Below are 115,343 nucleotides of genomic sequence, written 5' to 3' on the forward strand. Positions count from 1 at the left end.
CAGCCAGAGCGCGGCGATGAAGATCGCAATCGGCGGGCCCTCGTCCGACCTGGCCATGAAGCTCGACGTGATCCACGCCAAGCCGGACAGCTGGGTCAAGCTGGAGCTGAGCGGACCCACCGCCAACAGCCTGCCCGAGATCAAGCAGCTCAACCTCGGCAAGTACCAGCACCTGGACCAGACCCGGATCAAGGGCAACCGCAGCCTCGGCTTCGACTTCGAGAAGGTCGACCCGGCCGGCAGCGCGGTGCTCACCGAGGGCATCACCGAGGTGCGCAGCACCGGCTCCGGCGCGTACGCCGGCACCATCGACGTGACCAAGGCCGCCGAGGCGGGCTCGTTGAACGCCGCCACGATCGCCGCGCTGGGCGCCCAGGCGAAGACGGTCCCGTTCACCGCGAAGGTGGACCCGCAGGGCCGGCTCAGCGAGCTGGTGCTGCAACTGCCGGCCGCCGGGCAGGCCGCCGCGCAGGAGATCCGGATGACGTACTCCGACTACGGCGCCGCCACCGCCGCGCAGAAGCCGCCGGCGGACCAGGTCGTCGAGGCGCCCGCCGCGCTGTACAACCTGTTCAAGTGAGGTGCCCGGGTGGGGTGGCCGCGGCCGCCCCACCCGCCGGTCGCGGTCGTCGTGGCGACGCCGCGACCGGGCGGCTCGCGGTGCTGTTCAGGAAGCCTGCTCCTGCCGGGCGGCGTCGATCCGGGCCCGCGCGCCGTCCAGCCAGCGTTGACAGATCACCGCCAGCGCCTCGCCGCGCTCCCAGAGCGCCAGCGACTCCTCCAGCGACGTGCCGCCGGCCTCCAGCCGCTCGACCACCGAGGCCAACTCGGCGCGGGCCTGCTCGTAACTGAGCCGCTCGTCCGGCCCGGCCTTCGTGTCGTCAGTCATCGGGTTCATCTCAGCACACCCCTGCCCGGCGCGGCGCGTCGCCACCCAGCCCGTCGCCCGTCAGCCGTCCACCGTGGCGGCCAACTCGCCGTCGGCCAGCCGGACCCGCAACGGGTCGCCCTTGCCGACCTCGGCCGCCGCGCGGACGACGTGCCCGTCCGCGCGCTGCACGATCGCGTACCCCCGGTCGAGGGTGGCGGCGGGGGAGAGCGCGCGTAGTCGCGCCAGCGTGTGGCGCAGGTCGTCGTCGGCGGCGGCGAGCCGATGTTCCAGGCAGCGGCCGGCGCGCTGCCGTAGCGCGGTGAGGTCGGTCGCCCGGTGTTCCACCATCACCTGGGGTCGGGCCAGCACCGGCCGGGAGCGCAGCCCGTCGAGCCGGTGCGTCTCCCGGTCCACCAGGTTGCGCACCGCCCGTTCGAGGCGGTGTCGGGCCTGGCCGATCAGGCGTACCTCCTCGGTGAGGTCGGGGACGACCCGCTTGGCCGCGTCGGTCGGGGTGGAGGCGCGGACGTCGGCGACGTAGTCGACAAGGGGCGCGTCCGTCTCGTGACCGATCGCGCTGACCACCGGGGTACGACAGCCGAACACCGCGCGGCAGAGCGCCTCGTCGGAGAAGGGCAGCAGGTCCTCGATGCCGCCGCCGCCCCGGGCGATGATGATCACGTCGATGCTCGGGTCCGCGTCCAGCACCCTGAGCGCGTCGACGATCTGCGGCACCGCGGACGGGCCCTGCACGGCCACGTTGACCGTCCGGAACTCCACCGCAGGCCAGCGTCGTCGGGCGTTGGTCAGCACGTCGCGCTCGGCGGCCGACGCGCGGCCGGTGATGAGGCCGATCCGGCCCGGCAGGAACGGCAGCCGGCGCTTGCGGGCGCGGTCGAAGAGCCCTTCGGCGGCGAGCAGCTTCTTGAGCTTCTCCAGTCGGGCCAGCAGCTCGCCGAGTCCCACCTGGCGGATCTCGTCGGCCCGCAGGCTGAGCGTGCCCCGCGCGGCGTAGAACTCCGGCTTGGCGTGCAGCACCACCCGCGCGCCCTCGCGCAGCTCCGGCGCGCCCGCGTCCAGCACGTCCCGGTTCGTGGTGACGGTCAGGCTCAGGTCGGCCGACGGGTCGCGCAGGGTGAGGAAGACGGTGCTGGCGCCGGGTCGGCGACTGATCTGCGCCACCTGCCCGTCCACCCAGACCCAGCCCAGCTTGGCGATCCAGGCCCCCACCTTCTGGCTGACCACCCGTACCGGCCAGGGCTCCTCCGCGCTGCTCCGCGCCCCCTCACTAGAACTCACAGGCCCACCCTACGGCCCCGCCAACCAACCCGGTTGATCATGAAGTTATGGCCCCGTTCGCCGGCGTGTCGTGACGATAACTTCATGATCAACTAGCTCGGGGTGGGAAGGCACGTATGGTGGATGGGTGACTGAGGATCTGGCGACTCCGGGGACCGGCAAGCGCGTGCTGCTGGCCAAGCCGCGCGGTTACTGCGCGGGCGTCGACCGCGCGGTGCAGACCGTCGAGGAGGCGTTGAAGCTCTACGGCGCCCCGATCTACGTGCGTAAGCAGATCGTGCACAACAAGCACGTGGTGCAGACCCTGGAGGCGCAGGGCGCGATCTTCGTGGAGGAAAACGAGGAGGTGCCCGAGGGCGCCACCGTCATCTTCTCCGCCCACGGCGTCGCCCCCGAGGTCTACGAGCAGGCCAGGGCCCGCTCGCTGAAGGCGATCGACGCGACCTGCCCGCTGGTCACCAAGGTGCACCACGAGGCGAAGCGCTTCGCCGCCGAGGACTACGACATCCTGCTCATCGGTCACGAGGGGCACGAAGAGGTGATCGGCACCGCCGGCGAGGCCCCCGCGCACATCCAACTGGTGGACGGCCCGGACGACGCCGACAAGATCACCGTGCGCGACCCGGCGAAGGTGGTCTGGCTCTCCCAGACCACGCTCTCGGTCGACGAGACGCTGGAGACGGTCGCCCGGCTCAAGCAGCGGTTGCCGCTGTTGCAGTCCCCACCCAGCGACGACATCTGCTACGCCACCTCCAACCGGCAGCACGTGGTCAAGGAGATCGCCCCGGCCTGTGACGTGGTGATCGTCGTCGGCTCGACGAACTCCTCCAACTCGGTCCGTCTGGTCGAGGTGGCCCTGGACGCCGGTGCCCGCGCCGGTCACCTGGTCGACTTCGCGCACGAGATCGACGACGCCTGGCTGGAGGGGGCCACGACGGTCGGCCTGACCTCGGGCGCGAGCGTCCCGGACGACCTGGTCCAGGACGTGCTGGCCCACCTCGCCGCGCGGGGCTTCGCCGACGTCGAGGAGATCACCACCGCCAACGAGCGGCTGACCTTCTCGCTGCCGCAGGAGTTGAAGCGGGACATGAAGGCCGCCGCGGCCCGCGGCTGAGGGTGGGAACGAACCCGGGTCGGCGTACGTCGAAACCGGCATGAGGACAATTCGGCTCGCCGTACCCGTGCTGGCCGCCTGCCTGGCGCTGACCGCCTGCGGCGGGCAGGATGCCGGCGGCGGCACACCCACCCCCACACCGACCGGAGGGCAGCCGGTGACCAACCAGCCGACGCCCGACCCGACCATCCCGCCGTCGGCCACCACCCCCACCCCGTTCACTCCCGGGTCGCCGAAGCCGGGTGGGCCCAGCACCCCTCCCGGGGTCGGCGCCACCAGCCTGAGCGGCACCGTGCAGAGCGGTGTGGAGCCCAACTGCGTGCTGCTCGACGGCTACCTGCTGATCGGCGGCCCGCGGGACGTGCTGAAGCCGGGCACCCGGGTCGAGGTCACCGGTCGGGTCGAGGCCGGCATGATGACCACCTGCCAGCAGGGCATTCCCTTCGTGGTGACGGCCGCCAACCCGTCCTGAGCCGGTCGCCGAACGAGCGGGAGCCCGCCCCCGGGGACGGACTCCACGCCGGCGTGCCCAGCCCGGGGCGACGATCTCCCCCCGGCCGCACCGTCACCCGAGTCGATCGCCAACCGATGCCCCGTCGTCGACGGGGTCGGCCAGCTCGGGCGGGTCGGCCAGCTCGGGCGCCTGTGGCTGCCGGGGCGTCAACTCGACCTGGGCCGGCGTGGCCAACTCGTCGTCCGAGACGCCCAGCTCGGCGAGCTTGCGGGCGCTGACCAGCACCCGGGCCTCCAGCGAGCCGACCGCCCTGTTGTACGCGGTCACCGCGCCGGCCAGCGACGAGCCGAGCTTGCCCACGTGGTCGCCCAGGGTGGACAGCCTGCCGTACAGCTCCCGGGCCAGGGTGTGCACAGCGAAAGCGTTGCGGGCCAGCGCCTCCTGCCGCCAGGAGTAGGCGACGGTGCGGAGCAGGGCGACGAGCGTGGCCGGCGTGGCGAGCACCACGTTGCGGGCGAAGGCGTGCTCCAACAGCGTCGGGTCCCGCTGGAGCGCGACGTCGAGGAACGGATCGGCGGGGACGAACAGCACCACGAACTCGGGGGAGCTGTCGAACGCCGACCAGTATGACTTCGCGGCCAGCGCGTCGACGTGCCCGCGCAGGTGCCGGGCGTGCGCGTCGAGGTGGGTGTCCCGGCCACGCTCGTCGCGGGCCTCCATGGCCGTCAGGTAGGCGTCGAACGGCGCCTTGGCGTCCACCACCACCGACCGGCCCCCGTGCAGCCGGACCACCAGATCCGGCCGCACGACCTGCTGGTCGGTGGCGGCGGTGACCTGCTCGGCGAAGTCGCAGTGCTCCAGCATGCCGGCGGCCTCGACGATCCGGCGGAGCTGGTGCTCGCCCCAGCGCCCCCGCACCTGCGGCGCGCGCAGCGCCGCCACCAACTGCTTGGTCTCGGTGCGCAGCTCCCCGGAGACCGTGCTCATCGAGCGGACCTGTTCGCGCAGCTCGGCGTACGCGTCGACCCGGTCGTGCTCCAGCTCGGCGACCCGCTGCTCGTAACGGCGCAGGGTGTCGTGCAGCGGCGCGACCGCCCGCGCCACCGCCTCCTGGGACTGGGCGGTGGCCTCGTAGCTCAACGCCCGCATCGACTGCTCCAGCCGCCCCTCACCCTCGCGGGTCGCCGCGAGGGTGGCGTCGAGCCGGGCGATGTCGGCCGCCGACCGGGACCGGGCCGCGAACCAGCCCGCCGCACCGCCCGCGCCGAGGCACGCGATCACCAGGACCAGCGTCGAGACGTCCATCACCGGAGCTTGCCAGACGGATACGACGGGACAGCCGGGGGTACGTTCGATGACATGGAAGCTGTGCTCTGCCTCGCGGTCATCGTCATCGCCGTGGTGGGCGCCGGGGTGCTCGCCAGCACGCGGGCCACCGCCCGTCGTCGGGCCGCGCTGGGCGACGCCCGCGCCGAGGCGCAACGGTGGTACGAGCGCCTCGGCGGCCAGTTGATCAACCTGCACGGCGACGAGCCAGCCGTACGCCAGGCGTTGGCCGACGCCGGTGAGCGCTACAACGCCGCGGGTTCCCAACTGGAGCAGGCGTCCACGCCGCACCAGTTCGCACTGGCTCGGGAGACCGCGCTGGAGGGGTTGGCCTACATCCGGGCGGCCCGGACGGCGCTCGGCATCGACCCGGGGCCCGAGCTGCCGACGCTGGCCGCCGCCCGTGGTGTCGGGCAGCTCACCAGGGAGCGCGAGGTCGACGTGCAGGGGCAGACCTTCCGCGCCGGGCCGCAGCCCGGCCGGGACACGCCCTACTACTACCCCGGTGGGCGTTACCAGGGCCGCCCGGTGCCGGCCGGCTGGTATTCGACGCCGTGGTGGAAGACGGCGCTGGGCACCGGCGCCGGTGTGCTCGGCGGCATCCTGATCGCCGACGCGCTGTTCTCGCCCGCCTTCGCCGACCCCGGGTACGGCTACGACGCCGGCTACCAGGAGGGCTTCGGTGACGGCTTCGACCAGGGTGGCGGCGACCAGGGTGGCGGCGACCAGGGCTTCGGCGGCGATCAGGCCGGCGACTTCGGTGGCGGCGACTACTCCAGCGGCGACTTCGGCGGTGGGGACTTCGGCGGTGGCGACTTCTGACGGTCGCCGCACAGGCAACAGGCCCCGGTCCTGGTGACCGGGGCCTGTTGCCGTCCTGGCCACGTCAGCCCGTGTTGCGCATACCGGCGGCGATGCCGTTCACGGTGGTGAGCAGCGCGCGCTCCAGGGCGGTGCCATCGTTCGGAGCCCGTCGGCCGCCCGGTGCGGTGGCGACAGCCCGCCCGGCGGCGCCGGACTCCCGGTACTGCCGCAGCAGCGCCACCTGGAGGTGGTGCAGCGGCTCCAGGTAGGTGTCGCGGACGGCGAGCGTGCGCTGGAGCACCGGCGAGTTGTCCAGCAGGGCGGGGGCGGCGGTGATCGCCAGCACCTCCCGCTTGGTCAACTCGTACTCCCGCTCGATCTGCTCGAAGATCGGGTGCAGCTTCTTCGGCACCAGCGTCTCGACGTACCGGCGGGCGATGCTCAGGTCGGTCTTGGTCAGCATCATCTCGACGTTCGACAGGAACGTCCGGAAGAAGTGCCAGTTGCGGTGCATCTCGGCCAGCACGTCCGCCAGCCCGGCCTCGCGGGCGGCGGCCAGCCCGGAGCCGACACCGAACCACCCGGGCACGATCTGCCGGGTCTGCGTCCAGCCGAACACCCACGGGATGGCGCGCAGCCCGGACAGCCCCGCACCGGTGTTCGGGCGCTTCGCCGGCCGGGAGCCGATGTTCAGCGCGCCCAGCAGCTCGGTGGGGGTGGACGCCCAGAAGTACGCCGGCAGGTCCGGGTCCTCCACGAGAGACCGGTAGGACCGGAACGCCGACTCGGAGACCACGTCCATCGTCGCGTCCCAGCGTTCCAGCATCTCGGCCGGTTGCCGGGGCGCGGTGTGCAGCAGGGTCGCCTGGAGCACCGCGGCGAGGGTCAACTCCAGGTTCTCCCGGGCCAGCGAGGGCAGCGTGTACTTGTCGGAGATCACCTCGCCCTGCTCGGTCACCTTGATCGCGCCGTCCAGCGTGCCGTACGGCTGGGCCAGGATCGCCTCGTGCGTGGGCCCGCCACCGCGCCCGACGGTGCCGCCCCGGCCGTGGAACAGCCGCAGGTGGACCCCGTGCCGGGCGGCCACGTCGCGCAGCGCGCGCTGGGCCCGGTGGATCGACCACTGGCTGGTGGTGATCCCAGCCTCCTTGTTCGAGTCGGAGTAGCCGAGCATGACCTCCTGCACGTCGCCCCGAGCGGTCACCAACGCCCGGTACGCGGGCAGCGACAGCAGCTCGTCGAGGAGTTCGCCACCGGCGTTCAGCTCGGCCGGGGTCTCCAGCAGCGGCACGAACCCGATCCGGGCGCGCCCGCTGTGCACGTCCACAAGGCCCGCCTCGCGGGCCAGCACCACGGCGGCCAGCACGTCGTCGACGCCCAGGGTCATCGAGATGATGTACGACTCGATCACCTCGGCGCCGAACCGGTCCTGTGCCTCCCGGATCGTCCCGAACACGTCGAACGTCTTGCGGGCGGACTCGGTGAGCGCGGTGTCCATGGTGGACAGCGGGCGACGGCCGGCCAGCTCGTCGGCGAGCAGCTTGGTGCGTTCCAGTCGGGTCAGCGCCGAGTAGTCGGACACCTCGCCCACGGCCTCGAAGAGCTGGGCGAGCACCGCGTGGTGCGCCTCGGCGTGCTCCCGCACGTCCATGGTGGCCAGGTGCAGGCCGAACGCGCTCACCGTACGGATGGTGGAGGCCAGCCGGCCCACGGCGGTGAGCTGCCCGGAGTTGCGGGCCAGCGACGCGCGCAGCAGGTCCAGGTCGGCGATCAGCTCGGCGGAGCCCTGGTAGTCCCGGCCCGGCACGTGCGCGGTGCCCTGGCGCAACCGCTGCCGGGTGTTGGCGAGCTTCGCCTTCACGCAGCGGGCCTTGAGCCGGTACGGCTCCTCCGCGTTGACGCGGCGGAACCGCGGCGCCACCTCCGGCAGCGCGTCCAGGTCGGCGGCGAGGCTGGCGGAGAGGTCCAGCGACACCCCGCGCAGCCGGCGGGAGACCGAAACCTCGTCGATCAGCTGGTCCATCGCCTGCTCGGTGGCGGTGATGCCGTGCTCGTGCTGGATGGTCAGCACCTCGCGGGTCACCGCCGGGGTGACGAACGGGTTGCCGTCGCGGTCGCCACCGATCCAGGTGCCGAAGCTCAGTGGGCGGGCCGTCGGCGACGTCTCCACGCCGAGCGTACGCAGCGTGTCGGCGAGGTCGTCGAGCACCTGCGGGGCCGCCTCGGCGTACAGGTCACGCAGGTAGTAGATCGCGTTGCGGGCCTCGTCGGTCGGGTCCGGCCGGTCCAGCCGCAGCTCGTCGGTCTGCCACATCAGGTCCAGCAACTCGGCCAGCCGGCGGTTGGCCGGGCCCTCGTCGCTGGCGCCGTAGAGGATCGCGTTGGCGGTCTCGGTGTCCAACTCGTCGGCGATCGCGCGCAGCTTGGACAGGATCGAGCGGCGCGCCGCCTCGGTCGGGTGCGCGGTGAAGACCGGCCGTACCGCCAGCCGGCGGGCGGCGTTGGCGATCTCCTCGGCCGGCACGCCGCGCTCGGCGATCATCTTGGCGGCCTGGTCCAGCCAGCCGCCCTGCGCCGCACGGCGACGGCGCAGATCCCGCGCGCGGTGCACCTGCTCGGTGATGTTGGCCAGGTGGAAGTAGGTGGAGAAGGCCCGGGCCAGCTTGGTGCCGGTGGTCACGTCGAGCCCGCCCAGGCGCTGGGCGGCGGCCGGGACGTCGCTGCGAACCTGGGCGCGGATCTCCTCGACGAGGTCGAGCAGTGGGCGACCCTCCTGGCGGGCCAGGGTCTGGCCGAGCAGGGTGCCGAGTCGGCGGATGTCGGCGCGCAGTGCGGCGTCCGGGCCGTCGTGGTCGTGCTGGTCGGTCACGGTGCGCTCCCTTGCGTGGATACGAAGGACAGCGCTGTCCGACTTAGTGGATGGTATCCGCGCGGACCGGATGTCTGGAGGGCCCCCTGGTGATCATCTGCCTCCGGAGGGGTGTTTTCGGGCGTGATCTCAACCACCGCAGCGCGCCACGACAGGACCGGGAAACCGCTTGGCGGCGGGGTTAGCCTCTGCCCATGGGCGCGTTGATCTATCCACCGAAGCCGCGGCCGGGCGACCGGGTCGCCGTCGTGTCGCCCTCCGCCGGCCTGCCCGCCCTCTTCCCCCACGTGTACGAGTTGGGGCTGCGCCGGTTGCGCGAGGAGTTCGGCCTGGAGCCGGTGGAGTACCCGACCACCCGGGCGGCCGGGGCGAGCCCGCGGGACAGGGCCCGCGACCTGACCGCCGCCTTCGCCGACCCGGACATCAGGGCTGTCCTCGCCACCGTCGGCGGGGACGACCTGATCACTGTCACCCCGCACCTCGACGACGACGTGCTGCGGGCCAACCCCAAGCCGTACTTCGGCTACTCCGACAACACGAACGTGCTCAACCACCTGTACCGACTGGGCGTCGTCGGGTACCACGGTGGCTCGGTGCTGGTGCACCTCGGCCGGCCGGGCTCGCCGCACCCGCTGACCTTCGCGTCCCTGCGTGCGGCCCTCTTCACCAGCGACTGGCACGAGTTGACGCCCGCCCGCCAGTGGGGCGACCGGCCCAACCCGTGGACCGAACCGGACACGTTGGCGGACGAGCCGGAGATGCTTCCCGGTGAGGGCTGGCGCTGGCACGGCCCGCGACGGGCGGTCCGGGGACCCACCTGGGGCGGCTGCCTGGAGATCCTGCACTGGCTGATGGCCACCGACCGGGTCCCGACCGTCGCCGAGCTGACCGGGTCCGTGCTGATCATGGAAACCTCGAACGAGATGCCCGACGCCAGGGAGGTGTTCCGGATCGTCCGGAACATGGGGGAGCGGGGTCTGCTCGCCGCCTCCGAGGCCATCGTGGTCGGCCGACCCAAGGCGTGGGACTTCGACAAGCCGCTGTCGGTGCCGGAACGGCGGGTTTGGGCCGAGGCGCAGCGGGAGGCGATCCTGCGGGCGGTGGCGTCGTACCAGCCCGACGCGGTGCTCGTCTTCGACGTCGATCTCGGCCACACCGACCCGCAACTGATCATCCCGTACGGCGGCGAGATGACCGTGGACGCCGTCGAGCGCCGGATCGCCGTGCGCTACTGACCCGCGGTCGCGGTTCTGAGCAATTTTCTTCAAGACGCGGGGCGTCCGGCGGCCCGACGATGGTGGCGATCGGCCCGGCGCCGTGCGCGACGGCCGCCGGGGCGGGGCACGCGGACCTTTTCGGGGAGGCCCGACGCCCCGCCGGACAACCGGCGCGACAGTGCGACGTCGTGGAGGAGGGCACCGCAGGTCCGTTGACCGGACCTCCTCCACGACGCCCGCACCGCCGTCGCGTCAGCCCGCCCCGGAGGGAGGCGCGCCGGCGGAGGTGAGCAACCGGCGCAGTCGGGCCGGCGGGTGGCCCACCTGCTCGCGGACCACCCGGGTCAGGTGAGCCTGGTCGGCGAAGCCGTACTCGGTGGCGAGCGCCCCGAGCGGCCGGCCGTCGGGCTCGGCGAGGGTGTCCAGCACCGCCCGTACCCGCAGCCGGTTCCGGTAGCTGGTCAGGCTGCTGCCGGTCATCCGCTGGAAGACCCGGCTGAGATGGTGCGGAGAGCTGCCGACCTCCCGGGCGACCTCGTCCAGGCCGAGTGTGAAGCCGGAGTTGACCAGCACCTCCCGAGCACCGTCGGCCAATCTCCGGTGCGCGGCGAGCGTCGCCGGTCGTCGCCGGACCGCCCTGTCGATCCCGCTGTCCTCGCCGCCGATCGGGCTGTGCCGCAGCAGGAGGGTCAGGAACCGGTGCAACCGCTCGGCCATCTCGAACCCGTCCAGCCCGCGCCGGAACTCGGCCACCAGCAGCCGGTGCGCCAGGTCCAGCGCGGCGTCCGACGTCCCGGACCACCCACCCCGGTCCGCCCACCTCGCCGCGTCCGGCCGGGCCGCCAGCACCGTCGGGTCGATCTCCAGGCAGGTGTACGAGTCACCGCAGCCGAACGGATGGGCCACGGCGAGTTCGTCACCGGGGCGGGTGAGCAGCACGGAGGTGGCGTCGGACAGCTCGACGCGACCGTTGAGCCGACGCCGGTACGCCCCGGAACGGCCCAGCATCACCGTGTGCCGGTCCACCACGGCGGGCTCCGTCCAGCCGTGGTCCGCCACGATGCACCGCACCTGGTAGACGAGCATCCCCTCCGGGTGCCCCAACACCCGCCACCGGGCAGGCGTGGTACGCCGACGCGGGTCACTGCCGACTCCCTCGGCGGGCATCGTTCCCCCTCGGATGAGACTGGACGGCGGCTTCGCCGGGCGGGCGGTGTGTGCCGGGCGGGCGGTGTGCGCCGGATGGACGGTGTGCGCCGGATGGACGGCGTGCGCCCGGCGGACGGCGTCGGTGCGGGTGGGTCAGGCGGCGGCGCTTCCGGTTCCGCCGCTTCCGGTTCCGCCGCTTCCGGTTCCGGCGCTCTCGGTTCCGGCGTTCCCGGCGGCGGCGCTTCCGGTTCCGTCGGTGACGACCGCGAAGGCACGGACCGGGAAGGTGCCCATGCCGGCCACCATGGGCGGAGCCGCAGTGAACCGGAACCCGTCCGGCGGCAGGGCGTCCAGGCCGGTCAGGTGCTCCACGATCGGGATGCCGGCGGCGAGCAACGTGCTGTGCGCCGGTCGGACGCCTCCGGCCGCCGGGCTCATGTCGTCGATGTTGACCGAGTCGATGCCGACCAGGGCCGCGCCCGCGTCGACGAGCGCCTGCGCGGCCTCCCCGGTCAGGTACGGGGCCTCCGGCGCCCCGTACCGCTCGGTGCCGAAGTGCGCGTCCCATCCGGTGTGCAGCAGCACCGCGCGTCCCGCCACCTCGTACGGAGCCAGCAGCAGCCGGTCCACCGCCCGGGTTCCGGCCGGCACCCGGACGACCACCCCGGGCAGGTCGGCGAGCTGGTCCAGGGGGAACCCGGACAGGTCGTCGCCGCCGGCCCAGCGGTGGGCGGGGGTGTCCACGTACGTGCCGGTGTTCGCGATCATGTCGATCCGGGCCACGTGGAACTCGGTGCCCGCCGCGTACCGCTCCCGGGACGCGGCGAAGGTCAACCAGTCGGTGATCCGGGGTCCCGGCCAGCCGGGCAGCGTGCTCATCCCGTCACTGATCACATGGCTCAGCTCGACCAGCCGGCGCGTGGGCCGGGAGCTGTCCACGGCGACGCCCCGGCCGCCCTTGTGCGGCTCCTCGATGATCGTCTTCGCGCTGATCCGCACCTCGGCGACCATCAGCAACCCGAGATGCCTGACGAACAACGCCGCCAGGTCCTCGTCGCTGATGCTCCGGCCCGGAATGTCCAGCCGGAACCCCTCGGTACGGAGCCCGCCGCCGTTGGCGAAGCTGACCTCCGCGTCAAAATGCGCCCGCCACTGCTCACTCATCCCGCTCACCCATCCCGAAACCCGACCATGTCACCGCCGCCCGGTCAAGATCCGCGAGTGGCCTGATGATGCGCGTGGCCTGATGATGAGGCCGGCCTGACCGTGTCAGCCGGGTCAAGATCGGCAGAGGCGGAGCGGATTCCCGGCCGGCTCGTCGGCGTGGACGCTGTGGGGCGTGGGCCGGGCGGGCTCGGACGTGCGTGGGCTCGGGTCGTCGATTGCGGGCTCGGCCCGTGCGCCGCAAGATCCACTCGATTTCCTGAAAGGCGCGGTCTCCACGCGCCACGAATACCCCGCCCTCCTAAAAGTCGAGTGGATCTTGCGGTTGGATGGGCTGTCCGGGGAAATCAGGCCGGCGAGTTGCCACGTCCGCCCCGGGCCGGGCGCCGAGATCGCGCAAAATCATGGATGTAGTGGTCTCAGCGTGTCGGTGAGGCCACTACATCGTGGTTCGAGGACGATCTTCGGCGCGGGGCGCGGGGCGCGGGGCGCGGGGCGCGGGGCGCGGGGCGCGGGGCGCGGGGCGCGGGGCGCGGGGCGCGGGGCGCGGGGCGCGGGGCGCGGGGCGCGGGGCGCGGGGCGCGCGGACCTGGGCGGAAGGGGGTGTCTGTCGGTCGACGGAGATAGGCTGGTGGCCTGCACCCCCCGTCCTGCTGGACGAGGGGCCGCCGTCGTGTGCGTCGACTCCCCTGGAAGTGATCTCACATGCTCACCGGTCTGTTCACCGCCGCCCTGGCCGACCCCGGGCTGGCCCGGGCGCGTGACCTGGCGCGCTCCGGTGCCGCCCAGGTCGACGGCCTCGACATCACCGCTCCGGCGGCCCTGCGTCCGTTCGCCGTCGCGGCGGTCGCCGCTGACCGGGAGGGAGCCGGGCGGCCGGTGCTGGCGGTGACCGCCACCAGTCGGGAGGCCGACGACCTGGCCGCCGCCCTCGGTGCGTTGCTGCCGGCCGAGCAGGTGGTGGTCTTCCCCTCCTGGGAGACGCTGCCGCACGAGCGTTTGTCCCCCCGCTCCGACACCGTGGGCCGGCGGCTGGCGGTGCTGCGTCGCCTCGCCCATCCGGACGCGACCGACGCGCGGGGCGCGACCGGGCCCCTGCGGGTGGTCGTAGCCCCGGTCCGTTCCCTGCTCCAGCCGCAGCTCAAGGGGCTCGGCGACCTGGAGCCGGTGCAGCTCGCCGCGGGTGAGGAGGCGGACCTGGAGGAGGTGGCCCGCCGGCTGACCGACATGGCGTACGCCCGGGTCGACCTGGTCACCAAGCGCGGCGAGTTCGCGGTGCGCGGCGGCATCCTGGACGTCTTCCCGCCCACCGACGAGCACCCCTCCCGGGTGGAGTTCTGGGGCGACGAGGTGGAGGAGATCCGCACCTTCGCCGTGGCCGACCAGCGGACCATCGAGCAGGTGCCGCTGCTGTGGGCGCCGCCCTGCCGGGAGTTGCTGCTCACCCCGTCGGTGCGCGAGCGGGCCGCCGCGCTGGCCGAGCAGCACCTTGAGTTGGCCGAGATCCTGGACAAGCTGGCCGAGGGCATCCCGGTGGAGGGGATGGAGTCCCTCGCTCCGGTGCTGGTCGGCCCCGACTCGCTGGAGCTACTGCTGGACGCCATGCCGTCCGGCACCCACGTGCTGCTCTGCGACCCGGAGCGCATCCGCACCCGGGCGCACGACCTGGTGCGTACCTCCGAGGAGTTCTTGCAGGCCAGCTGGGCCGCCGCCGCGGTCGGCGGCCAGGCCCCGGTGGACGTCGGCGCCGCCGCCTTCCGCACCCTCGGTGAGGTACGCGCGGCGGCCGGCAAGCTCGGTCAGCCCTGGTGGACGCTGTCCCCGTTCGGCCTGGTGGAGGCCGACGCGGGGACTGCCGAGACGCGGCAGCCCTGGGAGGACGCGCCGGAGGAGACCGCCGTCACCCCGGACGACGCCATCGCGGTGACCCTGGCCGCGCAGCCGGCGCCGCTCTACCACGGCGAGACCTCGCGGGTGGTCGACGACCTCAAGCGCTGGGCCGGCGAGGGCTGGTCGGTTGCCCTGGTCTTCGAGGGGCACGGTCCCGCCCAGCGGGCGGTGGAGGTGCTACGCGACGCCGGGCTGGGCGCCCGGTTGACCGAGGAGGTCACCGCCGCCCCCGCCCCCGGCGAGCTGGTGGTCACCTGTGGGGCGTTGAGCAGCGGGTTCGTCGACGAGGCGTCCCGTTTCGTGCTGCTCACCGGCAACGACGTGACCGGCGGTCGGGGCACCTCGACGCGGGACATGCGCAAGATGCCGAGTCGGCGGCGCAACACCATCGACCCGCTGGAGCTGAAGGCCGGCGACCACGTGGTGCACGAGCAGCACGGCATCGGCCGGTACGTCGAGCTGGTGCAGCGCACCGTCAACGGCGCCAGCCGGGAGTACCTGGTCATCGAGTACGCGCCCAGCAAGCGGGGGCAGCCCGGCGACCGGCTGTTCGTCCCCACCGACCAGCTCGACCAGCTCTCCCGGTACGTGGGCGGGGAGCAGCCGGCCCTGCACAAGATGGGCGGCTCGGACTGGCAGAAGTCGAAGGCACGGGCCCGCAAGGCGGTACGGGAGATCGCCGCGCAGCTGATCCAGCTCTACGCGGCCCGGAAGGCGTCGAAGGGGCACTCGTTCGGCCCGGACACGCCGTGGCAGCGCGAGCTGGAGGACGCCTTCCCCTGGCAGGAGACCCCGGACCAGCTCGCCGCCATCGAAGAGGTCAAGCGGGACATGGAGCAGACCGTCCCGATGGACCGGCTGATCTGTGGCGACGTCGGTTACGGCAAGACCGAGATCGCGGTCCGGGCGGCCTTCAAGGCGGTGCAGGACGGCAAGCAGGTGGCGGTGCTGGTGCCGACCACGCTGCTGGTGCAGCAGCACTACAACACGTTCGCCGAGCGGATGAGCCAGTTCCCGGTGCAGATCCGGCAGCTCTCCCGGTTCCAGACTCCGAAGGAGACCGAGCGGACGCTGGAGATGGTCGCCGACGGCACCGTCGACATCGTGATCGGCACGCACCGGCTGTTGCAGACGGCGACCCGCTTCAAGCAACTGGGCCTGGTGATCGTCGACGAGGAGCAGCGCTTCGGTGTCGAGCACAAGGAGCACCTGAAGACCCTGCGGGCGTCCGTCGACGTGCTGAGCATGTCGGCCACCCCGATCCCGCGCACCCTGGAGATGGCGATCACCGGCATCCGGGAGATGTCCACCATCGCCACCCCGCCGGAGGAGCGGCACCCGGTGCTCACCTTCGTCGGCGCGCAGGACGACCGGCAGGTGGCCGCGTCCATCCACCGGGAGCTGCTCCGCGACGGGCAGGTCTTCTACCTGCACAACCGGGTGGAGTCGATCGACCGGGCGGCGCGCCGGCTGCGGGAGCTGGTGCCCGAGGCGCGGGTCGCGGTGGCGCACGGCCAGATGAGCGAGGAGGCGCTGGAGAAGGTCATGGTCGGCTTCTGGGAGAAGGAGTTCGACGTCCTGGTCTGCACCACGATCGTGGAGTCGGGCATCGACATCCCGAACGCCAACACCCTGATCGTGGAGCGGGCCGACCTGCTCGGCCTGGCCCAGCTGCACCAGATCCGTGGTCGGGTCGGCCGGGGCCGGGAGCGGGCGTACGCGTACTTCCTCTACCCGCCGGAGAAGCCGCTCACCGAGCACGCCCACGAACGGTTGGCGACCATCGCCCAGCACACCGAGCTGGGCGCCGGCATGTACGTGGCCATGAAGGACCTGGAGATCCGGGGTGCCGGCAACCTGCTCGGTGGTGAGCAGTCCGGGCACATCGAGGGTGTCGGGTTCGACCTCTACGTCCGGATGGTCGGCGAGGCGGTCTCCGCGTTCAAGGGTGAGCGTCCGGAGGAGGAGACCGACGTCAAGATCGACCTGCCGGTCGACGCGTACCTGCCGCACGACTACGTGGGCGTGGAGCGGCTGCGCCTGGAGATGTACCGCAAGCTCGCCGAGGCCCGCGACGAGGACCGGCTGCGCGAGGTCGTCGCCGAGATGACCGACCGGTACGGCGAGCCGCCCGCCCCGGTGCAGAACCTGGTGGAGGTGGCCCGGTTCCGCCTGCTGGCCCGCCGGTACGGCCTCACCGACGTGTCCATGCAGGGCAAGCACGTGCGGTTCGGTCCGCTCCCGCTACCGGACTCGAAGCAGTTGCGGCTCAAGCGCTACCACCCGGACGCCGTCTACAAGCAGGCCACCGACCAGGTGAGCGTGCCCCGGCCGACCACCCGCCGGATCGGCGGCGAGCCGCTGCGCGACCAGGCGCTGCTTCAGTGGTGCGCGCAGTTGCTCTCCGATGTGCTCGGTGCCCCCGCCCCGCTCGCCGCGGCGGCGGGCTGAGGCGGCGGGCTGAGGCGGCGGGTTCAGCCGGCGGGCTGAGGCGGGTGAGGTGGGGGCCGTCACAGCGCGGAACAGGGCATGAGAGAGTGACGGGTATGCGTGCTCGCCGTGTGATCGTCGCCGCCAGCGTCGCGGCCCTGGGTGTCCTCTCCCTCGCTGCGTGCGGCAGGTCCGCACCGAGCGTCGCCGCGTACGTCGGTGACACCACCTACTCGGTGGACCGGGTCGACACGCTCTTCGCCGAGGCGCAGGCCACGTACGAGGAGAACGCCCGAGCGGCGTTCAGGCAGGAGAATGGCCCGTCCGCGTCGCCCTCGCCCGAGTTGCTGCGGATCAAGGCGACCCGGCAGGACATGCTCAATCTGCTCGTCGGTCTCGACCTCGCCAAGCGGATCGTCGCGGAGAAGAACATCCCGGTGCAGGACCAGATCAAGGCCGACCAGTTGGGGCAGAGCCTCAAGGTCCCGGGCTCCGAGTACGCGAAACTCGCCGCTGAGTGGTACAACCACTTCGTCGCCCTGCAGACGGGTCTGCCGACCGCCGAGTTGACCGACAGCGAGCGCTCCAAGCTCTACGACGCCCTGGTGGAGGCCGACATCGCCTCGCCCGGGTGGTCCGTCGAGCAACAGCGCGCGCAGTTCGCGGCACCGGAGATCGCCCAGCAGGCGACGGCGGTGGTGGCGCTCAGCACGGCCTTCAAGGAGGAGGTCGAGCGGGAGGACGTCACCGTCAACCCGCGCTACTCGTCGCTGGAGATTCCGGCCCTGTTCCAGGTGCCGAACCAGGGCCTCGGTCTGTACAACCTGCCCTACCTGGACCGGACCAGCACGGTCACCGACGTCTCCACCCCGGAGCCGCTGCCGTCGAGCGAGGCCCCGAGCGCCGAGGCCCCGGACCCGGGCACGGCCAGCTGAGTGAGCACGACGGCACGGATCGTCCTGCTGGTCACCTCGCCCCGGCTCCCCGCCGGCCTGCTGACCTCGGCGGCCTGGGACGTCGTACGCCGGCACCCGGTCCTGACCGCCGCGGAGGGCGAGTTGGTCACGGCCGTGCGTCAGGCGGGCGTCGAGGTTACCGTCGTGGACGGCCCGGCGACGCAGCCGTTGCTGGACGCGGTGGCGGCGCACGGCACCGTGGTGTGGCTGGCCGGGCCGGCGGGTGACGAGGCGCTGGCCCGGGAGTTGGGTCTGCGGCTGGCGCGGCAGCCGGGGTTGGCCGAGCTGGAGCTGATGTACGGCTCGTGGGACCCGCCGGGCGCGCGGCTGCTCGACGCGGTGGCCGTGCTGGACCGGCTGGCCTCGCCGGGTGGTGACCCGTGGAAGCGGGCGCAGACGCACCGCAGCCTCGCGGGTTACCTGCTGGAGGAGAGCTACGAGGCGTACGACGCGATGGTCGCCGACGACACCGACTCGTTGCGCGAAGAGTTGGGTGACGTGCTGTTGCAGGTGGTGCTGCACGCCCGGCTCGCCGAGGAGTTGCCCGAGGACGAACGGTGGACCATCGACGACGTGGCGGGCGGCCTGGTCGACAAGATGATCAGGCGTAACCCGCATGTCTTCGCCGGCGCGGAGGCGGGCACGATCGAGGAGATCACCGAGAACTGGGAGCGGATCAAGCGCGCGGAGAAGGCCCGGCGCTCCGTGCTGGACGGGGTGGCGTTCAGCCAGCCGGCGCTGGCCCTGGCCACGCAGATCCTGGACCGCGCCGCCCGCGCCGGTCTGACTGTCGCACTCCCGCCGGCCGACACCCAACCGGACGCGGAAGCCCAGCTGGGCGCCACCCTCCTGGCGATGGTCGCCGAAGCCCGCGACGCCGGCCTGAATCCCGAGGCGGCCCTGCGCCGAACAACCCTGACCCACGCCAACGCGATCCGCGCCGCCGAACCCCCACCCCCAGACCCCTCCGCACCCACAGACCCGCGTTGATCATGAAGTTATGGTCCCGACACGCCGACGTGGAGGGCGATAACTTCATGATCAACGGCGCGGGTGGGTGGGGGGCAACGGCGCGGGTGGGTGGGGGTAGCGGCGCGGGGCGGGGGTGGGGGTTCGGTGATCGGTAGGGTGGGTTGGTGGAAGCGTTTGGGGTGTTGGCCGAGCGGGTTGTCGAGGCTCTGCTGGAGTCGCGGCCGGGGATGAGCACGGCGGCGGGCGATCACCGGTTCGACGACCGGTTGCCGGACCTGTCCGCCGATGCGCTGGCCGCCGATCGGGCGATGCTCCTGGACGCGACCAACGCGCTGTCCGAGTTGGACCCCGACTCCCTTGACGTCGACGAGCAGGTGGACCACGCGTTGCTCACCTCGTTCGTCGACCGGGAGCTGTTCGAGCTGACCGAGATTCGCGCGCACGAGTGGGATCCGCTGCGGCACAACCCCGGTCCGCTGCTGCACCCGCTGCTGGCCCGCCCGTACGCGCCGGTGGAGGTGCGGCTGACCCAACTCGCCGGCCGGCTCGCCGCCGTACCGGATGCCCTCGCCACCGCGCGCGCGACGTTGCGGGACATGCCGCGGATCCACGCGGAGACGGCGGTCGGGCAGTTCACCGGCACGGCCGCGCTGATCCGGGACGAGCTGCCGGGGCTGCTCGCCGAGGCGCCGGGTCAGCTCGACCGGGTCGAGCCGGCGGCCACCGCCGCGATCGCCGCGCTGGACGAGTTCGTCGCGTGGCTGCGGGCCGGGCTGGCCGCCGACGCCGGCCCCGGCCGGGACCCGCGACTGGGCCGACGCCGCTGGGAGGCCCGGCTCTGGCACACCCTCGACACCGAGCTTGGCGCCGCCGAGATCCAGCGGCGTGCCTGGGCCAACCTGGACCGGGTCACCGAGGAGATCCGCGCGGCGGCCGTCGAGCTGGTGGGTGGTCCGGCCGACGACGCGGCGGTCCGCCGGGCACTGGACCTGCTCGCCGCCGAGCACCCGGACGACGCCACCATCGTCGAGCTGGCCGGGGTGACACTGGACGAGGCGACCGACTTCGTCCGCGCGCACGACCTGGTCAGCCTCGTCGACGACCGGTGCGTGATCCAGGAGATGCCGGAGTTCGCCAGGGGCGTCGCGGTGGCCTACTGCGACTCGCCCGGCCCGCTGGAGACGGCCGACGTGCCCACGTTCTACTGCATCGCGCCCACCCCGTCGGGTTGGCCGGCGCAGCGGGTCGAGTCGTTCTACCGGGAATACAACGACCACATGGTCCGCAACCTCACCGTGCACGAGGCGATGCCGGGGCACTTCCTCCAGCTCGCCCACGCGCGCCGCTACGCCGGTGGCACCCGGGTCCGCGCCCTGGCCGAGTCCGGCCCGTTCATCGAGGGCTGGGCGGTCTACGCGGAGGAGCTGATGGCCGGTCTCGGCTTCGGCGGTCTGCCGGTGCGGTTGCAGCAGCTCAAGATGCAGTTGCGGATGACCATCAACGCGCTGCTGGACCAGCTCGTGCACGCCGAGGACGTGCCCGAGGCCGAGGCGATGGCGCTGATGGTCGGGCGGGGCTTCCAGGAGGAGGGCGAGGCCGCCGGCAAGTGGCGGCGGGCGCTGCTCACCTCGACCCAGCTCTCCACCTATTTCGTCGGCTACAGCGAGGTGGCCGAGATCGCCGCGGCCCGCCCGGAGGGGGTGTCGGTCCGCGACTGGCACGACGCGATGCTGGCGCACGACTGCCCGCCGCCGCGCCACCTGCGCACCCTGCTCGGCATCTGAGCAGGACGCCGGGCCGCGCGGCGGTCACCGTCGCGTCGATCGTCGGGCGCGAGCGGGGGTACGCCCGCAGCAGCGCGGACGGCTCAGGAGCCGCCGGGGCGGCGGTCGACGACGCCGGCGTCGACGGGCGGGTCGAACGCCTTCTCGTCGACAGTTGTCGAGTAGTCGCTCAACGCCAGCTCCACCGGCTTGCCGTCGACCGGCCCGGTGAAGCTGCCGAGCACACCTTCGGTGGTCACGCAGGCGGTGAAGTCGCCCGAGCCGCTCTGCACCTCGACGCAGGAGGCGTGGTGCCCGGCGACTGTGGTGTCGCTCTGTCTGATGACCGCCTGCGGGTCGAGCGCGGCGGCGGTGAGCATCCCGACCACCACCGGCGGTGTGACGAGACCCTGCTGGTTGGCCTCGCGGAAGAGCGTGACGGTGGGCTTGCCGGTCGGCGTGGGCGGCGTGGTCAGCGTGCACCGCGGGCGGGCGCCGGACGTCGTGCACCGGGTGACGGCGTCCGGGGTGACGGTGAGCCGGCCGCCCGGGTAGGTGTACGCGGAACGGGCCGGGTCCTGCGCCTGCACGATCGCGGCGCGCTGTCCGCCGGGGAGCTGGTAGTCGGCCGAGTAGGTCGACTCCAGGGCCCGGTCGAGGCGGGTGGCGAGGTCGTTGACGAGTTCCGAGCGACCCATGGCGACTCCGGCGTCCTCGAATGTCTGACAGCCGGTGACCGTGAGCGACGCGATGACCGACACGGCGAGCATGCGGAGGGTGGTCGAGGCGGCGGGCATGGCGACCAGCCTGGTGGATCTGGTCCGCGCAGCGCAAACCCGTTGCCGGTTGACGCCCGGAAATCCGGGAATGTCCGTCAGTGCGGGGTGACTCGGGTGCGCGGGCGACGCCGTGGCCGTTCTCGCCGCCCGATACGCTGCGTTCAACACCCGCCTCAGCCGCACCGTCGCGGCCCACCCACGGACCGGATCACAACAACGAGGAGCGACTCAGTGGCAACCATCGAGGGAATCGTCGCCCGGGAGATTCTCGACTCGCGGGGCAACCCGACGGTCGAGGTCGAGGTCGGCCTGGACGACGGCACGGTGGCCCGCGCCGCCGTGCCCTCCGGCGCCTCCACCGGCGCCTTCGAGGCGATCGAACTGCGCGACGGTGACGACGACCGCTACCTGGGCAAGGGCGTCGAGAAGGCGGTCTCCAACGTCGAGGACAAGATCGTCGACCAGCTCATCGGGTACGAGGCCAGCGAGCAGCGGCTGATCGACCAGAAGATGCTCGACATCGACGGCACGGACAGCAAGTCGGAGCTGGGCGCGAACGCCATCCTCGGGGTCTCCCTCGCGGTGGCGAAGGCCGCCGCCGGCAGCGCCGAGCTGAGCCTCTTCCGCTACCTGGGCGGTCCGAACGCGCACCTCCTGCCGGTGCCGATGATGAACATCCTCAACGGTGGCGCGCACGCCGACTCGAACGTCGACATCCAGGAATTCATGATCGCCCCGATCGGCGCGCCCACCTTCCGCGAGGCGCTGCGCTCCGGCGCGGAGGTCTACCACGCGCTCAAGTCGGTGCTGAAGAAGAAGGGCCTGTCGACCGGGCTCGGCGACGAGGGTGGCTTCGCGCCCAACCTGCCGACCAACGCGGCGGCCCTGGACCTGATCGCCGAGGCGGTCGAGAAGGCCGGCTACCGGCTCGGCACCGACATCGTGTTCGCGCTCGACGTGGCGGCCACCGAGTTCTTCGAGAACGGCACCTACACCTTCGAGGGCGCCGGGAAGTCCGCCGAGGAGATGAGCACCTACTACACGAAGCTGGCCGACGAGTACCCGATCGTGTCGATCGAGGACCCGCTGGCCGAGGACGACTGGAGCGGCTGGCAGACGCTGACCGCCTCGATCGGCGATCGGGTGCAGATCGTCGGTGACGACCTGTTCGTGACCAACCCGCAGCGCATCGCCCGGGGCATCGCGGAGAAGGCGGCGAACGCGGTCCTGGTCAAGGTCAACCAGATCGGTTCGCTGACCGAGACCCTGGACGCGGTGGACCTGGCCCACCGGGCCGGTTTCAGGTGCATGATGAGCCACCGCTCGGGCGAGACCGAGGACACCACCATCGCCGACCTGGCCGTGGCCACCGGCTGCGGCCAGATCAAGACCGGCGCCCCGGCCCGCTCGGACCGTGTCGCCAAGTACAACCAGTTGCTCCGGATCGAGGAGGAGCTGGCCGACGCGGCGCGCTACGCGGGCGCCGGCGCGTTCCCGCGCTACCGTTCGGCCTGAGACGCTGCCGGGAGGCCCCGTCGCGGGGCCTCCCGGCGATCTCCGTAACGCAGGAAACCTCGGGGGAGGGGTGTGACGATGCAGCAGCGCCGCACACCGGGTGGTCAGCGTCCCGCCCGCCGGCCGGGTCAGGCCGGTCGGCCGGGCGGCGCCCGCGCCGCCCGGGGATCGGTCCGGGAGTCCGGCGTACGCGCCGAGCCACGCGGCACCGCTGGCCGGGCGCCGGGCGCCGCCCGGGGCGCCGAGGGTGTGCGCTCCGCGAATCGTCCGGCCGCCGCTCGGCGTGCCACCGCCGGCGGCGGCGTCAAGCGGCTCGTCGCGCCCCATCCCCGGCGCGTCACCGGCCGGGCGACGGTGCTGTTCGCGGTGCTGATCGCGCTCGCCCTCGCGTACACCTATCCGGTGCGGGTCTACCTGGACCAGCAGGCCGACATCGAGCGGATGGAGGCCGCGCAGGCGGCGCAGGAGCGGGAGATCGCCGAACTGGCCGCCGAGGCGGCGAAGTGGCAGGACGACGCGTTCATCGAGACCAAGGCACGGGAGCGGTTCTTCATGGGCCGGCCGGGCGAGAAGATGATGGTGGTGCTGCACGACCCCGAGGGCGCGGCCCGGGATGCCGGCAAGTCGGGCGCGCAGGCCACCCCGTCCGGGCCGACGACCTGGTATGACACGCTCTGGTCGAGCGTGCGGGCGGCGGACAGCCAGCAGCCGGGCAAGTGATCCACCGACCAGCGCACCTGGAGAGACAGTGACCGTCGTACCCCCGTCGGAGCCGGCGGCGGATTCCATCACCCCGACCCGTCGGGAGCCGGCCACAGAGGCCGACCTGGCCGCGGTGGCCGCGCAGCTCGGCCGTACCCCCCGGGGCACCCGGGCGGTCGCCCACCGGTGCCCGTGCGGCCTGCCGGACGTGGTGGAGACCACCCCACGCCTCTCCGACGGCACGCCGTTTCCGACGCTCTACTACCTGACCTGCCCCCGCGCCACGGCGGCGTGCAGCCGGTTGGAGTCGGCGGGGTTGATGAAGGAGATGGCGGACCGGCTCGCCACCGACCCCGAGCTGGCCGCCCACTACCGGGCGGCGCACGAGGACTACCTCGCCCGCCGGGAAGCGATCGGCGAGGTCCCGGAGATCGCCGGCATCTCCGCCGGTGGCATGCCGGGCCGGGTGAAGTGCCTGCACGTGCACCTGGGGCACGCGCTCGGCGCCGGCCCCGGGGTGAACCCGTTCGGTGACGAGACGCTGGAGCTGGTCGAGCCCTGGTGGTCGGCCGGCCCGTGCGTGGACGTGCCCGCCGCCGAATGACAGCGCAGGCCAAGGACCAGATCACGGTACGGCGGGCCCGTACCGGGGACGTGCGTGGCATCCGGCGGCTCGTCGACATGTACACCGATGACCGGCGGCTGCTCAGCAAGGCCACCGTCACGCTGTACGAGGACGTGCAGGAGTTCCGGGTGGCGGTCCGGGCCGAGGACGACGCGGTGGTCGGCTGCGGCGCGCTGCACGTCATGTGGGAGGACCTGGCGGAGATCCGTACGGTCGCGGTGGACCCGACCTGCCGGGGCCAGCGGATCGGTCACCGGCTGGTCGGCGAGCTGATCGAAGCGGCCCGGGAGTTGGACGTGGCCCGGATCTTCGTGCTGACCTTCGAGACCCGGTTCTTCGCCTCGTTCGGCTTCCGCGAGATCGACGGCGCTCCGGTGCCACGAGCGGTCTACGAGCAGCTGCTGCGCTCGTACGACGAGGGTGTCGCCCAGTTCCTGGACCTGGATCGGGTCAAGCCGAACACGTTGGGCAACACCAGGATGTTGCTGCGCCTCTGAGCTGGGGCGGTCGACGGCTGCCGTAGGGTGGCGGGGTGACGACGCGTGTGGCGGCCATCGACTGCGGGACCAACTCGATCCGACTGCTGGTCGCCGACCTGCCCGAGGCGTCGGAGGGGGCGCAGGCGCCGCTGACCGACCTGACCCGCCGGATGGAGATCGTGCGGCTCGGGCAGGGCGTGGACCGCACCGGCCGGCTGGCGCCGGAGGCGATCGAGCGCACCCGGGTGGCGCTGGCGTCGTACGCCGCCGACATCGAGAAGCTGGGCGCGCAGCGCGTGCGGATGTGCGCCACCTCGGCCTCCCGGGACGCCGCCAACGCCGCCGACTTCACCGAGATGGTGCGGGCCACCCTCGGGGTCGAACCCGAGGTGGTCAGCGGTGACGAGGAGGCCCGGCTGTCGTTCACCGGCGCGGTGCGCGGGCTGCCCACCGACGCGAAGGAGCCGTTCCTGGTCGTCGACATCGGCGGCGGCTCCACCGAGTTCGTGGTCGGTGACCGGGCCGGCGGGGTGCGCGCGGCGGTCTCGGTGGACATCGGCTGCGTCCGGATGACCGAGCGGCACCTGCCCGGCGATCCGCCGACGCCCGAGCAGGTCGCGGCGGCGGAGGCCGACATCGCGGCGGTGGTGGACCGGGCGCTCGCCACGGTGCCCGGCCGCGAGGCCGCCACGCTGGTCGGCCTCGCCGGGTCGGTCACCACGGTGGTCGCTCTCGCTCAGGGCCTGCGGGAGTACGCCCCGGAGCGCATCCACCACGCCCGGACGTCGTACGAGGAGGTCGCCCGGGTGACCGGGGAGCTGCTGGGGCAGACCCGTGAGCAGCGGTTGGCGAACCCGGTGATGCACCCCGGGCGGGCCGACGTGATCGGCGCGGGAGCGCTGGTGCTTCGGGTCATCATGGAACGGGCCGGAATGCCGTCGGTGGTCGCCTCGGAGCACGACATCCTCGACGGCATCGCCTGGAGCCTCCAGCCCGGCACGCGGTGACTGACGCGCCGTGCCCGGTGCTCGCGCGCGCCGTGCTCTCTGCTCGCGCGCCTGCTCGATGATCGACTCGCCTTCATTGAAGGCGCGGTATCGGGTCTGCCAGGAAGGCCCGGTTTTCAGAAACCCGCGCGCGAACCCGCCCGGGACCCGCGCGCGAACCCGCCCGGAACCCGCGCGCGAACCCGCCCGGAACCTACGCGCAGTCGTTGACGCTATTGCGTATTGCACAGTAGTGTGCGGTGCGTGGACACCACACAGTTGCTGAAGGGCGTGCTCGATCTGGCCGTCCTCGCCGTCCTCCGGGAGGAGGACGGCTACGGCTACGACATCCTTCGCCGGCTCCGGGAGGCCGGCTTGGAGGAGGTCGGCGACGCCTCGGTCTACGGCACGCTGCGCCGCCTCTTCTCCGCCGGCCTGCTCACCACGTACGTGGTGCCGAGCGAGTCCGGGCCGCACCGGAAGTACTACTCACTCAACGCCGCGGGCCGTGACCAGTTGACCCGCTCCGGCAAGCTCTGGCGGTCCTTCGCCACCACAATGGACAGTCTGCTCGACGATCGGGGGATGGCGGCATGACCGTCACGGGGCAGGAGATCACCGACTACGTGGCGCGGGTCCGGGCCGCGCTGGCCGACCTGCCGGCCGGGCAACGCGACGAGCTGACCGAGGATCTCGCCGACCACCTCGCCGAGGTCGCCGCCGAGTCCGAGGGCGCCCTGGTCGAGCGGTTGGGCACGCCCGAGACGTACGCCGCCGAACTGCGCGCCGCGGCCGGTGCCGCCAGCGTCGATGCACGCAACCTCGACCAGCGGTTCGCCACCGCGATGGTGCGGGTCCGCAGCCGCCTGCGCGAGATCGACACCCGGCTGGGCCCGGCGTTCGGGTACGAGCGGAGCAGTGAGTTCCTGCTGTTGCTGCGGCCCGCCTGGTGGGTGCTACGCGGCTACCTGGCGGCGATGCTGATCACGATGATGACCACCAACGGGAGCTACGGTCTGCTGCCCCGGTTCAGTGGAGAGTTGCTCGCCGGCCTGGTCATGCTCGTCGCGTTCGTGCTCGGCTCGATCTGGATCGGCCGCCGCTCCACCGGGCTGACCCGCTGGCCGCGGTGGGCCCTGCACGGCGGCACCTTCGTGCTGGTGGTGTTCGCGCTCGCCGCCCTCGGGCACGCGGAGGACCGGCTCGACCGCGACTACTACTACGACCAGACCTCGGTCGACAGTCAGTACAGCCAGATCCGGGACGTCTACGTCTACGACCGTGAGGGTCGCCTGGTGGAGAACGCCCGGCTCTTCGACCAGAACGGCAACCCGATCCGACTGGGCTATCCGGACTGCGGAAGTCAGCTCGACGAGTACGGCAACCCGCTGCTGCGGCCGTACCCGTACTGCCCCGAGCAGGCGCCCTTCGGGCCCCGCGCCCCGGGCGCGACGGTGCCGCTCACGCCACCGAGCGCGCCGCAGGGCGCCACCCCGGACCCGAGCGTCACCCCGGAGGCTCCCGGCACGACGCAGCCGAGCGGAACGGCCACCGGCCAACCGGCGGCGGACCTCACCGGGACACCGAGCGGCACCCCGACCGCGACGAGCTGAGTGGCGATGTGAACTGGATCATGCTGATGAAGCTGGGAAATAGCTGAACGGACGAGGCGAGCGGGACGACGCCGGAAATCAATGATCGTTACGGTGTCGTCTGCTCATCAACCCCTCGGAAGGAACCACCGTGTCAGAGCAGGTCGCACCCTCCTCCGCGCCCGACGCCGCAGCACCCGAGCCGGCCGTCGAGACGGCAAAGCCGACCCCGGCCCAGCCGGCCAAGTCGGACGGAGCCGCGCCGGATGCGGCCAAGCTGACCTCGTCCGCGCCGGATGCGGCAGCGCCGACCACTCCCGCGCCGGATGCGGCCAAGCCGGATGAGGTCAAGCCGGAGGCGGAGAAGTCCGGCGCGAAGAAGGCCCTCGGCGTCGTCGGTGCGATCCTCGCCGTCGTCGTCATCGCCGGCCTGAAGTTCGGCGTCGCCTCGGCCATCGGCAACTACTTCAACAAGGACGAGACCGCCGACGCCAAGACCGGTGACTGCATCGCCGAGTTGCCCGAGGTCACCGGCACCGAGCAGGAGGAGGTCGACGGCGCGAAGGTCGTCGAGTGCACCTCGACCGACGCGGCGTACAACGTGGTGGGTCGGGTGGACGGCCAGAGCGAGGCCCAGGCCAAGGCCGACACCACCTGCACCCAGTTCTTCAAGGAGGGCGAGGAGGGCTACATCTTCTCCAGCATCGAGCCCGGCAAGACGGGCTACGTGCTCTGCCTGACCAAGAAGGTCTGACCAGGACTGTGGTTCGGCACCGACGGCGGCGGGGAACGGACCCGCCGCCGTCGGCGTACCCGGAGTCACCGCTCGGCGAACAGGAGGTGAATGCCACTGTTCCAGCGTCTTCCCGACGGCCCGGTGGCCGTGGCAGGCTACCGGCACGTAAGACCACTGGGCGACCAGCCAACGATGACTGACCGCTAGGAGGACGGGCCATGGGCGAAATGGTGAGTTACCGCAGCAACGGGGGCGCGAGCGAGGGGTATCTCGCGATACCCGCCAGCGGCACGGCCAGCCCCGCTGTCATCGTCATCCAGGAGTGGTGGGGCCTGGTTCCGCACATCCGCTCGGTGGCGGACCGTTTCGCCGAGGCGGGCTTCGTCGCACTCGCGCCGGACTTCTACCACGGCGAGACGACGAGCGAGCCGGACGAGGCGCGGCGGCTGCTGATGGGGATGCGGATGGACGAGGCCGCGAAGGACATCGCCGGTGCCGCCGACTATCTCGCCGGGCGGTCGGAGGTCACCGGTAAGGTCGGCGCCGTGGGCTTCTGCGCTGGTGGCAGCCTCGCGCTCTGGTCGGCCACCATCTCCGAGCGGATCGTCGCCACCGCCGGCTTCTATCCCGTGCTGCCCTGGGAGTCGATGCGTCCCGACTGGGCCGACTACGCCGGCAAGACCGCTGTGATCCACTGCTCCGAGGAGGACGGCACCTCGACCGACGAGGGCGTGCAGACCGCGCGTCGGGCGATCGAGGGGGCCGGTGGCGACTGCCAGCTCTACGACTACCCGGGCACCTCGCACGCCTTCTTCAACGACGACCGGCCGGAGGCGTTCGACCAGCGCGCCGCAGCCAGCGCCTGGGCCCGCACCCTGGAACTCTTCCGGGCCAAGCTTGGCTGAGTCGCGTACCCCCGAGGAGGTGGTCGCCCGCGCGGAGCGGGCGACCGATCTCGCCGACGTCGACGCGGCGGTCAGCGACTGTTTCGCGTGCCCCCGGCTGGTGAGCTGGCGGGAGGAGGTGGCCCGCACCCGCCGGGCCGCCTTCCGGGACCAGGAATACTGGGGTCGCCCGGTGCCCGGTCTCGGCCCTGAGGGGGCGCGGATCGCCATCCTCGGGCTGGCGCCCGCCGCGCACGGCGGCAACCGCACCGGCCGGATCTTCACCGGTGACCGCTCGGGCGACGTCCTGTTCGCCGCGCTGCACCGGGCCGGGCTCGCCAACCAGCCGACAAGCGTCTCCGCCGACGACGGGCTCACCGTTCGGGACCTGCGGATCTTCGCGGCGGTCCGGTGCGCGCCGCCGGACAACAAGCCCACCCCGCTGGAACGGGACACCTGCGCACCCTGGCTGCACCGCGAGGTCGCCCTGATCCGACCCACGCTGCGCGTCGTGGTCGCGCTGGGCGCGTTCGCCTGGGCCGCGTGGTGGCCGGTGCTCCGCGAGGTGTACGGGCAGCGCCCGCCCAGCCCGCGACCGTCGTTCGGTCATGGGGCACACTGGTCCGGCACGGGCGTCCCGGACTTGCTGGGCTGCTACCACGTCAGCCAACAGAACACCTTCACCGGGCGGCTGACACCGGGAATGCTTGACGACATCTTCGGGCGGGCCAAACGGCTGGCCGGAGTGGACTGACACGACGCGTGGGGTGGTGGCGATGACAGACGGAACGCGCCCGCCCACGCCGCTGCCGGCCGCCGAGCCGAATGGGTTGCGTTCGGTGTTCGGTCTGCTCAGACGGTGGTGGCCGGTAGGCGTGGTGGCCGTCCTGCTCGCCGGTGCCGCGCTGGCGTCCGCGCACTCGTCCATCGGGGCCAGTCGCATCCCGCCGGCCGCCGACAACATCCCCTGGGTTCCGGAATACCCGACCGTCGAGCCGTCGCCGTCCATCCCGGTGGAGCCCCGGGACGCCGGCGAGGCGACCCAGGCGCACATCCCGCAGTGGGTCGCCACGGTGGCGATGGTCCTCCTCGGGGCGGCCATCTTCGCCGCCCTCGGCTACCTCTGCTGGGTCCTGCTCCGGGGCGCGCTGCGCCGCACCACCCGGGCCCTGCCGGCGCAACGGACCAGGCGCAGCGCGGAGGGCACCGCCCGTGAGGTGGTCGCCGCGCTCGACGCCGGCCTCGTCGAACTGGACGACCGGGACACCGACCCACGGGTGGCGGTGATCGCCTGCTGGGTACGCCTGGAGGAGGCCGCCGCGGCGGCCGGTGTTCCCCGGCTCACCGGGGACACCCCCACCGACCTGGTCAGTCGGCTGCTGCGCGGCGACCCGGCGGCCGGTGTGCCGGCGATCGTCAGCGCCGACGTGCTCGCCGAGTTCGCCGAGGTCTACCGCGAGGCCCGGTACGCCACCCGCCCGGTTGACGAGCGGACCCGTGACCAGGCACGCGCCGCGCTCCGCAGGCTGCGTGGCGAGCTGACGGCGGTGGTGAGTCGTGAGCAGTAGCACGAGCATCGACGACCTGCTCGCGTTCGAGGAGGAGGCGGCGCCGGTCGGGCCGGGGCCGCGCCCCTCCCGGTGGCGCCCGGTGCTGCGCCTGCTCGCGTGGGCCGCCGCGATGGTCGCGGTGCTGCTCGTCGTTCTCCGCGCGGTGGGCCTACAGGTGTCGGTGCCGGTGCTGGTCGCCGGTGTGCTCGCGGTGCTCGCGGTACGCCGGGTCACCGCTCTGCTCGCGCCCCCACCCCCGCAGCCGGCGGGTGGCCGCGCCCCGGTCGGCGAGGAGGACGGCAGCTACAACTTCGGGGCCCGGGACGCGCTGCGCACCGCGATCAACCGGTGGGAGTGGCCACTGGACTGGTCCAGCACCCGACCCGAACGCTTCACCGGAACGGTCCTGCCCCGGATCGGTGAACTGGCCGACGAGCGGATGCGCCTGAAACACGGCGTGACCCGCGAGTCCGATCCGGCCCGCGCCCGCGTCCTGCTGGGTGACCGGCTGTGGACGTTCCTGGAGACCCCGCCTCGCCGCACCCCGTCGCCGCGCGACCTCGCGGTGATCGTCGCCGAACTGGAGAAGATCTGATGAACGACGTGGACCGGAGCATCGCCCCCGCCGAGGTCGGGCACCTGGCCCGGGCGGTCCTGGACGCGGTGGGCACCGTCGTGGTCGGCAAGCGGGACGCCCTGGAGCTGGTCCTCGCCGGCATCCTCGCCGGCGGGCACGTGCTCCTGGAGGACCTGCCGGGCCTCGGTAAGACGCTCACCGCGCGCTCGTTCGCCCAGGCGCTCGGGCTGGACTTCCGCCGGTTGCAGTTCACCCCCGACCTGCTCCCCGCCGACGTCACCGGTTCCTTCCTGTACGACCAGCGCAACGGCGACTTCACCTTCCGGGCCGGCCCGGTGTTCACCAACCTGCTCCTCGCCGACGAGATCAACCGGACCCCGCCGAAGACCCAGTCCGCGCTGCTGGAGGCGATGCAGGAGAAGCAGGTCTCGGTGGAGGGTGTGACCTACAAGCTGGACGAGCCGTTCCACGTGCTGGCCACCGCCAACCCCATCGAGTACGAGGGCACCTATCCGCTGCCCGAGGCGCAGCTGGACCGGTTCCTGCTGCGGGTCTCCTTCGGTTACCCCCAGCACGAGGAGGAGTGGGAGGTGCTGCGTCGTCGGATGGGCCGTCGCCGGGAGGAGGCGGACATCAAGGCGGTGGTCGACGCGGCGACGCTGCGGGCCATGCAGGCCGCCCTCGAGGACGTGGTGGTGGAGGACTCCATCGGCCGGTACATCGTGGCGCTCACCGCGGCCACCCGGGAGCACCCGTCGGTGCTGGTCGGCGCCTCACCACGCGGCTCGCTGGCGCTGCTGCTGCTGGCCCGGGTCCGGGCGGTCTTCGACGGGCGGGACTACGTGGTCCCGGAGGACGTCAAGGCGGTGGCGGCGCCCGCGCTGGCCCACCGGATCACGTTGCGGCCGGAGATGTGGCTGCGCCGGGTCGACCCCGCGTTCGTGGTGGGCGAGGTGCTGGAGGGTACGCCGGCGCCAGCCAGCGGCGCGCTGCCGAGCTACGCCGCCGGCGGGCCCCGGCGCTGATGACGGGACCGACGGTGCCGCCGGCCACCGAACCGGAGCCGGCCGCCGGCTGGGCGCCCACCCCGGCGCTCGGCCGTGCGGTGCTGCTCGCCGGTCTGCTGCTCGTGGCGGGCGTACTGCTGGGTCGGGTCGACCTGATCGTGCTCGCCGCCCCGTTCGCGCTGGGCACGACGTACGCGCTCCGTCGTCGGCCCACGGCGCTGCCGCAGGTGTGGATCAGCGCGGGTGACGACGGGCCGCTGGTCGAGGGCGGCGACGTGACGGCGGCGGTGACCGTCGGCAACCCGGACACCGTCGACTACGACCTGGTGGTGGTGCGGTCCCGGGTGTCGCAGTGGCTGCGGATCGACAGGGCCGGCTTCGCCCTGCAGAGCGGGTCGGACGATCCGGCGTCGGGCGGCACAGCCGACACCGGCGCGGCGACGTCGGCGAACGGTGGTCGCCGGTCCGCCGCCGATCGGCCCTTCGTGACGGCGGTGCCGACCGGCGCGGCCGTGGACCTGGAGCTGGCCGGTAACGCCCGACGCTGGGGCCGGCATCCGGTCGGCCCGGCCGGCGCCCGGGTCGCGGCGGCGGGCGGCCTGCTGGTCTCCCGCGCGGTGATCACCGAGCCGGTCGGGGTGCGGGTGTACCCGCGAACCGAGCCGTTCGAGGCGGTGGAGGCGATGCCCCGCGCCGCCGGCCTGGTCGGGGCGCACCGCTCCCGGCGGCCCGGTGAGGGCGGCGAGCTGGCCGGCGTACGGGTCTTCGCCCCCGGGGACCGGCTGCGCCGGATCGACTGGCGGGTGTCGTTGCGTGCCCGACAGTTGCACGTGGCCTCGACCCTCTCCGACCGGGACGCGGAGGTGGTGGTGCTGCTGGACGTGCTCGCCGAGGCCGGCCGCTCCGGTGGGGTGGACGGCGCGGCATCGGTGCTGGACACCACGGTCCGGGCCACCGCGGCGATCGCCGAGCACTACCTGCACCGCGGCGACCGGGTGTCGCTGTTGGAGTACGGGCCGGCGGCCCGCCGGCTGCGCCCGGCCGCCGGGCGACGGCAGTACCTGACGGTGCTGGAGTGGTTGCTCGACATCCGGGCGCACGCGTCCGCGCACGAGCCGTACGACCAGGTCTTCGGCCCGCAGCTACTCTCCTCGGACGCGCTGGTGGTGGTGCTGACTCCGTTGCTGGACGAGCGGTCGGCGCAGATGCTCGCCCGGCTGGCCCGCGCCGGACGGTTCGTGGTGGCGGTGGACACGTTGCCGACCGATCTGGCGTCGCCGAAGGACGGTGGTTGGGCCGAGGTGGCGTACCGGCTGTGGCGGCTGGACCGCGACGTCATGATCGGGCAGCTCCGCGAGCACGGGGTGCCCGTGGTGCGGTGGGCCGGCGCCGGCAGCCTGGACCAGGTGTTGCGGGACGTGGCCCGGCTGGCGACGGCTCCGAGGGTGGGTGGCCGGTGACGGTGGACAGGGGTAGGCGCAGATGATCGACGCCGTTACCGGGCGGGTGCGGGCGGCCCAGCACGCCGTGGCCCGGATCAGCGCCGCGCCGCTGCTGGTGCGGGTCGGGATCTTCGTCGTGGTGTTCGCCGGGTTCGCCCTGGCCTTTCCCGCCGAGGTGTTACCCGGGCGGCCCGTCCTGTTCCTGGCGGTGGCGGCGCTGTTGCCCGCGTTCGGTCCGCGGCGGCTCTGGGCGACCTTCACGGCGTTCGTCACTGTCGGCGGCTGGTTGCTCGCCACCGACGGGTACGGTCGTCCGGTCGCCCTGTGGCGACTGCTCGCCGTCGCCACCCTGCTCTATCTAGGCCACACGCTCTGTGCGCTCGCCGCGTTGCTTCCGTACGACGCGGTGGTGGACCCCGACCTGATCACCCGCTGGTTGGCGCGGTCGGCTGCCGTCCTGCTGGGCAGCGCCGTGCTCGGGGTGCTGTTGTTGCAGGTTTCGGGCACGGGTGGGGACACGGGTTACCAGTGGGTGACGGTGCTGGGGCTGCTGGTGGCGGTGGGGACCGCGGCGTTGCTGGGTTGGCTGCTGCGCCGCCGGTGACCACTGGTGCGAGAGGGTTACGCAGGTCACAGCGGTTGTGCTCCGTCACAGATGGGGGGCGCGAGCGGGATTAGCTGAGCATGCCGGGGAAAGATAGACGACGTGAATCCGAAGCGGATCCTTGTGGTGGGTGCCGGGCACGTCGGTCTGTACGCGGCCCTGCGCCTGTCGAAGAAGCTCAGCTCCCGTGAGGCTGAGGTCATGGTGGTGGACCCCCAACCCCACATGACCTACCAGCCGTTCCTGCCCGAGGCGGCGGCGGGCAACATCTCCCCGCGCCACTCCGTGGTGCCGCTGCGGCGGGAGTTGAAGCGCTGCAAGATGGTGGCCGGCACCGTCACGCGGATCGAGCACGCCCGCAAGGTGGCCACCGTGCAGCCGATCAGCGGCCCGGCCCGGGAGATCACGTACGACCACGTGATCGTGGCCCCGGGTTCGGTCTCCCGCACCCTGCCGATTCCCGGCCTGCACGAGCAGGGCATCGGGTTCAAGACCATCGGCGAGGCGATCTACCTGCGTAACCACGTGCTGGACCGGCTCGACGTGGCCGCCGCGACGCCGGACCCGGACGTCCGCCGCTCGGCGTTGACCTTCACCTTCGTCGGCGGTGGTTACGCCGGCATCGAGGCGCTCGCCGAGATGGAGGACATGGCTCGCGACGCCCTGCGCTACTACCCGGAGCTCAACCAGGACGAGGTCCGCTGGGTGCTGGTCGAGGCGACCCAGCGGGTGCTGCCCGAGGTCGACCGGGACATGGGCGCGTACACCGTCCAGCAGTTGATGAAGCGGAACATGGACATCCGGCTGGACACCCGGCTGGAGTCCTGCGTCGACGGTGTGGTGAAGCTCTCCGACGGCGACAGCTTCCGGTCCGACACGATCGTCTGGACGGCGGGCGTGAAGCCGTCGCCGATGCTCGACGCGACCGACCTTCCGCGCGACGAGCGCCGGCGGGTCACCTGCCTGCCCACCCTCCAGGTGGTCGACGGCGACCGGGTGGTCGAGGGCGCGTGGAGCGCTGGTGACTGCGCCGCCGTGCCCGACCTGACCAAGGAGCCGGGCAACTTCTGCTCGCCGAGCGCACAGCACGCGGTGCGCCAGGCGGCCCGGATGGCCGACAACATCGCCGCCGTGATCCGGGGCCGTGAGCCGGTCAACTACAAGCACAAGCACGTGGGCAGCGTCGCCAGCCTCGGCCTGCACAAGGGCGTGGCCCAGGTGTACGGCATCAAGATGACCGGCTGGCCGGCCTGGGTGATGCACCGGACGTACCACATGAGCCGGATTCCGTCGTTCAACCGCAAGGTTCGCGTGGTGGTGGACTGGACGCTGGCGTTCGTCCTCAAGCGCGAGGTCGTCGCCCTCGGTCAGCTGCACGACCCGCGCGAGGAGTTCTCCGAGGCGTCCCAGCCGGTCGGCGCCCCCCGGGTCTGAGCCCCCCACCCCGCCGATCTTGCACTAACTGCGGGCGAAACGCCCCCTGTGGCGCGTTTCGTCCCCGCAGAACGTGCAAGATCGGCGGGGTTTTTTTCCTAGACCCGCCAGGTCCAGGCGTCGGCGATGCGGGTCGCGGGGCCGTAGAGCTGTTCCAGGGTCCGGCGCAGGCTGTCGGCGTGCGGGGCGTCGTCGGTCAACGCCACGCAGGACGCGCCCCAGAAGTCCGCGTCCCGGGCCGCCTGCCGACGCTGTTCGTCACCGATGGCCGGCTGGTCACCGCGCCGGGCGACGTCCGCCAGCAGCGCCGAGGTGGGCTGCTTGAAGGTGCCCATCGCGGCGGTGCCGCCCCGCCCGTACGGGCCGATGAAGAACCCCTCGGGCAGGCCGAAGCCGGCGTTGGCGGCGGTCGCCCAGCGCATCGGCCAGGGCTCCTTCGGGGTGGGCAGCGGCACCGGAACCAGCACCCCGCCGGGGCGTACGCACTGCCGCCAGTGGCCGCCGGTGACGAACTCCGGCACCGCCGGTCGGCCGGCGGTCGGCAGCGGAGCCGGGAAGATCGGCAGCAGTGCCACAGCGACGGCGACCGGCACCAGCCGCCGCGCCCGCCCGGTGCTGCCCAGCGCCCGGTCGACCGCCAGGACCAGTAGCGTCGCGACGATCGGCAGCAGCGCCAGCGCGAACCGCATCGGCAACGCGCCGTCCACCACCGGCAGCTCGCCGATCAGCGCGTACGGGCCGGGAATGGCGGTCCTGGTGCCGCCGAGCACCACCTCCGGGCCGAGTGACAGCGCGCCCATCACCAGGCCCGCGACGACGCAGGCGAAGACCAGCCGGCGTCGCCCGACCCAGATCGCGCAGGCCACGGCGACCAGCAACAGTGGCCAACCGAGGAAGGTGTTGTACTCGGCCGGGCCGGTGGTCAGCCGGGCGGACTCGTCGCTGCCGACCACCGACAGCGGGGAGATCGCCCACCAACTGCTCAGGTCGGCGGAGAAGTAGGCCGGCGTGAACATCCCGTCGGCGACGCCCTGCGGCCCGGCGAACTGGAACCACAGCGGGTAAGCGAGCACCAGCAGCGCGAGCCCGGCGGCGACGGCGAGGCCGGCGGCGAAGGTGGGCAGCGCGCGGCGGGCCAGCTCCCGGTCGGCCACGGCGTAGCTGATCGCCATCACCAGCAGGGTGACAGCCGCGAGGAAGAGCACCTCCTCGCCGATGAACACCTGCGCGGTGACGGCGGCGGCCAGCCCGGCCGCGGAGGTCACCACCCGCCGCCGATCCGGGCCGGCGGTGCGGGTCCGGCCGGTCTCGTCGCGGGTCGGGGGACCGGGGTCGGACGCCCGCAGCAGGCGCACGACCAGCCAGACGATCACCGGCACCAACCACTGGGCGGTCATGTGCAGGTGGCTGTTCGTCTGCGAGACCATGCCCGGGCCGAAGCCGCACAGTCCTCCGCCGAGCGCGGCGGCGACCCGGCGGGTGCGCAGCGTCCGGTGGAACAGCAGGTACCAGGCGAGGGCGGTGCCGGCGAGGTTGCCCGCCGCGAGCAGCGCGAACGTGACCGGCGCGCCCAGCAGCAGCGTGACCGGCGAGAAGGCGACGCCGAGCGCGATCACCGTCGTGTTCGTCATGAGGTTGACGCCGTCGGGGGCGTTGAGCAGGTCGGTGAGCAGGTCGAAGTCGCCCAGCAGCGCCCGGGCGTCCACGGCCAGGAACCACTCGTACAGGGTCTGGTCCTCGGGGTTGAGCGCCAGGGTGCGGCTGCCCGGGTCGGGCCACAGCCCGTGGGTGAGCCAGCCGGCCAGCACCGCCCACACCAGAGCGACGAGCAGGTCTGCCCGGTGTCGGTGCACGGCGGACAGCAGTCGGGCGGCCCGTGGTCGGCGGTGATCCCGCCCGGCGAGGCGAAAGCCCTGCTCGCGGGCGGCGTCGGAGGCCGTGGGGGCTGCGCTGCTCACGGCATCGACCCTAGTGCGACAGGTCCGCCGGGGTACGCCGGGTCGCCACAGACCGGCTACGGTGACACTTGCACGGTGCGTGTCGGCGCGCCGGTGCCACCCGCCCGGGTGGTGGAACGGCAGACACGGCCGCCTTAAAAGCGGCTGCCGCAAGGCGTGCGGGTTCGACCCCCGCCCCGGGCACCGTTCGGCCTCCACGCATTCTCGTTCGTGATCACCAGGACTTGGCTGCGCCGTTTACTCTTGGAGGGCACGTTCACGTGCACACGACCCCCTGAGGGAGGCCAGACAGTGAAGACCTCGAACCCGGTGCTCGCCCGGCTCGGCCAGGCGGCCGAGCGGGAGCGCTCCGCCGGGTACGCCCCGACCGGGCCGTACGGACAGCCCGGCATTCCCCAGCAGTACCCGTCCCAGGCCGGTTACCCGGCAGCGCCGCCCACCGTGGCGCCCATGACCGTCGACGACGTGGTCGTCAAGACGGTCGCCCTCCTCGGCATCCTCGGCATCACCGCCGCGGCCGCCTGGGTGCTCGTGCCCGACTCGCTGGTCGGCACCGCCTGGATCGGCGCGGCGGTGGTCGGGCTGGTCCTCGGCCTGATCATCTCGTTCTCCCGGATGGCCAACCCGGCGCTCGTCATCGCGTACGCGGTCGTCGAGGGCGTCTTCGTCGGCATGGTCAGCAAGGCGTTCGAGACCTTCTACGACGGCATCGTGCTCCAGGCCGCCACGGCCAGCTTCGGCATCTTCTTCCTGATGGCGATGCTCTACAAGGCGAAGGTCATCCGGGCCACCCCGGCGTTCGTCAAGGGCATGATCGCGGTCATGGCCGGTCTCTTCGCGGTCATGCTGATCAACCTGGTGCTGGCGCTGTTCGGCGTCAACACCGGCCTGCGCGACGGCAGCCCGCTGGCCATCGGCTTCAGCCTGGTCTGCATCGTGGTCGCCTCGCTGAGCTTCGTGCTCAGCTTCAAGGAGATCGAGGACGGCGTCCGGATGGGCCTGCCGCAGCGCTACTCCTGGGTGGCCGCGTTCGGCATCCTGGTCAGCCTGGTCTGGCTCTACATCGAGATCCTGCGCCTGCTGAGCTACTTCCAGGGCGACGACTGACCTCGTCCGCGCTGCCGACCGGCGCCCGCTCCCATTCCGGTGGGGGCGGGCGCCGTCGTTTTCCCGCCGCCGCCGGGCCGCCCGGGGGAGAGTGACTCCGAGGGGTACGCGGGCGGAGGAGGCGGCGGTGCGCAGCGAGAACCCGGTGCTCAGACGGCTGGACGAGACCGGCCGGGTGGAGGCCCGGGTGCTCGGCTCCCGAGACGTCGAGCCGATGACCGTCGACGACGTGGTGGTGCGTACCGTCGGGTTGCTGCTCGTCACGGGCGCCGCCGCGGCGGTGTCCTGGGCGGTGGTCCCGGACGCGGTGTGGTTGGGCGCCGCGCTGGCCGGCAGCGCGCTCGCCTCGATCGCCCTGGTCCTGGTCATCTCGCTGCGGAGGATCACCAACCCGGTGCCGATCGTCGGTTACGCGGTTCTCCAGGGGCTGCTGCTGGGGGTCGCCAGCCGCACCTTCGAGCAGGTCTACCCGGGCATCGTGGTGCAGGCGGTGGCCGGCACGTTCGGCGTCTTCCTCGGCATGGCGGCGCTCTACCGGGCCCGGGTGATCCGGGCGACGCCCCGGTTGGCGCGGCTGGTGATCGGCACGCTGCTCGGCATCGCCGTGCTCACCGTTGTCAACCTGGTGTCGTACCTGATCACCGGGCGGCCGGGTCTGGCGGTCTACAGCGTCAGCGGCGAGGTGGGCTGGCTGCCGTACGCCTTCTCGGTGCTGGCGATCATCGCCGGGGCGTTCAGCTTCATCCTCGACTTCGACCTCGTCGAGCGGTCGGTGCGCGACGGTCGACCCCGCCGGTACGCGTGGCTGAGCGCTTTCGGCCTACTCACCGGGTTGGTCTTCCTGTACTGGCAGCTACTGCGGCTGCTCAGCTACCTGCGTCGGTGACCGGCCCGGACCGGCCCGTCCGGTGGCGGCCGTAGACTCGGCGGCGATGAGCGCAGCGGAGTTGGACCGGGCCGTGCGGTTGCTGGTCGGTCAGGTCGTGCACTGGCAGCAGCCGAGGTGGGCGGCGGTCGCGAGCGCCGGCAACGTGTCCCGCGCCGACCTGGTGCACCGGCTGGTGCAGGAGATCGCCAACCTGGCCGCCGACGCCGAGGGGGAGCCGCGGCGGGTCGTGCCCCGGCTCGACAACGACCTGGCCCTGCCCGACCAGTTACGGGTGGTGACGGCGGACCTGCTCGCCGCCGATCCCGGGCCGGACGCGGTGGCGCGGGCCGCCGCCGAGGTGGCGGCGACCCGCAGCGCGCTCTGAGGCCCGCTCAGCTCAGCCGTTCGAGCACCATGGCCATGCCCTGGCCACCGCCGACGCACATCGTCTCCAGGCCGATGGTCTTGTCGTGCCACTGCAGGGCGTTGAGCAGGGTGCCGGTGATCCGGGCGCCGCTCATGCCGAACGGGTGACCGACGGCGATCGCGCCGCCCATCACGTTCAGCTTCTCCTCCGGGATGCCCAACTGCCGGTAGGAGGGGATGACCTGGGCGGCGAACGCCTCGTTGATCTCGACGAGGTCGACGTCGTCGATGGTCATGCCGGCCCGCCGCAGCGCCTGCCGGGACGCCTCGACCGGCCCGAGGCCCATGATCTCCGGCGACAGGGCGGTCACCCCGGTCGACACGATCCGGGCCAGCGGGGTCAGGCCCAGCTCCTCGGCCCGCTGGGCGCTCATCACCACGACGGCGGCGGCGCCGTCGTTCAGGGGGCAGCAGTTGCCGGCGGTGATCCGGCCGTCCGGTCGGAACACCGGCTTCAGGCCGGCGACCGCGTCCAGCGTGACGCCGGCCCGTGGCCCGTCGTCGGTGCTCACCACAGTGCCGTCCGGCGTGGTGACCGGGGTGATCTCCCGGGCCCAGAAACCGTCCGCGATGGCCTTCTCGGCGAGGTTCTGGCTGCGTACGCCGAACTCGTCCATGTCGGCGCGGGTGACGTCGTACACCTGGGCCAGGTTCTCCGCGGTCTGCCCCATGGTCAGGTAGATGTCGGGCAGCTCGCCGGCGGCACGGGGGTCCGTCCACACCTCGGCGCCGCCCTGCGCGCGGAGCTTCGAGCGTTCCCTGGCCGTGGCGAAGCGCGGGTTCTCCCAAGCGCCTCCGACCAGCGCCTGTGCCTCGGGCGGCAACCCGTCGGAGCTGCCCCGGGCGTAGCGGGAGACCATCTCGACCCCGGCGGAGACGAACACGTCGCCCTCGCCGGCCCGGATGGCGTGCATGGCCATCCTGGTGGTCTGCAACGACGAGGCGCAGTAGCGGGTCAGCGTGGCACCGGGCACAGTGTCCAGACCGAGGAGTGTGGACACCACCCGGGCCATGTTGAAGCCCTGCTCGCCGCCGGGCAGGCCGCAACCGAGGTAGAGGTCGTCGATGGTGGCCGGGTCGAGCTGCGGGACCTTGTCCAGCGCGGCCCGGACGATGGTCGCGGCGAGATCATCGGGGCGGACCTCGCGCAGGGAGCCCTTGTGCGCACGGCCGATGGGGGAACGGGCGGTGGCGACGATGACAGCGTCGCGGGACGACTCAATCGGCATGGGCCAACGTTAACCCGCCGGTAACTTGGCGCGGAAGGAGCCGGCGCGGCGGGAAATGTCACCCCGGCCAGGGACGATCTAGCGCCGGGTGGTGGCCGCCGCCGCGGCGACGACGGCCGGCAGCAGCGCGTGCGCCCAGACCCGGTAACCGTCGGCGGACGGGTGGAAGCCGTCCGCGCAGAGCGTCCCCGCGTCGGCGCGGAACACCGGACCGGTCTCGACGGCCAGGTCGACGACCGAACCGCCCGCCTCCAGCACGGCGGTGGTCTGGGCGCGGGCCATCCGCCGGCCGGTCCAGCCGATCACCTGCCGCAGCGGGGGCGCGATGGCCCGCACCGCGCCGAGGTCGGGACAGGTGCCCACCACCACCTCGACGCGCGCCTCGCGCAGCCGGTGCACCGCGGCGGCGAGATAGGCCGCCGCGTCGGCGGGCCGGCGCAGCCCGGTGGCGTCGTTGGCGCCGATCAGGATCAGCGCCACGTCCGGCCGCTCGCCGAGCAGGGCCCGGGCCACCTGGGTGGCCAGGTCGGTCGAGCGGGACCCGGAGACGCCGACGCTGGACAGATGCACCCGACGGCCGGTCGGGCCCTCGGCGAGCAGGTGGGCCAACTGCCCACCGATGGTGTCCTCCAGGCGGTCGACCCCCACGCCCAGCGCGGACGAGTCGCCCAGCAGCACCAGCCGCAGCGGCGCGGCGCCCGTCCGGCCGATCGTGGCGCGCAGCGCCAGGCCCAGCTCCGGTTGCGCGTAACGCCGGTGTCGGGCGACGAACGCCTCACCGGCGAGCACTGCGGCGCTCCCGACGGTGCCGGCGAGCAGCGAGAACGCCGCCGCCCGCCCCAGTCGGCCGGTGCGGCCGGAGGTCACGCCCCGCGCGCTGCGCTCGTTCATGCCAAACCCTCCACTGTCGAGGTGCCCGACGCCGACCCGTGCTGCGGCACAGCGCCGACACCGAAGAACGCCCGGCGACGCAACTGCGCCCACCGACCGGCCGGCCCCCGGTCGCGCCCCCGGACCTGGGCGCCACTGACCTCCGTGCCGGCGTGCCGAGCGGCCTCCTGCGCGGCCTCCGGCAGCGACCGTACGCCTTCTCCCCGCGTCGGTGTGACCCGCCGTTCCTGCGTCGCGCCGAGGGCGGAGAGCATCGTCGGCAGGAGCGCTGCGGCGGCCATCGCGTATCCCTCGGCGGAGGGATGGAACCGGTCCCAGGCGAACATCCGGGTCGGCTCCGCCGTGAACCGGGGGCCGAGCAGGTCACCGAGGGAAACCGTCCAGCCGCCCGCCTCGACCACCGCCACCGTCTGGGCCGCGGCGAGCTGACGGCTCCAGCGGTGCGCCAGCCAGCGCAGCGGTGGCTGGATCGGGCGGATCGCGCCCAGGTCGGGGCAGGTGCCGACGACGACCTCGCAGCCCGCCTCGCGCAGGGTGCGCACCGCCTCGACCAGATAGCGGACGGCCAGCCCGCGCGGGGTGCGGTTGGTGATGTCGTTGCCACCGATGAGGATGACCGCGAGGTCGGGCCGGCACTCCAGCGCCGCCTCCACCTGGTGCCGGAGCGCGGCCGAGATGGCGCCGACCACGGCGAAGCGGTGCAACCGCACCGGGCGGTGCAGTCGGCGGGACAGGCCCGTGGCGAGCAGCGCCCCGGGCGTCTCGCGGCCGCGGTGCACCCCGTAGCCGGCGGCCGACGAGTCACCGAGCACGACCATGGTCAGCGCCGGACCGGGGAACTTCGCGCCGTACGTCCCGTCGCAGCGCGGCGGTGGCGCCTCGGCCATCGGGATGGTGCGCCGGGCCTGGCGGGCCTGGCCGAGCAGCACCCCGCCGGTCGCCATTCCGGCCGCCGCGGTGGCGACCGTCCCGATCGCGGCCAGCCGCGCGAGCCGCCGGGCCTGCCGCCAGCGCTCACCACCGGGTACGACCGAACGTGCCACCCCCATACCGCGAGATTATCGCGCGGGCCTGACATGCCGCTGTCGTCGTGACGGCACCCGGGTGCCTGGAAACCGACGCGGCGGGGTACTTCTGCGGGGAAGGCCGGCCGGCTTGCGTCGACCCGCCACGATGATCCGGCGGAGAGGAGCGCGACGATGGGTAAGACACTGAAGCGCAGCGCGGCGTTCACGGCCCTGGCGCGGGCGCTGGCGGCCGGGGCGCGTAACGGGCCGTCGATGGGCACCCGCCTGGCCGCGCTGCCCCGAATGATCAGGGCCACCGCCAAGGGGGAGTACGACGGCGGCCTCCGGCTGGCGCTGATGACGGCGGCGACGGCGTACATCGTCTCGCCGATCGATCTGCTCCCGGAGATCCCACTGGCGATCTTCGGACTGGCGGACGACGCGGTGATGGTCACCTGGTTGGCCGGCAGCGTGCTCGCCGAGACCGATCGCTTCCTCGAATGGGAATCCCGTCGCCGCTCGGTCATCCCGGGCGGGCTGGTGCCCTGACGGCACGTACGCTGGGCGGCGAGGATACGTCTGCCCGGCCGCCACCGCCGGCGCCGCAACGAAGGGCACACAGTGCAGTACTACGACAACGTCGTCGACATGATTGGCAACACCCCACTGGTGCGTCTGCGTAACGTCACCGAGGGCATCCAGGCGACAGTGCTCGCCAAGGTCGAGTACGTCAACCCGGGCGGCTCGGTGAAGGACCGGATCGCGCTGCGGATGGTGGAGGACGCCGAGGCCGCCGGTTTGCTCAAGCCCGGCGGCACGATCGTCGAGCCGACCAGCGGCAACACCGGCGTCGGGCTGGCCCTGGTGGCCCAGCTCAAGGGCTACCGGTGCGTCTTCGTCTGCCCGGACAAGGTCAGCCAGGACAAGCAGGACGTGCTCCGGGCGTACGGCGCCGAGGTGGTGGTCTGCCCGACCGCCGTCGCGCCGGAGGACCCGCGCTCCTACTACAACGTCTCGGACCGGCTGACCCGGGAGATCCCCGGCGCGTGGAAGCCCAACCAGTACAGCAACCCGGCGAACCCGCGCTCGCACTACGAGACCACCGGCCCGGAGCTGTGGAAGCAGACCGACGGCGGGCTCACGCACTTCGTGGCCGGCGTCGGCACCGGCGGCACCATCTCCGGCATCGGGCGGTACCTGAAGGAGGCGTCCGAGGGGCGGGTCCGGATCATCGGAGCGGACCCGGAGGGCTCGGTCTACTCCGGCGGCACCGGCCGGCCCTACCTGGTGGAGGGCGTCGGCGAGGACTTCTGGCCGGAGACGTACGACAGGGGTGTCGCCGACGAGATCGTCGAGGTCTCCGACAAGGCGTCGTTCGAGATGACGCGTCGGCTGGCCCGCGAGGAGGGGCTGCTGGTCGGCGGCTCCTGCGGCATGGCGGTGGTCGCCGCGCTGGAGGTCGCCCGCCGGGCCGCCCCGGACGACGTGGTCGTGGTGCTGCTGCCGGACGGTGGTCGGGGCTACCTCTCGAAGATCTTCAACGACTCGTGGATGGCCCGGTACGGCTTCCTGGACAACTCCGGCGCCGAGCCGACGGTGGCCGACGCGCTGGCCAGCAAGCCGGGCGGGCTGCCCGAGCTGGTGCACGTGCACCCGACCGAGACGGTCCGCGACGCGATCGACTACATGCGCGAGTACGGGGTCTCGCAGCTGCCGGTGCTCAAGGCCGAGCCGCCGGTGGTGACCGGTGAGGTCGCCGGCTCGATCGCCGAGCGGGACCTGCTGGACGCCCTGTTCACCGGTCAGGCCCACCTGCACGACACCATCGAGCGGCACATGGGCGACCCGCTGCCGATGATCGGCGGCGGTCAGCCGGTCAGCGAGGCGGTCACCATGTTGGAGAAGTCCGACGCCGCGCTGGTCCTCGTCGACGGCAAGCCCAGAGGCGTCCTCACCCGCCAGGACCTCCTCTCCCACCTGGGCGCCCACTAACCCCCCTCGCGCCCCTCGCCCCCTCGCCCCCTCGCCCTCTCCTTCCCCGCGCCGATCTTGCGGTTGCTGTTGACGATACGCGGCTTTTGTGACCAAAAGTCCCGACAGGAACTGCAAGATCGGCGGGGAAGGGGGCGCGCGGGGACGGGACGGGGTGGGTGGGGGTTAGAGAGGGCGGGTGTAGCGGATCTGGGGGGTTAGGGCGGTGCCGATGTGCTCCTCGCGTTCGATGCCCGTCGACGTCCAGCCGCCGCGCTCGTAGAAGGCGCGGGCGTGGGCGTTGTCGCGGAGGACCCAGAGCACCGCGCGACGCCACGCCCGTGCCCGCATGGCGTCCAGGACGTCCACCATCAGCGCCCGGCCCACGCCCCGGCCCTGCTCGGCCGGCTCCAGGTGGATCGCGTTGAGCAGCCCGGTGTCCGGGTCACCCTCGTCGTCCGGGCCCAGGTAGCTGAACCCGGCCAGCCTCCCGGCGCGTTCCGCCACCGTCATCCGGTGGGTGTCCCGCTCCCAGGCCCACCGTTCGACCCAGTACCGCCCCATCGCCTCCGGCGTCGGGTCCGCCAGCGACTGCGCCGGCAGGAACGAGGAGTACGCGGCGACCCGGGAGCGCTGGTGCAGTGCGCCGACCGCCATCAGGTCGGCACCGGTCGCGGGGCGGAGCGTGATGGTCACCCGGCCGAGGCTACCCGGCGCGGTGGGAGCTGGACCGTCGTCAGGTCCTCGGCGATGATCAGCTCCCCGTCGAAGTGCGCACGTGCCTCGTCGTGGAAGCGGCGCGGGTCGGGATAGCGCTGCGAGAAGTGGGTGAGCACGAGTCGGCGTACCCCGGACTCGGTCGCCACCCGCGCGGCCTGCGCCGCGGTCAGGTGGCCGACCTCGGCGGCCAGCGCGGCCTCCGACTCCAGGAACGTCGACTCGATGACCAGCAGGTCGGCGTGCTCGGCGAGGGCGTACACGCCGTCGCAGAGGCCGGTGTCCATCACGAAGGCGAACCGCTGCCCCGGCCGGGGGACGCTCACCTCGGCCCTGGTGACGCGGCGTCCGTCGAGGTCCAGGTGCCCGACGCGGACCAGCTCGCCGACGGCCGGGCCGGTGATGCCGTACGCGGCCAGCCGCTCCGGCAGCATGCGGTGGCCGTCCGGCTCGACCAGCCGGTAGCCGTACGTCTCGATGGGGTGCCGGAGCCGGCGCGCCTCCAGCGTGCCGCACCTCAACCCGATGCGCTGGCCGTCGGTCTCGATCGGCTCGACCCGCAGCTCGGCGGTCTCGTAGAACGATGTGGCGTAGCGGAGCCGGGCGAAGTATTCGGCGCCACCGGCGGGGAAGTGCACGGCGACCGGGTGCGCCACCCGGTCCAGGGAGAGCCGCTGGATGGTGCCGGGCAGGCCGAGGCAGTGGTCGCCGTGGAAGTGGGTGACGCAGATCCGGGTCAGGTCGGTGGCGGTGACAGTGGTGTGCAGGAGTTGGCGTTGGCTGCCCTCGCCCGGGTCGAAGAGGATCACCTCGTCGTCCCAGCGCAGCACGTACCCGTTGTGGTTGCGCTGGCGGGTCGGGGCCTGGCTGGCCGTGCCCAGCACCACCAGCTCGCGCATCGACATCGGCGCGCCCTCTTCCGCGGATAAGGCGACCCCCGGGGCGCTCCGCGCTCGCGCGCGGGCCGGCTGGACTTGGCCGGCACCCCGGGGGTCGGGTGGCTGTCTGGTATTCGCCGCACCGCTGCCACACGGTCTCGACGATGGTGCTGGTGCCCGCCTGTCGGCGGACCGATCACTGTCGAGGACAGCGGCTAGCGGACAGCCACCTCACGAGTCCGATTGCTATACAAGTCTGGACCACCTCCTTTCACGTGTACGGTCACGCTATCCACTTCCCGCCGCCCTCGGCAACGGATTTCGATCACAGGGTCGGATGGGAATGCGTGGTCACCGGAGCGGGTCGGGGTATCCCAGGTCCCGCATCTTCGCGGCGGTGAAGACGACAATGATGTCGTCGCCGGGGATGAGGGCGTCCGCCTCCGGGAAGCGTGGGGTGCCGGCGACGAACCACACCGGCCCCGCCGCGAAGTCCAGCCGGAGGGCGGTGGGCAGGTCGACGTCGCGGGGCGGGGCGGCCACCTCGCCGTTCCACCTCGTGGTCGGCCCCAGCTACGGGTGGAAGACCGCGGACCAGGTCACGGTCACCGGACCGGACGGGGTGGTGAGCTGGACCCCGAGTTGCGCGTGGTGCCAGTCGCCGTGGTCCCAGTCGACGTCCGGACCGCTGCTGCGCAGGTCCCAGTAGTCGACGGCGAGGACCCGACGCCCGCGCAGGGCATCGACCCGGCGCGCGAAGGCGGCGCGGGCGTCGGCGCGCTGGTTGCTCACGGTCGTCATGATCGCCGCCGACGCTCCGCACGGCAACGGGTGGAGACAGAGCGGCCCCCGTGGCGCGGTGGTCACCACGCCACGAGGGGCCACCGATCGTGGTCGGACTCAGCCGCCGACGCGGGCCACGCCGACCGGGCAGCTCAGCCCGTTCGGGCCGTGGTTGCAGTAACCGTTCGGGTTCTTCGTCGGCGCCAGGTACTGCTGGTGGTAGTCCTCGGCGAAGTAGTAGTCGCCGAGCGGCGCGATCTCGGTGGTGATCTCGCCCTTGCCGGCGCGGGTCACGATCGGCTGGAACGCGTCCCGGGACGCCTCCGCGATGGCGCGCTGCTCGTCGGTGGTCGTGTAGATCGCCGAGCGGTACTGGGTGCCCACGTCGTTGCCCTGGCGCATGCCCTGGGTCGGGTCGTGGTTCTCCCAGAAGACCTTGAGCAGATCCTCATAGTTGATCTTGCTCGGGTCGTACACCACCTGGACGACCTCGGCGTGCCCGGTCCGGCCGGAGCACGTCTCCTCGTACGTCGGGTTCCTGGTGATGCCACCCGCGTAGCCGGCGGAGGTGGTGTAGACGCCGGGCAGCGTCCAGAACAACCGCTCGGCGCCCCAGAAGCAGCCCATGCCGAAGACCGCTACCTGCAGGCCCTCCGGAAACGGGCCCTGCAACGGGGTGCCCAGCACCTCGTGGCGGTCGGCGACCGGCATGGCGATCGGACGGCCCGGCAGAGCCTGGTCGGGCGAAACCATCTCGGCGTTCAAACGGCGCAGAAACACGGTGGGGATCTCCTCTCGGTACCTCTCCCAGCGTGTAACACCGGTGGGTCTTCCATCCTTACCCGCGTACGGGTGACTCAGGCCCCACCGGGGAGGGCGGCGGCGATCCGCTCGGCGTACGTCTGCGCCTCGGCGTCGTCGTCGTAGCGGGTACGCGGCCAGAAGAAACCCCGCAACCCGTCGCCCTTGGTCCGCGGCACCACGTGGGTGTGCAGGTGCGGCACCGATTGGGACACCTTGTTGTTCATCGCCACGAACGTCCCACCGGCGCCGAGACCGGTCTCCACGGCCACGGCCAGCCGCCGCACCAGCGCGAAGTAGCCGGGCAGCAGGTCGGCCGGCAGCTCCGCCAGGGTCACCAGGTGGACCCTCGGCACCACCAGCACGTGCCCCCGGAACACCGGTCGGGTGTCCAGGAACGCCACACCGTCGGCCGTGTCGGCCACCCGGAACGCCGGCACCGCACCCGCCACGATCCCGCAGAACACGCAACCGCTCATCCGTCCAGGCTATGCCGGCACCGCGCCGCCGGTGCGCCGCCGGTGCGCGTGGGGCGGTGCGTATCCAGGTATTCAAATGAGTTGGTGTCGAGGGCTGTGTCGTGGTGACAATGTCGCCCGGCCAGTCGGTCGCGGTGACCGCCGCCTGGCCGGTGCCGACGATCCGACTCCTCGGTGCGACCTGACGACCCTGGGCACCGGCGTGCGTGTCGCTGCCCCGAAAGGACCGACCTTGCACATCAGAAGAGGCATCAGCCTGGCGCTGGCGGCGTTGACCGCCGGTCTGCTGACCGGCGCGGTACCCGGCCCGGCTCTGGCCGCCGCGCCGACCGCCACCGCGCTGCCGTTGAAGACGGTGGCCGACGTGGTGTCGGCGGGCGACCGGGTCTTCGTCAGCGGTGGCCGCTCGTCGACCGACGTCGTGGTGACCAGCGCGACCGGCGCTGTCGTCGGCACCCTGGCGGGCCTGCCCGGCCCGACCGACCTGCTGCTCAGCGCCGACCGGCAGACGCTCTACGTGGCGCTGCCCAGCGCCAACGCCATCGCCGTCTTCGACACCGGCTCGCTCGTCGAGTCGGCGCGCTACGACACCGGCGTGGGCGAGTGCCCGTCGTCGCTGGCGTTGACCGGCCGCTACCTGTGGTTCGGTTACGGCTGTGACCAGTGGGGCGGCAACATCGGCCAGATCGACCTGGGCCGTCAGCCGGCCCGGCTCACCACCGGCGTCGCCGGGCACGATTACCACGACTACCCGCTGCTCACCGCCGCCGGTCAGAACCGGTCGGTGCTGCTCGCCGGGCAGCCGGGGTTGAGCCCGGCGTCGGTGTACGCGTACGGCGTCGGCACCGGCGGAGCCCTGACCCTGCTGCGGACGAACTCCTGGTCGGTGGTCGGCAGCAACCTGCGCGACGTCGCGCTCGACCCGACCGGCACCACGGTGTTCACCGCCGCCGGCGCGCCCTACGAGGTGCAGGCGTTCCCGTTCGCGGACATCAGCACCCCGTCCGCCACCTATCCCACCGGCGCGTACCCGAACGCGGTCGAGGTCTCCCGCGACGGCACCCGGATCGCCGCCGGGGCGGACGCCACCTACGACCCGGACGTGTTCGTCTTCACCCCGGACGGCACCGAGTTGGCGCGCTTCGAACTCGGCGACGAGCTGAGCCCCGGCGCGCTGGCCTGGTCGCCCAACGGCGCCCGGCTCTACGCGGTCGCCTACGACTGGACCGGGGTCAACCAGGCGACCCTGCACGTCCTGCCCGCACCGGCCGGCTGACCGGAGCGCCGGCCAGGGGTCGGCGTACGGGGGTCGGGCCGGTGGGCCCGACCCCCACCCGGGAGCGCGGGTTGCGTTCCAGCCCCCGGGACGGGGCACTAGCCTCACCAGCATGAGTCACGGCTTCGAGACGCTCGCCATCCACGCCGGCCAGGATCCTGAGGCCCGGACCGGCGCGGTGATCCCACCGATCTACCAGACCAGCACGTACGCGCAGGACGCCGTCGGCGCGCCCCGCCTCGGCTACGAGTACAGCCGCTCGGGCAACCCGACCCGCGACGCGCTCCAGGAGTGCCTGGCGGCCCTTGAGGGCGGGTCGGTCGGGCTCGCCTTCGCCAGCGGCCTGGCCGCCGAGGACACCCTGCTGCGGGCCGTGTGCCAGCCCGGCGACCACGTGGTGATCCCGGACGACGCGTACGGCGGCACGTACCGGCTCTTCGCCCGGGTCGCCCAGCGTTGGGGTCTGGAGTTCACCCCGGCGAAGGTCTCCGACCCGGCCGCGATCCGGGCCGCCGTGCAGCCCGGCCGCACGAAGATCGTCTGGGTGGAGACGCCGACCAACCCCCTGCTCGGCATCGCCGACATCGCCGCCCTGGCCGCCGTGGCACACGACGCGGGCGCCCTGCTGGTGGTGGACAACACCTTCGCCTCGCCGTACCTTCAGCAGCCGATCGCGCACGGCGCGGACGTGGTGGTGCACTCCACCACCAAGTACATCGGCGGGCACTCGGACGTGGTCGGTGGCGCGCTGGTCGTGGCCGACGCGACGCTCGGCGAGGAGCTGCGCTACCACCAGAACGCGATGGGCGCGATCAACGGCCCGTTCGACGCCTGGCTCACCCTGCGCGGCATCAAGACCCTCGGGGTACGCATGGACCGGCACTGCGACAACGCCGAGCGGCTCGCCGCGTACCTCGACGGGCACGCCAAGGTCTCCCAGGTGATCTATCCCGGGCTGCCCTCGCACCCCGGTCACGAGGTGGCCGCGAAGCAGATGCGCCGGTTCGGCGGCATGATCTCGTTCCGGGCCGCCGGCGGTGAGGACCACGCTGTGGAGATCTGCAACCGCGCCAAGCTGTTCGTGCTCGCCGAGTCGTTGGGCGGGGTGGAATCCCTGATCGAGCACCCGGGTCGGATGACACACGCAAGTGCTGCCGGCTCGCCGCTTGAAGTTCCCGGCGATCTCGTGCGACTGTCTGTCGGCATCGAGACGGTCGACGACCTACTGGCCGATCTGGAGCAGGCGTTGGGCTGACCGCTGGGGAGGATGGCCGTGCGGGACATCATGGCGACCTGGGTCGGGGCGACCGCCAAGCAGATCGCCCGGGGCGTACGCCGGGGCGACGTCTCGGCAACCCAGGTCGTCGCCGACCACCTCGAGTACATCGCCCGGACCGACCGGGATTTGGCCGCGTTCCGCGCGGTTCGCGGCGGCGAGGCGATCACCGAGGCGGAGAAGGTCGACGAGCAGGAGGACCTGGCCAACCTGCCGCTGGCCGGGGTTCCGGTGGCGGTCAAGGAGAACACGGCTGTCGCCGGCCTGCCCACCTGGAACGGGTCGGCTGCCGCCCGCACCGGCGTCGCGGAGGCCGACCACGAGGTGGTGCGCCGACTGCGCGGCGCCGGCGCGGTCATCCTCGGCGTGACACGGATGCCCGAGCTGGGGCTGTGGGCGCTCACCGACGACGACAGCGCGGTGACCCGCAACCCGTGGGACAGCACGCGTACCCCCGGTGGGTCCTCCGGTGGCTCGGCCGCCGCGGTCGCCGCCGGGTTGGTGCCGATCGCGCACGCCAACGACGGTCTCGGCTCGATCCGCATCCCCGCCGCCTGTTGCGGGCTGGTGGGTCTCAAGCCCGGCCGGGGGGTGATCCCGTGCCAACTCGGTGCCGACGACTGGTTCGGTCTCACCGAGCACGGCATGTTGACCACCACCGTCGCCGACGCCGCTGTCGGCTTCTCGGTGCTCGCCGGCCGGCGTCCGGAGAAGCTGGTGCCGCCGCAGCGGCTGCGGGTGGGCGTCTCGCTGCGGTCCCCGGTCCGTGGTGTCGCGCCGGACGCGCCCAACCGGGACGCCGTCGCCGCCGCCGGTCGGCTCCTCGCCGCCGCCGGCCACGACACGGTGCCGGCCGACCCGGTCTACCCCACCGCGCTCGGCCTCCAGGGCATCGCCACCTGGCTCGCCGCCGCCGCCACCGACGTCCGCGCCTCCGGGCTGGACCGGCGGCGGCTGCAACGGCGTACCCGGCGGCACGTGGCGCTGGGTGAGTGGGCGCAGCGCCGCGGCTACGTGCGGGAGGCGGACCGGGCCGGCTGGCGGCAGCGGTCGATCGACTTCTTCACCGATCACTCCGTCGACCTGCTGCTCACTCCGGCCCTGGCCACCGCGCCACCGGAGGCGGCCCGCTGGTCGGAACGGTCCTGGCGGTCGAACATGAGCGCCAACATCCGGTACGCCCCGTACGCCGCCCCGTGGAACATCGCCGGCCTGCCGGCTGTCGTGGTGCCTGTCGGGCGTCGCCCGGACGGCCTGCCGGTGGCCGTGCAGCTGGTCGGGCCGCCCGGCTCGGAGCTGCTGCTGCTCGGCGTGGCCGGGCAGTTCGAGATGGCCGCCCCGTGGACGCGCCACGCCCCCGGCTACCCCCTGGTGGACGCCGGCTCGCCGACCGGCGCCTGACGCCGGACGCGCCGGCCCCGGTGTCGCCGCAGGGTGCGCCGGGGGCGGGTGGCACGATCGGGGCATGACGGAACTGGTCGGTCTCGACGACGTGCGGGCGGCACGGGAGTTGCTCGCTGGCGTCGTCCGTACCACCCCGCTGGAGCCCTCCCGCCCGCTCACCGCCGCGCTGGGCGGGCCGACGTGGCTCAAGTGCGAGAACGTGCAACGGGCCGGCTCGTACAAGGTGCGGGGCGCGTACGTGCGGATCTCCCGGCTGTCGGCGGCGGAGCGGCAGCGCGGCGTGGTCGCGGCGAGCGCCGGCAACCACGCGCAGGGCGTCGCCCTCGCTGCGGGCCTGGTCGGCACGCACGCCACCGTCTTCATGCCGGTCAACGCGCCGCTGCCGAAGGTGGCCGCCACCAAGGGGTACGGCGCGCAGGTCGAGCTGGCCGGCAACACCGTCGACGAGTCACTGGTCGCCGCGCACACCTACGCCGAGCGCACCGGTGCGGTGCTGATCCACCCGTTCGACCACCCGGACGTGATCGCCGGGCAGGGCACCGTGGCGCTGGAGATCCTCGAACAGTGCCCGGACGTCAGGACGATCGTCACCGGGGTGGGGGGCGGCGGTCTGATCTCCGGCATGGCGGTCGCCGCCAAGGCGCTGCGTCCGGACGTACGGGTCATCGGCGTCCAGGCGGCCGGCGCGGCGGCGTTCCCGCCCTCGTTGGTCGCCGGGGAGCCGGTGCGGCTGCCCGCCTTCGCCACCATCGCCGACGGCATCGCGGTCGGTCGACCGGGGGAGATCACCTTCAACCACGTGCGGAAGCTGGTCGACGAGATCGTCACGGTCTCCGAGGAGGACATCTCCCGGGCCCTGCTGATGCTGCTCGAACGCGGCAAACAGGTGGTCGAGCCGGCCGGCGCGGTGGGCGTCGCCGCGCTGCTGGCCGGGGTGGTCGAGGTGCGGACGCCGGTCGTCGCCGTGCTCTCCGGCGGCAACATCGACCCCCTGCTGATGCTGCGGGTGATCGAGCACGGGTTGGCCGCCGCCGGCCGCTACCTGCGGGTGACAGTCCGCTGTTCGGACCGGCCGGGGCAGCTCGCGTCCCTGCTCAGCCAGATCGCCGAGCACCGCGCGAACGTCGTGGACGTGGAGCACCAGCGGGCCAACCCGCACCTCGGCCTCGGCGAGGTGGAGGTGGCGCTGTCGGTGGAGACCCGGGGTGTGGAGCACTCGGACACGCTGATCAGCGCGCTGCGGGCCAGCGGCTACCAGGTGGTCTTCGCGGCCGAGGCGTGACACCTTCCGGTGTCACGCCTCGGCGACGATGCGGTGTGTGGCGACCGGCGACGGTCAGCCGGAGAACGGCTCGAAGCTGACCACGGTCACCTTGATGTCGGCGCCGCTCGGCGCCGTGTAGGTGCAGGTCTGCCCGGCGCGGCCGCCCAGGATCGCCTTGCCCAGCGCCGACTCGGGGCTGTAGACGGTCAGGTCGGTCGTGGCCGCGATCTCCCGGGAGCCGAGCAGGAACGTCTCGGTGTCGTCCGTGTCGTCGTCGAAGTAGATCGTCACGACCATGCCGGGCGACACCGCGTCCGCCGTCGGCGCCTGGCCGACCTTCGCGGTGCGCAGCAGCTCCTGCAGGTAACGGATGCGACCCTCGGCCTTGCCCTGCTCTTCCCGGGCGGCGTGGTAGCCGCCGTTCTCCCGCAGGTCGCCCTCCTCGCGCCGAGCGTTGATCTCGGCCGCGATCGCCGGCCGGTTGGCGATGTGCTCGTCGAGCTCGGCCTGGAGGCGGTCGTACGCGTCCTGCGACAGCCAGGTGGCGGGCGCCTCGTTGCCAGTGGACACAGGCGTTCTCCTCAGTCGTGCGTGGCCGGCGAACAGGTGAACTACCAAGTTACCAGTGCGGTACGACACAGCGTGTCGGCGATCACCACCGGTGCCCGTATCCGACACCGATGGTAGACGTCCGCCGGGATCCGTCGCCGGCCTTGTTCGCCCAGCTCAGGAGGGCGCCTGGCAGCGCAGGACCTCACCGATGAACGGCCGCGCGGTGGTGGTCAGACGGTGCCGGGCGGTGACGTGCCGGTCGCCGGGATCAGCCGTCACGGTGACCTGCTCCCGCCCCACCTCGGCGCCCGCGCGGTCCCGGGCCCGCAGCACGCAGACCGCCGATCCGCCCGCCGGCACCGTCACCCGGAAGTCGACAAGCACCTGCTTGTCGGTGATGTCGGTGTACGTGATCACCTGGGCGTCGTACACCGGGTCGCCGTACTGCCGGTAGAGCCGGACCGAGATCACGGTGAGCGTCGCCACGAGGGCCAGCAGCGCCAGGGCGGCCACCATGGTCCGGCGGCGAGCACCACCGGGCGCCCGGCGACGGCCGTAGCGGCCGGGCGGGAATACCGGCGCGCTCGGCGGAATTGTGGTGTGCGTCTCGGTCACCGGCGGGTATCTCCTGGCGTTGTTGTCGGCCTCATCGGCAAGAATGACAGAATCCCATCCTCCCACCCGGGCCAGCAGCAGGAATGGCAGGTCATGCCTGTGCTGGTGGCCGGCGACCGAGTGTGGTGAGCAACGATCCCGGCAGGTCAGCCGGCGAGCCCGGTCGGGTAACCGTCCGGCACAGACGAGGAGCGCCCACGTTGGCAGATCAACTGCGTCTCATGGCCGTCCACGCGCATCCGGACGACGAGTCGAGCAAGGGTGCGGCGACGACGGCGAAATATGTCGCACAGGGGGTCGATGTCCTGGTCGTGACGTGCACGGGTGGCGAGCGCGGGAGCGTGCTCAACCCGAAGCTCGACCGGCCGGACGTGTGGGCCAACATCGCCGACATCCGTCGGGCCGAGATGGACGCCGCCCGCGCGATCCTCGGCATCGACCAGGCGTGGCTCGGTTTCGTCGACTCGGGCCTGCCCGAGGGCGACCCGCTGCCGCCCCTGCCCGAGGGTTGCTTCGCCCTCCAGGACGTCGAGGTGGCCGCCGGCCCGCTGGTGCGCCTGATGCGTGAGTTCCGTCCGCACGTGGTCACCACGTACGACGAGGACGGCGGCTACCCCCACCCGGACCACATCATGTGCCACAAGGTCAGCGTGGCCGCGTTCGAGGCCGCCGGCGACCCGCAGCGCTACCCGGAGTTGGGCGCTCCCTGGCAGCCGTTGAAGCTCTACTACGACATCGGCTTCTCCAAGGGCAAGATCATGGCCCTGCACGAGGGCATGCTGGCCGCCGGCCTCGCGTCGCCGTACGAGGAGTGGCTCGAGCGGTGGGAGGACCGGCCGGACAAGGGTCCCCGGATCACCACCCGGGTGGAGTGCGCCGAATACTTCCCGGTCCGCGACGACGCGCTGCGTGCCCACGCCACCCAGGTCGACCCGGACGGCTTCTGGTTCCAGGTGCCGATGGAGCTGCAGCAGCGTGCCTGGCCCACCGAGGATTACCAGCTGGCCCGTTCGATGGTCGACAGTCCGCTGCCCGAGTCCGACCTCTTCGCGGGGGTGCGGGAGACGGCCCACGCGCGCTGATTCCGCGCGGAGCTACCCTGGTTACCAACCGCACAACGGAGGACGCCATGCTGACCGCTGCCCAGGTGCTCGCGGAGAACAACTTCGGGGACACCCGCACGGGTGGCCTGGCCGGGCCGATGGGCCTCTTCCTCATCCTGCTGTTGGCCACCGCGACCATCCTGTTGATCCGCAACATGAACTCTCGGCTGCGCCGCCTGCCCGACCGTTTCTCCCAGCAGGCGGGGCCGGTCGACCCGACCACTGCCGACGCGGCAGTCGTCGATCCGACAGACGGGACGGGAGGGCGTGATTCATCCGCGCACGCTCCCAACGGGCACCAGCAGCGCCGGAACGGGTAGTCCCGGCGTGAATCACGCCGAACCGGTTGGTCGCCCCCTGTTGCGGCTACCCGGTTTGGCTTAGCCTTCCGCCGGGGGCACCAACAGCTCCCGAGCCGCGTGCGGAAGGGGGCGCCGATGACCAGCACAGCACCGGCGGCCCGTCGCAGGGTCGGGCGGTCGGTTGACGGAGGAGGTCGATGACCTCCGGTCCGGCCGGCGGCCCGTCCGATCGCCTCGGTGTCCGCGGCACACCCGGTCCGCTGCTCGTGCTCACCGTGGCCGTCACGCTGACCGCCGTGATCGCCGCCGTGGTCGGCCTGACCCTTCCGGTCCGGCTGCCGGCCGGCGATCCCCTCGGTGGTCCGGCCCGCTTCGGTATCGCGGTGGCAGTCGTCGCCCTCGCCCAGCTCGCCCGGCTGCGGTTCCGCTCGGCCGCGGGCATGGTCAGCATCACCTGGGGCGAGGCAGCGCTGATCGTCTGCCTCTACCTGACCCCGGCCGGCTGGCTGCCGTCAGCCACGCTGCTCGGCACCGGGCTGGCCTGGACCGCGCTCTCCCTGTACAACGACCGTCAACCGGCTCTGGAGATCGTCCGGATCGCCGCCTCGCTGGCCGCCGCGACGGCGCTGGCCGTCTCCGTGACCACAGCGCTCGGACGTCCGTTCCTCGCCCCGCCCACCCCGATGCTGGCCCTCGCCGTGATCGCCGGCTCGGTCACCTATCTCCTGGTGACCGCGTGGCTCGGCGGGGTGACACTGGGCCTGCGGCACGGGCTGCCGATCGGGCCGCCGCTGCTCGCCGCGCTCCGCGGAAAGCTGCTGATGTTCGTCGGCAACGTGGCGGTCGGCCTCGTCGTGGTCGCCCTGCTGGAGCTCGATCCGCGCTGGCTGCTGCTGCTGCCTCCGCTGCTCTGGCTGCTCCAGCAGACCTACCGCTACCGGCTGCGTGCCGATCAGGAGCGCCGTACCTGGCGCGCCTTCGCCGAGGCCACCGCCGCCCTCAACCAGCTCGACGAACGGGGCGTGGCCAGCGCGGCGGTCACCGGGGCGCTGACGCTGTTCAGCGCCGAACTGGTGGACGTCGACGTGGCGCGGGCCGACGGCCGGTGGCACCGCTACCGGGGTGACGCCAGCGGTCAGCTGGTCGACCGCCCGGCCGGTCCACCGGACCAGGCGGAGCCGGACGAGCACGAGCTGAGCCGGCCGCTGTCGGTCGGCGCCGCGCCGGTCGGCCGGTTGCGCGTCCGCTTCCCCCGCTCGGCGCCACCCACCGCCCGGGAACGCGACGCGGTAGCCGCGTTCGGCGACGCGCTCGCCGCCGCGCTGCACGACGCCGCGACCCACCGCGAGCTGCGCATGGTGACCGCCCGATCGTCGTACGAGGCGGTGCACGACCCGCTCACCGGGCTGGCCAACCGGGCGGCGATGCTGAGCAGGGGTGACCAGTCACTGCGCCGGCTCGCCCACGACCATCCGGTGGCGCTGCTGCTGCTCGACATCAACCAGTTCAAGGAGGTCAACGACACCCTCGGTCACGCCGCCGGTGACCAGTTGCTGCGGTTGACCTCGAACCGGCTCAACTCGCTCGTCCGCCCCGGCGACCTGCTCGGACGGCTCGGCGGTGACGAGTTCGCCCTGCTGCTCACGGCGGTGCCGGTGCTCGGCGACCGCGCCGCGCCGATGGCACACGCGCTGCGCCAGGCCCGCGAGATCGCCGAACGGCTGGCCGCGCCGACCGAGGTGGCCGGCGTCCGCATGTCGATCGAGGTCTCGGTCGGGGTGGTGGTGGCCAACGCGGGCGCCGCCGACCTGACCGAACTGCTGCGCCGGGCGGACATCGCCATGTACCAGGCCAAGGAGGGCGGCGGCAACGTCGCCGCGTACGACGGCACCCGGGACGCGGCGAGCACCGACCAACTCGCCCTGCTGGCCGAGCTGCGCGAGGCGTTGAAGGTCGACGACCAACTGGTGCTGGCCCTGCAACCGGCGGTCGACCTGGCGACCGGCGCGCCGACCGGGGTGGAGGCGTTGATCCGCTGGCAGCATCCTCGACGGGGGTGGCTCAACCCGGCCGACTTCATCCGGCCGGTGGAGAACAGCGAGCAGCTCGGCACCTTCACCCGCTACGTGCTGAACAAGGCGCTCGGTGTGGCCGCCGACTGGGCCCGGGAAGGGCTGGACGTCCCGATCTCGGTCAACCTGTCCGCGCGCAGCCTGCTCGACCCCCGGTTGCCGGCGGAGATCGCCGACGCGCTGCGCCGTCACCAGGTGCCGCCACACCGGCTGGTCCTCGAGATCACCGAGACGGTGGTGATGAGCGAGCTGGAGGTCATCGACGAGGTGCTGGCCACGCTCCGGTCGATGGGCGTGCAGCTCGCCGTCGACGACTTCGGCACCGGCTTCTCCTCGTTGACGTTCCTCACCCGGATCGCCGTGGACGAGCTGAAGGTCGACCGCTCGTTCGTGATCCGGATGGCCGACTCGCCGGAGGCGGCGGCGATCGTCCGTACCACTGTCGGCCTCGCCCACGAGTTGGGGCTGCGGGTGGTCGCCGAAGGGGTGGAGACCGCCGAACAGCGGTCCGCTCTCGCCGAGTTGGGCTGCACCTCGGCGCAGGGCTACCACTTCTTCAAGCCGATGCCGGCGGACAAGATCGGCGCGGTGCTGGGGACGCTGCGCGACTCGGCCGAGTCGAACGTGTTCCGGCTGCGCGCGGACGGCGCCTCCTGACCGCCCGCTGCTCCATCCCGGACGGGGCAACCAACCGCCCGTCGAACCCCTAAGGTCGATCGAGGTAGATGGATTGTGATGATCCTCTACGTCTCCTCGCCGAAGGGACATCATGCGACTCTCCGTCACACGGCCCGTTCTCGCCGCGGCGCTCGCGCTGGCCGTCACCACGATCGGCACGCTGACAGTCGCCGTGCCCGCAGTGGCCAGGGCGCCCGAGTCCGCCACGCTGGCGGTCGACGGCGATCCGGACGATCCGATCAGCCAGGGCGAAGCCGTGGCTTTCTCTACGGCCTCCGGCGACGGCTTCAACGTGTGGGGCACGGCGAACCACCTCACGGTCCAGGTTTTCGACCCACCGGCCGGGCCCTGGACGATCGAGCTGAGTGCTCCCGTCAACCAGCCCCTGGTCGTGGGCACGTACACCGGGGCCACGGAGAACACCTACGAGAGCCCACTACCCGGCATCGTCCTGAGCGGTAACGACCGGGCCTGTCTGTTCGGGCAGACCGGTTCGTTCACCGTCACCGACATCTCCTGGGGCCCGCACGGTTACCTGGAGCGCTTCGACGCCACCTTCGAGCAACGCTGCAACTACAGCACCGGCACGGCCCGCGGTGAGGTGCACGTCGTCAACCCACCGGCGCCGCCGGTGTTGGCGGTCGGGGTCGAGGTGGCGACGCTGGGCACCGTCGACACCCGGACCGGCGAGGTGACGGTGCGGGGCACTGTCACCTGCACCGCACCGGCCACCGTGTACGTCGAGGGTGGCGTCACCCAGACGTGGCAGGGGCAGCGTGCCGAGGGCATCGTCCGGGCTGAGGTTGCCTGCGCTCCCGGTACGACGGTCGCCTGGACGTCCAGCTCGCCGTCGTTCACTCCGGCCCCGTTCCGGCGGGGCGCCGCGACCGTGTCCGCGAACGCCAGCTCCTACGACACGACGTACGACGTCTTCGTCGGCGACGCCGCCACCGCTGTGGTTCGGTTGCGCTAGGGCCGGCGGTGCCGGCCCGGCTCGTGGCGGCGACCCGGGCCGGCCGCTGCCGACCGGACGGCTGGCAGCCGACCGTCCGGCCGGAGCCCGCGCGCTCCGCGCCGCGGCTGGCTATGGTCGTCGGGTGAACCGACTCGCCGACGCCACAAGTCCCTACCTGCTCCAGCACGCCGACAACCCGGTCGACTGGTGGCAGTGGTCCGATGAGGCGTTCGCCGAGGCGAAGCGTCGGGACGTTCCGGTGCTGATCTCGGTGGGTTACGCGGCGTGCCACTGGTGTCACGTGATGGCCCACGAGTCGTTCGAGAACGAGCAGGTCGGCGCGCTGCTGAACGACAACTTCGTGTCGATCAAGGTGGACCGTGAGGAGCGTCCGGACGTGGACGCCATCTACATGACCGCCACCCAGGCGATGACCGGTCAGGGCGGTTGGCCGATGACCGTCTTCGCCACGCCGGACGGCACCCCGTTCTACTGCGGCACCTACTTCCCGCGTACCAATTTTGTGCAGTTGCTCCAGTCGGTCACCACGGCGTGGCGCGAGCAGCGCGAGGCGGTGCTGCGCCAGGGCGCCAACGTGGTCGAGGCGATCGGCGGGGCCCAGGCCGTCGGCGGCCCGACCGCCCCGCTGGACGCGCCGCTGCTCGACGCCGCGTCCGCCCGGCTCGCCGAGGAGTACGACGGTACGAACGGCGGCTTCGGCGGCGCCCCGAAGTTCCCGCCGCACATGAACATGCTCTTCCTGCTGCGCCACCACCAGCGCACCGGCGACACGGGCAGCCTGGAGATCACCAGGCACACCGCCGAGGCGATGGCCCGGGGCGGCATCTACGACCAGCTCGCCGGCGGTTTCGCGAGGTATTCGGTCGACGAGCACTGGACGGTGCCGCACTTCGAGAAGATGCTCTACGACAACGCGCTGCTGCTGCGCGTCTACACCCAGTTGTGGCGGCTCACCGGCGACCGGCTCGCCCGCCGGGTGGCACGGGACACCGCCCGGTTCCTCGCCGACGAACTGCACCGGCCGGGGCAGGGTTTCGCATCCGCGCTGGACGCCGACACCGAGGGTGTCGAGGGGCTCACCTACGCGTGGACGCCCGCCCAACTCGTCGAGGCGCTGGGCGAGGAGGACGGCCGGTTCGCCGCCGACCTGTTCACGGTGACCGACGCCGGCACCTTCGAACACGGCACGAGCGTGCTCCGGCTCGCCCGGGACGTGGACGACGCCGCCCCCGAGATCCGCGCCCGCTGGCAGCAGGTGGTCGGACGGCTGCTCGCGGCCCGGGACACCCGCCCGCAGCCCGCCCTCGACGACAAGGTGGTGGCCGCCTGGAACGGCCTGGCGATCACCGCCCTCGCCGAGTTCCAGCAGGTCGCCGCCGTGTACGCGTCGCCGCAGGACGAGGACGCCAACCTGATGGACGGCGTGACCATCGTCGCCGACGGGGCGATGCGCCAGGCGGCCGAGCACCTGGCCACAGTGCACCTGGTGGACGGGCGACTGCGCCGGGTCTCCCGGGACGGCACTGTCGGGGAGCCGGCCGGGGTCCTGGAGGACTACGGCTGTGTGGCCGAGGCCTTCTGCGCGCTGCACCAGCTCACCGGCGAGGGGCGCTGGCTCACCTTGGCCGGGCAGTTGCTGGACACCGCTCTGGAGCGCTTCGCCGCTGACGGCGGCGCCTTCTACGACACCGCCGACGACGCGGAGCGGCTGATCGCCCGCCCGGCCGACCCCACCGACAACGCCACCCCCTCCGGTCGGTCGGCACTCGTCGCCGGGCTGGTCGCGTACACGGCGTTGACCGGGGAGACGCGCTACCGGGAGGCAGCCGAGCAGGCCCTCGGCACCGTCGCGCCGATCGTCGGGCGACACCCCCGGTTCACCGGGTACGCGGCGATGAGCGGCGAGGCGCTGCTCTCCGGCCCGTACGAGATCGCCGTGGCGACCGACGACCCGGCCGGGGACCCGTTGGTGGCGGCGGCCCACCGGCACGCCCCGCCCGGAGCGGTGGTCGTCGCCGGACGACCGGACCAGGACGGTGTGCCGCTGCTCGCCGGGCGGCCGCTCGTCGACGGGCGGTCCGCCGCGTACGTCTGCCGGGGTTTCGTCTGCCAGCGGCCGGTCACCTCGGTCGAGGAGTTGGTCGCCGAACTCCGCTGACGCACACGCCCGGTAACCGGCGCTCCACCACCCCAGGAGGCCGGCGGCGGGTCCGGCGGTATGTCTGCCGGCCCTCCGGGCGGACCCGCCGGCGGCCCCGATAGGCTGGCCGCGCTATGGATTCCCGTACCGGTCTGCCAGTTGTCGGCATGGTGGGTGGCGGCCAGTTGGCCCGGATGACCCACCAGGCCGCGATCGCCCTCGGCCAGTCACTGCGTGTGCTCGCGACCGCGCCCGACGACGGAGCGGCGCTCGTCGCCGCCGACGTCCAGTACGGCGACCACACCGACCTGGCCGCGCTGCGTACCTTCGCCAAGGGCTGCGACGTCGTCACCTTCGACCACGAGCACGTGCCCTCCGAGCACATCCGCACGTTGGCGGCGGAAGGGGTGACCCTGTATCCGCCGGCGGACGCGCTGCTGCACGCCCAGGACAAGCAGGTCATGCGGGAACGCCTGACCGAGCTGGGCGCGCCCAACCCGGCGTGGCAGCCGGTCGCGACGCCGGCCGAGCTGGTCGACTTCGGGGAGCGGGTCGGCTGGCCGGTGGTGCTCAAGGCGGCCCGGGGCGGTTACGACGGCCGGGGCGTCTGGACGGTCGACGACGCCGCGCAGGCGGCCGAGTTGGCCACCACGCTGCTCGCCGGCGGCACCCGGCTGATCGTCGAGGAGCGGGTGCCGTTGCGGCGGGAGTTGGCCGTGCAGGTGGCCCGGTCGCCGTTCGGGCAGGTGGCCGCGTACCCCGTGGTCGAGACGGTGCAGCGGGACGGCATCAACGTGGAGGTGCTGGCCCCGGCGCCCGGCCTGGACGAGGAGTTGGCCGTCGCCGCCCAGCAGCTCGCCATCGACCTGGCCACCGCGCTTGGGGTGATCGGCCTGCTGGCCGTCGAGCTGTTCGAGGTACGCGACGACGCCGGCCGGCCGGCGATCGTGGTCAACGAGTTGGCGATGCGCCCACACAACTCCGGGCACTGGACCATCGAGGGCGCCCGGACATCGCAGTTCGAGCAGCACCTACGGGCGGTGCTGGACTACCCGATGGGCGACACGTCGCTGACCGCCCCGGTCGTGGTGTCGGCGAACGTGCTCGGCGGTGAGCCGGGCGGCATCTCCATCGACGAGCGGTTGCACCACCTCTTCGCCGCCGAGCCGGGCGCCAAGGTGCACCTGTACGGCAAGCAGGTGCGCCCCGGCCGCAAGATCGGGCACGTCACGGTGCTCGGTGACGACCTGGACGACCTTCGGGCCCGGGCCGGTCGGGCCGCGCGCTGGCTGCGCGACGGGCGCGAGTGAGCGACACCCCAGGGATGGGCGACGTTTCGGGTACGAGGAAAGGACCGCAGTGAGCACGGTTGGGCTGATCATGGGCAGCGACTCGGACTGGCCGACCATGCGGGCCGCCGCAGAGGTGTTGGACGACTTCGGCGTGCCGTACGAGGTGCGGGTGATCTCGGCGCACCGGACTCCGGTAGCCATGATCGAGTACGGCCGCGACGCCGCCGACCGGGGCCTCAAGGTGATCATCGCCGGGGCGGGTGGCGCCGCCGCGCTGCCGGGCATGGTGGCCTCGGTGACACCGCTGCCGGTGATCGGCGTACCGGTGCCGTTGAAACACCTGGACGGCATGGACTCGCTGCTCTCCATCGTGCAGATGCCGGCCGGCATCCCGGTGGCCACCGTGTCGATCGGCAACGCGCGCAACGCGGGCCTGCTCGCGGTGCGCATCCTTGGCGCTACCGACGAGGCGCTGCGCGCCAAGATGACGACGTACCAGCAGGAGCTCGAAGAGCTGGTGAAGGCCAAGGAGGCGACCCTCCGCGCGACCCTGCCCTAGCCTTTCTCTCCCCATTCCCCAGCCCTCGGGGCCCCTGGTCCGCGTGACCCCTGGTCCGCGCGGCCCCTGGTCCGCGCGGTCCTTGGTTTTCGCGGCCCCTGGTCCGCGCGGTCCTTGGTTTTCGCGGCCCCTGGTCCGCGAGATCCCTGGTCCGCGCGGCCCTTGACCGTCGCGATCTTGCGCTTTGTGTTGTCGTTAAAAGGCTTTTGTGACGATATTCCGCAACAGAAAGTGCAAGATCGCGCGGGCTGGGGGTTGCGCGGGGCTGGGGGTCGCGCGGGCTGGGGGTTGTGCGGGCTGGGGGTTGCGTGGGCTAGGGGCGTGGGGCGTGGGGTGAGGGCTCGGGGGGTTACCTCATGCCGCGGAGGGCGGTTTGTAGGCGCTCCTGGGCTCGGCGGCGGCGTTCGTTGCTCGCGCCGAGCACGAGCAGCAGGATGCCGACCGGGATGAGCGCCAGCCACGGGCCGAGGCTGAACAGGGCGTGGATCGCGGTGATCGCGGTGACCGACGCGCCGACGATCACCGGTGCCTGCTGACGGCTGGACGAGCCGAAGATCAGCACCGCGACCGCGCCGAGCAGCAGCAGCATCTGCCGTATCGTGCTCGACTCGGTGGCCAGCACGATCGCCAGCGTCGGCACGAAGGCGGCGACCAACGCCGGCCCGTACGCCACCCAGCTGCTCAGATCCGGTCGGTGCCGCAGTTCCAGCACCCCGACCAGGAGGGCCAACGCGGCGAACGGCAGCGTGTACGCCTCGGGCAGCGCCACGTCGGCGACGCGCATCAGGATCCACCACGCGGTGATCTCGCAGGCCACCACGGCCCAGAACAGGATCCGGCGCTCCGTCGGCCGGCGGCCGGGCCGGGTGGCCGCCACGCCCAGCACCGCACCCCAGGCGGCCAGCAGCGCGGCGATGTGTCGGGGCGAGTCGAAGGCGAGGGCCAGCGCGATCAGCGCGGCCGCGTAGCCGCTCCACTGGACCGTCGAGGCTTCCCGCTGCGCCTCCGGCTGCCGCAGTCGGGGCAGGACCGCGGCGAGCACCTGGAGGACGGCCCCGACCGCGAGCACCCCGAACGCGGACCAGACCGCGGCCAGCCCGGCGACCAGGCCGACGGTGAGCACGAAGAGCTGCGCCATCAGCGAAGCGAAGAGCCAGCCGAGGATGCGGGCCCGCTGGGTGGTGCCGAACAGCGCGGCCACCAGGCCCACGCCGACCGCCCCGCCGAGGGTGAACACCGTCATCTCCCGGGCGGCGAGGCTGCCGGCGAGCCCGGCGCCCCCGGCGGCCAGCCCGATGACGAACACCAGCACCCGGGCCAGTCGTAGCGAGCGGGCCGGCTCGACCAGCGGTGGTGGCGGGGTCAGCGCGAGGCCGAGCATCGCGATCGTGAAGACGGAAAGCGCCGCGAGGGTGCTCGCCGGCCAGCCGCTGCCCAGCGCGATGGGCGCGATCAGCAGCGTGACGGCCGCTCCCGGCAGCACCACCGGTACGGCACGGGAGCGTCGTCCACCGCTGAAACCGGTGGCGGCGAGTGCCGCCGACGCGGTGAGGAGCAACGCCGTCAGCACGTGGGTGGGGTCGACCACGTCCGGCGGCGGAGTCAGCAGCTCCGGCGGCGGACCCTGCCAGATCCGGCTCAGCGTGCGGTGCGGCTCGACGAGTGCGACGACGAGCGCGGGCGCGATCGAGGCGAGCGCCAGGGCGGTCGGCAGGGCCGCCGCCGCCAACGCGCCGGCGGCCGGGTCGACCCGCCACCGCCGCCGCTCCGGGTCGTCCGGTAGACGCCGGAGGGCGCCGTCGAGCCGTACCGCCCAGCGCCGGACCGGCTGGGCGGAGCTGATCGGAGGCACCGTGGCCGCCCGGATCAGCTCGGCGAGGACGCCGAGGAGGGCCGCCGCAGCCGCGTAGACGCCGGCGGCGAGGCCGGTGGGGATGGCGGCGAGCGCGGTGATGGCGGCTCCGCCGACCACCGCCACGCTGACCCAGGGCAGGTACTGAGGCACCTGCCGGCGGACCGCCGCCACCGCGGCGAGGCCCAGGCTGGTCGCGGCCAGCGCGGCCGTCAGCACCACCTGTGCGGAGTGGTCGAACTCCGCCGACAGCGCCGCCACCGCCCCGGGAAGGGCCAGCAGGGCGGCACCGACCGCCGCGCCGCCGATCTGCGCCAGGTGCGGTGGCATCCCCTCGGTCTCGATGTCGGTGACCTGGGGGCCGGCGAGGACACGGGCCAGCGCGGCCACCACCACGCCGATGAGTGCGATGCTGCCCAGCGCCAGCGCCGTGGTCCACGGCCGGACCAGGCCGGCGCCGGCGGCGTGCAACGCGACGATCCCGGCGACCGTGGCGCGGGACAGCCCGGCGCGTGCCTCCTCGGTGGCCACCGCCGCCATGCCGTACACGGTGGCGACCATCCCGCCGACCAGGACCGGCGACCACCAGGCCAGGTCGAATGCGGCCGGTGCGCCGATCGTGGCGAGCACCGCGGCCGCGCCGGACACGTCCCAGCGCCACGGCGGCGGGAGCAGGATGCCGGCGGCGAGGGCCAGCAGCGCCAGCGCGACCGGCGCCTGCCACGCCGCGCCGCCGACCGGAGCGGCCGGCCAGCCGCTCAGGTCGCCGTTCCAGATCGGACCGGGTGTGGCCAGCACGCCGACCCCGCCGCGGATCGCCGACCAGCCGGCGAGCACGCCGATCAGGGCGCCCCCGACGGCGAGGCCGAGGATCGGCCCGCGTCGCCACTCCTCGGGCATGCTGCGCGCGGCGACGGCGACCACCAGCAGCAGGGCGGCGGCCACCGCCAACTGCGCGCCCGGGGCGAGCACCGCTCCGATCCGGACCAGGGCGGCGACCAGGGCGGTGGTGACCGCAGCCGCGGCCAGGTCCGAGCCGTCCACGGTGAGGTCGGCCCGACGGCCGGCGTCGATGGACGGGGCGAGGAAGAGCAGCACCGCCGCGACCAGCAGGAGCGCGCCCACCCAGGCGTCGGCGACGGTCGCGCCCGGTGCGCCGAACGCGGCGGCGGTGACGATCAGCGCTCCGAGCCCGGCGCCCACCGACAGCGGCACGGGGATACGGCGTTGGGAGACCTGCACGACGGCGGCGTAACCGAGGGTCACGCAGACCGCCAGGAAGCTGGCCGCCAGGATCGGAATGGTCACCTCGCGCAGGCTGGCCGGCGTGAGGGTCGGCTCGCTCGGCAGGGTGGCGGCCACGAACGCGGCCACCGCACCGGGCAGCGCGAACGCCGCGCCGCCGGCCGCCCAGGCGGTGACCGTGTCGGAGGCGGCCGAGGCGATCCGGATCCGGGACGCCAGCGCGACGAGCGTGCCGGCCAGGAACACGGTGATCAGGACGGCGGCGGTGAGCGCGGGGCTGGACAGGCTGGCCCCGGCCCCGAACAGGCCGACCACTGCTGCCCCGACGGCGTGCGCCACGGCGGCCCGGTCGGTGCGGGCGGAGAGCCCGACGAGCCCGATACCGATCGCGGTGAGCACCATCGGCCAGGGTGCGGCGGTCCAGCCCAGACCGAGCGAGGCCGGAACGGCGAGCGCGGTGAGCACCGCGCCGGCGACCGCGAACTCCCGGCGGATGTCCGACGGCAGGGCCAGCACCGCCGCCACGGTGAGCAGGAACGCGGCGGCGGCGAGTTGCCAGGTGGTCGGCCCGACCGCGGCGGCCAGCTCGCCCGGGTACCGGTCGAGGTCGGGGTCCCAGGCGGGCAGCGCCGCCCGGACCGTCGCCACACCGGCACGCAGCGCGCCGCCGGCCACCACCAACCCACTGACCGTCAACGCCACCGCCGAGGCGAGCTGCGGGCCGCGTCGGGCCGCCTCCGGCACGGCGCGTACGGCCAGCCCGGTCACCGTGATGACCGCCGCGATCAGCAGCAGTGCCCGACCGGGCAGTGCCACCGAGGCGATCCGGCTGAGCGCGCCGATCACGGCGAGGGTCACGATGCCGGCGGCGACGTCGGGCAGCGGCGGTCGACGCAGCACCAGAGCGCCGGCCAGCCCGATCACCGCGGCCAGCAGCAGAACCGCACCGGCCCCGGTCGCGGTCGGCACCGTCTGGGCGCGCAGCAGCGCCGTCACCGCGTACGCAAGGGCGAGGGCGACCGCCACCGCGTGCAGCGCCCAGGTCAGCTCACGCAGGCCGGGCACCGGGCGGGCCGGCCGCGCGGCGGACGCCTCGGCGCCGGGGTCGACCAGCTCGGCGGCCTCCTCCGGGTCGCCCTCGGGTCGACTCTCGGCGTCGCGCTGCCGGGGCGCGGACGGAGGGCCCGGCGGCGGCGTGTCCTGCCGGACGGGGCGTTCCAGGGCCAGGCCGGAGCGGGCCAGGCCGAGGTCGAGCAGGGCCACCAGTGCCAGCACCAGCGCCCAGCCGCCCGGACCGGTGACCCGGTCGTACGCCAGCAGCGGCAGCACCGGCTGTGCGGCGAGCACCGTGGCGAAGCGGGGTGCGCGCAGGTTCGTCCAGCCGGCGTAGCCCAGGGCGACGACGGCGGTGACCGCGAAGATCGCTCCGGCGAAGATCGTGGGCGAGGCCCCACCGATGCCGATCTGGTCGACGGCCCAGAGGGCGTTGCCGGCGAGCGGCACCAGCAGCAGGCCGACCGCCGCGATGGTCTCGGCGGTGGAGGTGAGCCCGCGCCGGGCGAGCGCCGGCGGGGCGAGCAGCATCAGCACGGTCGCCAGGAGCAGGATGCCCAACCGGGCCAGGGCGTCCATCGAGCTGGTGGCCACCGCCGCGAACACCACGGCGGCCACCCCGAGCAGCAGCGCGCCCAGCCCGAGGGGGATGTTCTGCACCTCTCGCGAGGACGCCTCCGGTGGGTGCTCCGGGTTGTCCACGTCCAGCCACGTCGCCTCGGGCGGAGGGGGCGGCGGGTCGTCCGGGGCCGGTGGGGTGTTCTGGCGGGGGACCCGGGGCGGCGCTCCGGTGGTGGCCGTCGGTGGCCGTCGCCCGGGGCGGCGGCGGAGCACCCGGCGTGGTCGGGTGGCCTGCTTGAGGCGTTCCTCGCCGGCGTGGGCGAGGATGTCCCGTTGGAAGAGCGCGGCCTGCATCTTGGCGGCGATCTGCCGCTGCTCGCGGGCGATGGCGGCGTCGCGCGCCTTCATCTCCGCTATCGAGCGCTCGATGTCCGCCAGGTGCTCGACCCACTGTGGTTGGTCAGCCCCGCAGTGCGGGCACCGCACGGCCGGCTTGATCTCCCGGCCGCACGAGGAGCATTGAAAGGTCGCCACGACACCCCTCCACCCGCACTGTGGACATCCACTGTCGCAGCATGCCCAAAGCTGGCGCGGATTTCGACTCTTGTCGGCGGGTCCGGGGCAAACAACATCACCGGCCGGCCGTCGAGGTGGTCGACGACCGGCCGGTGACCGTCGCGCGGATCAGGGGCGGCCCATGCCCCGGTACTCCCAGCCGGCCTGGGTCCACATCGTCGAGTCGAGGCAGTTGCGGCCGTCGACGACCTTGCGGCCGTTGACCAGCTCGCCGAGGGCCACCGGGTCGGCGTTGCGGAAGTCGGCCCACTCGGTGAGGACGCAGACCAGGTCGGCGCCGCTGACCGCCTCGTTGATGCCGTCCTCGTAGGTCAGCTCGGGGACCGCGCGGCGGGCGTTCTCGGTGCCCTGCGGGTCGTACACGTGCACCTCGGCGCCGGCCTTGTGCAGCAGCGCGGCGACGGCGAGCGCCGGGGCGTCGCGGACGTCGTCGGTGTTGGGCTTGAAGGTCGCGCCGAGCACGGCGATCCGGGTGCCGGAGAAGTCCGGGCCGGCCGGGCCGGAGCGACGGCCGAGCAGGTCGGCGGCGAGCTGGAGCACCCGGGTACGGCGGCGCAGGTTGATCAGGTCGACCTCGTGCAGGAAGCGCAGCGCCTCGCCGGCGCCCAGCTCCTGGGCGCGGGCCTGGAACGCGCGGATGTCCTTGGGCAGGCAGGCGCCGCCGAACCCGAGGCCGGCCTGGAGGAACCGGTTGCCGATCCGCGGGTCGTAGCCGATCGCGCGGGCGAGCTGGGTCACGTCGCCGCCGGACGCCTCGCAGACCTCGGCCATCGCGTTGATGAACGAGATCTTGGTGGCCAGGAAGGCGTTCGCGGCGACCTTGACCAGCTCGGCGGTGGCGAAGTCGGTGACCACCAGGGGAACCTCGCGGTCCTCGGTGGCGGCCAGGTCGAACACGCCCTTGTGCGCGGCGTAGAGCATGCCGTTGGCCCACTCGCTCTTGACGCCGACGACGATCCGGTTGGGTCGCAGGACGTCGTCGACGGCGAAGCCCTCCTGGAGGAACTCGGGGCTCCACGCCACCTCGACGTCCAGGTCCTGCGGGGTGTGCTTGCCGACGAGCTGCTCCACCCACTCGGCGGTCCCGACCGGCACGGTGGACTTGCCGACGATCAACGCCTTGCGGGTCAGGTGCTGCGCGAGACTGGTGACCGACGCCTCGACGTACGAGAGGTCGGCGCCCATGCCGTCGGCCCGCTGCGGGGTGCCGACGCAGATGAAGTGCACGTCGCCGAAGTCGGCGGTCTCGGCGATGTCGGTGCTGAACCGGAGACGGCCGGCGGCGAGGTTACGACGCAGCAGTTCGTCCAGGCCGGGCTCGTGGATCGGCACCTGGCCGGCGTTCAGCATCGCGATCTTGTCGGCGTCGACGTCGAAGCCGAGCACCTCGTACCCGAGTTCGGCGTAGCAGATGGCGTACGTCGCGCCGAGGTAGCCGGTCCCCAGGAACGTCACCCGCGGCCGGGGCGCGCCCGAAGGCGGAGTCACCGCGGCGATGGCGGGGGTCGGCTGGATGGTGGGGTAGGGGATCGTCACGCCTGTCTTCTCCGCTCGCACTGGCGCCGCGTCGTCGCGTCGCATTCTGCTGCGGCGCCTGGGCGGGGCACCGGAGGGGTGGCTCACTGTCTCGGCTCCATCATCGCCCAGCGCGTGGGTACACCCTCACGCCCATACCTACGCGCCGGTAACATCACCTGAACTGCAGTCGCTAGTCTTCAGTCTGCGCGGTCGGCGGTCAGGAGTCGTCACAGACTGCGCATGATAGCGGTGAAGGGGAGAGCTGAGATGGCCGCAGGGGAGTCGTTCGACGTCTACGGGTTGCCCGAGGAGCACCAGGCGATCCGGGAAGCGGTGCGTGAGGTCTGCGCCGCCAAGGTGGCTCCGCACGCCGCCGAGGCGGACGAGACCGGGGAGTTCCCCAAGGCGTCCTACGACGCGCTGCGGGCCGCCGACTTCCACGCCCCGCACATCCCCGAGGAGTACGGCGGCGCGGGCGCCGACGCGCTGGCCACCGCCATCGTGATCGAGGAGGTGGCCCGCGCCTGCGCGTCCTCCTCGCTGATCCCGGCGGTCAACAAGCTCGGCACCATGCCGCTGTTGTTGTCCGGTTCCGCGGACCTCAAGCGCCGTTACCTGACGCCGGTCGCCGCCGGTGACGCCATGTTCTCCTACTGTCTCTCCGAGCCGGAGGCGGGCAGCGACGCCGTCTCGATGACCACCCGGGCCGTGCGTGACGGGGATCACTGGGTGCTCAACGGCGTGAAGCGCTGGATCACCAACGCCGGGGTGTCCGAGTTCTACACCGTCTTCGCCGTCACCGACCCGACGGCGCGGTCCCGGGGCATCTCGGCCTTCGTGGTCGAGAAGTCCGATCCCGGGGTCAGCTTCGGCGCCCCGGAGAAGAAGCTCGGGATCAAGGGTTCGCCCACCCGCGAGGTCTACCTCGACAACGTCCGGGTCCCGGCGGACCGCATGATCGGCGAGGAGGGCACCGGCTTCGCCACCGCGATGAAGACGCTCGACCACACCCGGGTCACCATCGCCGCCCAGGCCGTCGGGATCGCGCAGGGCGCGCTCGACTACGCCAAGGGGTACGCCGCCGAGCGCCGCCAGTTCGGCAAGGCGGTCGCCGAGTTCCAGGGCGTCCAGTTCATGCTCGCCGACATGGGCATGAAGCTGGAGGCGGCCCGCCAGTTGACGTACGCCGCGGCCGGCAGGTCCGAGCGTGGCGACGCGGACCTCACCTACTTCGGCGCGGCGGCCAAGTGCTTCGCGTCGGACGCCGCCATGGAGATCACCACCGACGCGGTCCAGTTGCTCGGTGGCTACGGCTACACGCGGGACTACCCGGTCGAGCGGATGATGCGGGACGCCAAGATCACCCAGATCTACGAGGGTACGAACCAGGTGCAGCGAATCGTCATGGCGCGACAGCTCCTGGCCGACGTCGGCTAAGGGCTGTGGCCCTGCGGTGGGCGGCCGCCGGACGGTCCCGGGTCGTCGCGGCGGTCGCCCGTGCGATCGGTCAACCGATCGCCGTACGCGGCGCGGTGCCCAACTCGGCCCTCTCGATCTCGGCGGAGCCCAGTAGGGCGCGGTGCGGGTTGCCCACCGGGGTCGGCTTGCCCACGGCGTAGCCCTGTGCGAAGTCCACGCCGTAGTCGCGCAGCAGGCTGAGGGTGGCGTCGTTCCCGACGAACTCGGCGGCGGTCCGGATCCCCAACCCGCGGCACATGTCGACGAACGAGCGGACGATCACCTGATCGGGTCGGGACTCCTCGATCTTGCTGATGAAGTCGCCGTCGATCTTCACCAGGTCGATCGGGAAGTACTTCAGGTAGGTGAACGTGCCGTACCCGGAGCCGAAGTCGTCGAGGGCCAGCCGACAACCGATGTCCCGGATCCCGCAGGCGAAGTCGATCGCCTGGGTCAGGTTGCCGATCAACGCCGTTTCGGTGATCTCGAAGGTGATCTGCGACGGGTCGATGGCATGCCGTTTCACGACGGCGTGGACATGCTCCAGTAGGTGCGGGTCGCCCAGCGAGCGGCCCGAGACGTTCACCTGATAGTGCGATGTCTGCGGTCCGTGTGCGATCAGCTCCATGGTGTGGTCGATGACCCAGCGGTCTATCGGCCAGATCTCGTCGACCCGCTCGGCGACGTCCAGGAACGCCGACGGCGCGACCGGCTGGCCGGTGCCGTCGAGTACGCGAAGCAGGATCTCCTGACGGGTGATCTGGTTGAGGCTCAGGTCGAGGATCGGTTGGGCGTAGAGCGCGAAACTGTTGCCGGCGACCGCGGCGCGAATTCTGCTGCGGCAGGTCTCCTGCCGATCCTCGGGACGGGCCGGCTGGCGCAGCACGGTCAGCGCCAGGCCCTGCCGTTTGGCCTGTCGCCATGCGCTCTCGGCGTCGACGAGCAGATCGAAGCCCCTGCTGTCGTCGCCGTCCTGGTACCGGACGAGACCGCCCCAGGCGTCGAGGCGTACCCGTTCGCGGTGCTGTCCGATGACGAAGGAGTGACCGCGCAGGCTCTCGATGATGCTCTCCGCGATGGTGGTGGCCGACGTCATCGTGGTGTTGTGCAGGAGGACGCCGAACTCGCCGGGGCCGACCAGCCCACAGACGGCGGTCCGCCGGGCCACGTTCTTCACCACGCCGGCTATCGCGGCGGCGAGGCGGTCCTGGGCCGCGTGGTCGTGACCCGAGTTCGGTAGGTTCAGCGGCTCGGCGGCCACCACCAGCAGGACGCCCGATCCGCCGCGTTGGGTCCGGTCGACCTCGTCGGCGAAGCGGGGGCGGGTCAGCAGGCCGGTCGCCGGGTCACGGCTGATCAGCTCGATCCGTGCGGTCTCACACCGGCGGGCGAGCCGGTCCCGCTCCTGACGGGCCAACTCCAGGTCGGTGACGTCCTGGCCGGTGCCGATGATGCCGTGCGGCTGGTCGAACCGGTCGATCAGGACCTCGATGTAGCAGTGCACGTACCTGGTGGTGCCGTCCGGCCGGACCACCCGGTACGTCGTCTCCTTGACGGTCTGCTCCCGCCACGCCGCGTGGATGGTCCGCCTGACGCCGGGCGCGTCCTCGGCATGGACCAGATCGAAGAGCAGATCGGTGGAGGGCCGGATCGTCCCGGGAGCGCACCCGAGGATGAGGGACATCTCGTCCGACCAGGAGATTTCCCCGGTGGCGGAGATCCAGGTGATGGTGCCCAGCTTCGCCAGTTGGGCCGCGCGGGCGATCCGGGCGGCCTCGTCGGCGTCGGTGTTCAGCGGGTCGTGCGGGTCGACGTCCACGACGAGATCTCGCCCGGCCGTCACGGCGTGGGAGTAGGCCTGCTGGATCTGCCGGCTGGCCCGCCGGGCCCGCGCGCGTTCCAGGGGAGTGGCGGCACGCTGGGCCGCGAGAGCCAGGATGTCGTCGAGGTTCACGATGGCCTCCCCGTCGGCGGCTTGTGGAACCCGGCCTGTTCCGCGAGGCGCTGGAGGTGCTGACGCGCCTGCTGCTTGTAGGCGCGGACGGTGGTGTGGGCGAGGCCCAGCATCTTGGCGATGTCGAGGTCACACCAGCCGTCGAAGAAGAGGACGAAGACCTCTGCCTGGCGTGGCGGGAGTTGCTGGAGCCACGCGACGAGAAGCTCGTCCGCTTCCCGGGGGTCGGTCGGCTGGGTGAGGAGTTCGGGTGGCAGCTCGTCCAGGTTCGTCGTGGTCGTGTTGGTGCGGGTCCGCCGGGTCTGCTGTCCCAGGAGCTTGTGCCGCGCGGTCTTGAACACCCACGCCAGGGGCTTCTCGAAGCCGCGGATCTGGGCCCACTTGGCCCGGGCGGTGATGAACGTCTCCTGGATGGCCTCGTCCACCAGGTCCCGGTCCGCGCAACGGGCGCGCAGGAAGCGCTCGACCTGTAGGAAGTTGTCGTCGCAGAAGGTGGCGAAGCTGGCGTCGAGCTCGGCCCGCGTCGGCTCCGTCGAGCGGGTCGCGGCGCGGGTCGCGGCGGAGCTGTTCCTGATCACGCCGCCTCCTTGTCGCTGGTCCGCTGCGGCCCCCGCAGCTCCACGACACGGTGCCCGTCGCGGTCCCGTTCATCGATCTTGATGTTCTCGTGGCGGCCACTGACCAGGGTGATCAGGCCGGCGGCGCGGGCCGCCGTACGCGCGGACAGCTCCCGCTCCGCGTGGATCCGGGTGCGGTGCCGGAGGTAGGCACGGACCAGCCCGATCACCACCCCGGCCACCATTCCCACCAGCATGACGATCGAGCCATCAGGAAGGAGCCCTCGCAAATGATCGTTCATCCTCGCCTCACGCATCCGTAGTTGCCGTTCCGCATATAACTCTCTGTGGAAGGCGCGAATGTAGGTGGCGACGGTGGTCAAATCTGTGTGCATGATCAGCGTGTGGGTGCTGAGCTGCGGCTGATCCACCTTTCGACCACAATAGACGGTACGTTCGTCGGCTAGGGAGCGAAAACGTGAATGACACGCTCTGTAGCTACAACGCGGCTGATGGTGCTCGGCCATAAATGGGAATTTCATCTAACGCGAATTGCGCTCATTCTGCGTTGGTGGCGTCCCCGACGTCGTGATCCCGCACACGTGGGGATCGTGCGCGGCCGCTACGACGTTGTCGAAACGCGAAAGAATCTTTCCTGCCCCGTCCTGCCCCGCCCCGCCCTGCCCTGCCCTGCCCCGCCCGCACGGCGCAGGCGTGCCCGCCCCATGACAGAGATCGAGATGATGAAGCAGTTGGTGGAGAAGACCGAACACGACCCGGCGACCGGGGACGTGCTGCCCGGCGACCTGATGACCAATCGCCAACGGACGCAGCTCGTCCTCGTGCTGGGCGCGCTGATCGCGATTGGGCCGTTGACCATCGACATGTATCTGCCGGCGCTGCCGGCGATCACGTCCGGCCTGGAGACCACCGAGACCGCTGTGCAGTTGACGCTGACCGGCACGTTGATCGGCCTCGCGGTGGGTCAGTTGCTGATCGGTCCGCTCTCCGACGTGGTCGGTCGGCGGCTACCGCTGCTGGCCGGGCTGGCCGCGCACATCGTGGCGTCCGTGCTGTGCGTGTTCGCGCCCACCATCGCCGTGCTCGGCGCGCTGCGCGTCCTGCAGGGGCTCGGCGTCGCGGCCGCCACCGTCGTCGCGACGGCCGTCGTCCGCGACCTGTTCAGCGGCACCTCCTTCGCCCGGATCTTCTCCCGCCTGATGCTCGTCATGGGCCTGGCGCCCATCCTCGCGCCGACGCTCGGCAGTGCCCTACTGAGCTGGACCGACTGGCGGGGTGTCTTCGCGGCGCTGGCGGTGCTCGGTGTGCTGCTGATCGTCGTCGCCGCGTTCCGGCTGCCGGAGACGCTTCCGGTCGCCCGTCGCCGACACGGCGGGGTCGGCGCCACGATGCGCGATTACCGGGGGCTGTTCAACGACCGCGCGTTCGTCGGCCTGGTGCTGGTCGCCGGCCTGGCGATGGCGGCCCTGTTCGGGTACGTCTCGGGTTCGTCGTTCGTGCTCCAACAGGAGTACGGCCTCGACGAGCAGCAGTTCGGGGTGGCCTTCGGTGCCGGCGCGGTGGGCCTGATCGGGGCCACCCAGTTCAACGTCCGGCTGCTGCGCCGCTACACCCCACAGCAGATCCTGGTCAGCGCCCTGATCGCCGGAACGGCGGCCGGGCTGCTGCTGGTCCTGTTCGCGGCGACCGGCTTCGGTGGCCTGGGCACCCTGCTCGCGTCCCTGTGGCTGGTCCTGGCCGCCGCCGGCCTGGCCCTACCGAACGCGCCGGCGCTGGCGATGAGCCGGCACAGCGAGGCCGCCGGCACGGCCGCGGCGCTGCTCGGCGCGGTGCAGTTCGGCATCGGTGCGCTGTCCGCGCCGCTCGCCGGCCTCTTCGGCACCGGGAGCGTGCCGATGGCGATCGTCATCGCCGGTGGTATGGCCGCCGCGCTGGCCGTGATGCTTCTCGTCGTGCCCCGCGCCAGCCTCGGCGCCGTCGATCCGGAACTGGCGGTCGCCGCGCACTAGCGGAGCTTCGAACGGAGGGCGGGCCGGTCACCCGGCCCGCCCCGACGATCAGCGGATCTCGGTGGTGGTTTCGTCCTCCGGGCGCGACTGGCCGCGCGGCGGGGCGGACCAGGGCGACTCGCCACCCACCCGACGGGGCAGCGGCTCGGTCGGGGTCGGGTCGGCCGGGTAACCGAGAGTGACGGGTGGGGTGTCCCGCTCCGTGGCGGCGGGCGACGGCCAGTCGGTCAACGTGAAGTCGTCCTTGCCGGGGCCGGCGTCCGGCGTCGGCGCGGGCGCGGGCGTCGTCGCGACCGTCGGGCTCGGCCAGGGCCGCCACCGCTGCACGCTGAAGGTCGCCATCAGCAGCAGGAGACCGATCAGGAAGAGCGTGCCGTTCTCCACGGGCAACCGCAGCGGCAACGGATCGCCGAACACCTTCCACTCGTGCGGGATCGCGTCCCGCGTCGAGAAGGGTGCCACGAACATCCCGATGTACGGGGTGACCAGCAGCGCCCCGGCCACCAGCGGGCCCAGCGGCGAGACGCGCAACGTGCCGAGCAGGCCCAGCAGGACACCGCCGACACCCAGATAAACGGCCGGCTCGATCAGGTTGGCGGTGTTGAACGTGCCGATCTCCACCCAGCGGTCGACCGTCCGGCTCGACCCGTCCTGCCCGAGTGTGACCAGCACCCAGGTGATGGGCGCCACCACCAACCCGGCGAGGAAGCTCCAGAGATGTCGCATCCGCGCACCGTACCGTTTCCGGCATGACTGAGCACCTCTCCGCCGCACCGAACGGCAAGCCGACGTCGTACTCGCGCGTCACTCTCAGTAAGATCATGACCGCGGTGGACGTCAACCTGTACGGCACCGTGCACGGCGGGGTCCTGATGAAGTTCGTCGACGACGTGGCCGGGGCGGCCGCCGCACGGCACAGCGGCGGAACCGCTGTGACAGCGGCGATCGACGAGATCGTCTTCTCCGAGGCCGTCCGGGTCGGCGACCTCGTGCACGCGCACGCGCAGGTGAACTGGACCGGCCAGACCTCGATGGAGGTGGGCGTCCGGGTGGTCGCCGAACGCTGGGACTCGGCCGAGGACGCGCCGGTCCGGGTGGCCACCGCGTACCTGGTCTTCGTCGGCGTGGACGTCGGCGGCGCGCCGCGCGCGGTCCGCCCGGTGCTGCCGGAGACGGCCGAGGACGAGCGCCGGTTCAAGGAGGCGGAGATCCGCCGTGCGCACCGGCTGGCCCGTCGCCGCGCCATCCAGGCCCACCGGGCGGGTTGACCCACATGAGGCGGACCCGCCCAGTGTGGGACGGGCACGCGTCGGTACGCGTACCCGGTGCGCAGAATGGCGCTTCGAGGTAGGGCAAGATGGCGCCACGGCCCACGCACAGTGTCGTGCCGGGCCAGGGGAGGGGTGGAGCAGTGGGTGACATGCTGTGGGCGCCGCCGGCGGACGTACGCGACAGGTCCCGGATCGGCGGCTACCTGCGCTGGCTGCGCGAGCACCGTGGGCTGGACTTCGCCGACTACGACGCGCTGTGGCGCTGGTCCACCACCGACCTGGACGCGTTCTGGCGCTCGATCTGGGACCACTTCGCTGTCGTCGCGCACACCCCGCCGACCGCCACCCTGGCCGAGCGGGCCATGCCCGGCGCCCGCTGGTTTCCCGGGGCGACGCTCAACTACGCGGAGAACGTGCTGCGCATGCCGGGACGGGCGGATGACGACCCGGTGGTGATCGCGCACGGGCAGACCCGGGAGCCGGTCACGCTGACCGCGGCGGAACTACGCGACGAGGTCCGCCGCGTGTCGGCCGGGCTGCGCCGGCTCGGCGTCACCGCCGGGGACCGGGTCGCGGCGTACGCCCCGAACATCCCCGAGACGTACGTGCTGTTGCTGGCCACCGCCAGCCTGGGCGCGATCTTCTCGTCCTGTGCGCCCGAGTTCGGCACCCGCAGCGTCACCGACCGCTGGCGGCAGATCGAGCCCACGGTGCTGGTCGCCGTGGACGGCTACCGGTACGGGGACAAGCCGGTGGACCGGCGGGCCGAGGTCGCCGCGATCCGGGCCGCCCTGCCGTCGCTGCGGCACACCGTCGGCATCGGTTACCTGGACCCGGCCGCGGTCCCCGAGGACGACGCACTGAGCTGGGCCGACCTGGCCGCGCCCACCGACGAGCCGTTGACGTTCACGCCGGTGCCGTTCGACCACCCGCTCTACGTGCTCTACTCCTCGGGTACGACCGGGCTGCCCAAGCCGATCGTGCACGGCCACGGCGGCATCCTGCTGGAGCACCTCAAGATGCTCGCCCTGCACCACGACCTCGGCCCGGCGGACCGGTTCTTCTGGTTCACCACCACCGGCTGGATGATGTGGAACTTCCTGGTCTCCGGGCCGGCGGTGGGCGCGGCCATCGTGCTGTTCGACGGCAACCCGGGGGTCCGGGCGGAACCCGGCCGCCCGGCCGAGCCGGACCTCGGTGGGCTGTGGCGGCTGGCCGCGGAGACCGGCACCACGTACTTCGGCACCTCCGCGCCGTTCCTCCTGGCCTGCCGCAAGGCCGGGCTGGTGCCCCGGGACGTCGCCGACCTGTCCGCGCTGCGCGGCGTGGGCTCCACCGGTGCGCCGCTGCCCGCCGAGGGCTTCCACTGGGTGTACGAGACGGTGGGCGACCACCTCCAACTCCAGTCGCTGTCCGGCGGCACCGACGTGTGCACCGGCTTCGTCGGCGGGGTGCCGCTGCTCCCGGTGTACGCCGGCGAGATCGCCTGTCGGGCGCTCGGCGCGAAGGTGGAGGCCCGCTCGGCCGACGGCACGCCGGTGATCGGTGAACTCGGCGAGCTGGTGATCACCGAGCCGATGCCGAGCATGCCGGTGGGCTTCTGGAACGACACCGACGGCACCCGCTACGCCGAGGCGTACTTCGACGTCTACCCGGGCGTCTGGCGGCACGGCGACTGGATCACCATCAACGAGCGGGGTGGCTGCGTGATCACCGGGCGCTCCGACGCCACGCTGAACCGTGGTGGCGTGCGGCTGGGCACCGCCGAGTTCTACTCGGTGGTCGAAGGGCTCGACGAGGTGCTCGACTCCGTCGTCGTACACCTGGAGGACGACGAGGGCGGCGCCGGCGAGCTGCTGCTCTTCGTGGTGCTGGCCGAGGGTCTGGAGTTGGACGACCCGATGCGCGCGAAGATCTGCCGTGAACTGCGGACCGCGCTCTCCCCCCGGCACGTGCCGGACGAGATCCACCAGGTGCGGTCGGTGCCCCGTACCCTCTCGGCGAAGAAGCTGGAGGTGCCGGTCAAGAAGATCCTCACCGGCACTCCCGTCGACCAGGCCGCTGCCAAGGGCGCCCTGGCCAACCCCGAGTCCCTGACCGCCTTCGCAACCCTGGCGCAACGCCGCCCCAACACCAGCGCCCCCGCCTAACCACCCCCCTCGCGCCCTCGCGCGCCGCCGCGCCCCCTCTTGTCGTCGCGATCTTGCACTTTCTGCTGCGGCATAAGGGGTACTCCGCGCATTTCGGCAACAGAAAGTGCAAGATCGGCGGGGCGGGGCGGGGCATCAGCGGGGCGGGGGCACTGCGGGTGGGGTGGGGTTACGGGAGGGGGTGGGTGACCTTCTCGGTGGCCAGGCGGGTGGGGAGCTTGTCCTGGGCCAGGTTGGCGCAGAGGACGACGGTGGCGGCCCGGGTCAGCGGGGCCAGGAGCCAGTCCACCGGGTCGGGGTAGCGGGCGGTGTCGACCAGGATCCGCGCGCCGGGCTCGATGCCCAACTCGGTGGCGCGGGCCTCGGCGCGGGCCAGCAGGTGCGCGTCGGTGGGGCCGGGCCCGGGTTGCGGACGGAAGTGGTCACCGTGGCGGCGTACCTCGACCACGTAGTCGACGAACCCGGGCGGCACCTGCCGGAGCGGGGCGGCCAGCGGGGCCAGGCCGAGGGCGTACCGTTCGTCGGCCGACCAGGACTGGGCCTCGTCGAACCGGTCGGCGGCGGCGAAGAGGACGTCGACGTCCCCCGGCCTGTCGACGACGCCGAGCTTGGCCGACCAGCAGCCCAGCAGCACCGCGGCGGTCTGCCAGTGCGGCGGCAACAACACGCCGGCCTCGGTGCCCGGCGCGAGGCCCACCTCGTCGACGAGGAGGTTGGCGGTCTTCGCCACCCAGTTGGCGAGGGTGACGCCGGAGAGTTCGGTGCGGTCGCCGGTGGCGTCGTCGTACCAGGTGAGCAGCGGTCGGGTCGGGTCGGTCGCGAACGCGTCGGCGAACACCCGGGCAATGTCGTCGGCCATCGGCGCGAACGATACGCCAGCACGGGCCGTACTCGATGACGATGACAAGTCGGCGTACGGTCGGGTCGCAGTCAGCGTGGGCCGCGCGTCCCGGCGTAGGCTTGACCCCCGGAGTGTTGTTCCCCACAGACCCGCCAGTGCAAGGAGTCGCCCCGTGACCGCCGGTCGCCCGCCCCGCGTGCTCATCGACGCCACGAGTGTCCCCGCCGACCGTGGTGGCGTCGGTCGATACGTCGATGGCCTGCTCGGTGCCCTTGGCAAGGTGTGCGGGTCGGGGGTGGAGCTGGCGGTGGTCAGCCTCCGCACCGACCTGGAGCGCTACACCCGGATGCTGCCCGGCGCGGAGATCATCCCCGCCCCGGCCGCGGTGGCGCACCGTCCGGCCCGGCTCGCCTGGGAGCAGACCGGCCTGCCGCTGCTCGCCCAGCAGGTGGGCGCGCAGGTGCTCCACTCGCCCTTCTACACCTGCCCGTTGCGGGCCGGGTGTCCGGTCACGGTCACCGTGCACGACGCGACGTTCTTCACCGAGCCGGAGCATTACGACAAGTCGCGGCGCACCTTCTTCCGCAGCGCCATCAAGACCTCGCTGCGCCGCGCCGACCGGGTGATCGTGCCGAGCAAGGCGACCCGGGACGAGCTGATCCGCCTGCTGGACGCCGACCCGACCCGCATCGACGTGGCCTACCACGGTGTCGACCAGGCGGCCTTCCACGCCCCCACCGAGGAGGAGAAGGCCCGCGTCCGGGCCCGTCTCGGTTTGGGCAGCAGCAGTTACGTCGCCTTCCTCGGCGCCAAGGAGCCGCGCAAGAACGTGCCCAACCTGATCCGTGGGTGGGCGCGGGCGGTGGCCGACCGGACGGACCCGCCCGCCCTGGTGATCGCCGGTGGGCAGGGGCACGACGACGACATCGACCGGGCGGTGGCCGAGGTCCCGTCGCACCTGCGCCTGCTGCGCCCCGGCTACCTGCGCTACGGCGACCTGCCGGGCTTCCTCGGCGGTGCGCTGGTCGCCGCCTACCCGTCGTACGGCGAGGGGTTCGGGCTGCCGATCCTGGAGGCGATGGCGTGCGCCGCCCCGGTGCTGACCACGCCCCGGCTATCCCTGCCCGAGGTGGGTGGCGACGCTGTCGCGTACACCTCGGAGGACCCGGAGCAGATCGGCACGGACCTGGCCGCCCTGCTCGACGACGAGCAGCGACGGCTGTCGCTGGCGAAGGCGGGGGTCGACCGGGCCAAGGAGTTCACCTGGGAGTCCAGCGCCGAGGTGCACATCGCCGCCTGGAGTCGCGCCCGCGCCTGAAACCCGCGCCCCTGATCGTGACCCGTGCCACTACGGGCAGGCACGTCGGGCATGATGTGCGGATGCTTTATGCGGTCATTCCGGCAGGTGGCAGCGGCACAAGGTTGTGGCCGTTGTCCCGCGCTGGCCACCCCAAGTTCCTCCATCCGCTGACCGGCACCAGCGCGTCGTTGCTTCAGGCGACGGTGCAACGGCTCGCGCCGCTGACCACACCGGAGCGGACCCTCGTGGTCACCGGCGCGGCGCACGTCACGGCCGTCGCGCGGCAGCTCACCGGCCTGCCGGAGGAGAACATCCTGGTCGAACCGTCGCCCCGGGACTCCTGCGCGGCGATCGCGCTGGCCGCGGCGGTGATCGCGGTACGCGACCCGGAGGCGGTGATGGGCAGCTTCGCCGCGGACCACCTGATCCGCGACCCGGACAGCTGGGTCCGCACCGTGCAGGAGGCGGTCCGCGGCGCCGAGCAGGGCCTGCTGATGACCGTCGGGATCACCCCGACCCGGGCCGAGACCGGCTACGGCTACCTGGAGACCGGCGACGCGACCGAGGGTTCGCCGTGGCGGGCGGTGGCCGAGTTCAAGGAGAAGCCGGGCGCGGAGGTCGCCGAGGCGTACGTCCGTTCCGGCCGGCACCTGTGGAACGCGAGCATGTTCGTGTGGCGGGTGGACGTGTTCCTCGCCGAGCTGGCCCGGCAGCAGCCGGCGCTGCACGCGGGCGTGACGGCGATCGCCGCCGCCTGGGGCACTCCGGAGCAGGACGAGGTCCTGGGCGCGATCTGGCCGACTTTGCTGAAGATCTCCGTCGACTACGCGGTGATGGAGGGCGCTGCCACCGCCGGTCGCGTCGCGACGGTGCCGGGCGACTTCGGCTGGAACGACGTCGGCGACTTCCACACCCTCGGTGACGTGTTGCCCGCCGACGACGCGGGCAACGTGGTGCTCGGCACCGAGGCGAAGCCGGGTGTGCTGCTGCGGGACAGCAGCGACCTGGTGGTCGTCCCCCAGTCGGGTCGGTTGGTGGCCGTTCTCGGGCTGCGCGACCTGATCGTGGTGGACACCCCCGACGCGGTGCTGGTCTGCCCGCGGGACCGGGCCCAGGACGTCAAGACCCTTGTGGACGAGCTCAAGGAGCGAGGCGAAGAGGGCTACGTCTGAGGGCGGAGAGGGCCGGTGCGACCAACTGGGCGGTCCCACCGGCCAGCGGCTCGGGCAGCTCGTCCGGCGGGAACCAGCCCAGTTCCTCGGCCTCGTTGCTGACCTGCTCCACCGCCGCCGGCGGCGCGAGCACGGCGAAGCGTACGTCGTGGTGGAGCGAGCCGCCCTGGCACCGCACCTCGTGCACGTCCACGTCGATCGGCACCGGGTCGATGCGCAGCCCGGCGATTCCCGACTCCTCGGTCGCCTCCCGTAGGGCGGCGGCGACGAGCGTCCGGTCGACCGGCTCGCAGTGCCCGCCGAGCTGCACCCACCGGCTGAACTTGGCGTGCAGGCAGAGCAGCACCCGCGAGCCGGTGGCGTCCAGCACCAACGCGCTGGCGGTGACGTGCCCCGGACGGTGCTGCCGGCTCATCGCGATCGGTCCGGCGGCCAGCAGCGCCAGGGTCCGGTCCCGCGCGTCGGCCGCCTCCGGGCGGGTGGGCCGCCAGTCACGGAGCAGCGCGGTGGCGTCGGCGTGCAGCGCGGCGTACGCCTCGGCGGCTGTCGATTCGGTGATCGCGATGTCGGGCACGTCGCCACTCTACGAGCGCGCGCGCCGGTCGTCGGGCAGCGCCCCGGGGGCCAGTCGAAATCACTCGGGATGACCGGACGGCACCTCCGCGGACCAAGGGCCGCAGACCCTCGTGGTGCCGTCCGATCACCGGGGCCGCCCCCCCTGGCCCGGCGTGCCCGGGCGCCGGGGGCGTCGAGGACGCGCCGGCACCGTGTTCGGGCACTGGAAGCATGCCGAACCGGCCCCGAATGCGTCGAGGTTTTTCAGCCCTGGCTTAAAGATGGAGATTAGTGCCGGCCAGGTAGAGTCGAGCTGGTCAGCCGGCATCCCCCTGGCGGCGACACTGGAGCACCCCATGCTGAAGATCCACTTTTCCGGGGAGGACATCCTCCGGACCCGGGTGGCGCCGGCGGCGGACCCGGTCTGGGAGCTGGTCCTCAGCCTGCACGTGCTGCGCGGTCGCGACCGCGATCCGCTGACCGCTGACTGGCGGCGCAGCGTCTCGCGGGAGCTGCGGCAGGACGCCGCCACGGAGCAGCACCGGCTCCTTTACGCGCTGAGCCCGCCGCGCGGCTACTTCCCCGACTTCCTCACCCCGTACGAGAGTGTCGACGGCTTCGAGGCCGGGCTGGACGCGCTGCGCCGCACCCCCATCGAGCTGCTGCGCCGGGACCTGACACTGCTCGCCGGCGAGAGGCAACTGCCCTCGTCGGCAACCGCGCTGGCCCGGGGCGAGGTGACGGCGCTGCACCACCTCGCCGAGTCGATGGAGCAGTACCGGTCCGTGGCGATCAGCCCGTACTGGAACCGGATCCAGGCCGCTGTCGCGGCGGACCGCGCGCGCCGGGCGCGGGCGCTGCTCGACGGCGGCGTCGAGGGCCTGCTCACCAGCCTCCGGCCGGCGATGCGCTGGGAGCACGGGGTGCTGGAGGTCCACAACTATCCCTACAGCCGGGAGCTGCACCTGGACGGTCGAGGGCTGCTGCTCGTGCCGTCGTTCTTCTGCGCGGCCACCCCTGTCGCGCTGCTCGACCCCGCGCTGCCGCCGGTGCTCGTCTACCCGGTCGACCGGTTGGGCGGGCTGGCGTCCGTCGACCGGGTCGGAGCGGCCTCGGCGGGAGGCAACAGCGACTCACTGGCCGCGCTGCTCGGCCGTACCCGGGCGGCGGTGTTGCAGGCCACCGACGAGGGGTGCACCACCGGCGAGGTCGCCCGGAAACTCCACATCTCACCGGCGGCGGCGAGCCAGCACGCCACGGTGCTGCGTAAGGCCGGCCTCCTGGTCAGCCACCGGGAACGCAACAGCGTGCTGCACACGCTCACCCCGCTGGGCCGGGCCATGCTGGACGCCTGACCCGACCGTCCCGCCCCCGGATCATGGTGCTGCCCCCGAAGGCTGAGCGGGCAGGCCCCGAGGGCTGGGCGGGCACGGGACGACCGGCCGGTCGTCGCTCAGAGGGCGAGGGCGGCGCTGGCCGGGCTGCCCGGGGGCGGCGGCAACAGCGTCGACCCGACGCCCTCGGCGGCGAGGGCGACGCGCAGTCGGTGCAGGTCGGCACCGAAACGGACCAGCCCCATCGGTTCGACGGGCGTCGGAGGCGAGCCGAGCAGCAGCGTGGCGCCGTCCGGCCAACCGGGCATCTCGGCGACCAGTCCGGCGCGTACCTCGGCTTCGTCGACAAGTGTGAAGACGGTGCCGGGGGCGACCACCTCGGCCACCGTGTCGATGGCCCGTCGTACCGCGGCCAGGTCGGCCGGCGACGGGCCCTGACCGTCGGTCAGCGTGGCGGCGTCGGTCAGGCCGGAGGCGCGGGCCTCCGCGGTGCCGAGCGAGAAGAGGTCCTGCGTCGCGTCGCGGACCAGCGCCCGCGCGCCGCCGGTGTCGTCCCGGCCGGTGGCGGGCGGGTAGCCCCGCACCACGGCGACCGGCACCTGATCGCACTTGCCCTTGATCAGCTCACCGGCGCCGGCCAGCTCGTCCACCACCGCCATCTGGGTCAACTGCAACTCGTTGCCGTACGGGTCGACCTCGCCCCGGTGGTCGCGGATCGCCGGCATGCCGGCCACGCCGAGCGCCACGTCGGTGAGCCCGTTGCGCCAGGGTCGGCCCATCGTGTCGCTGATGATCACGGCGACGTCCAGGTCGTAGCGCTCCCGCAGAGCGTCGCGCAGAGCCCGCGCCGAGGCGTCCGGATCGACCGGCAGCAGCACCAGTTGGGTCTTGTCCACGTTCGAGGCGTCGATCCCCGCGGAGGCCATCACGAAGCCGTGGTGGGTCTGCACGATCCGGGTCGCCCCCCGGCTCGCGACCGTCCGGGCGGTCTCGCCGGCCAGGACCTCCTCCCGGGCGGCCAGCCGCTCCGGACCGTCCGCGGGGACGTCGACCAGCCGACCCTCCGCCTTGGAGACGATCTTGCTGGTCACCACCAGCACGTCGTCGTCGCGCAGCCACGGCGCGGAGGTCGCGATCATCGCGGCCAGGTCGTCGCCCTCGGTCACGTGGCCGATGCCGAGCACCGGCAGGATCTCCAGCCTCATGTCAACTCCACCGCCGCACGCACCATCGCCGCCGTCGCCGCCTCATCGGTCATCCGCAGCGGCACCGCGCGGACCGTCACGTCGGGGACCACGGTGCCGGCGTCCTCCTCGGCCACCAGCCAGCCGTCGAGCAGGCCGCCGTTCGCCCGACCGCCGTACATCCGGCCCACACCGGCCGCGCTGCACTCGACACCGAGCACGGCGAGACACCGGTCCGCCATTCCCCGGACCGGAGCGCCACCGATGATCGGTGCGACGCCCACCACCGGTGCCGGCGCGTTCGCCACCGCCTCGCGCACCCCGGGTACGGCCAGGACCGGCGCGACACTCACCACCGGGTTGCTGGGCGCCACGAGCACCAGGTCGGCGGAGCCGATCGCGTCGAGCACACCGGGCGCCGGCTTCGCCGCCTCCGCGCCGACGAAGACGAAGCGGTGGGTCAGGATCTCGGCCCGGTAGCGTACCCACCACTCCTGGAAGTGGATCGCCCGCTGCCCCTGCTCGTCCTCCACCACCGCGTGGGTCTCCAGGCGGTCGTCGGTCGCCGGGAGCAGACGTACGCCCGGCTGCCAGCGATTGGACAACGCCTCGGTGACGGCGCTCAGCGGGTAACCGCCGTTGAGCATGGTGGACCGCACCAGGTGCGTCGCGATGTCCTTGTCACCGAGCCCGAACCAGGTCGGCTGCGCCCCGTACGCGGCCAGCTCCTCCTTGACCGTCCAGCTCTCGCCGACCCGACCCCAGCCCCGCTCCGGGTCGGCGCCGCCCCCGAGGGTGTACATGACGCTGTCCAGGTCGGGACAGATCTTCAACCCGTGCAGCCACAGGTCGTCGCCGACGTTGACAACGGCGGTCACCTCCGCGCCGACAGCACGGGCGTACGCCCGCACGCCGAGCAGGAACCGGGCGCCGCCGATGCCGCCGGCCAGAACCACGATGCGCATGTCGACCATCCTCGCGCACGTGACGCCTCCGATCCGTCGGCGGCCCGGGAGACTAGGCTCACGTGCACCCTGTCCGCTCAATGCCCTAGGGGGAGTGTTCGTGACCAGCCCCGCCGAGCCCACGTCGTCCGACGCGTCGCAGGCCCGTCAGCTGACCAAGCCGCTTCGTGAACTGGCCGCGCTCGCGCTGCTCGGCGCGAACGCCGTGTTCCTCTTCGTGGGCCTGCTCCGCTGGATGGCCTCGGAGGACGCCACCAACGGCGCGGGGAACGCCTTCTGGGCGTTCATCGGGCTGGAGGCGGTGGTCCTCCCGCTGTTGGCCGTCCTGCTGGCCACGCACATCTCGCCGGTACTGCCGAAGGCGAAGCTGATCACCCAGGCCGCCCTCGTCGAGTACGCGGTCAGCGCGCTGTTCGGCACGCTGACCGTGCTGATCTGGACGGTCGGCCGCCTGGCCCAGGCCGAGGTGCTGGACGCGCTACTCGGCGTGCTCAGCCGGTTCGCCTGGATGGTGATCTTCGCGGTTGCCGCCTGGGTGGTCTACACCGTGTGGCGGGCGCACTACTACGTGCCCCGCCCCAAGCCGCAGCCGGGCGTCTACGGCCAGCCGCAGCCCGGTCAGCCGCAGTCCGGTCAGCCGCAGCCTGGTTGGCCGCAGCCGCAGGGCGGTTGGCCGGCCCCGGGTCAGTCCGGTGGTCAGCAGGCGGGCGCCTGGCCCACCGCCGGCCAGCCGGGCGGCTACCCGGCCCCCGGCCAGCCGGGCAGCTACCCGTCGGGGCAGTTCCCCGGCCCGTACGCCCAGCCGTCGCCACCGTTCCAGGCGCCGCAGTCGGCCCCACCGTTCCCGCAGTCGAGCCCGCCGTTTCCGCAGTCGGCCCCACCATTCCCGCCGTCCACGCCGGCGCCGCAGTCCGCCCCGCCGTCTCCGGCCACTCCGCCCGCCCCGGCTGCCCCGGCCGCGCCACCGTTCGGGCAGCCACCGTCGGCCGACCCGACGCAGTCCATCCCGCGCCAGACCGCAGATCCGACCGAGGTGATCTCGCGCCCCGCTGCCGACCCGGACGACGACCGCACCCAGCACATCAAGCCCGGCGAACACCCCGACCAACCCGGCTAACCCCCTGCCCTGCCCACCCCTGCCCCCTGCCCCCTGCCCCCCTGCCCCGCCCTCCCCGGTTGATCATGAAGTTATGGTCCGTCCGCACGGGGTGGTTTCTAGGCTTCAGTGCAACTGATCTTGGTTGGGCTGGGGGTGCTGGTGGCGAGGCCGGGTGTGGTGACGTTTGGGCATCGGCAGGTGTTGGAGCATCTGTGGGGGGCAGGGCGGACGATTTCGCAGATCGCGGGTGTGCTTGGGGTGTCGGTGAGCACGGTCTCGCGGGAGGTGGGCCGGTATCACAGTGCCCGGCATGGGACGAAGAACCCGTTGGGGCGGTCGTTGCCGTCGGGGCGGGCTCGGGCGCCGTATCGGTGGGGGTATCAGGCGCAGTGGGCGCAGCGGCGTGCTGACGCGGCGCGGCGTCGGCCGAAGGCGACGAAGTTGGGGGCCGGGACGCGGCTGCGGCAGGTGGTGCGGGGCAGACTGGCGCGTAGGTGGTCTCCGACGCAGATCGCCGCGTGGCTGCGGGCCATGTTCGCTGACCGGCCGGAGTTGCAGGTGTCTCACGAGACGATCTACCAGGCGATCTACGTTCAGTCGCGGGGCAGCCTGCGGGAGGAGTTGACTCGGCAGGTCGCTCTGCGCTCGGGACGCGCCGACCGGCGTGCCCAGTCGCGGCTGGCGGCAGCGGATCGGGGCCGCCGCCCCTGGATCGGGGACCTGCACATCAGTAACCGGCCCGCCGAGGCCACCGACCGGGCCGTGCCGGGTCACTGGGAAGGTGATCTGGTCATCGGCAAGGGCGGCCGCTCGGCGATCGTGACACTGGTCGAACGCGCCACCCGCTACGTGATGCTCGGCGCGCTGCCGCACGGGCGTGACACCGAAGCCGTCATCGGCGTGCTCACCGACCTCGCCGCCCGACTACCGACGCACCTACGCCGCTCACTGACCTGGGACCAAGGCAGCGAGATGGCCGCCCACGCGGTCTTCACCGTCGCCACCGGCTGCCCGGTCTACTTCTGCGACCCCCACAGCCCCTGGCAACGCGGCAGCAACGAGAACACCAACGGCCTGCTACGTCAGTACTTCCCCAAAGGCAGCTACGACTTCCGCAGCATCAACCAGAGCGGCCTCGACGAGATCGCCCACGAACTGAACACCCGCCCCCGCCAAACACTCGACTGGGCAACCCCAGCCGAACGCCTAGACCACCTCATCGCCGCCTAACGATTGCACTCACCCCTTGACCCCAAGCGGCGTGTCGTGGCGATAACTTCATGATCAACCGGGGGAAGGGCCGGGGGAAGGGCCGGGGGAAGGGCCGGGGGGCCGGGGGGTGGGTTCGGGTGGGCATAGGCTGAGTGGATGGTTGATCGGATCGACTCCGGGCCGGGCGCGGCTGGCGTACGGCGGGCGCTGGGCCGGGCCGCCAACGGGCGGGCGCTGGACGTCGACGAGGCGACGGCGCTGCTGTCCGCTCGTGGTGACGCGCTCGACGAGCTGCTCCGGCTGGCCGGGGGGATCCGCGACGCCGGGCTGCGCGAGGCCGGGCGGCCGGGCGTGGTCACGTACTCGAAGAAGGTCTTCATCCCGCTGACCCGGCTCTGCCGGGACCGCTGCCACTACTGCACGTTCGCGACGGTGCCGCACCGGCTGCCGGCGCCGTTCCTGGACCGGGACGAGGTCCTCGCGATCGCCCGGGAGGGTGCCGCGCAGGGGTGCAAGGAGGCGCTGTTCACCCTGGGTGACCGGCCGGAGGAGCGCTGGCCGGCGGCCCGGACCTGGTTGGACGAGCGCGGCTACGACTCGACGCTCGACTACCTGCGGGCCTGCGCGGTGGCGGTGCTGGAGGAGACCGGGCTGTTGCCGCACCTGAACCCGGGGGTGCTGTCCTGGTCGGAGTTGCAGCGGCTCAAGCCGGTCGCGCCGAGCATGGGCATGATGCTGGAGACGACGGCGACCCGGCTGTGGTCCGAGCCGGGCGGCCCGCACTTCGGCTCACCGGACAAGGAGCCGGCGGTCCGGTTGCGGGTGCTGGAGGACGCCGGCCGGGTCGGGGTGCCGTTCACCACCGGCATCCTGATCGGCATCGGGGAGACCCCGGCGGAGCGGGTGGACGCGCTCTTCGCGATCCGTCGCGCCCATCGGGAGTACGGGCACCTCCAGGAGGTGATCGTGCAGAACTTCCGGGCCAAGCCGGACACCGCGATGCGCGGCATGCCCGACGCGGAGCTGCACGACCTGGCCGCCACTGTGGCGGTGGCCCGGCTGCTGCTCGGCCCGAAGGCCCGGATCCAGGCGCCGCCGAACCTGATCGCCGGCGAGTACGACCTGCTGCTGCGCGCCGGCATCGACGACTGGGGCGGCGTCTCCCCGCTGACCCCGGACCACGTCAACCCGGAGCGCCCCTGGCCGCAGATCGAGGAGTTGGCCCGGCACAGCGCGCGGGCCGGGTTCACGCTGCGGGAGCGTCTGACGATCTACCCGGAGTACGTGCGCGCCGGCGACCCCTGGCTCGATCCGCGCTTGTTGCCGCATGTCATGGCGCTGGCGGACCCGCAGACCGGGCTCGCCATCGAGGAGGCCCGCCCGGTGGGCCGCCCGTGGCAGGAGCCGGAGGAGGTGTTCGGCGGCCGGACCGACCTGCACGCCACCATCGATACCACCGGTCGGACCGACGACCGGCGGGGCGACTTCGACAGCGTCTACGGCGACTGGGCCGCTGTGGCCGGCAAGGTCGCGCCCGAGGCGACCGCGCGGCGTGCGGGCGTACCCCCGATGACGGCCGGGACCGGCGCGGACCGGGACCTGGCGGCCGGGCTGCGGATCGCCGCCGACGACCCGGCCGCGCTGCTCGAACCCCGGCACACCGACGCGGCGCTGGCGCTGTTCGGGGCGGACGGGTCGGCGCTCGACGAGCTGTGCCGGCTCGCCGACGACGTTCGCCGCGCGGCGGTCGGCGACGACGTCACCTACGTGGTCAACCGCAACATCAACTTCAGTAACGTCTGCTACGTGGGCTGCCGGTTCTGCGCGTTCGCGCAGCGCGAGCGGGATGCCGACGCGTACCGGCTCTCCGTCGAGCAGGTCGCCGACCGGGCCGCTGAGGCGTGGGCGGCCGGCGCGAGCGAGGTCTGCCTCCAGGGTGGCATCGACCCGAAGATGCCGATCACCGGGTACGCCGACATCGTGCGCGCCATCAAGGCCCGGGTGCCAGAGATGCACGTGCACGCGTTCTCCCCGATGGAGATCGTCACCGCCGCCGCCAAGGCCGGCGTGCCGGTGCGCGAGTGGCTGACGCAGCTCCGCGAGGCCGGCCTGGACACCATCCCCGGGACCGCCGCGGAGATCCTCGACGACGACGTGCGCTGGGTGTTGACCAAGGGCAAACTGCCGGCCGCCGCCTGGGTCGAGGTGGTCAGCACGGCCCACGAGCTGGGCATCCGGTCCAGCTCCACGATGATGTACGGCCACGTCGACCACCCCGGGCAGTGGCTCGCGCACTTCCGGGTGCTGGCCGGCGTGCAGGACCGCACCGGCGGGTTCACCGAGTTCGTGGCGCTGCCGTTCGTGCACACCAACGCCCCGATCTACCTGGCGGGCATCGCCCGTCCCGGGCCGACCTGGCGGGAGAACCGGGTGGTGCACGCGATGTCCCGGCTGCTGCTGCACGGCCGGATCGACAACATCCAGTGCTCCTGGGTGAAGCTCGGCGACGAGGGCACCGTGGCGATGCTCCAGGGCGGCTGCAACGACCTCGGCGGCACGCTGATGGAGGAGACCATCTCCCGGATGGCCGGTTCCGGCAACGGTTCCGCGCGTACCGAGGAGCAGTTGCGGGCCATCGCGACGGCCGCCGGCCGTCCGGCGCGCAAGCGGTCGACTGCGTACGGTCACGCCCGACACTGACGTCGAACCTTTCCCCGCCGCCGGCCGTACCACGCGATGCCGGTGGCGGTCGCGGCGAGGATCGCCGCCGGCACCCCTCCGGGGCCCGGCGGCGTCACCGGACGCGCCGGACCCGGTCCGTCTCCGCGGGCGCGTCCGCGCCGCCGCCGAAAGGTTGCCCATGACCAGTGATCAGCGGAAGCGGCAGTGGCCGCGACTGACCCGCCGGCAGACGTTGACCGCCGCGGCCAGCGCCACCCTCGGCGCCGCCGCGCTCACCGTGCCGGGCCTGTCGGCCGCGCAGAACGCCCCGGGCGCGGCCGGACGTGCCGACGAACCGATGGTCGTGCACCTGCGCGACGGCGACTCCGGGACGATGGACATCTTCGTCGGCGAGTCCCGGATCGAGGTACGCGACCGCGGCCTGGCGGACCGGCTGCGGCGCGCCGCCCGGCGCTGACCCGCCACAGCACCCGCCATCCCGTCTTCCGCCCAGTGAGGTTGGTCCGCCATGTCTTCCCACCGCGAGGCTCCGGAGATCGCCAAGGATCCGGTCGCCGACAGCTCCGACCTGTACGCGTTCGTCAGCCCCGACAAACCCGACACGGTCACGCTGATCGCCAACTACGTGCCGTTGCAGCTCCCGTCCGGGGGCCCGAACTTCTTCGAGTTCGGCGACGACGTGCGGTACGAGATCCATATCGACAACGACGGCGACGGCCGTCCGGATGTCACCTACCGGTTCGAATTCACCACCGAGATCACCAACCCGAACAGCTTTCTCTACAACACCGGCCCGATCGACTCGCTCGACAGCAAGACCTGGAACCGGCGGCAGTTCTACAGCCTGACGAGGGTCGCCGACGGTCGTGCGCACCGGCTGGCGCACAAGCTGCCCTGCCCGCCGTGCAACGTCGGCCCGCTCTCCACCCCGAAGTACGCCGAGCTGGTGCGACAGGCGACGTTCTCGCTCTCCACCGGCGAGCGGGTCTTCGCCGGGCAGCGCGCCGACGGCTTCTTCGTCGACCTGGGGGCGATCTTCGACCTCGGGACGCTGCGGCCGTTCCAGCAGCTGCACGTCGCCGGAAAGAAGATCTTCAAGGCCGAGGGTGAGCCGGTCAACGCCACCGACCGGATGAACGTGCACAGCATTGCCGTACAGGTGCCGCTGGAGCGGGTGCGCCGGGCGGCCAAGCGGTACGGTGCCGGCGATCGGGCGTCGGTCATCGGGGTGTGGACCTCGGCCTCGCGCCGGCAGGTGCGCGTACGCGGCGACCGGGGCGGCGCGGACACCGCCACCGGCCCGTTCACCCAGGTCTCCCGGCTGGGAAATCCGCTGTTCAACGAGGTCGTCGTGCCCATGTCCAAGAAGGACCTGTGGAACTCGCTGCCGCCCTCGGAGGACAAGCGGTTCGCGCAGTTCGTCGAGCAACCGGAGTTGGCCGCGCTGCTGCCGGCGCTCTACCCGGACGTCTTCCCCAACCTGGACAAACTCAACAAGTCCAAGAAGGCCCGCGCCGACCTGGTGGCGATCTTGCTCACCGGCGTGCCCGCCGGGCTGATCGACGGCTTCACCAACACGACCGGCGACGTACAGGCCGACATGCTGCGGCTGAACACCGCGATCGCCCCGAACCGACGCCCCGACCGGTTCGGGGTGCTCGGCGGCGACCTGGCCGGCTTCCCGAACGGGCGGCGGGTCGGCGACGACGTGGTCAGCATCGCGCTGCGGGCGATCGCCGGGGTGACGGTGCCGCTGGTGGACAAGACGTTCCGACCCGACGCGGCGGCCGCCGCGGTCACCCCGGGGTTGAGCGCCGCCGACGTCACCGCGCCGTTCCTGGCAGGCTTCCCCTACCTGGGTACGCCGTACGACGGGTTCAACAACCCGCCGGCGGGTGCCTGATGCACGAGCACGCGTACGGACCCACCGAGACCGGCACTGTCGTTCTCGAACTGGGCGGCGACACCGGCGCTCTGATCATCTACACGAGCCCCGATCTGCGGGGCCGGGAGATCGAGATCAGTCGTGGCGACGAGCGGCGGGTTCACTCGGCGGTGCGGGAACGTCGGGTGCGGGACGGCTCGTTCCACAGTGCGCTCTATCCCGAGCTGCCCGGCGGCACCTATACCGTTTGGTGGGACGACCGTACGCCCGCCGGGACGATTTCTGTCCATGGTGGAGAGATAGCCGAGTTCACGTGGCCGAGCAGCGCTTTTGAGGTCGCCGGCTGATCCGTTCGCGCCTCCGTACCGACCGCGCCCCGTCCACATCGTGGATGGGGCGCGAGCGCTGTCCGCAGCTCGGCAGGCGGTCTGCGCCGCACCGCGTTAACCTGTCTCCCACCAAGATCAGCTTTGGGGTGTGGATGTCTGGCGCCACCGTGGCGGCTGACCTGTCCTGGGTGCGCCACGGGAGAAAAGTCGGGCAACTCGCCGGAGAGGGCGTTACTCGGCCGGGGTCTGAATCGATAGGGCAGGTTGCGAGGCTGGACGGCCAGAGTGGGCCGGCCGGGGTGTCGGGAGGGCGACTCCATTATCAAGTTTGGCTTGACGGCGCACGCATTACACGCGTGTAATTTGAATGGGGTTGTTCGCACGGAACGCAACAAAACGGGACCGGACGGACAAGCACGCCTTTCGCGTGGGGGGTTGCAGCGGCGATGACGCCGGTGCGCGACAAGGAGGCATTTGATGGACGGCCAGCTTGAGGTGGCCGACCTGCTCGGAAACGCGCCGGAGTGGCAGGAGCGGGCGCTCTGCTCGCAGACCGACCCCGAGGCGTTCTTTCCCGAGAAGGGCGGCTCGACCAGGGAGGCGAAGCGGATCTGCTCGCGCTGCGAGGTCAAAACCGAATGCCTCGAATACGCTCTGGGCCACGACGAGCGGTTCGGCATCTGGGGTGGGCTCTCCGAGCGGGAGCGGCGCAAGTTGAAGCGGCGGGCCGCCTGAGCAGTGCTCTGGGTGGCCTGGGCGGTGCTCTGAATGGCGTGGCGGTGCTTTGAGCGGCCCGTGGTGGTGCTCTGAGCGGCCCGTGGTGGTGCTCTGAGCGGCCCGTGGTGGTGCTTTGAGCGGCCTGAGCGGTGCGGAGTCCGGGTGGTGGGGGCCACCCGACTCGCATGTCCGCCCGGGTCGGGTCAGGCGAGTTCGTCGGGGTCGACCCCGAGGAGGTTCGCCACCTGTTCGATGATCACGTCATGCACGAGGTCGGCGAGGTCCTCACGGTCCATCGCCCGGAACTCGAGAGGCCGCCGGTACAGCACGATCCGCGGCGGCACCTCCTGTCGGCCCGGACGGCCGGGCAGCAGCCGGGCCAACGGGACCTCGCCGTCCTCCAGCACATCGGAGTCGTAGACGTTCAGGTCGGGCGGCACATCCTCGACCGCGAACTCGACCCCGGCCAGCTCCTTGGCGAACCGACGCTCCAGCGTCTCGACGGTGTCCAGCACCAGGTCGTCGAAGACCTCGGCCTTGGTCCGCGCCAACGGTACGGTGGCCGGCACCAGCCGCCCCCGCAGGCCGCGCCCGTGCCGGTCACGGTGCGCGCGCCGACCGGAGCCGGGGCGGCGGTGTTCCGGGCTCGTCATGAAGCAAAGGGTAGCGCCCAGGCGAGCCTGGCCAGCGGCAGCGCCGTTCCTGTGGCGCGGCGCGCCCTGGCAGGTCGACGGTGATGTGGCGGGGCGTGGTCTGTCGGGTCGACGGTGATGTGGCGGGGCGTGGTCTGTCGGGTCGACGGTGATGTGGCGGGGCGTGGTCTGTCGGGTCGAGGGTGATGTGGTGCGGCGTGGCCGGACGGGTCGGCGGTGGTGTGGTGCGGCGTGGCCGGGCGGGTCGACGGTGGTGTGGCGCGGCGTGGCCGGGCGGGTCGACGGTGGTGTGGCGCGGCGTGGCCGGACGGGTCGACGGTGATGTGGCGCGGCGTGGCCGGACGGTCAACTGTGATCACCACGACGGGCGTGTCGCAACGCGAAGCGGTGCGCCGGACCCGGTAATGGGGATACCCTGCCGCACGTGAGGTCACCACGGCGCTGCTCCCGTAACGGCTGCCCCCGGCAAGCGGTCGCCACATTGACCTATGTCTACAACGAGTCGACAGCGGTGGTGGGTCCGCTGGCGGCGTTCGCCGAGCCGCACACGTACGACCTGTGCGAGCCGCACGCCCGCAGCCTGACCGCCCCTCGTGGCTGGGACGTCGTCCGGCACGAGGGCGAGTTCGAGCCCCCGCCGCCCACCACCGACGACCTGGTGGCGCTCGCCGAAGCGGTCCGCGAAGCCGCCCGCCCGGCCCCGCGTCCTCCGGAGGACCCCAAGGACCGGTCCCACCCCGACCAGTCCCCCTCCACCGGCCGCCGAGGCCACCTCCGCGTAATCCCCCCCAACCACTAACCCCACCCCCCACCCCGTCCGGCGCAACCCCTGGGCAGCGCCGCCACCGTCCCGGCCCCTTCCCGGGTTGATCATGAAGTTATTGCCAAGACACGCCGTGGCGCGTGGCCATAACTTCATGATCAACGGGGCCGGGGCCGGGGCCGGGGTTGGGGCCGGGGTTGGGGTTGGGGTCGGGGCCGGGGTGGGGTGGGGTGGGTCTGGTTGGGGCGGGTGGGGGGGGCGTTGTGGGGGCGCTTTGGCGGCGTTTGACCGCCACACGCCGGTAGGGCACAGACAACGCTACCCAGCGTGGTTAGCATCCGCCGCAGCGTGCACCCGAGCGACCCGTCGGTGTGCGCCTGACGGACAGGAGGCGCCGGTGGCGAACGAGGCGTTGCGGGTGGCAATGGCGGAGGCGGGGGAGACTGTCGAGTCACTTGCCGCGCAGGTGAGCGTCGATCCCAAAACGGCTGGGCGGTGGCTTGCCACCGGGAGCGTTCCTCATCCGCGTACCCGGATCGCGGTGGCCCGGATCCTCGGCCGGGACGCGGCCGACCTCTGGCCTGAGCCGTTTCGCCGCCGGGACCTGCCGTGGTTCCGGCCGTGGGCCGAGCTGGAGCAGGACGCCACCGGCTTCCGGTGGTATGAGCCGTCGCTCGTGCCGGGCCTGCTCCAGACCGAGGGATACGCGCGGGCGGTGCTCAACACCGGCGGGCTGGTCGCACCGTCCGAGGTGGACCTCATCGTGGCCGGCCGCCTCGAACGGCAGGCGGTCCTGGGCCGCGATGACCCGCCGCAGCTCGTGGTGGTGATCGACGAGGTGGTGCTGCGTCGACTGGTCGGCGACCGCGCCGTGATGGCCGGGCAGTTGGCCCACCTGGCGGTGGTCGCGGAGTGGGAACACGTGCAGGTCCGCGTCATCCCGGCCGACGGCCCGTGGCACACCGGCCTGGCCGGCCCCTTCGTGCTGGGCCGCCTGCCCGACGGGACGGAATTGGCCTATCTCGACAACCAGCTCCGCGGCCAGGTCGTGACCGATCCCGTCGACGTGGCTAGCCTGGGACGCAGGTGGGAGAGTGTCGCCGGCGAGGCGTTACCGCAACGCCGGTCGACCGAGCTGATCAGGGAAGTGGCCACGACATGGACATGACCGAAGCCCGCTGGCGCACCGCGACCCGCAGCAGCAACAACGGCGGTGCCTGTGTCGAGGTGGCCGACAACCTGCCCGGTCGGGTGCTGGTGCGCGACAGCAAAGACCCCGACGGCGGCGCCCTGACCTTCCCGCCGGCCGCGTGGAGGTCCTTCGTCGAGGCCGTCCGATCACCGACCCCCGGCCGCTGAGCACAGCGCCGCTGAGCCCCGCGCCCCTGACCTGCGGCCGCTGAGCGCAGCCCCGCTGAGCGCAGCCCCGCTGAGCCCGGCGCGCCTGACCCACGGCCGCTGAGCACAGCGCCGCTGATCCACTCGGGTTCAAGGAAACCGCGGTATCCGAGGCCCCTGCAGGGCCCGCTTTCCTGAAAACCGAGTGGATCTAGCCCCCGCCCCGCCCGGCCGCCTGCCCCGACCCGCCCCGCCCGGACAAGACCGACCCGCCTCGACCGGACCGGCGTCGCGTACGGGAGCGCAGCGTCACCGACCACTCCACGGATGGCGACGGGCTGGCCCCGTTGGTGTGCTCGTGCTTGGGGTTTGCCATCGTGTCAGGCGTCCACGGCACCGACCCTGAGGAATCGTCATGCGCGCGCCCCTCCGGCCCTTCTCCCGGCGTGCACTGCTCACCGGCACTCTCGGCTCAACCGCGCTGCTCACCACCGGCGGCGGCCTCGCCACCGGCAGCCTCGCCACCGGCGGCAGTCTCGCCCTCGGTGGTCTCGCGATCGGCGGTCTGGCCGGCTGCGGCACCAGGGGCGCCCAGCAGACCGAGGCCGGCTGCGTCAGCGAGGACCTGTCCGGCACGGAGAAGACGCTCGCCTTCTCCAACTGGCCGCAGTACCTGGACGTGGACGAGAGGGACGAGTCCCGCCGACCCACCCTCGACGAGTTCGTCAGCAGGAGTGGCATCGAGGTTCGCTACACCGAGGACATCAACGACAACAACGAGTTCTTCGGCAAGGTGCGGAACCAGCTCGCCGCCTGCCAGAGCACCGACCGGGACATCATCGTGCTGAGCGACTGGATGGCGGCCCGGATGATCCGACTCGGCTGGGTCCAGAAGCTCGACCCGGCGAAGATTCCCAACGTACGGGCGAACCTGTTGCCGTCGCTGCGGGACCGCACCTACGACGCCGAGAGCCGGATCGCGATCCCGTGGCAGTGCGGCCTGGCCGGGTTGGCGTACAACGGCAACGTCACCACTGAGGTGCGGACGGTCGACGAGCTGCTGACCCGCCCCGACCTCAAGGGCAGGGTGACGGCGCTCAGCGAGATGCGCGACACGATGGGGCTGCTGCTCGGCGCGAACGGGCACGATCCGGCCAACTTCACGCCGGCCCAGTTCGACGACGCGCTCGCCAAGCTCAAGAGGGCCGTGGACTCCGGGCAGATTCGCAGGTTCACCGGCAACGACTACGCGCCGGAGCTGGCCAAGGGGGACATCGCCGCGTGCATCGGCTGGTCCGGGGACGTCATCCAACTGGCCGGTGAGGACGCCCGGGTCCGGTTCGTCGCGCCCGACTCCGGGGTGCTGCTGTACAGCGACGACATGTTGGTGCCCAACCGGGCCACCCACCGGGGCAACGCCGAGGCGCTCATCGACTACTACTACGAGCCGGCGGTCGCCGCGAAGCTCGCCGCGTACGTCAACTACATCTGCCCGGTGCAGGGCGCCCAGGCCGAGATGGAGAAGATCGACCCGGAGCTGGCGGCCAATCCGTTGATCTTCCCGGACGAGGCGCTGCTGGCGAAGTCCACGATGTTCATGGCCCTGGACGAGAAGCAGGAACGGGAGTACGAAAGCAAGTTCCAGCAGGTCATCGGAGCGTGACCGGAATGGTGCGCGAGACCCCCGGCGGCGACCTGCGGCTGGTCGACCTCACCAAACGGTTCGGCGTCGTGCCCGCTGTCGACGGCCTCGGCCTGACCGTCCGGGAGGGCTCGTTCTTCGCCCTGCTCGGCGCGTCCGGCTGCGGCAAGACCACCACCCTGCGGATGGTCGCCGGCCTGGAGGCGCCGACCAGTGGTCGGGTGCTGCTCGGCGACCGGGACATCACCGGGTTGCGACCGTACCGGCGACCGGTGAACACCGTGTTCCAGAGTTACGCGCTCTTCCCGCACCTCACCGTCTTCGAGAACGTCGCGTTCGGGCTGCGTCGGCGCGGCATCCGTCCGGTCCACGACGAGGTCACCCGGATGCTGTCGTTGGTGCAGCTCGACGCTTACCTCGACCGCCGTCCCGCGCAGCTCTCCGGCGGCCAGCAGCAACGGGTCGCGCTGGCCCGCGCGCTGGTCAACCGTCCGCAGGTGCTCCTGCTCGACGAGCCGCTGGGCGCGCTCGACCTGACCCTGCGCCGGCGGATGCAGGTCGAGCTGAAGCGCATCCAGACCGAGGTCGGCGTCACCTTCGTCCACGTCACCCACGACCAGGAGGAGGCCATGAGCATGGCCGACACGGTAGCGGTGATGAACGCCGGCCGGATCGAGCAGCAGGGCTCCCCGGCCGACATCTACGAGTTTCCCGCCACCGCGTTCGTCGCGAACTTCCTCGGCCAGTCCAACCTGCTCGACGGCGAGGCCACCGGCGTCAGTGGCGGCGACGTCGCGGTGACGGCGCACGGCGCGCGCTTCTCGGTGCCCGCCGGCCGCTGCCGGGCCGAGCACGGTCCGGTCCAGCTGGGGGTACGCCCGGAGAAGCTGCGTCTGGTCGGCTCCGCCGACCAGGTGCCCGTGGGGCATCAGCACGTCACCGGAGTCGTCACCGATGCCTCGTACCTGGGGGTCAGCACCCAGTACCTGCTGCGCACCGGCTGGGGCGCCGAGCTGTCGGTGTTCGCCGCCAACAGCGGCGCGGCGACGCCGATGCCGGTCGGCAGCACCGCTGTGGCGCACTGGGATCCACGGCACGCCTTCCTGCTGCGTGCGTCGTCGTGACCCGACCGGCCCGGAGCCGTCTCCTGCCGTACCTCCTGCTGCTGCCCGGTGCGGCCTGGCTGCTGCTCTTCTTCGGCGTGCCGCTGGCCCAGCTCGCGGCGGCCAGCCTGTACGACAGCAGCGGCTCACTCGCCACCGGCTACGCGATGACCTGGGCGTTCGGCAACTACCCGGACGTGGTGCAGGCGTACTGGCCGCAGTTCCTGCGCTCGTTCGGCTACGCCGGGTTGGCGCTGGTGCTGGCGCTGCTGCTGGGCTACCCGTTGGCGTACGCCATCGCGCTGAAGTCCGGCCGGTGGCGGAACCTGCTGCTGGTCTGCGTCGTCGCGCCGATGTTCACCAGCTTCCTGGTCCGCACACTGGCCTGGAAGACGATCCTGTCGGACAGCGGCGCGCTGGTGGGCTTCCTGCGTGACGTACACCTGCTCGCCCCGGACGGCCGGCTGCTGGCGACACCGTTCGCGGTGGTGCTCGGCCTGACCTACAACTTCCTGCCGTTCCTGGTGTTGCCGCTGTACGCGAGCCTGGAGCGGCTGGACCGTCGGCTGCTGGAGGCGGCCGCCGACCTGTACGCGAGCGGGGCGCAGGCGTTCCGTCGGGTGACACTGCCGCTGTCCCGCCCCGGCCTGGTCGCCGGCATGCTGCTGTTCTTCATTCCGGCCAGCGGCGACTACATCAATGCGGAGCTGCTGGGCACCCCGAACGAATACATGATCGGCAACGTCATCGACTCGGCGTTCCTGGTCCGGTTGGACTACCCGCAGGGCGCGGCGCTGTCCTTCCTGCTGATGGCGGTGATCCTGGTCGTGGTCGTCGGCTACCTGCGCCGGGTCGGCCCGGAGGAGGTCCGGTGAGCGCGAGGGGGCTCGGGTGAGGGTGTCGCGCTGGTTGGCGGACCGCTGGGTGCTGGTCGTGGCGCTGCTGGTGCTCGGCTACCTGGCGCTGCCGATCCTCGTGGTGGCGGCGCTGTCGTTCAACCGGCCGTCCAGCCGGCTGTCGTACGACTTCAACGAGTTCACGCTGGACAACTGGCGGCGACCGTGTGCCACCTCAGACATGTGCGACGCCGTGCTCCGCAGCGTGCAGATCGGCTTCCTCGCCACAGTGGCCGCCACGTTGCTCGGCACGCTGATGGCGTTCGCGTTGGTCCGGCACCGCTTCCGTGGCCGGTCCGGCATCAACGCGCTGGTCGTCCTGCCGATGGCCACCCCGGAGGTGGTGCTGGGCACGTCGCTGCTGGCGCTGTTCGTGTCCGCCGGGGTGCCGCAGGGCTTCTGGACCATCGTGATCGCACACGTGCTGTTCTGCGTGTCGTTCGTGGTGGTCACGGTGCGGGCGCGGCTGGCGGGAATGGACCGGCGGCTGGAGGAGGCCGCCATGGACCTGTACGCCACCGAGTGGCAGACCTTCCGGCGGATCACGCTGCCGTTGGCGCTGCCCGGCATCGCCGCCGCCGCGCTGCTGTCGTTCTCGTTGAGCTTCGACGACTTCATCGTCACGAACTTCACCGCCGGCACCACCGTCACCTTCCCGATGTACGTCTGGGGCGCCGCCCAGCGCGGCATCCCACCCCAGGTGAACGTCGTCGGTACCGCGATGTTCGGCATCGCGTTGCTGCTGGTCGGCGTCGCCTCGCTGACCGGTCGGCGGGCCCGACCCGGTGCGGGCCGGCCCGCTGACGGCATCGCGACAGATCCGCCGCCACCGTTGGAGGCGCGGTCGCGTACCCCATAGGAATGTTGGGTTTTCGCGGGTTTTGTGGGTGCTGGCACCCGCCCTATCGGCCCCGGACGGTCGACCCGCAGGGCTGACCACGAATGTCGACTCGTCGCCGCCGGTAGCGCCACCGACCCTTCCGGCCGGGCGAAAGACGCAGGTGACGAGCGCGATGGCGGATATTGCGCACGGTGTTTGCGACGACACTCATCGCCGTGACGATGCAACCACCACAGAATCTCCGACCGAACTGGTTCCGCCGAGCCAGCCCCGCCAGTCGGGCCGCCGTGATCCTCGGCTCGGTGGCCCTGTCGATCCTGTTGCTCTGCTGCACCGGCGCCGGCATCGTCGGCGCGCTCACCGACGAGCCGGAGCCCACCCGCACCGGCGCCGCAGCCGAGCAGGCGCAGCAGCCCATCGTGGCGGCGTCCACCGAGCCGACCGAGGAGACTCCCACACCGGCGGCGTCGCCGGAGGCCGTACCCTCCGACGCCCCGCCGCCGTCCGCCCCGCCGCCGTCCGCCGCCGCACCCGTCGTGCGGGTGACGACGGTGACGGAGAAGACCACCATCAGGTACGCCGAGCGGACCGTGCAGGACTCCTCGTTGGCCGAGGGCAAGCGCGTCGTCCGGACGAAGGGTGTGAACGGCATGCGCACCCTGACGTACGAGGTCACCACCACGGACGGCGTGCGGACGGCCAAGAAGCTGGTCACCTCGACGGTGACGAAGCGGCCGGTGACCCAGGTCGTCGCCGTCGGCACCAAGAAGCCACAGGCGTCCAGGTGCGACCCGAACTACAGCGGCTGCGTCCCGGTCGCCAGCGACGTCGACTGCGCCGGCGGCAGCGGCAACGGCCCGGCCTACGTCAGCGGCGTCGTCAAGGTCATCGGCACCGACATCTACGACCTGGACCGCGACAACGACGGCTACGGCTGCGACTAGCCCCCGCGCCCTCGCGTCCCTGGTCCCTGGTCCCCGCGTCCCTGGTCCCCGCGTCCCTGGTCCCCGCGTCCCTGGTCCCCGCGTCCCCGGTCCCCCGCGATCTTGCACTTTCTGTGTTCTTTTTTTCTCGCATAAAGGGCATAACGTCGACAGGAAGTGCAAGATCGCGGGGGCCAAGGAGGGGCCAAGGGCGGGGGCCAAGGGCGGGGGCCAAGGAGGGGCCAAGGAGGGGGCCAAGGGCGGGGAGCGGGGGTGGGGCGGGGTGGGCTTGTAGCACGGGGGGTGGGGGTGGCGGGGGTTGTCCACAGGTCTGTTTGTTGTCCACAGGTGGGGCCGGCGGGGCTGTTCTTCGGGGCGGTGTTCGGCAGCCTGCCGCCATGGCTACTCAGTTGTGGCGCACCGACGCGCTGATGCGGGAGCTCACCGTCGGGCGACTACGCACCCGGCTCGGTCGCGAGGAGCTGTTCCGGGTGCGCAGAGGCATCTACGCCGATCAGGTCTGTGGTGACGACGACGTGCTTCGGGCGTTGCTGCTCCGGCTGCCCGACGGGGCGATGTTGGCACGGCAGAGCGCCGCCCGCCGGCACGGGTTCGGTGTGCTGAGGGAGGATCTGGTCCATATTCACCTGCCTGCCGAGGTGTGGAAGCCCCGGCTGCCCGGTGTGGTCGTACACCGGTCGGTTTTGCCTGTGCGGCCCGTGTACGTCGGCGGCCTGCCCTGCGTGCCGGCGGCGCGCTGTGCCGTTGAGCTGGCCCGCGCTGTACGACGGCTCGACGCCCTGCCGGTCCTCGATGCCGCGCTCCGGTCCGGGGTGGTCACCCGGGACGAGCTGCTGGCGGAGGCCGCGGCGCACGACGGTCTGCGTGGCGTACGGCAGGTGCGGCAGCTCATACCCCTGGCGGACGGCCGGGCGGAGTGTCGGCAGGAGAGCCAACTGCGGCTGATCCTGATCGACGGCAGGTTGCCTCCACCTGAGCCGCAGTTGTGGGTGATGGACCGCCAGGGGATCCCGCTGTACCGGCTGGACCTGGGTTATCGCGAGCGTCGGATCGGCATCGAGTACGACGGGCTGTCGCACCTGAATCGTGAACGCCTCGGGCGGGACCGGGAGCGGGTCAACTGGCTGGCCGCGGCCGGCTGGAGGATGCGGTACTTCACCGACCGCGACCTCTACCGCCGTCCCCATCACATCACCGCAACGATCCGCACCGCCCTCGGCTGATCCCCACCCGCCCCGAACCCCCACGCCCCCGGATCCAACCTGGCCGCTGCGGCTCACCCTGCCGCCCTCCCTCACCTCGTCGATCTTGCACTTGCTGTTGGTTATTCGTACTGAATTGCGCCTTATGTGAGCACCGAAAGTGCAAGATCGCGCGGGGCGAGGGCGGGGGGCGAGGGCGGGGTGGGGTGGGGGCGGGGCGGGGGCGGGGTGGGGCGGGGGCGGGGTGGGGTGGGGTGGGGTGGGGTGGGGTGGGCACGAAGCCGGCGCGGGTCTGGCTGGGGATGGTTTGCCCGTCGGACAGCCCCGTGGAGGATGGCTGCGGCGGGTGCTTACAGAACCCTTAACCCGGGCCTGCCACGGTATGCCCGGCAAGCCGATCTCGGGGGAGCGGACAACGTGCGGGTGCTGGTGGCGGACGACGAACGGTTGTTGGCGGACATGGTGGCCGAAGGGCTGCGTCGCCTGTCGATGGCCGTCGACGTCTGCTACGACGGGGACGGCGCGCTGGAGCGGGTCGGGGTGCACCGCTACGACGTCGCGGTGCTGGACCGGGACATGCCCGGGCACACCGGGGACGAGGTGTGTCGCAGCATCGCCGACTCGCAGGTCGGCACCCGGGTGCTGCTGCTCACCGCGGCGGCCGGCATCCGGGACCGGGTGGAGGGGCTCGGTCTCGGCGCTGACGACTACCTGACCAAGCCGTTCGCCTTCGCCGAACTGGTGGCCCGGGTGCAGGCGCTCGGCCGCCGCTCCACCCCGGCGCTGCCCCCGGTGCTCAGCCGGGACGGCCTGGCGCTCGACGTGGGCCGGCACGTGGCCACCCGGGACGGCCGCCCGCTCGCGTTGAGCCCGAAGGAGTTCGCGGTGCTGCACGTGCTGCTGCGGGCGGACGGGCAGGTGGTGAGCGCCGAGGAGTTGCTGGAGCAGGCGTGGGACGAGTTCGCCGATCCGTTCACCAACGCCGTACGGGTCACCGTCATGACCCTGCGCAAGAAGCTCGGTGACCCCGCGATCATCCACACCGTGCCGAAGGCCGGCTACCGCATCGGCGGCCCGGCGTGAGCTGGACGCCCCGACGTCGGGTGCTGCTGGTGGGGCTGTTGGCGCTCCTGGCCGGGCCGGTGCTACCCGCGATGGGCAAGGTCGTGGCCGTGGCCAGCTGGAGCTGGGGGCAGCAGTTCTGCGACCTGCCGGTGCCCGGGCTGAGCACGGTCTGCGCCGACCTGCGCCCGGGAGCGTCCGTACTGCCCCTGTTGGCCGTGCTGCTGGTCACGGTGGCCGCGCTGGTGGCGCTCTGGTTCGGCGCGGCGTGGTGCCTGCGGCCGGTCGTCGACCTGGCCGGTCCGATCGGCCACCTCGGCCCGCAGAACCTCGGTCACCGGATCAGGCCCCGGGGCAGCGACGAACTGGCCCGGCTGTCCCGGGCGATCGACGAGATGATGGAACGCGTCTCCGCCGGCTACGAGGGGCAGCGGCGGTTCGCCGCGAACGCCTCGCACGAGCTGCGTACGCCCCTCGCGGTGCAGCGGACGCTCATCGAGGTCGGCATGGCCCGCGCGCTCAACCCCGACCAGTTGGAGCTGTTGACGGGCCAACTGTTGGAGACCAACGAGCGCAACGAGCGGCTGATCGAGGGTCTGCTCGCGCTGAGCGAGAGCGACCAGGGCCTGCGCTCGCGGATTCCGCAGCGGCTCGACACGATCGTCGAGGCGGTGCTCGCCTCGTACCAGGACCGGGCCCGGGAGGCGGGAGTCACCATCGACACCCACCTCGCACCCCGGATCGTCGTCGGCGAGCGGGTGCTGCTGGAGCGCCTGGTCACCAACCTGGTGGAGAACGGGATCAAGTACAACCGGCGTGGCGGCTCGCTGACCGTCGCCGTGAGCGGCGTACCCGCGCTGTCGGTGGTCAACACCGGCCAGCCGGTGCCGGCCGAGGCGGTGGCCGGGCTCTTCGAGCCGTTCCGTCGGCTCGCCCGCGACCGCACCTCACACGGCGGCGGGGCCGGCCTCGGCCTGGCCATCGCCCGCTCGATCACCCAGGCGCACGACGGCATCATCGCGGCCCGGCCCGCCGAGCACGGCGGTCTGCGGGTCGACGTCCAGCTACCCCAACTGACCTGACGTTTCCATCCACCTGCTCACGGGGTCCGCGTACCGCTGGGCCCCGCCTGAGGCATGCCCGTGAACAGAAAGGCAAGTCGATGTCACGCACTGTTGACCAGGTTCGGGTCGATGTTCCGGAGGCCGCCCGCTGGCTCGCCGGCCGTGTGGCCCGCACCCCGGTGCTGCGGTCCCCGGTGATCGACGAACTCGCCGGGGCGCGGGTCCTGCTCAAGGCGGAGAACCTCCAGCACGGCGGGTCATACAAGATGCGCGGCGCGTTGCGGTCGGTCGGCCGGCTCGCGGCGGCCGGGCACACCGGTGTGATCGCGCAGAGCACCGGCAACCACGCGGTGGCGGTGGCCCTGGCGGCCCGGCGGCACAAGCTCGCGGCGACGGTGGTGCTGCCGCTCGACGCGTCCCCGACGAAGATCGACCGGGCCCGAGCGGCCGGGGCGCGGGTGGTGTTCGCCGGCACCGACGTCCAGGAGCGGGTGGCGTTGGCCGCCGAGCTGAGCGACGACACCGGGCACCCCGTGGTCGACGCCTACGACCACCCCGACGTCATCGCCGGGCAGGGCACCGCCAGCCTGGAACTCATTGAGGAGGCCGAGCGGGCGGGCACGCCGTTGGACGCGCTCGTCGTACCGGTGGGTGGTGGTGGCGGGGTGGCCGGCGCGTGCCTGGCCGCGGCCGGCACCGGCATCGAGGTGTACGGCGTCGAGCCGGCGGGTTGCGACTCGCTCGCCCGCAGCCTGGCGGCGGGCGAGCGCGTCACTGTCGCGCCCACGCCGACCATCGCGGACGGGCTGCGGCCCTCGTGTGTGGGCGAGTTGCCGTTCGCCATCGTGCGGGACGCGGTGCGGGGCGTCATCCGGGTGGACGACGACGAGATCGCGGCGGCGTTCCGACTGCTCCTGATGGAGCTGAAGGTGGTCGCCGAGCCGTCCGGCGCGGCGGGCCTGGCCGGCGCGCTCCGGCTCGCGCCCGGGAACGGCGCGCTGCCGGATCGGAGGCGGACCGTCGGCGTGGTGCTGACCGGCGGCAACGTGGAGGCGGCGATGGTCGCCCGGCTGCTGGCGCACGGGGCCGCCGAGGCGGCGAGCGCGCAGGGACCCGCCGGGGCGACGACCGCGCAGGGACCCGCCGAGGCGACGGCCGCGCAGGGGGTGGCGGCATGAGCGCGCCCACCCGGATCGGCATCCTGTTCGGCGGGCCCTCGGCGGAGCACGAGGTGTCCTGCGCCTCCGCGCTCGGGGTGGCTCGGGCGCTCGCCGGGGGCGGTTACCGAACCGTCGCCATCGGCGTCACTCGTGGCGGCGGCCTCCGACTGATGCCCGACGCGTTGCTGGCCGAGCTGCGCGACCGGCCGGCCGCCGAGCGGGCCATCGACGACCAGTTGGTGGTGACCGGGCCGGCGGTGGAGCTGCGCCGCGGTCCGTTCGCGGGTGTCGTGCAGGTGTTCGCCGGCAACGCGCCCGGCGCGGTGCACGCCGAGCTGGACGTCATCTTCCCGGTGCTGCACGGCCCGTTCGGCGAGGACGGCGTGGTGCAGGGGCTGCTCGAGTCGCTGAACGTGCCGTACGTCGGCTGCGGCATCCTGGCCTCGGCGGTGGGCATGAACAAGGTCGCGATGAAGCGGGCGCTGCGGGCCGAGGGTATCCCGGTCACCCCGTACGTCGCGTTCGACGCCCAGACGTACCGGGAGGTGGAGGACCCGGAGGAGCTGGTGCGGGGGCTGACCCGGCCGCTCTTCGTCAAGCCGGCCAGCATGGGCTCCTCGATCGGCATCTCCCGGGTCGACGACGGCGACGACCTGGCCGCCGCCGTGGAGGAGGCGCTTCGCCACGACCAACACGTCCTGGTCGAGCAGGGGATCGCCGCCCGGGAGCTGGAGTGCGCGGTGCTCGGCGGCTGGCGCCCCGAGGCGTCGGCGGTCGGCGAGGTACGCGTCGCCGGTGGCTGGTTCGACTACCAGCAGAAGTATTTCGGCGTCGCCGACCCGATGATCGTCCCGGCCGTGCTGCCGGACGAGGTGACGGCGGCGGTCCGCGAGCTGTCGCTGCGCGCGTTCGCCGCGATCGGCGGTTGGGGCCTGGCCCGGGTCGACTTCCTCTACGAGGAGACGACCGGCGCGCTGTACGTCAACGAGCTGAACACCATGCCCGGCTTCACCGCGCACTCGATGTACCCGAAGGTGTGGGCCGCCGCCGGTGTCAGCTACCGCGAGGTGGTGGACCGGCTCGTCGAGCTGGCCCACACCCGGCACGCCGGACGACCGGCGAGCACCGTGGGGAGCCTCCGGTGATCCTGCTCTCCGACCCCCGGGTGGCGGCCGTACCCAGCTCCGACGACGGCGACCCGTTGGTGGACCTGCGTGCGGTGCCGGAGTTGCGGCTCGACGGCCGGGCGGCCGACCCGGCCGGGGCGTACGCCCGCCTGCGGGCCGGTGTGGTCGACCGCCTGCTGGCCGCGCAGCGGGCCCTGCCGGCCGGGTTGCGACTGCTCGTCGTCGAGGGCTACCGGCCGTACCGGGCGCAGTTGGCCATCTTCACCGGCTACCGGGACGAACTGCGTCGGCGACACCCGGACTGGTCGCCCGAGCGGGTGCACCGGGAGACCACCAAATTCGTCTCACCCGTCGAGGTGGCGCCACACAGCACCGGCGGTGCCGTGGACCTGACGCTGTGCACCGACGACGGCGTCGAACTGGACCTGGGCACGGAGATCGACGCCACCCCGGAGGACAGCGCGGACGCCTGCTTCACCGACGCGCCGGCGATCGGCGCCACCGCCCGCCGACACCGGCAGATCATGGTGGACGCCCTCGGCGGCGCGGGGATGGTGAACTACCCGACCGAGTGGTGGCACTGGTCGTACGGCGACCGTTACTGGGCGCTGATCACCGGTGCGCCGCAGACCCGATACGGGCCTGTCGACCTGGCCGCCGTGCGATCCATACCGGTGCCGGCTGAACGGTAGCGGCCTGCCGTCCGTACCAGGCGGTGACGAAAACACCGAGGACGGGAGTGACGGCGATGAGGGTGCAGCGCAGGCACGTGCTGGCGGCGAGCGTGGCGGTGCTCGCCGCGGCAGGTGTGGCGGTCGGGACCAGCCTGGGGTTCGCCGGCACCGAGCCGGCACGGGCGTCCGTCTGCTCCGGCTCGGTCACCTTCTCGGCGGAGGGCGGCGCGCCGGCCGCGACCAGCGACCGCTTCCCGGTGGGCACCCGGCTGCGGGTGACCAACCTGGACAACAACCGGGCGGCCACGGTGACGGTGACCGGGCCGTCCGGGAGCTGCGTGCTGCTCAACGCCGCCGCCATGGAGCTGGTCCGGGAGCCCGGCAAGAACGTCGTCCGTCGCAACGTGGTGGAGCGCGTCGACGGCGCGGCGCCGCCCGCCGCAGCGCCAGCCCCCGGCACGGTACGCCCCGGCGCCGCGTCGCCGGGCGCGTCCGGACCGGCGCCCCGGTCGGCGTGCTCGGGCGCGATCACCTTCTTCGAGGAGGCCGCCGGCCCGGGGGCGACCAGCGGGCAGTTCCCGGTGGGCACCCGGCTACGGGTGACCAACCTGGACAACAACCGGGCGACCACCGTGACGGTGACCGGACCGTCGGGAAGCTGCGTGCTGCTCAACTCGGCCGCCATGGAGCAGATCCGCGAGCCGGGTAAGAACCTCGTGCGCCGCAACACCGTCGAGGTGCTGCGCTGAGCCGGGGGGCTGGGCCCGGCGACCGGGTCCCGCCCTCCGGGATCAGCCGCTCCGGTCGGCCTGCCAGGTGCCGTCGTCGTGGACCCGCGCGGGGGCCCGGCCGAGCAGGAGCGTCGTCAGCGCGGCGTCGATGGTGTCGCCGAGGAACCAGTCGCCGGCCTGGTCCAACGCGAAGACCCGGCCCCGCTCGTCCACCGCCAGGATGCTGTCCTGTTGTTCGGTGCCGATCGGGAACAGGCGGGAGCCGAGGACCGCGCCGAAGTCCGCGAGGGTGTCCGCGGTGTGCGCGATGGTGTGCGGGCGGATGTCGAACCGGGAGATCCACACCTGCGCGCCGCGGCCCCGCCGGGCGCCGACCAGGCTGGGGAAGGCGGTGAGCGCCTCGACGGCCGCGGGAAACGCCTCGTGCCGGTGCGTACGCCCCGACACCGCCGTCACGTCCCGTACCGCGGCGGCGGCCATGAGTTGGTCGCCGATGTGCGGTTGCCACCCGGCCGCCACCAACGCGTTGGCCACCTCCGCCGGGAACCGGCCGGGATCGGGGTCGGGTGCCGCCGGCGCCCGCCACGGCTCGATGTGCGCGCGCGCCGACTCCGGTAGGACGTTCGCCCGCACCAGGAAGGCGATGCACGAGTCGCAGGGCAGGTCGGCCGGCCCACCGGCGGGATCGCCCGGTTCCCGTACCCGGAAGACCTCCAGGCGGGCGCGCTCCAGCAGTGCGGCCGCCTCGGCCCTGCCCATCGGCGCGATGCCCTCGGCGGCCCGGCGATGGTCGTACTCGTGCAGGACGTCGGAGACCACGATCAGCTCGGCGTGCGCCTCCCCGCCCCGGACCAGACCGCCGGGCGGTAGCTGGGCCAGGTAGTCGCGTACGAGCGGGTGGTGGTTGAGCGGCACCTCGGCTCTCGTGCCCTGGGCCGTCCAGATCCGCCCGTCGATCGTCAGGTGCGCCTCGGTGTTCGGGGTCGGTCCACGATGGATCTGCCGGACCAGCAGGCTCGACGGGTCGACGGTGCGCGGAGCGGTCGGCCCGGCGGGCTGGCTGCGCCGGTACAGCTCCGCGACCACCGAGCTCGGCACCCGGGGCCAGGTGGTCACAGCTCCGGTCTGCTTGTCGATGACGGTGGTGGGCAGGTCACCAGGCACCGTGCGCGCCTCGGTGGGCACGACCGACGTGATGACGTAGCCGAGGTCGAACTCGTCGACCATCGCTGTGCACTCATGGCCGAGGCGCTGCGAGTCGCGGCGGGCCCAGGTGGCCGCCAGCTGCTCCGCCTGTTCGCGGTCGATCACACACTGAAACTACCGGACTACACAGATCGATGGCGGCCGGTATGGTTTCGGTCTACCGACGGTGACGGGAGGGCGGCCGTGAGCGAACGCGCGGACCGGAGCGGCAATCGTGAGCTACGGGCCCGATTCGACGACGTCTACGGGCAATATCAGCAGCTCAGGTCCGGTTTGGACACGCTGCAGACCCGGCTCGCCGAGCTGCGGGTGACCCGCCGGTCGGCCGACGGGCAGGTCACGGCGACCGTCGGCGCCCAGGGCCGGTTGCTCGGGGTCGAGCTGACGCCCGCCGTCTACCGCGACCGGGACGCCGGGGCGCTCGGTCGGAAAATCACCGAGACCATCCAGGACGCCGCCGAGGCCGCCGCCGACGCCACCCGTGACCTCGTCGCCGAGACCATGCCGGCCGGCTCCGGGTCGGCGGACTTCCTCCGTACCGGAGATTTCGGCACGCTGCTCGGCCGGGCCGACGCGGTGCTCGGCAGGGGTGAGGGGCCGGCATGAGCGACGCGCAGCTCTGGCTCGATCCGCAGAGGGCCCGGCGGGCCGGCGCGGACCTGGCGCTGGCCGGTGAGGCGGTGACGGCCCGCCGCGCGGTGGAGGGCGGCGCGATCGAGGCCGCCAGCGGCGTCCGACCATGGGGCCGCGACGACATCGGCGCGGCGTTCGAGCGCACCTACCGGGGGTACGAGCAGACCGTGCTGCGGGCCTGGGCCGGTGTCGGGCAGCGCCTCACCGAACTGGGCGGCGACGTGGTGCGGGCGGTCGACGCTAGCGTGCGGACCGACGAGGCCAACGCCGCCCGGGTCGGCCGGGCCGCCGACCGGCGCTGACGCCGGCGACCGCGATGACCGTGCTGCCGAGTCCCATTCCGCATCCCCTCGACCTCGCGCCCTGGGACGTGCCCGGCTGGATCTACGAAGCCCTCGACTGGGTGATCGGCGTGCAGTGGCCGGAGGGCGACGAACGGGCCGTCTGGGACGTCGCCGACCAGTGGTACGCGGTCGCCTCGGTGCTCGCCGGTCCACGGGCCGACGCCGCCGCGGCCGCCACCGAGGTGCGCAGTGGGTACGGGGGTGTCGGCGCTGTCGACGCGGCGTTCGAGGCGGCCTGGCGGGCGATCGCCGACGGTGACGACGCTCCGCTGCCCGTCCTGCTCGCCATCACCGCCGACCTGGGCCGAATGGCCGAGGAGTGCGGCTGCGACATCGAGGGCGCCAAGCTGGAAGTCTGGATCGAGCTGGGCATCCTGGTCATCGAGCTGCTCTCCGTGGCGGTTGCCGCGGTGCTGACGGCCGGCGCCGCCACCCCGGCCGCCGGCGCGGCGATCACCGCGACACGGCTGCTGGTCCAGCAGATCTTCCGGCGTCTGATCGGTCAACTGGCCGGCAAGTCCCTCAAACACGGGCTCAAGGAGGCCGGCGAGCGGGCCGCCAAGGAGGTCGCCCGCGGTGGCGTACGCGGCCTCGCGAAGCGGGCCACCCGCGAAGGGCTGGAGGAGGCCGCCGAGGAGGCCGGCGTCACCCTGGCCACCCAGGCGTACCAGAACTCCACCGGACGGGCCCACGGCCTGGACGTGGCCGATCTCGGCACCTCGGCGGTCGGCGGGCTCGCCGGCGGGGCGGTCGCGCCGCTGGCCGGGCTGGGCCGGCACGCGAGCGGGCGCGCGGCGAAGGTGGGGGAACACCTCGGGCGGGAGATGACCGGCGAGGCGCTTGCGGACACCGCCGCCAGCCTCGCCACCGGCTCGGGCCTGACCTCTGTGGAGGACGTCGCCCGGGCCGCCGCGTCCGGAGCCACCGGTTCGGCCACCGCCCAGACCGACCACGCGTTACGCGCCCGGCTCGACGCGCAGGCCGACGCCCTCGCCGGCCCTCACGGCAGCGGCCCCGCGCTGCCGTCGGTGGCGACCCTCGCGGGCGATCCGACGATCGCGGTCGCCGGAACGACGCCCGCGGCGGGTGGCTCGTCCTCCGGGGCGGCGGATGGCGCGGCGTACTCGGCGGGCGGCGCGGCGGCTTTCGCGGGTGGAGCGGCGTCATCGACGGGTGGAGCGGCGGCTTCGGTGGACCTTACCGGTCCGGGGGTGGAGTCGTCGGCGGTGGCGTTCGCCAATGGGTCGGCCCCCGTCCGGGAGGTGGCGTCCGGTGGGCCGGCGCCGGGTGTTACCGGGCCCGGGTCGGGCGGTGGCACGTCGCCGGACCAGCAAGGGTCGTCCGGCGGCCCAGCGTCGCCGTCCCTCGGCGCCTCGCCGTCCCCCGGCGTCGAGCCGTTCCCCGGTGTCGAGCCGTCTCCTGGCGCGTCGCCGTCGCCCGAGGGCGGGCTGGGCGCGGTGTCGCCGCCTGCGCGCACATCCGATGCCACGCTCTCGCCGGCGTCCGCCGGTGATCCGACGTTGTCGGCGGTGGCAGCCGATCCGCGGCCTTCGCCGGTGGCTGCTCCCGTGGCCGGGGCCGGCGAAGCGGGCGGCGCGCCGGCCACCACGGCCGCGCCGCCGGGACATGCCGGCTACCCGTCGTACGCCAACACGCCCGGCCCGACCGCCTGGGCCACCCCGGCGACGCCGACGACCGGCCCCGGCCCGACCCCGCCGGTGACCGCCACCGCACCGCTCATCGGGCGGCACGCGGCGCCGGCCCTTGTGCCGAACCGCGAGGCGTCGGTGCCCGAGCAGCGGGCCCGGGGTCGGGCGACGGTCCCCGTCGACGTGACGGCGTTCGGTGACCGGTCGGTTCCCGAGACCGACGACTGGTATGCGGCGCAGTGGGCCGCCGCCGCCGAGGCCGCCGAGCGGCGGCGCTACCAGGACCACTACGAGGCGCAGCGGCTCGGGTTCGAGACCGTCCGCCGGCAGTCCGAGGCCACCCGGTTGCGCACCCGGGCCGCCGAGCACGACCGCAGAGCCGTCGAGTACGCCGCCTACGCCCGGCAGTTGCAGCAGGCCGGTCGCCAGCAGTGGGCCGACGGCTGGCAGCGTGCCGCGGAGGCCGAGGTCCGCGCGTACACCCAATGGGTTGAACTGGCGGACGCGGTGCTGGCCGGCACCACCGCGCCGACCGTCGTGGACCTCGGCCCCGCGACGTTCGAGCACGCCAACCGGGACGTCGGCGCGCTCGCGCTCGGCGCGGTCGAGACCGCCGGGCCGTCCCGGCTCACCGGCGACGACGGGCCGCCGCCGATCGACGACTCGCGGCCGTACGGCCGACCCGGAGGACTCCGCCCACCGTTGGCCCTGCACCAGGTCGACGTGGAACGGCAGGTGCCCCGGGAGCCGGACGGCACCGTCCGGCGTACCGCCGATCCCCGGCAGGGCGGGTGGTTCCGGCTGCTGAACGACGGCGGTCCCGCCGCCGACGCCACCCGGGGCATCAACTGTCTGGACTGCACTCTGTCCCTGTTCGAGACCTGGGTGCACGGCCGGCCCCGGGTGTCCGCGCCGCGTACCTTCGACGGCTACCTGGACGGTGACATCCGGCGTCCGATCCGCGGCGAGGCGGGCGGTCCGGGCCGGGTGGAGGACG

General features: G+C 72.6%; 104 protein-coding genes and 1 tRNA gene (2 of these 105 cut by a window edge). 74 read left to right on the forward strand and 31 right to left on the reverse strand.

Annotated features, from left to right (window positions below):
- On the forward strand, window positions 1-580 hold the 3' portion of the coding sequence (locus O7634_RS14205) for a hypothetical protein (RefSeq protein WP_278150597.1). Its footprint begins 266 nt before the window's first position; the window shows 580 of its 846 coding nt (coding positions 267-846); the start codon falls outside the window, past its left edge; its stop codon occupies window positions 578-580.
- An 87-nt stretch (window positions 581-667) separates the two neighbouring features.
- On the opposite strand, the gene O7634_RS14210 is transcribed toward O7634_RS14205, so the two are convergent.
- The gene (locus tag O7634_RS14210; RefSeq protein WP_278150598.1) at window positions 668-889 is read right to left on the reverse strand and encodes an exodeoxyribonuclease VII small subunit; all 222 of its coding nucleotides are present in this window, start codon (window positions 887-889) and stop codon (window positions 668-670) included.
- Between the two features lie 60 nt (window positions 890-949).
- A complete protein-coding gene (xseA, locus tag O7634_RS14215; RefSeq protein ID WP_278150599.1) occupies window positions 950-2,170 on the reverse strand; it encodes an exodeoxyribonuclease VII large subunit in 1,221 nt (406 codons plus the stop codon).
- A 127-nt stretch (window positions 2,171-2,297) separates the two neighbouring features.
- Between xseA and O7634_RS14220 the strand changes: the two genes are divergently transcribed.
- Both O7634_RS14220 and O7634_RS14225 read left to right on the forward strand, forming a co-directional pair.
- Entirely contained in the window at window positions 2,298-3,284 is a 987-nt protein-coding gene (locus tag O7634_RS14220) for a 4-hydroxy-3-methylbut-2-enyl diphosphate reductase (protein WP_278150600.1), read from the forward strand.
- A gap of 40 nt (window positions 3,285-3,324) precedes the next feature.
- Window positions 3,325-3,756, forward strand: a complete 432-nt coding sequence (locus O7634_RS14225; RefSeq protein WP_278150601.1) for a hypothetical protein — start codon at window positions 3,325-3,327, stop codon at window positions 3,754-3,756.
- Window positions 3,757-3,849: 93 nt separating this feature from the next.
- Here the strand turns inward: O7634_RS14225 and O7634_RS14230 are convergent, their stop codons facing one another.
- A complete protein-coding gene (locus O7634_RS14230; protein WP_278150602.1) occupies window positions 3,850-5,043 on the reverse strand; it encodes a DNA recombination protein RmuC in 1,194 nt (397 codons plus the stop codon).
- A 54-nt stretch (window positions 5,044-5,097) separates the two neighbouring features.
- Between O7634_RS14230 and O7634_RS14235 the strand changes: the two genes are divergently transcribed.
- Window positions 5,098-5,886 (forward strand): hypothetical protein, encoded by a 789-nt coding sequence (locus tag O7634_RS14235; RefSeq protein WP_278150603.1) that lies wholly within the window; start codon window positions 5,098-5,100, stop codon window positions 5,884-5,886.
- Window positions 5,887-5,950: 64 nt separating this feature from the next.
- Here O7634_RS14235 and ppc read toward each other — a convergent pair whose 3' ends face one another.
- On the reverse strand, window positions 5,951-8,737 hold the full coding sequence (gene ppc / locus O7634_RS14240) for a phosphoenolpyruvate carboxylase (protein WP_278150604.1): 2,787 nt from the start codon (window positions 8,735-8,737) through the stop codon (window positions 5,951-5,953).
- 194 nt (window positions 8,738-8,931) lie between these two features.
- Here ppc and O7634_RS14245 point away from each other — a divergent pair, with 194 nt between their 5' ends.
- Window positions 8,932-9,972 carry a S66 peptidase family protein gene (locus tag O7634_RS14245; protein ID WP_278150605.1) on the forward strand — a complete coding sequence of 347 codons (1,041 nt, stop codon included), beginning with the start codon at window positions 8,932-8,934 and terminating at the stop codon, window positions 9,970-9,972.
- 234 nt (window positions 9,973-10,206) lie between these two features.
- On the opposite strand, the gene O7634_RS14250 is transcribed toward O7634_RS14245, so the two are convergent.
- Window positions 10,207-11,121 (reverse strand): AraC family transcriptional regulator, encoded by a 915-nt coding sequence (locus O7634_RS14250; protein WP_278150606.1) that lies wholly within the window; start codon window positions 11,119-11,121, stop codon window positions 10,207-10,209.
- A gap of 135 nt (window positions 11,122-11,256) precedes the next feature.
- Window positions 11,257-12,267 carry a cyclase family protein gene (locus O7634_RS14255; RefSeq protein WP_278150607.1) on the reverse strand — a complete coding sequence of 337 codons (1,011 nt, stop codon included), beginning with the start codon at window positions 12,265-12,267 and terminating at the stop codon, window positions 11,257-11,259.
- Between the two features lie 705 nt (window positions 12,268-12,972).
- Here O7634_RS14255 and mfd point away from each other — a divergent pair.
- From mfd to O7634_RS14275, 4 genes are all read left to right on the forward strand, one after another.
- Window positions 12,973-16,608, forward strand: a complete 3,636-nt coding sequence (gene mfd / locus O7634_RS14260) for a transcription-repair coupling factor (RefSeq protein WP_278150608.1) — start codon at window positions 12,973-12,975, stop codon at window positions 16,606-16,608.
- 95 nt (window positions 16,609-16,703) lie between these two features.
- Window positions 16,704-17,522: a hypothetical protein gene (locus O7634_RS14265; RefSeq protein WP_278150609.1), complete on the forward strand. Its 819-nt coding sequence runs from the start codon at window positions 16,704-16,706 to the stop codon at window positions 17,520-17,522.
- Window positions 17,523-18,533 carry a nucleoside triphosphate pyrophosphohydrolase gene (locus tag O7634_RS14270; protein ID WP_278150610.1) on the forward strand — a complete coding sequence of 337 codons (1,011 nt, stop codon included), beginning with the start codon at window positions 17,523-17,525 and terminating at the stop codon, window positions 18,531-18,533.
- A gap of 146 nt (window positions 18,534-18,679) precedes the next feature.
- On the forward strand, window positions 18,680-20,299 hold the full coding sequence (locus O7634_RS14275; protein ID WP_278150611.1) for a DUF885 domain-containing protein: 1,620 nt from the start codon (window positions 18,680-18,682) through the stop codon (window positions 20,297-20,299).
- A gap of 83 nt (window positions 20,300-20,382) precedes the next feature.
- Here O7634_RS14275 and O7634_RS14280 read toward each other — a convergent pair whose 3' ends face one another.
- Complete coding sequence (locus tag O7634_RS14280) at window positions 20,383-21,075, reverse strand: hypothetical protein (protein WP_278150612.1); 693 nt, start codon at window positions 21,073-21,075, stop codon at window positions 20,383-20,385.
- Window positions 21,076-21,288: 213 nt separating this feature from the next.
- Between O7634_RS14280 and eno the strand changes: the two genes are divergently transcribed.
- The 16 genes from eno to O7634_RS14360 all read left to right on the forward strand — a co-directional run bounded on the left by eno (window position 21,289) and on the right by O7634_RS14360 (window position 35,190).
- Window positions 21,289-22,572 carry a phosphopyruvate hydratase gene (eno, locus tag O7634_RS14285; RefSeq protein ID WP_278150613.1) on the forward strand — a complete coding sequence of 428 codons (1,284 nt, stop codon included), beginning with the start codon at window positions 21,289-21,291 and terminating at the stop codon, window positions 22,570-22,572.
- Between the two features lie 78 nt (window positions 22,573-22,650).
- On the forward strand, window positions 22,651-23,292 hold the full coding sequence (locus O7634_RS14290) for a septum formation initiator family protein (RefSeq protein WP_278153970.1): 642 nt from the start codon (window positions 22,651-22,653) through the stop codon (window positions 23,290-23,292).
- A gap of 28 nt (window positions 23,293-23,320) precedes the next feature.
- Entirely contained in the window at window positions 23,321-23,878 is a 558-nt protein-coding gene (locus O7634_RS14295) for a DUF501 domain-containing protein (RefSeq protein ID WP_278150614.1), read from the forward strand.
- Window positions 23,875-24,396, forward strand: a complete 522-nt coding sequence (locus O7634_RS14300; RefSeq protein ID WP_278150615.1) for an amino-acid N-acetyltransferase — start codon at window positions 23,875-23,877, stop codon at window positions 24,394-24,396. The genes O7634_RS14295 and O7634_RS14300 overlap by 4 nt, the downstream gene beginning before the upstream one ends.
- A gap of 47 nt (window positions 24,397-24,443) precedes the next feature.
- Window positions 24,444-25,385 (forward strand): Ppx/GppA phosphatase family protein, encoded by a 942-nt coding sequence (locus O7634_RS14305; RefSeq protein ID WP_278153971.1) that lies wholly within the window; start codon window positions 24,444-24,446, stop codon window positions 25,383-25,385.
- A 243-nt stretch (window positions 25,386-25,628) separates the two neighbouring features.
- Window positions 25,629-25,961 (forward strand): PadR family transcriptional regulator, encoded by a 333-nt coding sequence (locus tag O7634_RS14310; RefSeq protein WP_278150616.1) that lies wholly within the window; start codon window positions 25,629-25,631, stop codon window positions 25,959-25,961.
- The gene (locus O7634_RS14315; protein ID WP_278150617.1) at window positions 25,958-26,977 is read left to right on the forward strand and encodes a hypothetical protein; all 1,020 of its coding nucleotides are present in this window, start codon (window positions 25,958-25,960) and stop codon (window positions 26,975-26,977) included. Before O7634_RS14310 ends, O7634_RS14315 begins: the two co-directional genes overlap by 4 nt.
- A 130-nt stretch (window positions 26,978-27,107) precedes the next feature.
- Window positions 27,108-27,710 carry a hypothetical protein gene (locus O7634_RS14320; protein WP_278150618.1) on the forward strand — a complete coding sequence of 201 codons (603 nt, stop codon included), beginning with the start codon at window positions 27,108-27,110 and terminating at the stop codon, window positions 27,708-27,710.
- Window positions 27,711-27,910: 200 nt separating this feature from the next.
- Window positions 27,911-28,597: a dienelactone hydrolase family protein gene (locus O7634_RS14325; protein ID WP_278150619.1), complete on the forward strand. Its 687-nt coding sequence runs from the start codon at window positions 27,911-27,913 to the stop codon at window positions 28,595-28,597.
- Between the two features lie 19 nt (window positions 28,598-28,616).
- A complete protein-coding gene (locus O7634_RS14330) occupies window positions 28,617-29,330 on the forward strand; it encodes a uracil-DNA glycosylase (RefSeq protein ID WP_278153972.1) in 714 nt (237 codons plus the stop codon).
- Between the two features lie 22 nt (window positions 29,331-29,352).
- The gene (locus tag O7634_RS14335) at window positions 29,353-30,144 is read left to right on the forward strand and encodes a DUF4129 domain-containing protein (protein ID WP_278150620.1); all 792 of its coding nucleotides are present in this window, start codon (window positions 29,353-29,355) and stop codon (window positions 30,142-30,144) included.
- A 16-nt stretch (window positions 30,145-30,160) separates the two neighbouring features.
- Window positions 30,161-30,721 carry a hypothetical protein gene (locus O7634_RS14340; protein ID WP_278153973.1) on the forward strand — a complete coding sequence of 187 codons (561 nt, stop codon included), beginning with the start codon at window positions 30,161-30,163 and terminating at the stop codon, window positions 30,719-30,721.
- Window positions 30,721-31,728, forward strand: a complete 1,008-nt coding sequence (locus O7634_RS14345; protein ID WP_278150621.1) for a MoxR family ATPase — start codon at window positions 30,721-30,723, stop codon at window positions 31,726-31,728. The genes O7634_RS14340 and O7634_RS14345 overlap by 1 nt, the downstream gene beginning before the upstream one ends.
- Window positions 31,728-33,170, forward strand: a complete 1,443-nt coding sequence (locus tag O7634_RS14350; RefSeq protein WP_278150622.1) for a DUF58 domain-containing protein — start codon at window positions 31,728-31,730, stop codon at window positions 33,168-33,170. Before O7634_RS14345 ends, O7634_RS14350 begins: the two co-directional genes overlap by 1 nt.
- A gap of 22 nt (window positions 33,171-33,192) precedes the next feature.
- On the forward strand, window positions 33,193-33,756 hold the full coding sequence (locus O7634_RS14355) for a hypothetical protein (protein ID WP_278150623.1): 564 nt from the start codon (window positions 33,193-33,195) through the stop codon (window positions 33,754-33,756).
- A 102-nt stretch (window positions 33,757-33,858) separates the two neighbouring features.
- On the forward strand, window positions 33,859-35,190 hold the full coding sequence (locus O7634_RS14360) for an NAD(P)/FAD-dependent oxidoreductase (protein ID WP_278150624.1): 1,332 nt from the start codon (window positions 33,859-33,861) through the stop codon (window positions 35,188-35,190).
- Window positions 35,191-35,288: 98 nt separating this feature from the next.
- On the opposite strand, the gene O7634_RS14365 is transcribed toward O7634_RS14360, so the two are convergent.
- Window positions 35,289-37,148: a hypothetical protein gene (locus O7634_RS14365; protein WP_278150625.1), complete on the reverse strand. Its 1,860-nt coding sequence runs from the start codon at window positions 37,146-37,148 to the stop codon at window positions 35,289-35,291.
- A gap of 102 nt (window positions 37,149-37,250) precedes the next feature.
- On the opposite strand from O7634_RS14365, the gene O7634_RS14370 reads away from it, so the two are divergent.
- The 4 genes from O7634_RS14370 (at window position 37,251) to O7634_RS14385 (ending at window position 39,508) form a co-directional block, all read left to right on the forward strand.
- Window positions 37,251-37,331, forward strand: a tRNA-Leu gene (locus O7634_RS14370).
- A gap of 108 nt (window positions 37,332-37,439) precedes the next feature.
- Window positions 37,440-38,255, forward strand: a complete 816-nt coding sequence (locus O7634_RS14375) for a Bax inhibitor-1/YccA family protein (protein WP_278150626.1) — start codon at window positions 37,440-37,442, stop codon at window positions 38,253-38,255.
- 127 nt (window positions 38,256-38,382) lie between these two features.
- On the forward strand, window positions 38,383-39,141 hold the full coding sequence (locus O7634_RS14380; RefSeq protein WP_278150627.1) for a Bax inhibitor-1/YccA family protein: 759 nt from the start codon (window positions 38,383-38,385) through the stop codon (window positions 39,139-39,141).
- 46 nt (window positions 39,142-39,187) lie between these two features.
- Complete coding sequence (locus tag O7634_RS14385; RefSeq protein WP_278150628.1) at window positions 39,188-39,508, forward strand: hypothetical protein; 321 nt, start codon at window positions 39,188-39,190, stop codon at window positions 39,506-39,508.
- A 7-nt stretch (window positions 39,509-39,515) separates the two neighbouring features.
- Here O7634_RS14385 and O7634_RS14390 read toward each other — a convergent pair whose 3' ends face one another.
- From O7634_RS14390 to O7634_RS14400, 3 genes are all read right to left on the reverse strand, one after another.
- A complete protein-coding gene (locus O7634_RS14390) occupies window positions 39,516-40,778 on the reverse strand; it encodes an acetyl-CoA C-acetyltransferase (RefSeq protein WP_278150629.1) in 1,263 nt (420 codons plus the stop codon).
- A 78-nt stretch (window positions 40,779-40,856) separates the two neighbouring features.
- Entirely contained in the window at window positions 40,857-41,669 is an 813-nt protein-coding gene (locus tag O7634_RS14395; protein WP_278150630.1) for an SGNH/GDSL hydrolase family protein, read from the reverse strand.
- Window positions 41,666-42,718 (reverse strand): SGNH/GDSL hydrolase family protein, encoded by a 1,053-nt coding sequence (locus O7634_RS14400; RefSeq protein WP_278150631.1) that lies wholly within the window; start codon window positions 42,716-42,718, stop codon window positions 41,666-41,668. Before O7634_RS14400 ends, O7634_RS14395 begins: the two co-directional genes overlap by 4 nt.
- A 150-nt stretch (window positions 42,719-42,868) precedes the next feature.
- Between O7634_RS14400 and O7634_RS14405 the strand changes: the two genes are divergently transcribed.
- Window positions 42,869-43,225, forward strand: coding sequence for a YkvA family protein (locus O7634_RS14405; RefSeq protein ID WP_278150632.1), 357 nt, complete (start codon window positions 42,869-42,871; stop codon window positions 43,223-43,225).
- Between the two features lie 72 nt (window positions 43,226-43,297).
- Complete coding sequence (locus O7634_RS14410) at window positions 43,298-44,668, forward strand: cystathionine beta-synthase (protein ID WP_278150633.1); 1,371 nt, start codon at window positions 43,298-43,300, stop codon at window positions 44,666-44,668.
- Between the two features lie 165 nt (window positions 44,669-44,833).
- Here the strand turns inward: O7634_RS14410 and O7634_RS14415 are convergent, their stop codons facing one another.
- The 6 genes from O7634_RS14415 to O7634_RS14440 all read right to left on the reverse strand — a co-directional run bounded on the left by O7634_RS14415 (window position 44,834) and on the right by O7634_RS14440 (window position 48,305).
- On the reverse strand, window positions 44,834-45,343 hold the full coding sequence (locus O7634_RS14415) for a GNAT family N-acetyltransferase (RefSeq protein WP_278150634.1): 510 nt from the start codon (window positions 45,341-45,343) through the stop codon (window positions 44,834-44,836).
- Window positions 45,340-46,269 (reverse strand): ribonuclease Z, encoded by a 930-nt coding sequence (locus O7634_RS14420; RefSeq protein ID WP_278150635.1) that lies wholly within the window; start codon window positions 46,267-46,269, stop codon window positions 45,340-45,342. Before O7634_RS14420 ends, O7634_RS14415 begins: the two co-directional genes overlap by 4 nt.
- A gap of 324 nt (window positions 46,270-46,593) precedes the next feature.
- Window positions 46,594-46,785, reverse strand: a complete 192-nt coding sequence (locus O7634_RS14425) for a hypothetical protein (RefSeq protein WP_278150636.1) — start codon at window positions 46,783-46,785, stop codon at window positions 46,594-46,596.
- Between the two features lie 30 nt (window positions 46,786-46,815).
- Window positions 46,816-47,034 carry a hypothetical protein gene (locus O7634_RS14430; protein WP_278150637.1) on the reverse strand — a complete coding sequence of 73 codons (219 nt, stop codon included), beginning with the start codon at window positions 47,032-47,034 and terminating at the stop codon, window positions 46,816-46,818.
- Between the two features lie 108 nt (window positions 47,035-47,142).
- Complete coding sequence (gene msrA / locus O7634_RS14435) at window positions 47,143-47,805, reverse strand: peptide-methionine (S)-S-oxide reductase MsrA (RefSeq protein ID WP_278150638.1); 663 nt, start codon at window positions 47,803-47,805, stop codon at window positions 47,143-47,145.
- Window positions 47,806-47,882: 77 nt separating this feature from the next.
- Complete coding sequence (locus O7634_RS14440; RefSeq protein ID WP_278150639.1) at window positions 47,883-48,305, reverse strand: HIT family protein; 423 nt, start codon at window positions 48,303-48,305, stop codon at window positions 47,883-47,885.
- Between the two features lie 232 nt (window positions 48,306-48,537).
- Between O7634_RS14440 and O7634_RS14445 the strand changes: the two genes are divergently transcribed.
- From O7634_RS14445 to ilvA, 4 genes are all read left to right on the forward strand, one after another.
- Entirely contained in the window at window positions 48,538-49,581 is a 1,044-nt protein-coding gene (locus O7634_RS14445; RefSeq protein ID WP_278150640.1) for a hypothetical protein, read from the forward strand.
- A 112-nt stretch (window positions 49,582-49,693) separates the two neighbouring features.
- Window positions 49,694-50,836, forward strand: coding sequence for a cystathionine gamma-synthase (locus O7634_RS14450; RefSeq protein WP_278150641.1), 1,143 nt, complete (start codon window positions 49,694-49,696; stop codon window positions 50,834-50,836).
- Between the two features lie 12 nt (window positions 50,837-50,848).
- Entirely contained in the window at window positions 50,849-52,258 is a 1,410-nt protein-coding gene (locus O7634_RS14455) for an amidase family protein (protein WP_278150642.1), read from the forward strand.
- A 64-nt stretch (window positions 52,259-52,322) separates the two neighbouring features.
- Window positions 52,323-53,543: a threonine ammonia-lyase gene (ilvA, locus tag O7634_RS14460; protein ID WP_278150643.1), complete on the forward strand. Its 1,221-nt coding sequence runs from the start codon at window positions 52,323-52,325 to the stop codon at window positions 53,541-53,543.
- Window positions 53,544-53,597: 54 nt separating this feature from the next.
- On the opposite strand, the gene greA is transcribed toward ilvA, so the two are convergent.
- Window positions 53,598-54,095, reverse strand: coding sequence for a transcription elongation factor GreA (gene greA / locus O7634_RS14465; RefSeq protein WP_278150644.1), 498 nt, complete (start codon window positions 54,093-54,095; stop codon window positions 53,598-53,600).
- A gap of 156 nt (window positions 54,096-54,251) precedes the next feature.
- Window positions 54,252-54,692, reverse strand: coding sequence for a DUF4307 domain-containing protein (locus O7634_RS14470; RefSeq protein WP_278150645.1), 441 nt, complete (start codon window positions 54,690-54,692; stop codon window positions 54,252-54,254).
- A gap of 200 nt (window positions 54,693-54,892) precedes the next feature.
- Here O7634_RS14470 and mca point away from each other — a divergent pair, with 200 nt between their 5' ends.
- The 7 genes from mca (at window position 54,893) to purE (ending at window position 63,814) form a co-directional block, all read left to right on the forward strand.
- A complete protein-coding gene (gene mca / locus O7634_RS14475; RefSeq protein ID WP_278150646.1) occupies window positions 54,893-55,774 on the forward strand; it encodes a mycothiol conjugate amidase Mca in 882 nt (293 codons plus the stop codon).
- A gap of 47 nt (window positions 55,775-55,821) precedes the next feature.
- The gene (locus O7634_RS14480; protein WP_278150647.1) at window positions 55,822-56,115 is read left to right on the forward strand and encodes a hypothetical protein; all 294 of its coding nucleotides are present in this window, start codon (window positions 55,822-55,824) and stop codon (window positions 56,113-56,115) included.
- 179 nt (window positions 56,116-56,294) lie between these two features.
- Window positions 56,295-58,826 carry a bifunctional diguanylate cyclase/phosphodiesterase gene (locus O7634_RS14485; RefSeq protein WP_278150648.1) on the forward strand — a complete coding sequence of 844 codons (2,532 nt, stop codon included), beginning with the start codon at window positions 56,295-56,297 and terminating at the stop codon, window positions 58,824-58,826.
- A 112-nt stretch (window positions 58,827-58,938) separates the two neighbouring features.
- Complete coding sequence (locus O7634_RS14490; protein WP_278150649.1) at window positions 58,939-59,820, forward strand: hypothetical protein; 882 nt, start codon at window positions 58,939-58,941, stop codon at window positions 59,818-59,820.
- A gap of 124 nt (window positions 59,821-59,944) precedes the next feature.
- Window positions 59,945-61,981, forward strand: coding sequence for a thioredoxin domain-containing protein (locus O7634_RS14495; protein ID WP_278150650.1), 2,037 nt, complete (start codon window positions 59,945-59,947; stop codon window positions 61,979-61,981).
- A 116-nt stretch (window positions 61,982-62,097) separates the two neighbouring features.
- Window positions 62,098-63,273, forward strand: coding sequence for a 5-(carboxyamino)imidazole ribonucleotide synthase (locus tag O7634_RS14500; protein ID WP_278150651.1), 1,176 nt, complete (start codon window positions 62,098-62,100; stop codon window positions 63,271-63,273).
- A 49-nt stretch (window positions 63,274-63,322) separates the two neighbouring features.
- On the forward strand, window positions 63,323-63,814 hold the full coding sequence (gene purE, locus O7634_RS14505; protein WP_278150652.1) for a 5-(carboxyamino)imidazole ribonucleotide mutase: 492 nt from the start codon (window positions 63,323-63,325) through the stop codon (window positions 63,812-63,814).
- A gap of 349 nt (window positions 63,815-64,163) precedes the next feature.
- Here purE and O7634_RS14510 read toward each other — a convergent pair whose 3' ends face one another.
- Both O7634_RS14510 and O7634_RS14515 read right to left on the reverse strand, forming a co-directional pair.
- Window positions 64,164-69,059, reverse strand: coding sequence for a permease (locus tag O7634_RS14510; protein WP_278150653.1), 4,896 nt, complete (start codon window positions 69,057-69,059; stop codon window positions 64,164-64,166).
- Window positions 69,060-69,209: 150 nt separating this feature from the next.
- On the reverse strand, window positions 69,210-70,637 hold the full coding sequence (locus O7634_RS14515; RefSeq protein ID WP_278150654.1) for a UDP-glucose/GDP-mannose dehydrogenase family protein: 1,428 nt from the start codon (window positions 70,635-70,637) through the stop codon (window positions 69,210-69,212).
- Window positions 70,638-70,886: 249 nt separating this feature from the next.
- Here O7634_RS14515 and O7634_RS14520 point away from each other — a divergent pair, with 249 nt between their 5' ends.
- Window positions 70,887-72,056: an acyl-CoA dehydrogenase family protein gene (locus tag O7634_RS14520; RefSeq protein WP_278150655.1), complete on the forward strand. Its 1,170-nt coding sequence runs from the start codon at window positions 70,887-70,889 to the stop codon at window positions 72,054-72,056.
- A 70-nt stretch (window positions 72,057-72,126) separates the two neighbouring features.
- Here O7634_RS14520 and O7634_RS14525 read toward each other — a convergent pair whose 3' ends face one another.
- The 3 genes from O7634_RS14525 to O7634_RS14535 are packed head-to-tail and all read right to left on the reverse strand — an operon-like array spanning window position 72,127 to window position 75,019.
- The gene (locus tag O7634_RS14525; protein ID WP_278150656.1) at window positions 72,127-74,031 is read right to left on the reverse strand and encodes a GGDEF domain-containing phosphodiesterase; all 1,905 of its coding nucleotides are present in this window, start codon (window positions 74,029-74,031) and stop codon (window positions 72,127-72,129) included.
- Window positions 74,028-74,609 (reverse strand): RNA polymerase sigma factor, encoded by a 582-nt coding sequence (locus tag O7634_RS14530; RefSeq protein WP_278150657.1) that lies wholly within the window; start codon window positions 74,607-74,609, stop codon window positions 74,028-74,030. Before O7634_RS14530 ends, O7634_RS14525 begins: the two co-directional genes overlap by 4 nt.
- Window positions 74,606-75,019 (reverse strand): hypothetical protein, encoded by a 414-nt coding sequence (locus O7634_RS14535; protein ID WP_278150658.1) that lies wholly within the window; start codon window positions 75,017-75,019, stop codon window positions 74,606-74,608. Before O7634_RS14535 ends, O7634_RS14530 begins: the two co-directional genes overlap by 4 nt.
- A gap of 378 nt (window positions 75,020-75,397) precedes the next feature.
- Here O7634_RS14535 and O7634_RS14540 point away from each other — a divergent pair, with 378 nt between their 5' ends.
- On the forward strand, window positions 75,398-76,618 hold the full coding sequence (locus O7634_RS14540; protein ID WP_278153974.1) for a multidrug effflux MFS transporter: 1,221 nt from the start codon (window positions 75,398-75,400) through the stop codon (window positions 76,616-76,618).
- A 48-nt stretch (window positions 76,619-76,666) separates the two neighbouring features.
- Here the strand turns inward: O7634_RS14540 and O7634_RS14545 are convergent, their stop codons facing one another.
- Window positions 76,667-77,344: a hypothetical protein gene (locus tag O7634_RS14545; RefSeq protein WP_278150659.1), complete on the reverse strand. Its 678-nt coding sequence runs from the start codon at window positions 77,342-77,344 to the stop codon at window positions 76,667-76,669.
- Between the two features lie 23 nt (window positions 77,345-77,367).
- Here O7634_RS14545 and O7634_RS14550 point away from each other — a divergent pair, with 23 nt between their 5' ends.
- Entirely contained in the window at window positions 77,368-77,886 is a 519-nt protein-coding gene (locus O7634_RS14550) for a hotdog domain-containing protein (RefSeq protein ID WP_278150660.1), read from the forward strand.
- 143 nt (window positions 77,887-78,029) lie between these two features.
- Window positions 78,030-80,039 carry an acetoacetate--CoA ligase gene (locus O7634_RS14555; RefSeq protein ID WP_278150661.1) on the forward strand — a complete coding sequence of 670 codons (2,010 nt, stop codon included), beginning with the start codon at window positions 78,030-78,032 and terminating at the stop codon, window positions 80,037-80,039.
- Window positions 80,040-80,208: 169 nt separating this feature from the next.
- On the opposite strand, the gene O7634_RS14560 is transcribed toward O7634_RS14555, so the two are convergent.
- Window positions 80,209-80,898, reverse strand: coding sequence for a TIGR03089 family protein (locus O7634_RS14560; protein WP_278150662.1), 690 nt, complete (start codon window positions 80,896-80,898; stop codon window positions 80,209-80,211).
- Window positions 80,899-81,052: 154 nt separating this feature from the next.
- Here O7634_RS14560 and O7634_RS14565 point away from each other — a divergent pair, with 154 nt between their 5' ends.
- Together O7634_RS14565 and O7634_RS14570 are read left to right on the forward strand one after the other, a co-directional pair.
- Window positions 81,053-82,198: a glycosyltransferase family 1 protein gene (locus O7634_RS14565; RefSeq protein ID WP_278150663.1), complete on the forward strand. Its 1,146-nt coding sequence runs from the start codon at window positions 81,053-81,055 to the stop codon at window positions 82,196-82,198.
- A 62-nt stretch (window positions 82,199-82,260) separates the two neighbouring features.
- A complete protein-coding gene (locus O7634_RS14570) occupies window positions 82,261-83,352 on the forward strand; it encodes a sugar phosphate nucleotidyltransferase (protein WP_278150664.1) in 1,092 nt (363 codons plus the stop codon).
- Here O7634_RS14570 and O7634_RS14575 read toward each other — a convergent pair.
- Window positions 83,321-83,917, reverse strand: coding sequence for an NUDIX domain-containing protein (locus O7634_RS14575; protein ID WP_278153975.1), 597 nt, complete (start codon window positions 83,915-83,917; stop codon window positions 83,321-83,323). The genes O7634_RS14570 and O7634_RS14575 overlap by 32 nt on opposite strands.
- 346 nt (window positions 83,918-84,263) lie before the next feature.
- On the opposite strand from O7634_RS14575, the gene O7634_RS14580 reads away from it, so the two are divergent.
- The gene (locus O7634_RS14580) at window positions 84,264-85,262 is read left to right on the forward strand and encodes a winged helix-turn-helix domain-containing protein (protein WP_278150665.1); all 999 of its coding nucleotides are present in this window, start codon (window positions 84,264-84,266) and stop codon (window positions 85,260-85,262) included.
- A 98-nt stretch (window positions 85,263-85,360) separates the two neighbouring features.
- Here the strand turns inward: O7634_RS14580 and O7634_RS14585 are convergent, their stop codons facing one another.
- Together O7634_RS14585 and cofD are read right to left on the reverse strand one after the other, a co-directional pair.
- On the reverse strand, window positions 85,361-86,446 hold the full coding sequence (locus O7634_RS14585) for a coenzyme F420-0:L-glutamate ligase (protein WP_278150666.1): 1,086 nt from the start codon (window positions 86,444-86,446) through the stop codon (window positions 85,361-85,363).
- Window positions 86,443-87,390: a 2-phospho-L-lactate transferase gene (gene cofD / locus O7634_RS14590; RefSeq protein ID WP_278150667.1), complete on the reverse strand. Its 948-nt coding sequence runs from the start codon at window positions 87,388-87,390 to the stop codon at window positions 86,443-86,445. The genes O7634_RS14585 and cofD overlap by 4 nt, the downstream gene beginning before the upstream one ends.
- A 100-nt stretch (window positions 87,391-87,490) precedes the next feature.
- On the opposite strand from cofD, the gene O7634_RS14595 reads away from it, so the two are divergent.
- The 7 genes from O7634_RS14595 to O7634_RS14625 all read left to right on the forward strand — a co-directional run bounded on the left by O7634_RS14595 (window position 87,491) and on the right by O7634_RS14625 (window position 95,332).
- Complete coding sequence (locus O7634_RS14595) at window positions 87,491-88,507, forward strand: hypothetical protein (RefSeq protein ID WP_278150668.1); 1,017 nt, start codon at window positions 87,491-87,493, stop codon at window positions 88,505-88,507.
- A 246-nt stretch (window positions 88,508-88,753) separates the two neighbouring features.
- Window positions 88,754-89,719, forward strand: a complete 966-nt coding sequence (locus O7634_RS14600) for an IS30 family transposase (RefSeq protein WP_347404255.1) — start codon at window positions 88,754-88,756, stop codon at window positions 89,717-89,719.
- 138 nt (window positions 89,720-89,857) lie between these two features.
- The gene (locus O7634_RS14605; protein WP_278150669.1) at window positions 89,858-92,401 is read left to right on the forward strand and encodes a bifunctional FO biosynthesis protein CofGH; all 2,544 of its coding nucleotides are present in this window, start codon (window positions 89,858-89,860) and stop codon (window positions 92,399-92,401) included.
- A 160-nt stretch (window positions 92,402-92,561) separates the two neighbouring features.
- Window positions 92,562-92,840 (forward strand): hypothetical protein, encoded by a 279-nt coding sequence (locus O7634_RS14610; protein ID WP_278150670.1) that lies wholly within the window; start codon window positions 92,562-92,564, stop codon window positions 92,838-92,840.
- Between the two features lie 51 nt (window positions 92,841-92,891).
- Complete coding sequence (locus O7634_RS14615; RefSeq protein WP_278150671.1) at window positions 92,892-94,286, forward strand: DUF4331 domain-containing protein; 1,395 nt, start codon at window positions 92,892-92,894, stop codon at window positions 94,284-94,286.
- Window positions 94,286-94,615, forward strand: coding sequence for a phospholipase (locus O7634_RS14620; protein WP_278150672.1), 330 nt, complete (start codon window positions 94,286-94,288; stop codon window positions 94,613-94,615). Before O7634_RS14615 ends, O7634_RS14620 begins: the two co-directional genes overlap by 1 nt.
- 459 nt (window positions 94,616-95,074) lie before the next feature.
- On the forward strand, window positions 95,075-95,332 hold the full coding sequence (locus O7634_RS14625; RefSeq protein WP_007455784.1) for a WhiB family transcriptional regulator: 258 nt from the start codon (window positions 95,075-95,077) through the stop codon (window positions 95,330-95,332).
- 185 nt (window positions 95,333-95,517) lie between these two features.
- On the opposite strand, the gene O7634_RS14630 is transcribed toward O7634_RS14625, so the two are convergent.
- The gene (locus tag O7634_RS14630; protein ID WP_074316962.1) at window positions 95,518-95,967 is read right to left on the reverse strand and encodes a metallopeptidase family protein; all 450 of its coding nucleotides are present in this window, start codon (window positions 95,965-95,967) and stop codon (window positions 95,518-95,520) included.
- Between the two features lie 424 nt (window positions 95,968-96,391).
- On the opposite strand from O7634_RS14630, the gene O7634_RS14635 reads away from it, so the two are divergent.
- The 15 genes from O7634_RS14635 to O7634_RS14705 all read left to right on the forward strand — a co-directional run bounded on the left by O7634_RS14635 (window position 96,392) and on the right by O7634_RS14705 (window position 110,532).
- Window positions 96,392-96,766 carry a DUF3499 domain-containing protein gene (locus O7634_RS14635; RefSeq protein ID WP_278150673.1) on the forward strand — a complete coding sequence of 125 codons (375 nt, stop codon included), beginning with the start codon at window positions 96,392-96,394 and terminating at the stop codon, window positions 96,764-96,766.
- Between the two features lie 388 nt (window positions 96,767-97,154).
- Window positions 97,155-97,898, forward strand: coding sequence for a DUF5753 domain-containing protein (locus tag O7634_RS14640; RefSeq protein WP_278153976.1), 744 nt, complete (start codon window positions 97,155-97,157; stop codon window positions 97,896-97,898).
- On the forward strand, window positions 97,889-98,089 hold the full coding sequence (locus tag O7634_RS14645; RefSeq protein ID WP_278150674.1) for a DUF397 domain-containing protein: 201 nt from the start codon (window positions 97,889-97,891) through the stop codon (window positions 98,087-98,089). Before O7634_RS14640 ends, O7634_RS14645 begins: the two co-directional genes overlap by 10 nt.
- Window positions 98,090-98,483: 394 nt before the next feature.
- On the forward strand, window positions 98,484-99,731 hold the full coding sequence (locus tag O7634_RS14650; protein ID WP_278150675.1) for a spermidine/putrescine ABC transporter substrate-binding protein: 1,248 nt from the start codon (window positions 98,484-98,486) through the stop codon (window positions 99,729-99,731).
- Between the two features lie 5 nt (window positions 99,732-99,736).
- Window positions 99,737-100,834 (forward strand): ABC transporter ATP-binding protein, encoded by a 1,098-nt coding sequence (locus O7634_RS14655; RefSeq protein WP_278153977.1) that lies wholly within the window; start codon window positions 99,737-99,739, stop codon window positions 100,832-100,834.
- Window positions 100,831-101,688 carry an ABC transporter permease gene (locus O7634_RS14660; RefSeq protein ID WP_278150676.1) on the forward strand — a complete coding sequence of 286 codons (858 nt, stop codon included), beginning with the start codon at window positions 100,831-100,833 and terminating at the stop codon, window positions 101,686-101,688. Before O7634_RS14655 ends, O7634_RS14660 begins: the two co-directional genes overlap by 4 nt.
- A gap of 16 nt (window positions 101,689-101,704) precedes the next feature.
- A complete protein-coding gene (locus O7634_RS14665) occupies window positions 101,705-102,568 on the forward strand; it encodes an ABC transporter permease (RefSeq protein WP_278150677.1) in 864 nt (287 codons plus the stop codon).
- A gap of 203 nt (window positions 102,569-102,771) precedes the next feature.
- Window positions 102,772-103,494: a G5 domain-containing protein gene (locus O7634_RS14670; protein WP_278153978.1), complete on the forward strand. Its 723-nt coding sequence runs from the start codon at window positions 102,772-102,774 to the stop codon at window positions 103,492-103,494.
- Window positions 103,495-103,871: 377 nt separating this feature from the next.
- Complete coding sequence (locus O7634_RS14675) at window positions 103,872-104,717, forward strand: DUF559 domain-containing protein (protein ID WP_278150678.1); 846 nt, start codon at window positions 103,872-103,874, stop codon at window positions 104,715-104,717.
- Between the two features lie 396 nt (window positions 104,718-105,113).
- Entirely contained in the window at window positions 105,114-105,779 is a 666-nt protein-coding gene (locus tag O7634_RS14680) for a response regulator transcription factor (protein ID WP_278150679.1), read from the forward strand.
- The gene (locus O7634_RS14685) at window positions 105,776-106,840 is read left to right on the forward strand and encodes a HAMP domain-containing sensor histidine kinase (RefSeq protein ID WP_278150680.1); all 1,065 of its coding nucleotides are present in this window, start codon (window positions 105,776-105,778) and stop codon (window positions 106,838-106,840) included. The genes O7634_RS14680 and O7634_RS14685 overlap by 4 nt, the downstream gene beginning before the upstream one ends.
- 80 nt (window positions 106,841-106,920) lie before the next feature.
- On the forward strand, window positions 106,921-108,000 hold the full coding sequence (locus O7634_RS14690; RefSeq protein WP_278150681.1) for a pyridoxal-phosphate dependent enzyme: 1,080 nt from the start codon (window positions 106,921-106,923) through the stop codon (window positions 107,998-108,000).
- Window positions 107,997-109,127, forward strand: coding sequence for a D-alanine--D-alanine ligase family protein (locus tag O7634_RS14695; protein WP_278150682.1), 1,131 nt, complete (start codon window positions 107,997-107,999; stop codon window positions 109,125-109,127). The genes O7634_RS14690 and O7634_RS14695 overlap by 4 nt, the downstream gene beginning before the upstream one ends.
- Window positions 109,124-109,801: a M15 family metallopeptidase gene (locus O7634_RS14700; protein ID WP_278150683.1), complete on the forward strand. Its 678-nt coding sequence runs from the start codon at window positions 109,124-109,126 to the stop codon at window positions 109,799-109,801. Before O7634_RS14695 ends, O7634_RS14700 begins: the two co-directional genes overlap by 4 nt.
- 56 nt (window positions 109,802-109,857) lie before the next feature.
- Entirely contained in the window at window positions 109,858-110,532 is a 675-nt protein-coding gene (locus O7634_RS14705) for a hypothetical protein (RefSeq protein WP_278150684.1), read from the forward strand.
- Between the two features lie 42 nt (window positions 110,533-110,574).
- Here the strand turns inward: O7634_RS14705 and O7634_RS14710 are convergent, their stop codons facing one another.
- Window positions 110,575-111,825 (reverse strand): SUKH-3 domain-containing protein, encoded by a 1,251-nt coding sequence (locus O7634_RS14710; protein ID WP_278150685.1) that lies wholly within the window; start codon window positions 111,823-111,825, stop codon window positions 110,575-110,577.
- Window positions 111,826-111,903: 78 nt separating this feature from the next.
- Between O7634_RS14710 and O7634_RS14715 the strand changes: the two genes are divergently transcribed.
- The 3 genes in view from O7634_RS14715 to O7634_RS14725 are tightly spaced (at most 14 nt apart) and all read left to right on the forward strand, a layout consistent with a single transcriptional unit that may run on beyond the window.
- Window positions 111,904-112,326 carry a YbaB/EbfC family nucleoid-associated protein gene (locus O7634_RS14715; RefSeq protein ID WP_278150686.1) on the forward strand — a complete coding sequence of 141 codons (423 nt, stop codon included), beginning with the start codon at window positions 111,904-111,906 and terminating at the stop codon, window positions 112,324-112,326.
- Window positions 112,323-112,655: a hypothetical protein gene (locus O7634_RS14720; protein WP_278150687.1), complete on the forward strand. Its 333-nt coding sequence runs from the start codon at window positions 112,323-112,325 to the stop codon at window positions 112,653-112,655. Before O7634_RS14715 ends, O7634_RS14720 begins: the two co-directional genes overlap by 4 nt.
- 14 nt (window positions 112,656-112,669) lie before the next feature.
- On the forward strand, window positions 112,670-115,343 hold the 5' portion of the coding sequence (locus O7634_RS14725; RefSeq protein ID WP_278150688.1) for a toxin glutamine deamidase domain-containing protein. The gene runs 1,661 nt beyond the window's last position; the window shows 2,674 of its 4,335 coding nt (coding positions 1-2,674); it begins with the start codon at window positions 112,670-112,672; the stop codon falls past the right edge of the window.

It is taken from the genome of Micromonospora sp. WMMD1120, from assembly GCF_029626235.1.
Lineage (GTDB): Bacteria > Actinomycetota > Actinomycetes > Mycobacteriales > Micromonosporaceae > Micromonospora.

Coding starts and splice junctions, on each gene's coding strand:
- O7634_RS14210 (WP_278150598.1), bottom strand. CDS start 889: ATGACTGACGACACGAAGGCCGGGCCGGACGAGCGGCTCAGTTACGAG.
- O7634_RS14225 (WP_278150601.1), top strand. CDS start 3,325: ATGAGGACAATTCGGCTCGCCGTACCCGTGCTGGCCGCCTGCCTGGCG.
- O7634_RS14230 (WP_278150602.1), bottom strand. CDS start 5,043: ATGGACGTCTCGACGCTGGTCCTGGTGATCGCGTGCCTCGGCGCGGGC.
- O7634_RS14235 (WP_278150603.1), top strand. CDS start 5,098: ATGGAAGCTGTGCTCTGCCTCGCGGTCATCGTCATCGCCGTGGTGGGC.
- O7634_RS14245 (WP_278150605.1), top strand. CDS start 8,932: ATGGGCGCGTTGATCTATCCACCGAAGCCGCGGCCGGGCGACCGGGTC.
- O7634_RS14250 (WP_278150606.1), bottom strand. CDS start 11,121: ATGCCCGCCGAGGGAGTCGGCAGTGACCCGCGTCGGCGTACCACGCCT.
- O7634_RS14255 (WP_278150607.1), bottom strand. CDS start 12,267: ATGAGTGAGCAGTGGCGGGCGCATTTTGACGCGGAGGTCAGCTTCGCC.
- mfd (WP_278150608.1), top strand. CDS start 12,973: ATGCTCACCGGTCTGTTCACCGCCGCCCTGGCCGACCCCGGGCTGGCC.
- O7634_RS14265 (WP_278150609.1), top strand. CDS start 16,704: ATGCGTGCTCGCCGTGTGATCGTCGCCGCCAGCGTCGCGGCCCTGGGT.
- O7634_RS14280 (WP_278150612.1), bottom strand. CDS start 21,075: ATGCCCGCCGCCTCGACCACCCTCCGCATGCTCGCCGTGTCGGTCATC.
- O7634_RS14290 (WP_278153970.1), top strand. CDS start 22,651: ATGCAGCAGCGCCGCACACCGGGTGGTCAGCGTCCCGCCCGCCGGCCG.
- O7634_RS14300 (WP_278150615.1), top strand. CDS start 23,875: ATGACAGCGCAGGCCAAGGACCAGATCACGGTACGGCGGGCCCGTACC.
- O7634_RS14315 (WP_278150617.1), top strand. CDS start 25,958: ATGACCGTCACGGGGCAGGAGATCACCGACTACGTGGCGCGGGTCCGG.
- O7634_RS14325 (WP_278150619.1), top strand. CDS start 27,911: ATGGGCGAAATGGTGAGTTACCGCAGCAACGGGGGCGCGAGCGAGGGG.
- O7634_RS14335 (WP_278150620.1), top strand. CDS start 29,353: ATGACAGACGGAACGCGCCCGCCCACGCCGCTGCCGGCCGCCGAGCCG.
- O7634_RS14345 (WP_278150621.1), top strand. CDS start 30,721: ATGAACGACGTGGACCGGAGCATCGCCCCCGCCGAGGTCGGGCACCTG.
- O7634_RS14350 (WP_278150622.1), top strand. CDS start 31,728: ATGACGGGACCGACGGTGCCGCCGGCCACCGAACCGGAGCCGGCCGCC.
- O7634_RS14355 (WP_278150623.1), top strand. CDS start 33,193: ATGATCGACGCCGTTACCGGGCGGGTGCGGGCGGCCCAGCACGCCGTG.
- O7634_RS14385 (WP_278150628.1), top strand. CDS start 39,188: ATGAGCGCAGCGGAGTTGGACCGGGCCGTGCGGTTGCTGGTCGGTCAG.
- O7634_RS14390 (WP_278150629.1), bottom strand. CDS start 40,778: ATGCCGATTGAGTCGTCCCGCGACGCTGTCATCGTCGCCACCGCCCGT.
- O7634_RS14395 (WP_278150630.1), bottom strand. CDS start 41,669: ATGAACGAGCGCAGCGCGCGGGGCGTGACCTCCGGCCGCACCGGCCGA.
- O7634_RS14400 (WP_278150631.1), bottom strand. CDS start 42,718: ATGGGGGTGGCACGTTCGGTCGTACCCGGTGGTGAGCGCTGGCGGCAG.
- O7634_RS14405 (WP_278150632.1), top strand. CDS start 42,869: ATGGGTAAGACACTGAAGCGCAGCGCGGCGTTCACGGCCCTGGCGCGG.
- O7634_RS14420 (WP_278150635.1), bottom strand. CDS start 46,269: ATGTCGATGCGCGAGCTGGTGGTGCTGGGCACGGCCAGCCAGGCCCCG.
- O7634_RS14440 (WP_278150639.1), bottom strand. CDS start 48,305: ATGAGCGGTTGCGTGTTCTGCGGGATCGTGGCGGGTGCGGTGCCGGCG.
- O7634_RS14450 (WP_278150641.1), top strand. CDS start 49,694: ATGAGTCACGGCTTCGAGACGCTCGCCATCCACGCCGGCCAGGATCCT.
- O7634_RS14455 (WP_278150642.1), top strand. CDS start 50,849: ATGGCCGTGCGGGACATCATGGCGACCTGGGTCGGGGCGACCGCCAAG.
- ilvA (WP_278150643.1), top strand. CDS start 52,323: ATGACGGAACTGGTCGGTCTCGACGACGTGCGGGCGGCACGGGAGTTG.
- O7634_RS14480 (WP_278150647.1), top strand. CDS start 55,822: ATGCTGACCGCTGCCCAGGTGCTCGCGGAGAACAACTTCGGGGACACC.
- O7634_RS14485 (WP_278150648.1), top strand. CDS start 56,295: ATGACCTCCGGTCCGGCCGGCGGCCCGTCCGATCGCCTCGGTGTCCGC.
- O7634_RS14490 (WP_278150649.1), top strand. CDS start 58,939: ATGCGACTCTCCGTCACACGGCCCGTTCTCGCCGCGGCGCTCGCGCTG.
- O7634_RS14500 (WP_278150651.1), top strand. CDS start 62,098: ATGGATTCCCGTACCGGTCTGCCAGTTGTCGGCATGGTGGGTGGCGGC.
- O7634_RS14520 (WP_278150655.1), top strand. CDS start 70,887: ATGGCCGCAGGGGAGTCGTTCGACGTCTACGGGTTGCCCGAGGAGCAC.
- O7634_RS14540 (WP_278153974.1), top strand. CDS start 75,398: ATGACCAATCGCCAACGGACGCAGCTCGTCCTCGTGCTGGGCGCGCTG.
- O7634_RS14545 (WP_278150659.1), bottom strand. CDS start 77,344: ATGCGACATCTCTGGAGCTTCCTCGCCGGGTTGGTGGTGGCGCCCATC.
- O7634_RS14550 (WP_278150660.1), top strand. CDS start 77,368: ATGACTGAGCACCTCTCCGCCGCACCGAACGGCAAGCCGACGTCGTAC.
- O7634_RS14560 (WP_278150662.1), bottom strand. CDS start 80,898: ATGGCCGACGACATTGCCCGGGTGTTCGCCGACGCGTTCGCGACCGAC.
- O7634_RS14570 (WP_278150664.1), top strand. CDS start 82,261: ATGCTTTATGCGGTCATTCCGGCAGGTGGCAGCGGCACAAGGTTGTGG.
- O7634_RS14580 (WP_278150665.1), top strand. CDS start 84,264: ATGCTGAAGATCCACTTTTCCGGGGAGGACATCCTCCGGACCCGGGTG.
- O7634_RS14585 (WP_278150666.1), bottom strand. CDS start 86,446: ATGAGGCTGGAGATCCTGCCGGTGCTCGGCATCGGCCACGTGACCGAG.
- cofD (WP_278150667.1), bottom strand. CDS start 87,390: ATGCGCATCGTGGTTCTGGCCGGCGGCATCGGCGGCGCCCGGTTCCTG.
- O7634_RS14605 (WP_278150669.1), top strand. CDS start 89,858: ATGGTTGATCGGATCGACTCCGGGCCGGGCGCGGCTGGCGTACGGCGG.
- O7634_RS14610 (WP_278150670.1), top strand. CDS start 92,562: ATGACCAGTGATCAGCGGAAGCGGCAGTGGCCGCGACTGACCCGCCGG.
- O7634_RS14615 (WP_278150671.1), top strand. CDS start 92,892: ATGTCTTCCCACCGCGAGGCTCCGGAGATCGCCAAGGATCCGGTCGCC.
- O7634_RS14620 (WP_278150672.1), top strand. CDS start 94,286: ATGCACGAGCACGCGTACGGACCCACCGAGACCGGCACTGTCGTTCTC.
- O7634_RS14625 (WP_007455784.1), top strand. CDS start 95,075: ATGGACGGCCAGCTTGAGGTGGCCGACCTGCTCGGAAACGCGCCGGAG.
- O7634_RS14630 (WP_074316962.1), bottom strand. CDS start 95,967: ATGACGAGCCCGGAACACCGCCGCCCCGGCTCCGGTCGGCGCGCGCAC.
- O7634_RS14640 (WP_278153976.1), top strand. CDS start 97,155: ATGGCGGAGGCGGGGGAGACTGTCGAGTCACTTGCCGCGCAGGTGAGC.
- O7634_RS14645 (WP_278150674.1), top strand. CDS start 97,889: ATGGACATGACCGAAGCCCGCTGGCGCACCGCGACCCGCAGCAGCAAC.
- O7634_RS14650 (WP_278150675.1), top strand. CDS start 98,484: ATGCGCGCGCCCCTCCGGCCCTTCTCCCGGCGTGCACTGCTCACCGGC.
- O7634_RS14655 (WP_278153977.1), top strand. CDS start 99,737: ATGGTGCGCGAGACCCCCGGCGGCGACCTGCGGCTGGTCGACCTCACC.
- O7634_RS14670 (WP_278153978.1), top strand. CDS start 102,772: ATGCAACCACCACAGAATCTCCGACCGAACTGGTTCCGCCGAGCCAGC.
- O7634_RS14675 (WP_278150678.1), top strand. CDS start 103,872: ATGGCTACTCAGTTGTGGCGCACCGACGCGCTGATGCGGGAGCTCACC.
- O7634_RS14690 (WP_278150681.1), top strand. CDS start 106,921: ATGTCACGCACTGTTGACCAGGTTCGGGTCGATGTTCCGGAGGCCGCC.
- O7634_RS14695 (WP_278150682.1), top strand. CDS start 107,997: ATGAGCGCGCCCACCCGGATCGGCATCCTGTTCGGCGGGCCCTCGGCG.
- O7634_RS14705 (WP_278150684.1), top strand. CDS start 109,858: ATGAGGGTGCAGCGCAGGCACGTGCTGGCGGCGAGCGTGGCGGTGCTC.
- O7634_RS14720 (WP_278150687.1), top strand. CDS start 112,323: ATGAGCGACGCGCAGCTCTGGCTCGATCCGCAGAGGGCCCGGCGGGCC.